The sequence below is a fragment of the Rothia nasimurium genome, from assembly GCF_928382285.1.
Classification (GTDB): domain Bacteria; phylum Actinomycetota; class Actinomycetes; order Actinomycetales; family Micrococcaceae; genus Rothia; species Rothia nasimurium_E.
This window is the reverse complement of the sequence record NZ_CAKMSS010000003.1, coordinates 115,344-229,256: the sequence shown is the minus strand read 5'-3', so window position 1 is coordinate 229,256 and position 113,913 is coordinate 115,344. Positions and strand designations below refer to the sequence as shown.

The 113,913-nt window shown below is 61.4% G+C and carries 107 protein-coding genes and 5 tRNA genes (1 of these 112 cut by a window edge); 67 read left to right on the top strand and 45 right to left on the bottom strand.

Annotation, left to right across the window (positions count from 1 at the left end):
• Positions 1-38: 38 nt before the first annotated feature.
• Complete coding sequence (locus L6758_RS05560) at positions 39-1,052, top strand: hypothetical protein (protein ID WP_237204682.1); 1,014 nt, start codon at positions 39-41, stop codon at positions 1,050-1,052.
• Between the two features lie 9 nt (positions 1,053-1,061).
• Positions 1,062-3,215: an MMPL family transporter gene (locus L6758_RS05555; protein WP_237204683.1), complete on the top strand. Its 2,154-nt coding sequence runs from the start codon at positions 1,062-1,064 to the stop codon at positions 3,213-3,215.
• Positions 3,216-3,322: 107 nt separating this feature from the next.
• On the opposite strand, the gene L6758_RS05550 is transcribed toward L6758_RS05555, so the two are convergent.
• The 6 genes from L6758_RS05550 to L6758_RS05525 form a co-directional block, all read right to left on the bottom strand.
• Positions 3,323-3,883 (bottom strand): NADPH-dependent FMN reductase, encoded by a 561-nt coding sequence (locus L6758_RS05550; protein WP_237185086.1) that lies wholly within the window; start codon positions 3,881-3,883, stop codon positions 3,323-3,325.
• A 143-nt stretch (positions 3,884-4,026) separates the two neighbouring features.
• Positions 4,027-4,103, bottom strand: a tRNA-Pro gene (locus tag L6758_RS05545).
• Positions 4,104-4,169: 66 nt separating this feature from the next.
• On the bottom strand, positions 4,170-5,987 hold the full coding sequence (locus tag L6758_RS05540) for an ABC transporter ATP-binding protein (protein WP_237204684.1): 1,818 nt from the start codon (positions 5,985-5,987) through the stop codon (positions 4,170-4,172).
• Positions 5,984-7,858 (bottom strand): ABC transporter ATP-binding protein, encoded by a 1,875-nt coding sequence (locus tag L6758_RS05535; RefSeq protein ID WP_237204685.1) that lies wholly within the window; start codon positions 7,856-7,858, stop codon positions 5,984-5,986. The genes L6758_RS05540 and L6758_RS05535 overlap by 4 nt, the downstream gene beginning before the upstream one ends.
• A gap of 43 nt (positions 7,859-7,901) precedes the next feature.
• Positions 7,902-8,831 (bottom strand): metallophosphoesterase, encoded by a 930-nt coding sequence (locus tag L6758_RS05530; RefSeq protein ID WP_409348804.1) that lies wholly within the window; start codon positions 8,829-8,831, stop codon positions 7,902-7,904.
• Between the two features lie 32 nt (positions 8,832-8,863).
• Positions 8,864-10,993 (bottom strand): transglycosylase domain-containing protein, encoded by a 2,130-nt coding sequence (locus L6758_RS05525; protein WP_237204687.1) that lies wholly within the window; start codon positions 10,991-10,993, stop codon positions 8,864-8,866.
• Positions 10,994-11,114: 121 nt separating this feature from the next.
• Here L6758_RS05525 and L6758_RS05520 point away from each other — a divergent pair, with 121 nt between their 5' ends.
• The 4 genes from L6758_RS05520 to L6758_RS05505 all read left to right on the top strand — a co-directional run bounded on the left by L6758_RS05520 (position 11,115) and on the right by L6758_RS05505 (position 13,753).
• Positions 11,115-11,321, top strand: a complete 207-nt coding sequence (locus L6758_RS05520; RefSeq protein WP_185174154.1) for a DUF4177 domain-containing protein — start codon at positions 11,115-11,117, stop codon at positions 11,319-11,321.
• A gap of 83 nt (positions 11,322-11,404) precedes the next feature.
• Positions 11,405-11,881, top strand: coding sequence for a RidA family protein (locus L6758_RS05515; protein WP_237194960.1), 477 nt, complete (start codon positions 11,405-11,407; stop codon positions 11,879-11,881).
• Positions 11,874-12,830 (top strand): NUDIX hydrolase, encoded by a 957-nt coding sequence (locus L6758_RS05510; protein ID WP_237204688.1) that lies wholly within the window; start codon positions 11,874-11,876, stop codon positions 12,828-12,830. The genes L6758_RS05515 and L6758_RS05510 overlap by 8 nt, the downstream gene beginning before the upstream one ends.
• 284 nt (positions 12,831-13,114) lie before the next feature.
• On the top strand, positions 13,115-13,753 hold the full coding sequence (locus L6758_RS05505) for a hypothetical protein (RefSeq protein WP_237218610.1): 639 nt from the start codon (positions 13,115-13,117) through the stop codon (positions 13,751-13,753).
• Between the two features lie 110 nt (positions 13,754-13,863).
• On the opposite strand, the gene L6758_RS05500 is transcribed toward L6758_RS05505, so the two are convergent.
• The gene (locus tag L6758_RS05500) at positions 13,864-14,541 is read right to left on the bottom strand and encodes a Crp/Fnr family transcriptional regulator (protein WP_083091991.1); all 678 of its coding nucleotides are present in this window, start codon (positions 14,539-14,541) and stop codon (positions 13,864-13,866) included.
• Between the two features lie 376 nt (positions 14,542-14,917).
• On the opposite strand from L6758_RS05500, the gene L6758_RS05495 reads away from it, so the two are divergent.
• Entirely contained in the window at positions 14,918-16,090 is a 1,173-nt protein-coding gene (locus L6758_RS05495; protein ID WP_237204690.1) for a MarP family serine protease, read from the top strand.
• Here L6758_RS05495 and L6758_RS05490 read toward each other — a convergent pair.
• The 3 genes from L6758_RS05490 to acs all read right to left on the bottom strand — a co-directional run bounded on the left by L6758_RS05490 (position 16,087) and on the right by acs (position 19,820).
• Positions 16,087-17,127, bottom strand: a complete 1,041-nt coding sequence (locus tag L6758_RS05490; protein ID WP_237204691.1) for an APC family permease — start codon at positions 17,125-17,127, stop codon at positions 16,087-16,089. The genes L6758_RS05495 and L6758_RS05490 overlap by 4 nt on opposite strands.
• A gap of 9 nt (positions 17,128-17,136) precedes the next feature.
• Positions 17,137-17,592, bottom strand: coding sequence for a type II 3-dehydroquinate dehydratase (aroQ, locus tag L6758_RS05485; protein ID WP_237204692.1), 456 nt, complete (start codon positions 17,590-17,592; stop codon positions 17,137-17,139).
• Positions 17,593-17,882: 290 nt separating this feature from the next.
• The gene (acs, locus tag L6758_RS05480) at positions 17,883-19,820 is read right to left on the bottom strand and encodes an acetate--CoA ligase (RefSeq protein ID WP_237204693.1); all 1,938 of its coding nucleotides are present in this window, start codon (positions 19,818-19,820) and stop codon (positions 17,883-17,885) included.
• Positions 19,821-19,999: 179 nt separating this feature from the next.
• On the opposite strand from acs, the gene nth reads away from it, so the two are divergent.
• Both nth and L6758_RS05470 read left to right on the top strand, forming a co-directional pair.
• A complete protein-coding gene (gene nth / locus L6758_RS05475; RefSeq protein WP_237204806.1) occupies positions 20,000-20,902 on the top strand; it encodes an endonuclease III in 903 nt (300 codons plus the stop codon).
• A complete protein-coding gene (locus tag L6758_RS05470) occupies positions 20,895-21,653 on the top strand; it encodes an NUDIX hydrolase (protein ID WP_237204694.1) in 759 nt (252 codons plus the stop codon). The genes nth and L6758_RS05470 overlap by 8 nt, the downstream gene beginning before the upstream one ends.
• Position 21,654: 1 nt before the next feature.
• Here L6758_RS05470 and L6758_RS05465 read toward each other — a convergent pair whose 3' ends face one another.
• Positions 21,655-23,424 (bottom strand): bifunctional 3'-5' exonuclease/DNA polymerase, encoded by a 1,770-nt coding sequence (locus L6758_RS05465; protein WP_237204695.1) that lies wholly within the window; start codon positions 23,422-23,424, stop codon positions 21,655-21,657.
• Between the two features lie 113 nt (positions 23,425-23,537).
• On the opposite strand from L6758_RS05465, the gene L6758_RS05460 reads away from it, so the two are divergent.
• The 6 genes from L6758_RS05460 (at position 23,538) to L6758_RS05435 (ending at position 27,256) form a co-directional block, all read left to right on the top strand.
• Positions 23,538-24,659, top strand: a complete 1,122-nt coding sequence (locus L6758_RS05460; RefSeq protein ID WP_237185059.1) for a TadA family conjugal transfer-associated ATPase — start codon at positions 23,538-23,540, stop codon at positions 24,657-24,659.
• Positions 24,659-25,375, top strand: a complete 717-nt coding sequence (locus L6758_RS05455) for a type II secretion system F family protein (protein ID WP_237204696.1) — start codon at positions 24,659-24,661, stop codon at positions 25,373-25,375. Before L6758_RS05460 ends, L6758_RS05455 begins: the two co-directional genes overlap by 1 nt.
• Entirely contained in the window at positions 25,375-25,848 is a 474-nt protein-coding gene (locus L6758_RS05450; RefSeq protein ID WP_237204697.1) for a type II secretion system F family protein, read from the top strand. The genes L6758_RS05455 and L6758_RS05450 overlap by 1 nt, the downstream gene beginning before the upstream one ends.
• 332 nt (positions 25,849-26,180) lie before the next feature.
• Positions 26,181-26,393, top strand: a complete 213-nt coding sequence (locus L6758_RS05445) for a DUF4244 domain-containing protein (protein ID WP_237194936.1) — start codon at positions 26,181-26,183, stop codon at positions 26,391-26,393.
• Between the two features lie 114 nt (positions 26,394-26,507).
• On the top strand, positions 26,508-26,888 hold the full coding sequence (locus L6758_RS05440; protein WP_237194934.1) for a TadE family type IV pilus minor pilin: 381 nt from the start codon (positions 26,508-26,510) through the stop codon (positions 26,886-26,888).
• Complete coding sequence (locus L6758_RS05435) at positions 26,885-27,256, top strand: Rv3654c family TadE-like protein (protein ID WP_237194933.1); 372 nt, start codon at positions 26,885-26,887, stop codon at positions 27,254-27,256. The genes L6758_RS05440 and L6758_RS05435 overlap by 4 nt, the downstream gene beginning before the upstream one ends.
• A 33-nt stretch (positions 27,257-27,289) precedes the next feature.
• Here the strand turns inward: L6758_RS05435 and L6758_RS05430 are convergent, their stop codons facing one another.
• On the bottom strand, positions 27,290-29,863 hold the full coding sequence (locus L6758_RS05430) for a DEAD/DEAH box helicase (protein ID WP_423817403.1): 2,574 nt from the start codon (positions 29,861-29,863) through the stop codon (positions 27,290-27,292).
• 178 nt (positions 29,864-30,041) lie between these two features.
• Between L6758_RS05430 and L6758_RS05425 the strand changes: the two genes are divergently transcribed.
• The 3 genes from L6758_RS05425 to L6758_RS05415 are packed head-to-tail and all read left to right on the top strand — an operon-like array spanning position 30,042 to position 31,946.
• Positions 30,042-30,482, top strand: coding sequence for a pyridoxamine 5'-phosphate oxidase family protein (locus L6758_RS05425; protein WP_237204698.1), 441 nt, complete (start codon positions 30,042-30,044; stop codon positions 30,480-30,482).
• A gap of 49 nt (positions 30,483-30,531) precedes the next feature.
• A complete protein-coding gene (trhO, locus tag L6758_RS05420; RefSeq protein WP_237185037.1) occupies positions 30,532-31,416 on the top strand; it encodes an oxygen-dependent tRNA uridine(34) hydroxylase TrhO in 885 nt (294 codons plus the stop codon).
• Positions 31,413-31,946, top strand: a complete 534-nt coding sequence (locus tag L6758_RS05415; RefSeq protein WP_237204699.1) for a GyrI-like domain-containing protein — start codon at positions 31,413-31,415, stop codon at positions 31,944-31,946. Before trhO ends, L6758_RS05415 begins: the two co-directional genes overlap by 4 nt.
• 121 nt (positions 31,947-32,067) lie before the next feature.
• Here L6758_RS05415 and L6758_RS05410 read toward each other — a convergent pair whose 3' ends face one another.
• Genes L6758_RS05410 through L6758_RS05400 form a run of 3 tightly spaced genes read right to left on the bottom strand, consistent with a single transcriptional unit; the run spans position 32,068 to position 33,010 of the window.
• Positions 32,068-32,208 carry a hypothetical protein gene (locus L6758_RS05410; protein ID WP_237199616.1) on the bottom strand — a complete coding sequence of 47 codons (141 nt, stop codon included), beginning with the start codon at positions 32,206-32,208 and terminating at the stop codon, positions 32,068-32,070.
• Between the two features lie 44 nt (positions 32,209-32,252).
• Positions 32,253-32,693, bottom strand: a complete 441-nt coding sequence (locus tag L6758_RS05405) for a pyrimidine dimer DNA glycosylase/endonuclease V (protein WP_237204700.1) — start codon at positions 32,691-32,693, stop codon at positions 32,253-32,255.
• The gene (locus L6758_RS05400; protein WP_185174173.1) at positions 32,693-33,010 is read right to left on the bottom strand and encodes a thiamine-binding protein; all 318 of its coding nucleotides are present in this window, start codon (positions 33,008-33,010) and stop codon (positions 32,693-32,695) included. The genes L6758_RS05405 and L6758_RS05400 overlap by 1 nt, the downstream gene beginning before the upstream one ends.
• 40 nt (positions 33,011-33,050) lie before the next feature.
• Between L6758_RS05400 and L6758_RS05395 the strand changes: the two genes are divergently transcribed.
• The 6 genes from L6758_RS05395 to proC all read left to right on the top strand — a co-directional run bounded on the left by L6758_RS05395 (position 33,051) and on the right by proC (position 41,010).
• On the top strand, positions 33,051-34,691 hold the full coding sequence (locus L6758_RS05395; protein ID WP_237204701.1) for a DUF7059 domain-containing protein: 1,641 nt from the start codon (positions 33,051-33,053) through the stop codon (positions 34,689-34,691).
• Positions 34,692-34,700: 9 nt separating this feature from the next.
• The gene (locus L6758_RS05390; protein WP_237204702.1) at positions 34,701-35,120 is read left to right on the top strand and encodes a pyridoxamine 5'-phosphate oxidase family protein; all 420 of its coding nucleotides are present in this window, start codon (positions 34,701-34,703) and stop codon (positions 35,118-35,120) included.
• 137 nt (positions 35,121-35,257) lie between these two features.
• Positions 35,258-38,083: a type I DNA topoisomerase gene (gene topA / locus L6758_RS05385; RefSeq protein ID WP_237204703.1), complete on the top strand. Its 2,826-nt coding sequence runs from the start codon at positions 35,258-35,260 to the stop codon at positions 38,081-38,083.
• Between the two features lie 75 nt (positions 38,084-38,158).
• The gene (locus tag L6758_RS05380; protein ID WP_237194922.1) at positions 38,159-39,145 is read left to right on the top strand and encodes a Ppx/GppA phosphatase family protein; all 987 of its coding nucleotides are present in this window, start codon (positions 38,159-38,161) and stop codon (positions 39,143-39,145) included.
• 2 nt (positions 39,146-39,147) lie between these two features.
• A complete protein-coding gene (locus L6758_RS05375) occupies positions 39,148-39,963 on the top strand; it encodes a sugar phosphate isomerase/epimerase family protein (RefSeq protein WP_237185023.1) in 816 nt (271 codons plus the stop codon).
• 195 nt (positions 39,964-40,158) lie between these two features.
• Complete coding sequence (gene proC / locus L6758_RS05370) at positions 40,159-41,010, top strand: pyrroline-5-carboxylate reductase (RefSeq protein ID WP_423817188.1); 852 nt, start codon at positions 40,159-40,161, stop codon at positions 41,008-41,010.
• 445 nt (positions 41,011-41,455) lie between these two features.
• Here the strand turns inward: proC and L6758_RS05365 are convergent, their stop codons facing one another.
• Together L6758_RS05365 and L6758_RS05360 are read right to left on the bottom strand one after the other, a co-directional pair.
• Entirely contained in the window at positions 41,456-42,133 is a 678-nt protein-coding gene (locus L6758_RS05365) for a potassium channel family protein (RefSeq protein WP_185174178.1), read from the bottom strand.
• On the bottom strand, positions 42,126-43,598 hold the full coding sequence (locus L6758_RS05360; RefSeq protein WP_237204705.1) for a TrkH family potassium uptake protein: 1,473 nt from the start codon (positions 43,596-43,598) through the stop codon (positions 42,126-42,128). Before L6758_RS05360 ends, L6758_RS05365 begins: the two co-directional genes overlap by 8 nt.
• A 187-nt stretch (positions 43,599-43,785) precedes the next feature.
• On the opposite strand from L6758_RS05360, the gene L6758_RS05355 reads away from it, so the two are divergent.
• From L6758_RS05355 to L6758_RS05300, 12 genes are all read left to right on the top strand, one after another.
• On the top strand, positions 43,786-44,937 hold the full coding sequence (locus tag L6758_RS05355) for an acetoin utilization protein AcuC (protein ID WP_237204808.1): 1,152 nt from the start codon (positions 43,786-43,788) through the stop codon (positions 44,935-44,937).
• Positions 44,938-45,072: 135 nt separating this feature from the next.
• Complete coding sequence (locus tag L6758_RS05350; protein ID WP_237194919.1) at positions 45,073-45,729, top strand: ArsR/SmtB family transcription factor; 657 nt, start codon at positions 45,073-45,075, stop codon at positions 45,727-45,729.
• Positions 45,730-45,777: 48 nt separating this feature from the next.
• Positions 45,778-47,013, top strand: a complete 1,236-nt coding sequence (locus L6758_RS05345; RefSeq protein ID WP_237204706.1) for an FCD domain-containing protein — start codon at positions 45,778-45,780, stop codon at positions 47,011-47,013.
• Between the two features lie 236 nt (positions 47,014-47,249).
• A complete protein-coding gene (locus L6758_RS05340) occupies positions 47,250-47,348 on the top strand; it encodes a 30S ribosomal protein bS22 (protein WP_005504750.1) in 99 nt (32 codons plus the stop codon).
• A gap of 117 nt (positions 47,349-47,465) precedes the next feature.
• Positions 47,466-47,720 carry a glutaredoxin family protein gene (locus L6758_RS05335; protein WP_237204707.1) on the top strand — a complete coding sequence of 85 codons (255 nt, stop codon included), beginning with the start codon at positions 47,466-47,468 and terminating at the stop codon, positions 47,718-47,720.
• Positions 47,721-47,773: 53 nt separating this feature from the next.
• Positions 47,774-48,460 (top strand): histidine phosphatase family protein, encoded by a 687-nt coding sequence (locus L6758_RS05330; protein WP_237204708.1) that lies wholly within the window; start codon positions 47,774-47,776, stop codon positions 48,458-48,460.
• 50 nt (positions 48,461-48,510) lie between these two features.
• On the top strand, positions 48,511-49,119 hold the full coding sequence (locus L6758_RS05325; RefSeq protein ID WP_237204709.1) for a TlpA family protein disulfide reductase: 609 nt from the start codon (positions 48,511-48,513) through the stop codon (positions 49,117-49,119).
• Positions 49,112-49,864 carry a cytochrome c biogenesis CcdA family protein gene (locus L6758_RS05320; RefSeq protein WP_237204710.1) on the top strand — a complete coding sequence of 251 codons (753 nt, stop codon included), beginning with the start codon at positions 49,112-49,114 and terminating at the stop codon, positions 49,862-49,864. Before L6758_RS05325 ends, L6758_RS05320 begins: the two co-directional genes overlap by 8 nt.
• A 45-nt stretch (positions 49,865-49,909) precedes the next feature.
• Positions 49,910-51,514: a cytochrome c biogenesis protein ResB gene (resB, locus tag L6758_RS05315; protein WP_237204711.1), complete on the top strand. Its 1,605-nt coding sequence runs from the start codon at positions 49,910-49,912 to the stop codon at positions 51,512-51,514.
• A gap of 80 nt (positions 51,515-51,594) precedes the next feature.
• Positions 51,595-52,686 carry a c-type cytochrome biogenesis protein CcsB gene (ccsB, locus tag L6758_RS05310; RefSeq protein ID WP_237204712.1) on the top strand — a complete coding sequence of 364 codons (1,092 nt, stop codon included), beginning with the start codon at positions 51,595-51,597 and terminating at the stop codon, positions 52,684-52,686.
• A 361-nt stretch (positions 52,687-53,047) separates the two neighbouring features.
• The gene (locus L6758_RS05305) at positions 53,048-53,365 is read left to right on the top strand and encodes a PadR family transcriptional regulator (protein ID WP_237204713.1); all 318 of its coding nucleotides are present in this window, start codon (positions 53,048-53,050) and stop codon (positions 53,363-53,365) included.
• Positions 53,366-53,402: 37 nt separating this feature from the next.
• A complete protein-coding gene (locus tag L6758_RS05300; protein WP_237204714.1) occupies positions 53,403-54,467 on the top strand; it encodes a hypothetical protein in 1,065 nt (354 codons plus the stop codon).
• A 76-nt stretch (positions 54,468-54,543) separates the two neighbouring features.
• Here L6758_RS05300 and L6758_RS05295 read toward each other — a convergent pair whose 3' ends face one another.
• Positions 54,544-54,939 (bottom strand): PLD nuclease N-terminal domain-containing protein, encoded by a 396-nt coding sequence (locus tag L6758_RS05295; protein ID WP_237204715.1) that lies wholly within the window; start codon positions 54,937-54,939, stop codon positions 54,544-54,546.
• Positions 54,940-55,057: 118 nt separating this feature from the next.
• Between L6758_RS05295 and L6758_RS05290 the strand changes: the two genes are divergently transcribed.
• A complete protein-coding gene (locus tag L6758_RS05290; protein ID WP_237199596.1) occupies positions 55,058-55,342 on the top strand; it encodes a DUF4229 domain-containing protein in 285 nt (94 codons plus the stop codon).
• Here the strand turns inward: L6758_RS05290 and L6758_RS05285 are convergent.
• A complete protein-coding gene (locus L6758_RS05285) occupies positions 55,339-56,256 on the bottom strand; it encodes a 1,4-dihydroxy-2-naphthoate polyprenyltransferase (RefSeq protein ID WP_237204716.1) in 918 nt (305 codons plus the stop codon). The two genes, L6758_RS05290 and L6758_RS05285, sit on opposite strands and share 4 nt — an antisense overlap.
• Positions 56,257-56,346: 90 nt before the next feature.
• On the bottom strand, positions 56,347-57,615 hold the full coding sequence (locus tag L6758_RS05280) for an AMP-binding protein (RefSeq protein ID WP_237204717.1): 1,269 nt from the start codon (positions 57,613-57,615) through the stop codon (positions 56,347-56,349).
• A 107-nt stretch (positions 57,616-57,722) separates the two neighbouring features.
• Between L6758_RS05280 and L6758_RS05275 the strand changes: the two genes are divergently transcribed.
• Both L6758_RS05275 and L6758_RS05270 read left to right on the top strand, forming a co-directional pair.
• Entirely contained in the window at positions 57,723-57,899 is a 177-nt protein-coding gene (locus L6758_RS05275) for a hypothetical protein (protein ID WP_237204718.1), read from the top strand.
• 3 nt (positions 57,900-57,902) lie between these two features.
• Complete coding sequence (locus L6758_RS05270) at positions 57,903-58,130, top strand: hypothetical protein (protein WP_237204719.1); 228 nt, start codon at positions 57,903-57,905, stop codon at positions 58,128-58,130.
• A gap of 187 nt (positions 58,131-58,317) precedes the next feature.
• On the opposite strand, the gene L6758_RS05265 is transcribed toward L6758_RS05270, so the two are convergent.
• The 6 genes from L6758_RS05265 to gluQRS form a co-directional block, all read right to left on the bottom strand.
• A complete protein-coding gene (locus L6758_RS05265) occupies positions 58,318-58,575 on the bottom strand; it encodes a Txe/YoeB family addiction module toxin (protein WP_185174195.1) in 258 nt (85 codons plus the stop codon).
• A gap of 8 nt (positions 58,576-58,583) precedes the next feature.
• Positions 58,584-58,838, bottom strand: coding sequence for a type II toxin-antitoxin system Phd/YefM family antitoxin (locus tag L6758_RS05260; protein WP_237204720.1), 255 nt, complete (start codon positions 58,836-58,838; stop codon positions 58,584-58,586).
• 232 nt (positions 58,839-59,070) lie between these two features.
• Complete coding sequence (locus L6758_RS05255; protein ID WP_237204721.1) at positions 59,071-60,024, bottom strand: 1,4-dihydroxy-2-naphthoyl-CoA synthase; 954 nt, start codon at positions 60,022-60,024, stop codon at positions 59,071-59,073.
• Positions 60,025-60,242: 218 nt separating this feature from the next.
• Entirely contained in the window at positions 60,243-61,742 is a 1,500-nt protein-coding gene (putP, locus tag L6758_RS05250) for a sodium/proline symporter PutP (protein WP_237204722.1), read from the bottom strand.
• 225 nt (positions 61,743-61,967) lie between these two features.
• Positions 61,968-62,906, bottom strand: a complete 939-nt coding sequence (locus L6758_RS05245; protein WP_237204723.1) for an EamA family transporter — start codon at positions 62,904-62,906, stop codon at positions 61,968-61,970.
• Positions 62,907-62,914: 8 nt separating this feature from the next.
• Positions 62,915-63,886, bottom strand: coding sequence for a tRNA glutamyl-Q(34) synthetase GluQRS (gene gluQRS / locus L6758_RS05240; RefSeq protein ID WP_237204724.1), 972 nt, complete (start codon positions 63,884-63,886; stop codon positions 62,915-62,917).
• Between the two features lie 210 nt (positions 63,887-64,096).
• Between gluQRS and L6758_RS05235 the strand changes: the two genes are divergently transcribed.
• Positions 64,097-65,011 (top strand): MBL fold metallo-hydrolase, encoded by a 915-nt coding sequence (locus L6758_RS05235; protein ID WP_237194869.1) that lies wholly within the window; start codon positions 64,097-64,099, stop codon positions 65,009-65,011.
• A gap of 12 nt (positions 65,012-65,023) precedes the next feature.
• On the opposite strand, the gene L6758_RS05230 is transcribed toward L6758_RS05235, so the two are convergent.
• Positions 65,024-66,466 (bottom strand): phosphatase PAP2 family protein, encoded by a 1,443-nt coding sequence (locus L6758_RS05230; RefSeq protein WP_237204725.1) that lies wholly within the window; start codon positions 66,464-66,466, stop codon positions 65,024-65,026.
• A 218-nt stretch (positions 66,467-66,684) separates the two neighbouring features.
• Here L6758_RS05230 and L6758_RS05225 point away from each other — a divergent pair, with 218 nt between their 5' ends.
• Complete coding sequence (locus tag L6758_RS05225; RefSeq protein WP_237204726.1) at positions 66,685-67,764, top strand: o-succinylbenzoate synthase; 1,080 nt, start codon at positions 66,685-66,687, stop codon at positions 67,762-67,764.
• Positions 67,765-67,773: 9 nt separating this feature from the next.
• The gene (gene menD / locus L6758_RS05220) at positions 67,774-69,501 is read left to right on the top strand and encodes a 2-succinyl-5-enolpyruvyl-6-hydroxy-3-cyclohexene-1-carboxylic-acid synthase (RefSeq protein ID WP_237204727.1); all 1,728 of its coding nucleotides are present in this window, start codon (positions 67,774-67,776) and stop codon (positions 69,499-69,501) included.
• Positions 69,502-69,784: 283 nt separating this feature from the next.
• Here menD and L6758_RS05215 read toward each other — a convergent pair whose 3' ends face one another.
• The 4 genes from L6758_RS05215 to L6758_RS05200 form a co-directional block, all read right to left on the bottom strand.
• Positions 69,785-69,949: a methionine/alanine import family NSS transporter small subunit gene (locus tag L6758_RS05215; RefSeq protein ID WP_237204728.1), complete on the bottom strand. Its 165-nt coding sequence runs from the start codon at positions 69,947-69,949 to the stop codon at positions 69,785-69,787.
• A 1-nt stretch (position 69,950) separates the two neighbouring features.
• Complete coding sequence (locus tag L6758_RS05210) at positions 69,951-71,567, bottom strand: sodium-dependent transporter (protein ID WP_237204729.1); 1,617 nt, start codon at positions 71,565-71,567, stop codon at positions 69,951-69,953.
• A 140-nt stretch (positions 71,568-71,707) separates the two neighbouring features.
• Positions 71,708-72,748, bottom strand: coding sequence for a polyprenyl synthetase family protein (locus tag L6758_RS05205; protein WP_237204809.1), 1,041 nt, complete (start codon positions 72,746-72,748; stop codon positions 71,708-71,710).
• A 99-nt stretch (positions 72,749-72,847) separates the two neighbouring features.
• The gene (locus L6758_RS05200; RefSeq protein WP_423817185.1) at positions 72,848-73,606 is read right to left on the bottom strand and encodes a demethylmenaquinone methyltransferase; all 759 of its coding nucleotides are present in this window, start codon (positions 73,604-73,606) and stop codon (positions 72,848-72,850) included.
• 99 nt (positions 73,607-73,705) lie between these two features.
• Between L6758_RS05200 and L6758_RS05195 the strand changes: the two genes are divergently transcribed.
• From L6758_RS05195 to L6758_RS05185, 3 genes are all read left to right on the top strand, one after another.
• On the top strand, positions 73,706-74,476 hold the full coding sequence (locus L6758_RS05195) for an ABC transporter substrate-binding protein (protein WP_237204730.1): 771 nt from the start codon (positions 73,706-73,708) through the stop codon (positions 74,474-74,476).
• A gap of 140 nt (positions 74,477-74,616) precedes the next feature.
• On the top strand, positions 74,617-75,411 hold the full coding sequence (locus L6758_RS05190) for an amino acid ABC transporter permease (RefSeq protein ID WP_237204731.1): 795 nt from the start codon (positions 74,617-74,619) through the stop codon (positions 75,409-75,411).
• Positions 75,412-75,441: 30 nt separating this feature from the next.
• A complete protein-coding gene (locus L6758_RS05185) occupies positions 75,442-76,203 on the top strand; it encodes an amino acid ABC transporter ATP-binding protein (RefSeq protein ID WP_237194855.1) in 762 nt (253 codons plus the stop codon).
• A 138-nt stretch (positions 76,204-76,341) separates the two neighbouring features.
• Here the strand turns inward: L6758_RS05185 and rarD are convergent, their stop codons facing one another.
• Complete coding sequence (gene rarD, locus L6758_RS05180; RefSeq protein ID WP_237204732.1) at positions 76,342-77,310, bottom strand: EamA family transporter RarD; 969 nt, start codon at positions 77,308-77,310, stop codon at positions 76,342-76,344.
• Between the two features lie 152 nt (positions 77,311-77,462).
• Entirely contained in the window at positions 77,463-78,857 is a 1,395-nt protein-coding gene (locus L6758_RS05175; RefSeq protein ID WP_237204733.1) for a DUF6882 domain-containing protein, read from the bottom strand.
• Between the two features lie 242 nt (positions 78,858-79,099).
• On the opposite strand from L6758_RS05175, the gene L6758_RS05170 reads away from it, so the two are divergent.
• Together L6758_RS05170 and L6758_RS05165 are read left to right on the top strand one after the other, a co-directional pair.
• Positions 79,100-80,407 carry an SseB family protein gene (locus tag L6758_RS05170; RefSeq protein WP_237194848.1) on the top strand — a complete coding sequence of 436 codons (1,308 nt, stop codon included), beginning with the start codon at positions 79,100-79,102 and terminating at the stop codon, positions 80,405-80,407.
• 31 nt (positions 80,408-80,438) lie between these two features.
• Positions 80,439-82,895, top strand: a complete 2,457-nt coding sequence (locus tag L6758_RS05165; protein ID WP_237204734.1) for an MMPL family transporter — start codon at positions 80,439-80,441, stop codon at positions 82,893-82,895.
• 135 nt (positions 82,896-83,030) lie between these two features.
• Here the strand turns inward: L6758_RS05165 and L6758_RS05160 are convergent, their stop codons facing one another.
• Together L6758_RS05160 and L6758_RS05155 are read right to left on the bottom strand one after the other, a co-directional pair.
• Positions 83,031-84,533, bottom strand: coding sequence for a catalase (locus tag L6758_RS05160; RefSeq protein WP_237199110.1), 1,503 nt, complete (start codon positions 84,531-84,533; stop codon positions 83,031-83,033).
• Positions 84,534-84,619: 86 nt separating this feature from the next.
• Positions 84,620-85,159, bottom strand: a complete 540-nt coding sequence (locus L6758_RS05155) for a Fur family transcriptional regulator (protein WP_237204735.1) — start codon at positions 85,157-85,159, stop codon at positions 84,620-84,622.
• 972 nt (positions 85,160-86,131) lie between these two features.
• On the opposite strand from L6758_RS05155, the gene L6758_RS10995 reads away from it, so the two are divergent.
• A complete protein-coding gene (locus L6758_RS10995; RefSeq protein WP_272878565.1) occupies positions 86,132-89,599 on the top strand; it encodes a sigma-70 family RNA polymerase sigma factor in 3,468 nt (1,155 codons plus the stop codon).
• Between the two features lie 128 nt (positions 89,600-89,727).
• Positions 89,728-90,621 carry a zinc metalloprotease HtpX gene (htpX, locus tag L6758_RS05140; RefSeq protein ID WP_237199108.1) on the top strand — a complete coding sequence of 298 codons (894 nt, stop codon included), beginning with the start codon at positions 89,728-89,730 and terminating at the stop codon, positions 90,619-90,621.
• Positions 90,622-90,746: 125 nt separating this feature from the next.
• On the opposite strand, the gene L6758_RS05135 is transcribed toward htpX, so the two are convergent.
• Positions 90,747-91,238, bottom strand: a complete 492-nt coding sequence (locus tag L6758_RS05135; RefSeq protein ID WP_237184942.1) for a YajQ family cyclic di-GMP-binding protein — start codon at positions 91,236-91,238, stop codon at positions 90,747-90,749.
• 179 nt (positions 91,239-91,417) lie between these two features.
• On the opposite strand from L6758_RS05135, the gene L6758_RS05130 reads away from it, so the two are divergent.
• The 3 genes from L6758_RS05130 (at position 91,418) to trxA (ending at position 92,566) form a co-directional block, all read left to right on the top strand.
• A complete protein-coding gene (locus L6758_RS05130; RefSeq protein ID WP_237199107.1) occupies positions 91,418-91,828 on the top strand; it encodes a hypothetical protein in 411 nt (136 codons plus the stop codon).
• 154 nt (positions 91,829-91,982) lie between these two features.
• Positions 91,983-92,064: transfer RNA gene (locus tag L6758_RS05125), tRNA-Tyr, on the top strand.
• A gap of 121 nt (positions 92,065-92,185) precedes the next feature.
• Entirely contained in the window at positions 92,186-92,566 is a 381-nt protein-coding gene (gene trxA, locus L6758_RS05120; RefSeq protein WP_237194834.1) for a thioredoxin, read from the top strand.
• A 62-nt stretch (positions 92,567-92,628) separates the two neighbouring features.
• On the opposite strand, the gene L6758_RS05115 is transcribed toward trxA, so the two are convergent.
• Positions 92,629-93,627, bottom strand: a complete 999-nt coding sequence (locus L6758_RS05115) for a DNA-3-methyladenine glycosylase family protein (RefSeq protein WP_237204736.1) — start codon at positions 93,625-93,627, stop codon at positions 92,629-92,631.
• 114 nt (positions 93,628-93,741) lie between these two features.
• On the opposite strand from L6758_RS05115, the gene L6758_RS05110 reads away from it, so the two are divergent.
• The 12 genes from L6758_RS05110 (at position 93,742) to L6758_RS05055 (ending at position 103,027) form a co-directional block, all read left to right on the top strand.
• Positions 93,742-95,346 carry a DUF2079 domain-containing protein gene (locus L6758_RS05110; RefSeq protein WP_237204737.1) on the top strand — a complete coding sequence of 535 codons (1,605 nt, stop codon included), beginning with the start codon at positions 93,742-93,744 and terminating at the stop codon, positions 95,344-95,346.
• A 339-nt stretch (positions 95,347-95,685) separates the two neighbouring features.
• Positions 95,686-97,656: a DEAD/DEAH box helicase gene (locus L6758_RS05105; protein ID WP_423817186.1), complete on the top strand. Its 1,971-nt coding sequence runs from the start codon at positions 95,686-95,688 to the stop codon at positions 97,654-97,656.
• 80 nt (positions 97,657-97,736) lie between these two features.
• Positions 97,737-97,808, top strand: a tRNA-Thr gene (locus L6758_RS05100).
• 26 nt (positions 97,809-97,834) lie between these two features.
• A tRNA-Met gene (locus L6758_RS05095) sits at positions 97,835-97,908 on the top strand.
• Position 97,909: 1 nt separating this feature from the next.
• Positions 97,910-97,981: transfer RNA gene (locus tag L6758_RS05090), tRNA-Thr, on the top strand.
• Positions 97,982-98,036: 55 nt separating this feature from the next.
• Complete coding sequence (locus L6758_RS05085) at positions 98,037-98,483, top strand: MaoC family dehydratase N-terminal domain-containing protein (protein WP_237204738.1); 447 nt, start codon at positions 98,037-98,039, stop codon at positions 98,481-98,483.
• Between the two features lie 3 nt (positions 98,484-98,486).
• Positions 98,487-98,948: a MaoC family dehydratase gene (locus L6758_RS05080; RefSeq protein ID WP_237204739.1), complete on the top strand. Its 462-nt coding sequence runs from the start codon at positions 98,487-98,489 to the stop codon at positions 98,946-98,948.
• A 146-nt stretch (positions 98,949-99,094) separates the two neighbouring features.
• Complete coding sequence (locus L6758_RS05075; protein ID WP_237204740.1) at positions 99,095-100,324, top strand: MFS transporter; 1,230 nt, start codon at positions 99,095-99,097, stop codon at positions 100,322-100,324.
• A 94-nt stretch (positions 100,325-100,418) separates the two neighbouring features.
• Positions 100,419-101,510: a UDP-N-acetylmuramate dehydrogenase gene (locus L6758_RS05070; protein WP_237204741.1), complete on the top strand. Its 1,092-nt coding sequence runs from the start codon at positions 100,419-100,421 to the stop codon at positions 101,508-101,510.
• Between the two features lie 12 nt (positions 101,511-101,522).
• Positions 101,523-101,924, top strand: a complete 402-nt coding sequence (locus tag L6758_RS05065) for a PGPGW domain-containing protein (RefSeq protein WP_237204742.1) — start codon at positions 101,523-101,525, stop codon at positions 101,922-101,924.
• A gap of 36 nt (positions 101,925-101,960) precedes the next feature.
• On the top strand, positions 101,961-102,470 hold the full coding sequence (locus L6758_RS05060) for a helix-turn-helix domain-containing protein (protein WP_237204743.1): 510 nt from the start codon (positions 101,961-101,963) through the stop codon (positions 102,468-102,470).
• Positions 102,470-103,027 (top strand): PIN domain-containing protein, encoded by a 558-nt coding sequence (locus L6758_RS05055; protein WP_272878566.1) that lies wholly within the window; start codon positions 102,470-102,472, stop codon positions 103,025-103,027. Before L6758_RS05060 ends, L6758_RS05055 begins: the two co-directional genes overlap by 1 nt.
• On the opposite strand, the gene L6758_RS05050 is transcribed toward L6758_RS05055, so the two are convergent.
• The 8 genes from L6758_RS05050 to L6758_RS05015 all read right to left on the bottom strand — a co-directional run bounded on the left by L6758_RS05050 (position 103,024) and on the right by L6758_RS05015 (position 111,154).
• Complete coding sequence (locus tag L6758_RS05050) at positions 103,024-103,449, bottom strand: GntR family transcriptional regulator (protein ID WP_237184926.1); 426 nt, start codon at positions 103,447-103,449, stop codon at positions 103,024-103,026. The two genes, L6758_RS05055 and L6758_RS05050, sit on opposite strands and share 4 nt — an antisense overlap.
• Before the next feature lie 9 nt (positions 103,450-103,458).
• Positions 103,459-104,598, bottom strand: coding sequence for an aspartate-semialdehyde dehydrogenase (gene asd / locus L6758_RS05045; protein WP_237204744.1), 1,140 nt, complete (start codon positions 104,596-104,598; stop codon positions 103,459-103,461).
• Positions 104,595-105,224: a dihydrofolate reductase gene (locus L6758_RS05040; protein ID WP_272878567.1), complete on the bottom strand. Its 630-nt coding sequence runs from the start codon at positions 105,222-105,224 to the stop codon at positions 104,595-104,597. Before L6758_RS05040 ends, asd begins: the two co-directional genes overlap by 4 nt.
• Before the next feature lie 16 nt (positions 105,225-105,240).
• Entirely contained in the window at positions 105,241-106,062 is an 822-nt protein-coding gene (locus L6758_RS05035) for a thymidylate synthase (protein ID WP_237204745.1), read from the bottom strand.
• A gap of 7 nt (positions 106,063-106,069) precedes the next feature.
• The gene (locus L6758_RS05030; RefSeq protein ID WP_237204746.1) at positions 106,070-107,101 is read right to left on the bottom strand and encodes an NUDIX hydrolase; all 1,032 of its coding nucleotides are present in this window, start codon (positions 107,099-107,101) and stop codon (positions 106,070-106,072) included.
• 95 nt (positions 107,102-107,196) lie between these two features.
• Positions 107,197-109,425: an RNA degradosome polyphosphate kinase gene (locus L6758_RS05025; protein WP_237204747.1), complete on the bottom strand. Its 2,229-nt coding sequence runs from the start codon at positions 109,423-109,425 to the stop codon at positions 107,197-107,199.
• A 35-nt stretch (positions 109,426-109,460) separates the two neighbouring features.
• The gene (gene mshD, locus L6758_RS05020; protein ID WP_237204748.1) at positions 109,461-110,432 is read right to left on the bottom strand and encodes a mycothiol synthase; all 972 of its coding nucleotides are present in this window, start codon (positions 110,430-110,432) and stop codon (positions 109,461-109,463) included.
• 35 nt (positions 110,433-110,467) lie between these two features.
• Entirely contained in the window at positions 110,468-111,154 is a 687-nt protein-coding gene (locus L6758_RS05015; RefSeq protein ID WP_237204813.1) for a response regulator transcription factor, read from the bottom strand.
• A 149-nt stretch (positions 111,155-111,303) separates the two neighbouring features.
• On the opposite strand from L6758_RS05015, the gene L6758_RS05010 reads away from it, so the two are divergent.
• The 3 genes from L6758_RS05010 to ygfZ all read left to right on the top strand — a co-directional run.
• Positions 111,304-112,056 carry a hypothetical protein gene (locus tag L6758_RS05010; protein WP_237204749.1) on the top strand — a complete coding sequence of 251 codons (753 nt, stop codon included), beginning with the start codon at positions 111,304-111,306 and terminating at the stop codon, positions 112,054-112,056.
• Positions 112,057-112,461: 405 nt separating this feature from the next.
• Positions 112,462-113,127: an FABP family protein gene (locus L6758_RS05005; RefSeq protein ID WP_237184887.1), complete on the top strand. Its 666-nt coding sequence runs from the start codon at positions 112,462-112,464 to the stop codon at positions 113,125-113,127.
• Positions 113,127-113,913, top strand: partial view of a CAF17-like 4Fe-4S cluster assembly/insertion protein YgfZ gene (ygfZ, locus tag L6758_RS05000; RefSeq protein ID WP_237204750.1) — the 5' portion only. The gene runs 356 nt beyond the window's last position; the window shows 787 of its 1,143 coding nt (coding positions 1-787); it begins with the start codon at positions 113,127-113,129; the stop codon falls past the right edge of the window. The genes L6758_RS05005 and ygfZ overlap by 1 nt, the downstream gene beginning before the upstream one ends.

Sequence of the window (113,913 nt, the reverse complement as noted above, 5' to 3'; positions counted from 1 at the left end):
GTGTTAGGCTAAAGCAGGTATTTATTGAGGAGTATTGCGTGACCGACCTAAAAACCGCAGGCCGTGTTATCGGTATTGACCTGGCTCGCTGTGCTGCCCTGATCAGCATGTTTATCGCCCATGGAGCCCCCGGCGGCGGGACCGGTGGGGTGCTGAACCTGAGTGAGTTTCTGACCGCCCCGCTCTTTGCCTTCCTCTTGGGGGCAGGTGCCCTCTTTTCGTCTCAGCGTATGAGCTTCCCCGCCCTCTTCGCCTCCTCGGTGGTGCGAGCTATCGCCCTGGTTGCTGTGGGGCTCTACATCGGTACCTGGGGCGCCCAGGTCGATATCGTGCTGGAGTACCTGGGGGTATTGAGCCTGCTCATGGCCCCTCTTGTCTTCCTACCCTCCTGGGCCCTGGCCCTCCTGGCTGCGGGCAGCTGGTGGTTTGCGGCGTCCGCCCGGACCTACTTCCAGCCCCAGGCTATGCAGGCATCTCTCGACGGCAGCTACACTGCCTACCTCTACGAATGGATGTTCACCGGCCAGAACTACCAGGTTTTTACCCTGCTGACCTACGCCTGCACCGGTGCGGTAATCGCCTTCCTCATCGAACGCTGGGGTGTCTGGGGCGATGTCGCCCTGGCCCTGCTGGGGAGCCTGGCTACCGGTGGCCTCTTCTGGTACTCCCGTTTTGCTGTTGCAGAGTTCCTTCCCTACACCTCCAGCCGGCTTGAGATTGCCTTTAGCCTGGCAGCCTGCCTGGCGACCGTGGGCTGGTGCTGCCTGCTGGCGCGCGCTCTAGCCGGGCGGGAGCACCTGGCCGGTGCCCTGGTGGGAGCCGGGCGTATGACCCTTTCCCTCTACGTGCTCCAGATTGCCGTGCTGGCCCTGTACGCTAACTACGCCCCGGCCTACGGCCTGCCTGCCTCCGATAACTCCTGGGCCATGATGTTCGGCCTGATTCTGGGTGCCCTGCTCTTTGCCTGGGCCTGGCAGCGCCTGCTCGGGCAGACCTTCTTGCGGCGCGGCCCGCTTGAGACCCCCTTAACCTGGGTCTCTGGCAGGGGGTAGACTCTCAGCATGCATACTTTTTCTTCGGAAGCCGGCTCTATCAAGGCCGGGTCCTCTTCACGCACCTGGGTGCGGGTTGCTCTTGCCGTCCTATTGACCCTTACCTGGCTCGCTGTGGCGGGTATTGGCGGGCCCTACTTCGGAAAAATCTCCGAGGTCTCAACCAACTCCCAGACTGACTTTCTGCCGGCGTCCGCTGAATCTACCCAGGTGGTAGAGCAGCAGGGCGACTTTCTGGGCACTGACGCGGTGCCCGCAATTCTTGTCTTTGAAGCTGACGGTTCCCTCACCGATGCCCACCGCACCTACCTAGAGGGTCTCATCGGCCAGCTGGCCGCGTCCGGTACTTTCACCGGTGAAAGCTCGCCCGTCATTTACTCAGAGGACGGTCGGGCAGCGGAGCTTATTCTGCCCATCTCCACCGACCAGGAGACCCGAGATGTCGTTGACGGAATCCGCGCCGAGATAACCCAGGCTCCCGACGGCCTCACCGGCTACGTGACCGGCCCGGCTGGCTTCTCGGCCGACCTAGTTGAGGCATTTGGCGGTATCGACGGCATCCTGCTGGCAGTTGCCCTGATTGTGGTTTTCGTAATTCTGCTGGTGGTCTACCGCTCACCCCTGCTGCCCATCATTGTGCTGACCAGTTCGATGGTTGCCCTCTCGGGTGCCATCTTCGTTATTTGGCACATGGCGAATGCTGGCTGGGTCATGATCAACGGCCAGGTGCAGGGAATCCTGCTGATTCTGGTGGTCGGTGCAGCAACCGACTACTCCTTGCTCTATGTAGCCCGCTATCGCGAGGCCCTCACCCAGTACGTTTCGCGCTGGGACGCTACCCGGGCTGCCTGGCGCGGGTCCCTTGAGCCGATTCTGGCCTCTGGCGGTACGGTGATTGCGGGTCTGCTGTGCCTGCTGCTTTCTGAGCTGTCGTCGAACAAGGCCCTGGGGCCCGTGGCAGCTACCGGCATCGTGCTGTCCATGCTGGCCTCACTGACCTTTCTGCCCGCCGTCCTGGCTCTGCTGGGTAGGGTAGCCTTCTGGCCTGCCCGCCCCCGCTATTCCGCTGAGGTTAAGGACGCCTCAGCCGGCTTCTGGGCAAAAATTGCGGCTTTCGTGTCGGGCAAGCCCCGCACAGTCTGGCTGGTTACGGCTCTGGTGCTGGCTATCTTCGCCGGCTTTTCTGCGACTTTCCAGGCCAATGGGGTGCGCCAATCTGACCTGGTGCTGGGGCAGTCTCAGGCACGGGATGGCCAGAACGTGCTGGCTGAACACTTCCCCGGTGGCTCAGGCTCCCCGGCAAATGTAATTGTGCCTGCTGCTGAGCAAGATACCGCAGTGGCTGCCCTTGACGGGCTCGATGGGGTGAGCTCCATTGCCGCGGTTGCCCAAGACTCGCCTGCTGGCACCGTGCCGGTGGGGGCGTCCGCTGAGTCAGTGCCGCCGATTTTTGCCGGTATTGCCCCCACTGAAGTTGAGGGGCGCGTCATGCTCCAGGTGACCCTGGCTGACCCCGCCGACTCACCGGAAGCAGAAGAAACCGTGCGCCAGATGCGTGAGAGCCTGGCCAGCGCAGCTCCCGGATCCCTGGTGGGCGGAACCACCGCGTCTGATCTCGATACCATCGATAGCGCCCAGCGCGACCGGGCCCTGATTATCCCGGTAGTGCTGGTCGTTATCACCCTGATTCTGATGGTTCTGCTGCGCTCAATTCTGGCACCGCTGATTCTGGTGGCTGCCACGGTGCTGTCTTACCTCACCGCCCTTGGCGTCTCAGCCCTGGTCTTCAACCACGTTTTCAAGTTCCCAGGAGCCGACCCCACCGTGCCCCTCTACGGGTTCGTCTTCCTCGTCGCTCTGGGTATTGACTACACCATCTTCCTGATGACCCGCGTGAGAGAAGAAGCCCTGCATCGGGGTACTAAGAGCGGTCTGCGCACAGCTCTAGTAGCAACCGGCGGTGTAATTACCTCAGCCGGTATCGTACTGGCTGCAACCTTCGCAGCCCTGGGTGTTATCCCGCTGATTTTCCTCGCCCAGCTCGCCTTCATCGTTGCCTTCGGCGTACTACTCGATGCCACTGTAGTGCGAGCTCTGCTCATACCGGCACTCGTTGAAGATATCGGCAAGAAAATCTGGTGGCCTTCACGGCTCTCCCGCTAAGGCCTTAGTACAGAGCCTATTCTGCCGGGTACGGTCACCGGTCGAGCCTATAAAGAAGGGGCCTCCCTGCTGTACAGGGAGGCCCCAATGTCTTGAGTTGAGCTGGCTTAGGCGGCCAGGAACTTGAGGTAGTCAGCAACGAACTGATCAACGTTCTTCTGCTGCTCTTCTTCTAGCTCCAGCTTGCCGGTGCCCCAGGCTTCACCGGGAATACGGATGCCCAGGCCCTCGCCCTCCATCAGGTCAGCGCGGACGTAGGGAACCAGATTGCGCAGGTTCTCGCGCACAAACTTGCCGTAGGTTGAGTTAGCAACCGAAGCTACACCGACCTTCTTGCCGTTGAGAACGGTGGGGGTGGTGTTGTCACCCGCGATGACGGCGCGTGAGGCCCAGTCAATCAGGTTCTTGAGACGGGCAGGGTAGGAGCCGTTGTACTCGGGGGAGACCAGAATCAGGCCGGCCGCGTTAGCGATGTCGGCGCGCAGCTTCTCGACGGAAGCGGGGGCGGGGAACTCGGAGTTCTGGCTGAGCAGGGGGACAGCTGAGAAGTCGTAGACCTCGGCGCTCTGCCCTTCGTTTTCAAGGGCTTCAACGAGCTGCTCTGCCAGCTGGGTGTTGAAGGAGCCGTCGCGGTCAGAGCCTGAGATAACGAGAACTTTCTGTGACACTGGTTTTCCTTTCACATTTGCATTTTTCTTTAGACTACACCCTATAAACTTTACAATGCAAGTATTTGTGACGCGGTGTGACGTGCAGAAGACAAGAGAGATATAAAAAACCGCCCCCGGCTAGAGCCAGGGGCGGTTGTGCTTGGTCGGGATGACAGGATTTGAACCTGCGGCCTCGTCGTCCCGAACGACGCGCGCTACCAAGCTGCGCCACATCCCGATTGTTGCGTATAACAACCTCTCAAGTATAGCGCGGCGGTCTTAAGCCTGCCAAATCACCGGGCTTCTAGCCCTCGGTGCTGTTGTTCTCTTCCCAGGCCCGGGCCATGGCGGCAAAGCGTCCGCCAGCCTCCACCAGGGCCGCAGGGGAGCCGTCCTCTACCACGCGCCCGTCCGATACCACCAGCACCCGGTCGGCGGTAAGCACCGTCGAGAGGCGGTGGGCAATCACCACGGAGGTGCGCCCGGCCAGCAGGGACTCCAGACCCCGCTGAACCAGTTTTTCGGTGGGAATATCGAGAGAGGCGGTGGCTTCATCGAGAATTAGGACGGCCGGGTCGGCCAGGAAAGCGCGGGCAAAAGAGATGAGCTGACGCTGCCCGGCAGAAACCCGCCCGCCGCGCTTTGACAGGTTGGTGTCAAAGCCCTGGGGTAGGCTCATGATGAAGTCGTAAGCCCCGACCTTTCGGGCTGCCTCAAAGACATCTTCGTCGCTGGCAGAGGGGTTGCCCAGGCGGATGTTGTCAGCCACGGTGCCCTTGAAGAGATAGGCCTCCTGGGTGACCATTACAACCTCCCGGCGTAGCTGCTCATCGGAGAGGTCCCGCAGGTCTACCCCGTCGAGGGTCAGCTGTCCGTGGGTGACGTCGTAGAAGCGGGCGATGAGCTTGGCAATGGTTGACTTACCGGCACCTGTTTCACCCACCAGGGCTAGGCGCTGACCCGCAGGAATATCGAGATTCAGGCGGTGCAGGGTGGGGCGTCCTTCGACGTACTCAAACTCAACCTCGTCAAAGACCAGGTGGCCGCTTGCGGGAGCGGTTCGATGGGCCGGACGCTCGGGCTCGGCTACCTCGGGCTCTTCGGCGAGGAAACCCGACACCTTTTCCAGGGCCGAGACAGCCGACTGGAACATGTTGTAGTAGTCCGAGAGCATGAAGATAGGTTCAAAGACCCGGTTGGCGTAGATGACCAGGGCTAGCAGGGTGCCGGCCTGCATGGACCCGCCCAGAATAGAGTAGCCGCCGATCACGAGCACAATGGCAACAAAGGTGTTGCCCAGGGCTTGAAGGGCTGGCATGTAGGTACCGTGTACCTTGATGGACTGCATGACGCGCACTCGGTAGTCCTCGGCGGCCTCCGCGTAGGCTGCACGGGAGCTTGCCTCGGCGCGGAAGGCCTTGACAGCGGCCAGGCCGGTGAAGGTTTCGGCAAAGCGGGAGATGATGCGGGCGGACGCCACCCGCTGGGCCCGGTAGGCCAGCTCAGATTCGCGGCGGAACCAGGCAGTGAGCCAGGCGACGGGGAGCATCATCACCAGTAGGGCGAGGCCAGCTCGCCAGTCCATGAGGCAGAGGGCCACGATGGTAAAGGAGATGGAGAGCAGCATGGCTGCTAGCTCAGAAAGCCCCGAGTCGAGGAACTGCCGAATCGTATCGAGGTCGCTGGTGAGGCGGGAGATTACACGGCCCGAGGTGTAGGTGTCGTGGAAGCCTACCGAGAGTTTTTGGGCGTGCTCAAACATACGCTGGCGCAGGTCAAAGAGCACCTTTTGGGAAATCTTGTAGGTGAGCAGAATGTTGGTGTAGGTCGCTAAGCCGGCCACGACCGCTGCAGCTACATAGAGGGCTGCCAAGGTAAGCGCGTAGCTGCTGTCTCCCGCCAGCAGGGGTTCTAGGGCGTCGTTGATGGCCGTAGAAATGAGCCAGGGCATCGCTGTGGTCAGGGCCGTTGCCAGGATCACCAGGAAAAGGGTGAAGAGCAGGTGGCCTCGCACCGGCCTCAGTACATCGAGTAAGAGGGCTACCGACCGGCGGCGAACAGCCTTAGCCTCGCTCTTAGAGAGCTGAATCTTATCTTCTGAATCGGTAATTCTCTGGCTCATCGCCCGCCCTCCTGTATCTCGCTCTCAACCTCGCCGGCATCCGTCGGCCTTGTGGGGGTGAGCTGGGTGTCGGTGCTCATGAGGTCGCGGTAGATGGGGTTGCCGAGCAGCTCGGTGTGGGTGCCCACTGCAGCTACCTGCCCCTGCTGCAAGAGCACCACCCGGTCGGCCAGGGCCACTGTAGAGGGCCGGTGGGCCGTGAGCAGTGTGGTGGTCTGGGTCAGCTCCTGTTTGAGCAGACCCACCACCTTCTCTTCGGTCGTCACATCGAGGGCAGAGAGCGGATCATCGAGCAGGAGGACGGCAGGGCTCGCGGCGATAGCGCGCGCTAGCGAGAGGCGCTGGCGCTGACCGCCTGAGAGGCTCATGCCCTCTTCACCAATCACGGTATCTAGCCCTTGCGGAAGCTGATAGACGTAGTCGGCAGCTGCTATGGTCAGGGCCCGGTGGAGTAGGGCATCTTCCTGGTTGGGGCTGAGCCCGCTGCGGTCAACCCCCAGCAGGACGTTCTCCCGCACGCTGGTTGAGAACAGCAGGGGGTCTTCAAAGGCGATTGACACCTGGGAGCGGAGCTCCGGCAAAGGCAAAGAGGCAATGTCTTGGCCGTTCAAGCTGATGCTGCCTGAGGTGGGCTCATAAAGTCTTTGCACCAGCTGCAGGACGGTAGACTTGCCCGACCCGGTTGAGCCCACCAGGGCAATAATCTCCCCCGGCTGCACCTGCACAGAAAAGCCGGTGAGCACCTGCTGCTCCTGCGCGCCGTAGCTGAAAGTGACGTCCTGAAAATCAAGGCGGGCAGCAGCTGCGCCGGGGCGCTCGCGGTGGGTGGGTAGAAGGTCGATATCTTCGCCGGCTTCACCCACCATGACCTGGCGGTGGCGGTCCATTGAAACGCTCGACGCCAGGTACATAGAAATCAGCATGCCCGAGCGCTCCACCTGGGTGAAGAGGATGGTGGCGGTGGCAAAATAGCTGGTGAGGGCGCCGACCGTCATGGCCCCCGCGCTGACCAGGTGCAGGCCCCAGAGCAGGGCTACACAGAGGGAAGCCCCGCTGATGAAGGTGCTCTGCATACGGACCCGACTCATGGCCCTACCGCGCGCAACTTCAAGGTCAAGCAGCTCTAGGGACTCTGCTCGGAACCCCGCCAGGGCATGGGGGCCGCGTCCTAGTGCCTTGAGCACGCGCAGGCCCTGAACCGACTCCTCAACCGTGGTCGCTAAATCACCGGTGCGCTCCTGGGCCTGGCGGGTGAGGGTGCGGAAGGTCAGCACAAACCGCCAAACGCAGAAGAGAGTCAGCGGCATACTGGCAAGGAAGACAAGACCCAGCTGCCAGGAGCCGGTGAACATATAGAAGCTACCCACCGTCACCTGCACCGCCACGGTAATGATCTGGATCAGGCCGAAGGCTGTCCAGCGGCGGATGGTGCCCAGGTCGCTCATGGCTCGGGTGAGCAGCTGACCCGAGGGCCAGCGGTCGTGGAAGGCCACGGGGAAACGCAGCAGTCGATCAAAAAGGTCAATGCGCATGGTGTTCTCAACCGTGCTGGCGGGTTCAATAACCAGCTGCCTACGCAGGAAGAAAAGGGCAGATTGGGCTAGACCCAGCGCAAAGACCAGGGCGCCGCCTGCCCAGACCGCTCCTACGGTGGGCTGGTCGGTCAGCATGGCATCGACAATCCAGCCCAGCACCTGGGGGATGGAGATAGCGATAATGGCTGCGGTGAGTGCTACGAAAAGCCCGCAGACCCAGCGCGCGCGAATAGGACGGGAGTACTGCCAGAGGGTGATGTCCTGCTCTGTGCGGGCACCGTAGGGCACAGGGGGAGGCGTGGGTATGGGGGAGACGCGCAGTAGTCGAGAAGCCATAGTAATCTATCTTACATTTGCATTCCTGCAAAAACCAGATAGGTTACCGGGCCGTCAGCGTCACCAGTACAGCCTCGGGTGGGCAGAAGAGTCGCACCTGGGCATAGCGTGAGGTGCCCAGGCCAGCCGTTACCTGCACAGGTACGTCCCCCTGGTAGGAGAGGCCCTTAGCCCGGGCCGGGGGTAGGTCACAGTTGGACACCAGGGCCCGCCCACCCGGGAGGCACACCTGCCCACCGTGGGTGTGGCCCGCGAAGATAGCCTGGGCGCCGTCGTCCGCAAACCGGTCCAGGGTGCGCAGGTAGGGGGCGTGGCAGACACCCAGGCGGACGCTCGGGCCCGGCTCCGCGCTGAAAGCTGTGGGGGAGAAACCGGGGTGGCGGTCGTACTCCAGGTGGGGGTCGTCCACCCCGGAGAATTCTAGGCGCAGCCCTCCGAGGGTGAGCGTCTCATAGCGGTTAATCAGCCCTACCCAGCCGCGGGCATCGAAGGCATCGTGCATCACCTGGGTGGGGAGTACCGCGCGGGTTTGGTCGTTGGCCTCGTCCCCGGTGTTCTTCTTCCAGAGGTAGCGGGCCGGGTTTTTGGGCACCGGAGCAAAGTAGCAGTTAGAGCCGGGCACATAGACACCCGGGAAATCCAGCAGGGGGTCCAGGGCCTCTAGTAGGGCGGGAAGGCCATCGAGATGGGAGAGGTTATCGCCGGTATTGATGACCAGATCAGGCTCTAGCTCGGCTAGAGAATGCATAAAGGCGGTTTTCTGGGCCTGCCCCGGAATCATATGCATATCCGAGATATGCAGAATCTTAAAATCGGGGCTACCTGCCGGCAGAATCGGCAGGGTTTCCCGGCGCACCTGGAAGTTATTGAGCTCAATAAAGTGGGCATAAGCGGCCGTGGCGGCCCCAGCTACGGCACCCGCTGCCAGAACCCCTGAAAGGGTCTGAGCCAGGGTGCCAGCTGAAGCCGCCACGCCACGAGAATTCTGAGAATTCAAGGGAGTCCTTACTGGTTAGTACCAAGAACCGTGTTCGAGGGGGTATCGAACTTATCGGTGTTGTAGTTCTTAGCCTGGGCCTGCATGAACTTCTGCCACTGGGCAGCTGCGTAGGTGGCACCGTCCACGTAGTCCAGAACTCTACCGTTGATGGAAAGGCCGTTGAGGGGGCGAGAGGTGTTTTCCATGCTGCCCACCCATGATGCGGTGGAAAGGCCGCGCGTGTACCCTACGGTCCAGGTCTGGGCAGAGTTATCGGTGGTACCGGTTTTAGCGGCGGACGCATCGGTCAGGCCAATACCGCGCTGGTAACCCGAGCCGTCCACCAGAACCTGCTTGAGTACGTAGTTCACGCCGTTGGCAACGTCCTCTTCAAGTACGCGCTCACAGGTGGACTCATAGGTCTTGACCTCGGTATCGCCCTTGCTGACCTTCTCCAGCGAAACAGGCTCGCAGTAGGTGCCGCCGCTGGCAAAAGTGGCGTAGGCCGAAGCCATAATCAGCGGGGTGGTACCATGGGGCCAACCACCCAGCAGGTAGGCGGGGCGGGTGATGGAATAGGGGTCTGCCCCGTTACCGTCGGTGATGCGGAGCTTGGCGCGCATGTCGTTAATCGCGCAGGCATCGGTCTCGGAGGCCATTTTGACGGCATAGGCGTTGAAGGAGTACTTAATACCGAAAGCTACGGTACCCCAGCCCAGATTGCCGCCTTCTGCGTTGGTGAAGACATAACCGTCTTCGTCTTCAGACAGGACGTAGCCGCCCGGCTCGCAGCTAGCGGGCCAGCGGAAGTCCTTGGGGTAGTTTAGGGAGGTTCCGTCAATGGTAGCGTTGACGCCCTTGCCGTCCTTAATCCACTGGGCTAGAAGCACGGCCTTGAAGGCTGAACCGGGCTGGAAGCCAGAGGTGCCGCCGTGGGACACACCCACGTTGTAGTTGTAGAAGTTATCGGCGAAGTCGGTTTCTTCAGAGTTTCCGTAGCCAGAGTTCTGGGCCATGGCAATGATCTTGCCACTACCGGGGGCAACAGAAACGAGAGCGGCGCTGACGCGATCGGGGTTGTTGGTGGAAGGCTGGGTGGCCTCAACCTGGGTCTTGGCGTCCTTCTGGGCATCGGCATCAACGGTGGTGACGATTTTGTAGCCACCACGGTAGAGGGCGTTGGTGCGATCATCCTCGGTTGCGCCGTAAGTCTCGTCATTCAGGAAGTCGGTTACTGCGTAGTAGCAGAAATGTGCGAAGTCACCGGCGGTGGAGCAGCCCATGGGGGTGGTGTGAATATCGAGGGAGATCTCTTCGTTGAGGGCATCTGAGTACTCTTCTTCGGTGATCTTTCCATCACGGAACATGGTACCCAGCACCACGTCACGGCGCTCCTTTGCCAGCTGAGGGTTCACATCGGGGCGGTAAATGTTAGGGGAGACCACCATGCCCGCCAGGATAGCTGACTGGGAGATGCTGAGCTCTGAAGCAGAGATACCCCAGTAGTAGTAGGCTGCTGCCTCTACGCCATAGTTGGAGCCGCCCATATTAATGATGTTCAGGTAGCCCTCAAGAATTTCGTCTTTCGAGAGGTTCTGCTCCATCGAAATAGCCAGCTTGATTTCCTTGACCTTGTCAAGGTAGTCCTTGTTGGCCCCCAAAGTGGAAGCCTCTTCGCCCGACTGTTCAGCAGCGTCAATGAGCAGGTTGTTGACGTACTGCTGGGTTAGGGTTGAGGCGCCCTGACGGGCGTTCGGGTTGATGATGTTATTGACCAGAGCACGGGCGATACCCATGGGGGAAACCGCGCCGTGGTCGTAGAAGTTGCGGTCTTCGGACGAAAGAATTGCGTCTTTCATGTGCTGGGAGATGTCATCCAGCGCCACATCGGTGCGGTTCTGAGCGTAGTAGGACGCCAGCTCGGTTTTACCGTCATTCGCGTAGATAACAGACGGCTGTGAACGTGGGCCGTCGCTGAGGGTCGCGGGTAGACTCTTGAACCAGTTCATAGACGCATTAATAGATGCGCTGACAGCAGTCGTCGGTGGCACCATAATCAGCGCCGCAATGAAACCAGCAATGATGCTCAGCGCAATAAACTGAACAAGGTCGCCGGGGCTGCGGCGCCTCTTTCGCACATTCTTTGAAGAAGCCATTGCATCAGTTTATCGGCTCAGGGCGGAAAATGCACCGGAGTGCATGTCACAGCAGCCCATGAAAAACCTGTGAGCGGTGTGGGAGTCGTCTTTTTAGCCCCGGTGGTCTAGGCTTGGTGCTATGGAAAAATGGGAATACGCAACAGTGCCCCTGATGATTCACGCAACCAAGCAGATCCTCGATAACTGGGGTGAAGACGGCTGGGAGCTCGTTACCGTGCTCCCCGGTGCCCCCGCTCCCAGCGGTGCTACCCCCGCTGGGAACATGGTTGCTCCCACTCAGGGCAATCCAATCGCCTACTTCAAGCGCAAGAAGGCTAGCAACTAAATAATCAGACCAGAACCGGGTTCAGGCTTAGGCCTTGAGCCCGGTTTTTGCCCCTAAAACATTGCTTTTCAAGAAGGTATACCGTGTCAAAGATTGAAGACCGCCTCAAAGAACTTGGCTACGACCTGCCCGATCTGGCAGCCCCGGTAGCCGCCTATGTTCCTGCCGTCACCAGCGGTAACTACGTCTACACCTCGGGCCAGCTGCCTTTCGTTAAGGGCGAGCTGCCCGCCACCGGTAAGGTATCAGACTCCGGTGCCGAAGGCTTTGTAGACCCCGAGACCGCCCAGAAGCTGGCTAGCCTCTCAGCTCTGAACGCCCTGGCTGCCGTCAAGTCCGTTATCGGCGATCTTGACCGCGTTACCCGCGTGGTCAAGGTGGTCGGCTTCGTTTCATCAGATCCCTCCTTCACCGGCCAGCCCGCCGTCATCAACGGAGCCTCCCTGCTTCTGGGCGAGGTCTTTGGCGAGGCAGGCGTGCACGCCCGCTCAGCCGTTGGCGTGCCGGTACTACCGCTGGACTCCCCGGTAGAAGTTGAAATCATCGTGGAATATGCCTAGCCAACCCATGTATACCGGCGCCCTCAAGCGGGTGCCGCCGCCGGCGTCCGCCCCCTATGTCTCGGCGGCGGCTCCGGCCCCCAAAACCCACCCCATCCCGTCAAGCCAGCAGGATTCCGCCCGTACCTGGCTCAATGAGGGGGACTGTACACCGTGCGCGGCTAAGCCTGCCGCCGCGGTCGTTTTTGTGCGCGACGGCGCTTCGGGTCCTGAAACCTTTATGACCTACCGGGTGAAATCCCCTATGGGCCGGGTTGCCTTCCCCGGCGGCCTGGGCGTGCCCGAGGACGCCGCCCCCATCGGCTGGGTGGGCCCCAGCGGCGACTACTGGGCCAAGGCCTTCAGCGAGGACGACCTGGGAGCAGCTAACGCTGCCGTGGTCACTGCGGTGCGTGAGCTCTTTGAAGAGACCGGCGTGCTCTTAGCTGGCAGCGGCGAGCTCTCGACCATCGAGCTCACCAGCGGGCACGAGTGCATGGCCTCCCGCCTGGCCGTAGCCCAGCAGGATAAAACCTTTGCTGACTACCTGGAACGCCGCGACCTCAAAATCCGCGCCGACCTGCTCAAGCCCCTAGCCCGCTGGCAGTCCCCGGGCTTCTTCCACAAGCGCTACGACATTCACTATTTCACCTGCGCGGTGCCGGTGGGGCAGAACCCCTCCCTGCTCGCCGGGAAGGGAATTTGGGGGCGCTGGGTCAGCGTGCGTGAGCTGGTTGCCCACCCCATGAGTATGGAACTCGGTAACGAAATCGGGCAGGACGACACCGTCGGGGTGCCCTTCCAGGAGCTGGTGACCCCCGGCGTCATGTACCTGCTGGAACAGCTCGCTGCGGCCTCTGGGGCGGTTGCCTTCCTGGCTAAGCGACGCCAGGTTTCCCTCTACCTGCCCGAGGTTAAGCAGGACGCCGCCGGCACCTGCTACTTGGCAGTGCAGGAGAAAAAGGTCTAGCCGTGCCCCGCAAGCATCAGGCCCCCAGTTCAGTACCCATCTCGTTCTCGCAGAGACTTACCAGATGGGCGACCCTGGGGGCCTGCTTGCTACTGGTGGCTATTATCGGTGGACGCTTGGGGCTGGGCGCCTTGGGGCTACAACTTATCCCAGGGCTAGGCTTGATCTGCCTGGGGCTCTCTTACCTGGCGTCCCTTACTTTACTGGTGTGTGGAACTGCCTATATCCTCAAGAGCCTGGGAAAAATCCCCCAGCCAGACGGGGCCAGAAGCAGCACCCTGGTCTTGCTGACCACCTGGTTTGCCCAAGGGCTTCTGCTCTTGCTGGTAAGCGCTTTTGCCCTGATGATGACTTTTCTTTTCTTCATCGTTCTGGTCTTCAGTACCGGTTGGATTCGCTATGAAGATGAGGGGAAAACCTACTACCAGTTCCCCGTGGGCCTAGACCGTGACTATTGCAGGGAGGCGCAACAGGTCAACCTCATCTTTGCTCGTGACCTTGGGGGAACCTCTGACTGCTGGCCCAAAAGCCACGACCCCGGGGGTACCTCAACCCCACCGGGCAACCTGGGCGACGTCCAGGTGCCCGCGGAGGCCCCCACGTCTGCCCCCGAGTCCATCGGCCAACCCTATACTCCTGCTCCGCTTACCCCGGTTGAGGCTGAAAACGTCACCGACATCGACGAGAGCGGAACCTTCGGCCTGGTTCTGGCCAACAGCAACGACATCTACGCCGCAACTTTCAGCCCAGACCAGGGCCACTGGCTCATGGGCGGAAAAATCTCTACGGTCGGAGCCAAATCCCTAGAGCTCTGCGGTCACCAGCGCCTCAGCGAGACAGTCCTGGTCTACTGCCAAGCCCGTGCCGAAGGAGCCACACTGCTGACCAGCGCAGATAACGGGCTCACCTGGCAGACCCGCTAACCACCGGCGTCCGCCCCCTGCCCCCGTGTAGGTGCAAAAAACCGGGTGGTCAGCTAGAGCTGACCACCCGGTTTTAGAGTGTTGAGAGCAGGCAGGACGCCCGCCCCACCTTAGCGGGAGCGCTGGCGCAGACGCTGCAGGTCGAGGATGACCACAGCGCGAGCTTCCAGACGGATCCAGCCGCGGGAAACGAACTCGGCCAGAGCCTTGTTGACGGTCTCACGGGAAGCGCCGACCAGCTGGGCCAGCTCTTCCTGGGTCAGTTCGTGGGCAACCAGCACACCGTCGGTGGCGGGACGGCCGAAGCGGTCAGCCAGGTCAAGCAGAGCCTTGGCAACGCGACCGGGTACGTCTGAGAAGACCAGGTCGGCTAGGTTCTCGTTGGTGCGGCGCAGACGGCGGGCCAGAGCCTGCAGAACCTGAGCGGAGATATTGGGGGACTTCTCCATAGCCTTGCGCAGGGACTCGTGCTTCACACCGGCCAGGCGGGTCTCAGAAACAGCGGTTGCGCTGGTTGAACGGGGTGAGGGGTCAAACAGGGCCATCTCACCGAAGATTTCGCCGGGGCCCATGATAGCTACCAGGTTCTCACGGCCGTCGGAAGCGGTGCGGCCCAGCTTCATCTTGCCTGAGATAACAAAGTAGAGCTGATCGCCCTGGTCGCCTTCGTAGAAGAGGGTAGCACCGCGTGAAAGGTCAACTTCGGTGATGTCTTCGGTCAGTGCTGCAAAGGCTTCGTCGTCGAGTGAAGCGAACAGCGGAGCACGGCGTAGTACTTCAATATCCATGGTTCTCTTTTACTCCTGAAATGGTGGATCTAAAGGGCGATTCGAGTGCGGTGCCCTGTACGTACAGGGTGGGCAGACTTCTAAGCATAGTCTTTGCCTAGTTCATCACACAGCACTTTTATCTGTGACTTATTCAACTATTACGAGCCTACAGGATATTTGGTGCTTTCGATACCCAAAGACCGCGGGGATAGACGGCTTCACCGAGAATTTTTCCCTGGTTTCCGCCTATTTTTTCAGGTTGGGAGTGTAGGCTGTGGTATTCCTGTGAGGGCTGAACATCGACAGGGGCTGCACTATCTGCTGCGGTGTGTCTTGCTGTAGCGATAGGTGCCGGAACCCGGCCTGCTCAGCCTTCCCCGTTGAATGGAGAGTCATGACCGTACTTGACTGGGTCATTATCGCTATTATTGCCCTCTACTTTTTAGCCGGTGTACGGCAGGGCCTCTTTGTCACCCTTGGTACCTTTGTAGGTTTCGTGCTGGGCGCAGTTGCCGCTATCTACGCCACCCCCTGGGTAATCAACCAGGTCAATTCGCGCTGGTACCTTCTTGCCGGACTGGGTACAGTGCTCGCCTGCCTGGTGCTGGGGCAGACCCTGGGTATGACCCTGGGTAGCGCAATCCGCAGGGCAAGCGACCGCACACCCCTGCGCGGCCTAGAACGACTTGCTGGCGGTGTTCTCAACATGGTGCTGGCCTCGCTGGTCATCGTGACCGTGGTGCTGGTCGTCCGCCCCCTGGGTATCCCAGCAGTTACTGCCCTCACCGCGGAATCTAAGGTGGTGACCTGGATGATGCAGGTGACCCCGGCGTCCGCCCAGGAGAAGGTCACCGAAATCCGCGGCCAGATTGTGCAGGCCACCGGTCTGCCCGAGATTTCTCAGCTGCTTTACCCCGAGCAGTCCGCTCCGCTCGGCACCCTTGAAACAGCTGCGCTGGAAGAAGCTGGCTGGTCGGTGGTGCAGGTTGTGGGTGCAGCCCAGGCTTGTAATTACACATCTGAGGGTTCGGGTTTCGTGGTGGACGGCGGCCTGGTCGTGACCAACGCGCACGTGGTTGCGGGCGTGAGCACCCCTACCCTGCTGAGCCGCGACGGTCAGGCTGCAACGGGCGATGTGGTCTACTACGACACCGAACGCGATATCGCGATTATCAGTGCTCCCGACCTGGCCCTAGCCCCACTGACCCTGAACGAAGCTGAGGTCGCTTCGGACACTGAAGTTGCCTTTATGGGCTACCCGGGCGGCGGCCCCTTCGCCAGCCGGGCTGCAATAGTTCAGGGGTTGGGTTACACCCAAACCATCAATTCACAAACAGGTGAAACTAACCCCTCCCGCCTGGTCTATCAGCTTGCTGCTCAGGTGCAGCAGGGTAACTCCGGCGGGCCTGTGCTCACCGAGGACGGGCAGGTCATGGCTATGGTCTTTGCCAAGTCAACCCAGAGCCAGACAGGCTATGCCGTACCGGCAGCGCATATTCTTGAGGCTCTAACCCAGGTCAATGCCGCTTCACCGGCGGTTGCTACCGGCCAGTGCGTGCCCAGCTAAGGATGGGCGATCTGGGTGGGGCGGGCGTACAGAAGATAAACCGCTAGCCCCACCCCCAGCAAAAGTAGCCCGCCAGCGATGGAGATGGGAGGCAGCGTCCCCACCACCAGGCAGCAACCAGCCGCCCCAGCAGCCTGCAGGGCGCGGGGGTAACGGCGGTAGGAGCCTGTCTGGGTATAGGCTGCCAGGTTGGCTACACAGTAGTAGAGCAGCACCCCGAAAGACGAAAAGCCGATAGCGCCGCGCACATCAAAGAGCAGAATCAGGGCGGTGACAGCAACCGCTACGGTGATTTCTAGCCGGTAGGGTACCCCGTAGACCGGGTGCAGGTGGGCAAAATAGGTAGGAAGGTCGCGATTGGAGGCCATAGCTTGGCCGGTGCGGCCGATACCCGTGATGAGGGCCAGCAATACCCCGAGCGCACCGATGGAAGCCGCGACACCCAGGAGGGCGCTCAGGGGTGCGGACGACCCTACCGCCGCAGCCAGCGGGGCGGACGTTCTCGCCAAGCCCGCATAACCCAGCTGGTGGATGAGCGCGAGGGCAACTAGCAGGTACAGGGTGCCCACCAGCGTCAGGGCAATGATGATAGCCCGCGGAATGGTGCGGGCGGGGTCTTTGACCTCTGACCCCATGGTGGCAATACGGGCGTAGCCGGCGAAGGCAAAGAAGAGCAGGCCAGCGCCCTGCATCACCCCGTAGATAGTTGTCACCGGGCCCATGGCGGCGGACGCTCCCGCCCCGCTCCCTGCGCTGGCAGCAATTGCTGCGGGGGCTGGAGCTACCCCGAGTAGAACCGCACCGAAAAAGACGGCCAGGGCCAGGAACACCACAGTGACCAGGATTTTAGTGAGGACTGCGGTACGGGTGATACCCCTGTAGTTGACGGCGGTGAGGGCAGCAACTGCGGCGATAGCCAGGAGCTTTTCATAGCCCGGTGCCAGATAAGCGGCAAAGAGGCCTGCTCCAATCATGGAGCCGGCGCCGATATAGACGGCGTCGGTCAGGGAGAGCTTTGCCTGAGGTTGGGCGGCCATCGTACCGGGCTAGCCTAGGTGACGGGCTAGAAAGGCTAGGGCTAGCTCGTAGCCCTGGGCCCCGGCACCGGCAATGACGGCGGTCGCCTGGGGAGAAACATAGGAGTGGTGGCGGAAGGGCTCCCGCTTGTGCACGTTAGAGAGATGCACTTCGACAACGGGCAGCTCGGCCGCTTCGAGGGCGTCGTGCAGGGCCACAGAGGTGTGGGTGTAGGCGGCCGGGTTGATGATGATACCGGCGGACGCGGTACGGGCTGCCTGGATTGCATCGATGAGGTCGCCCTCGTGGTTGGACTGCATGAAGCTGATCTCGTAGCCCAGCTCGGCGGCTTGGACGCGCAGGGTTGCTTCGATGTCGGCTAGGGTGGTGCGCCCGTAAATCTCGGGTTTGCGCACGCCGAGCAGGTTGAGGTTGGGGCCGTTGATCACGGAGATATGTCGTGGTGCAGTCTGTGGTGTTGCCATAGGTTCTAGTTTTTCACACGAAAACGCCCGCCTCCAGCTTGCGCCATAGATGGAGCGCAATGGGGCGGGCGTTTAGTCAAGAATATTCACTTCGATGGATGTGGGGCATGCGTGCCTCACATAGAGGCTTATTCATAAGGGGGTTCCGCAGGCTCACGCTCGCTGCCGACCCTCTCGCCTGGTTCGCTTCGCTCACAAGGCGATTCACGCCAGCCGCCGAGCCAGCAGCTTCGCTGTGAGCCTGCTCCACCTACCCTAATGAATAAGCCTCATCCTGTTGTGTCGCGCTGCTAACCCTTCTTGAAGTTAGCCTCGATAGCTTCCATGACGGTGGGGTCTGCCAGGGTGGTGGTGTCGCCGACCGGGCGGTCTTCGGCGACGTCCTTAAGCAGACGGCGCATGATCTTGCCGGAGCGGGTCTTGGGCAAATCATCCACAATCAGCACGCGCTTGGGCTTGGCAATCGGGGAGATTTCGACGCCCACGTGAGCACGAATCTGCTCTGCCAGCTCGGTCTCGTCGTGCCCTGCTGCCTTGGCTTCGTCGTTGAGGATGACGAAGGCCATGACGGCCTGGCCGGTGGTCTCGTCGGCTGCACCAACAACCGCTGCTTCGGCGACGGCGGGGTGGGAGACCAGAGCTGATTCAATCTCGGGGGTGGAGAGGCGGTGGCCGGAGACGTTCATGACGTCGTCCACACGGCCCAGAACCCAGAGGTCGCCGTCGGCGTCGCGCTTGGCGCCGTCACCGGCGAAGTACATCTTGTCGAAGCGGGACCAGTAGGTGTCGACGAAGCGGTCGTCGTCGCCCCAGATGGTGCGGAGCATGGAGGGCCAGGGCTCACGGATGGTCAGGAAGCCGGACTGCTCGTTGGGCAGGGACTCGCCCAAATCGTCCACCACGTCGATGGTGATGCCGGGGATGGGCTGCTGGGCGCTACCGGGCTTAGCTGCGGTGATGCCGGGCAGCTGGGAGACCATAATAGCGCCGGTTTCGGTCTGCCACCAGGTGTCGACGATGGGGCACTTGCCGCCGCCAATGACGCGGTGGAACCAGCGCCAGGCTTCGGGGTTGATGGCTTCACCCACGGTGCCGAGCACGCGCAGGGTGGAGAGGTCGTACTGGGCGGGGATGTCCTCGCCCCACTTCATCATGGTGCGAATAGCGGTGGGGGAGGTGTACATGATGGTCACCCCGTACTTCTGCACGATTTCCCAGAAGCGGCCGCGGTGCGGGGCATCGGGGGTGCCTTCGTAGATGACCTGGGTGGAGCCGTTGACCAGGGGGCCGTAGGCGACGTAGGAGTGGCCGGTGACCCAGCCGACGTCGGCGGTGCACCAGTAGATGTCGGTCTCGGGCTTGAGGTCGAAGATGTTCTTGTGGGTGAAAGCACCCTGGGTGAGGTAGCCGCCGGTGGTGTGCAGAATACCCTTGGGCTTACCGGTGGTGCCGGAGGTGTAGAGGATGAAGAGGGGGTCTTCGGCGTTCTGATGGGAGGGCTCGTGCTCGGTGGACTGCTCGGCAACCAGCTCGTGCCACCAGACGTCGCGGCCCTCAACCCAGTTGATGTCTTCGCCATTGCGCTTGACGACCAGCACCTTTTCAACCGAGGAGCCACCCTTGGCCAGGGCGGTGTCGACGGCGGGCTTGAGCATGGAGGGCTTGCCGCGGCGGAAGGAGCCGTCGGCGGTGATGACCAGCTTGGCTTCGCCGTCCTCGATGCGGGAGAGCAGGGCGTCGGCTGAGAAGCCGCCGAAGACGACGGAGTGCACAGCGCCGATGCGGGCGCAGGCCAGCATAGCGATCACAGCTTCGGCAATCATGGGCATGTAGATAGCAACGCGGTCGCCCTTAGAAACACCCAGGGATTCAATGCCGTTGGCTACGCGGGAGACCTCGTCCTTGAGTTCTGCGTAGGTGTAGGACTTGGTGTCGCCGGGCTCGCCCTCAAAAAGGATGGCGGTGCGGTCGCCGTTACCTGCTTCGACATGGCGGTCTACGGCGTTGTAGCAGGCGTTGAGCTCGCCGTCTGCGAACCACTTGGCGAAGGGCGGGTTGGACCAGTCGAGGGTTTCGGTGAAGGGCTTGTACCAGGTGAGCAGGTTGCGGGCCTGTTCTGCCCAAAATTCGGTGCCTTTTTCTTTGGCTTCTTCGTAGATGCCGGGTTGGGCGTTGGCCTGGGCTGAGAACTCGGCGCTGGGGGCGAAGACGTCCTGGGTGTCGGTCATGGTGTGCCTTCCTTTTCTGTGGGGCGCGTCATTGATGTGCGCCACAAACGGACTTTTTCTCACCTTAGCGCACCCTGTAGTGCTAGTCACAAATTTGTGCGTTCGTGTTACGCGAAATCAGGACGCCGGTGGCAGCTAACCCGGGTACCGCAAGGACGGGCGGCGGTAGGCTTGGGTATATGCCCCTACATGCCGATGTACCTCTTAGCCCTGACGAGCTCGCCCAGCTCGAAACCCGTTCTGTACCCGAGCCCAAGGCGCGCGCGTCCGCCCGTAAGTACGCCCGCGCAGCAGCTCGCGGCGAAACCGAGAGCCCTCTAGCGCTGACCCGTCGCGCCCGCAAAATCAACCGTATCTTGGGGGAAACCTACCCCTACGCTGTAGCTGAACTCGACTTCGATAACCCCTTCGAGCTCCTGGTGGCTACCGTCCTTTCGGCCCAAACCACCGACGTGCGCGTCAACGCCACCACCCCCGAACTTTTCGCCCGCTACCCCGATGCGGAGGCGCTGGCGTCGGCACGAATCGAAGACGTAGAAGACATCGTGCGGCCCCTAGGCTTCTACCGCTCCAAGGCCAAAGCGATCGTGAATCTGGCAGCCCAGCTGGTGGCAGACCACCGCGGGCAGGTACCAGCTACCCTGGAGGACCTCGTCAAACTCCCCGGTGTGGGGCGGAAGACCGCTTTCGTCGTGCTGGGTAACGCCTTTGACAAGCCGGGAATCACCGTTGATACCCACTTCGGCCGCCTAGCCCGCCGCTTTGGCTTCACCACCGAAGAAGACCCCGTTAAGGTCGAGCGCGACGTCGCCGAACTCTTTGAACCCAAGGACTGGACCCAGCTTTCCCACCGCCTGGTCTACCACGGTCGCCGAATCTGCCATGCCCAAAAACCGGCCTGCGGGGCCTGCCCCGTTGCCGATCTTTGCCCGGCTTACGGCGCCGGTGAAACCGACCCGGTAGCGGCAGAGAAACTGCTCAAGTACGAGATGGCCCCGGGGCGTGAGCGCCTGCACCTGCGTTTTGTGCAGGGCGCTACCCGTCGTCAGCTGCGGGAAGAGGGGTGGACGCTCAGTGCCTAGGGAAGAGATGTTCGGGGAAGAGAAAGCGGGGCAGCACCCCGCCCTAGTGGCCCTGCAGGAGTTGGCGGAGCGGGCCCCGAGTATTGTGCGTCCCGAGGATTCGTGGCCGATTGGGCAGATGGACCCGGGCACCGTTAAAGAGGCCGCTGTGCTGGTGCTGATGGGGGTGCTTGATGAGGCTCCGGCGCAGAATACCGGGTGCGGCACGGTTGCGTCGGACCTTGACCTGTTAGTGCTGGTGCGGTCGGACTCCTTGCGTCACCATGCCGGCCAGCCTGCCCTGCCCGGCGGGCGGATCGACCCTGAGGACTACGACGAGGCAGCCCGTACCGGCCGAACTGTCCAGCAGGTGGCTGCCCTGCGGGAGGCTGTGGAAGAGACCGGTCTGCAGGCTGAGGGGGTGCGACTGCTGGGTCAGCTCCCGGCGGTTGATTTGCCGGTGAGTAACTACCGGGTGACTCCCGTACTGGGCTGGTGGGACCTACCGACCCCTGTGGCGGCAGTAGACCGGAACGAGTCAACCCTGGTGGTGCGCGTGCCGGTGGCAGACCTGCTGAACCCGGCTAACCGGCTGACGATGACGGTGACTCGCGGCCGGACTAGGCACAAGTCCCCGGCTTTTGAGGTGACCGGCGACTTCGCCCCCTTTACCATCTGGGGATTCACCGGCAACCTGCTCTCCCAGGTCTTTGAAGAGCTGGGCTGGGAAGAGCCCTGGGATAAGAAGCGCACCCGGGAAATTGGGAGTTAGCCTATTTAGCCTGCGAGTAGTCGTCGGTGGTGACCACGGTGACGGGGAATTCGACGTCGGTGGGGCCGAAGATGAGTTCGGCGGCGGCTTGCGCTGATTCGCGCACGATTTCGGCGGCGCGGGCTGATTCGCCGATGGGCCCGTAGAGCATGATTTCGTCGTGGAGGAAGTAGACCAGGCGGGTTTGCATGCGTTTGCCGAAGCGGCGTTCGGTGCGGAGGCGTTTGCGGATTTGGGCCATCCAGATGATGGCCCATTCGGCGGCTGTTCCCTGGATGACGAAGTTGCGGGTGAAGCGGCTGTGGGCGCGGGCGGCTGAGCGGGCGGCGCGTTCGTCGGCTGCGGTGACCTGGTTGCGTTGCGCTTGGAACCAGGCGTGGGAGGGAGCAGGGGAGGTGCGCCCTAGATAAGTGGTGACCTGCCCGCCGCGCAGACCTACGTCGGCGGCGCGTTCGGTGAGGCCGATGGCGGCTGGGAACATTTTTTTGAGGTGGGGCATGAGTTGCCCGCCTTCACCGGTGGTGGCTCCGTACATGGCGGCCAGTAGGGCGATTTTGGCGTGGGAGCGGTCGTTGAGCACGCTGCCGGTGCGTTCGCCAATCTGGGCGATGCCGAGGTAGAGGTCGGTGCCGCGTCCGGCGACGGCGAGGGCGCGGTCGCCGCTCATGACGGCGAGGATGCGGGGTTCGATTTGGGCGGCATCTGCGACGGTGAGCATCATGCCCTCTTCGGCGCGGATGGCGGGGCGGACGTCCTTGGGTATTTGCATGGCGCCGCCGCCGTGCCCGCCCCAGCGGCCGGTGGCGGCGGAGCCAACTTCGTAGGTGGGGTGGAAGCGGTTGTTGGTTACCCAGGTGTCGAGCCAGTTCCAGCCGTTGGCGGTGTAGAGGCGGGCGAGGCGTTTGTAGTCGAGTAGGGGGCGGACGAGTTGCCAGCGTTCTTCGCGTAGGTGGGGGACGGCGTTGGCCCATTCGGTGAGTTCCCATTTGCGGGTAGAGGTGACCGAGTGGCCGGCTGCCTGGAGGGCTTTGAGGACTTCTTGGGGTGAGTCGGGGTTGAGGCTGGGGGCACCGAGTTCTTCGCGGATGCGGGCGGCGAGGCGCTCCATCTTGTAGGGGCGGTCGTAGCCTGCGGGGCGGGGACCGAGGGCGTGTTCGAGGATTTTTTCGTGGATGGTGCGGTTCCAGGGCATGCCGTAGTGCTTTATCTCGGCGGCGATGAGGGCGCCCTGGGATTCTGCGGCGAGTAGGAGGGAGAGCCTAGCTGGGGCTGGGCAGGCGGCGACGGCCTCTAGCTGGGTGCGGAGTTCGGTGAGCAGGGCGGACGCGGTTGGCCCGGCTGCCTCGTGCTGTTCGGGGGAGGCTGGGCCCAGGTCGTCAAAGAGGGAGGTTTGCCCCTTGATTTGCCGCCTGGCGGGTAGTACTCCTGCCGGGGGCGCGGGTTCGGGGGTGAGGTCGATGGTGGGTGTGTAGGGCAGCCGGTTTTGGGCGCGGGTGGCGGCGGTGAGCAGAATTCGCTGGGCAAGGCGCAGATCGTGGCAGGACGCCGGTGAGACGCCAGCTGCCAGCAGGGCGGGCATGAGCTCGCGGGCGTCCGCCCAGGCCCAGCGGATCACCCGGTGCGGGTTTTGGGCCTCTACCGCGCGCACAAAGTCGGGGAGCTTAGCGAAAGGGAAAGTGCGGTGGGTGCCTGAGCCGGTGTCGTTCAGCGTAATAGCCTCCCACAGGGGCGTATCGCCGGGGGAGGTCGCTGGGCCAAGCACGATGTACATCTTTCTATTATGCCGTTTGCGCTGTTCACAGGGCTAGACACGGCACTTCTTCTGTGGCATAAAGAGAGACAAGAGAAAGATGCCGGGGCAGGGGCCTACCCTGAAAGGTAGCCATGCCCGATACTGAGATGCGTGTGCGCCGATCGCGGCGCCGTTTCTTTGAGCCGACCCCCACAGACCTACCCGATGATGTGCCGCTCTTAGCGGTAGAACCTGCCGAGACCGACCTGGGCCCGCTCACACCCCTGGTGAGCCGAGAAGGGCTGACCGATATTTTCGTCAACGGCCCGCAGGATGTCTGGTACGAGGCCGCAGGTACCCTGCACCGGGCTGCTATTACCTTCCCCGACGATGAAGCCGTCCGGGCACTTGCCACCCGGCTGATCCTATCGGCAGGTGGCCGTCTGGACGACGCCTACCCGGCTGCCGACGTCCAAACCCAGCAGGGAATCCGCATCCACGCCCTGCTCCCACCCCTGAGCCGCTCCGGCACCCTGCTCTCCCTGCGCCTTCAACCGGCTCAGCGCCCGTCCTTACGGCAACTACAAGAGCGCGGCATGATGGGGCGCGACCTGGAACAGGTGCTGCGGCAGCTGGTGCGCTCGCGGGCTAATCTGCTGGTCAGCGGGGGAACTGGGACCGGCAAGACCACCCTGCTGGGTGCCCTGTTGCAGGAGGCGGACGCCGGTGAGCGGCTACTGCTGGTAGAAGACACCTCTGAACTGCAACTAGATCACCCGCATACCGTGAGCCTGCAGGCCCGGGCTGCTAATGCCGAGGGGCAGGGCGAGGTGGGGCTTGCCGAGCTGATTCGGCAGGCCCTTCGTATGCGGCCCAGCCGGCTGGTGGTGGGCGAGTGCCGCGGAGCTGAGGTCATGGATATGCTGACGGCCATGAATACCGGTCATTCCGGAAGCGGTACCACGGTGCACGCTAACTCCGCAGGGTCTGTGCCTGCCCGGCTCTACGCTATGGGGGCTCTCGCGGGGGTGAGTAGCGAGGCTGTGGCCCTGCAAGCTGCGACGGCGCTGGATTATATTGTGCACCTTGAACGCGAGGGCAAGCGCCGTATAGTACGCGGGGTTTATCGGCTGGTAGGCGGGCACAACCTTGCCGTTGAGCCGGTCTGTACCGTGGAGCCGCGCCGCCGCGGCACCTACCTGCGCTGGCACCCCGGTGGTGAAGAGCTCCAGCAGGCAGCCGGGCTGTCTCAGAGCACGGGAGTGGGTGCCTGATGCCGGTCGATAGTCTGAAAAGTCTTGGGGCCCGCAGCGAATCAGTGGGCTTAGAAGAGCTGGAGCTATGGCCCGACGCCATCTGGCGTCTTGCCGCCCTGCTGCGCGCGGGGTGCTCACCGGCGCAGGCCTGCACCCACGTAGCGGCCTATCTGGTGGGGCTAGAGCGCGAGGGGCGCACCGAGCAGAAATCCGGCTTGCTCGCACTTGTGGGAAAGCTGCGACCGTCCACGCGCCAGCAGCAGGGCCTCGAAGGTGCCCGGGCCCAGATGGCCCAGCTTTTTGAGACCGCGAGCGCCCAAGCCCAGAAGGGCCTGCCCCTAGCCGGTGTGTATCTGCAGGCTGCCGGGCAGGCTGAGCTGCGCGAGAGCGTGAGGCAGGGAGCCGCCAGGGTGGCAGCCTGCTGGCAGGTGGGGGAGCGGACGGGCGCCTCTCTCGCCCAGGTGTTTGAGCACCTAGCCCGCTACCTGGAGACGGAAATTGACCTTCGCCAGCAGCGGGAGACGGCTTTGAGTGGGCCGCGGGCTACCGGGCGAATCCTTTCCTGGCTGCCTTTTGTGGGGTTGGGGCTGGGAATCTTGATGGGTACGGATCCCTTAGGGGTGCTTCTAGGCTCAGTTCCCGGGGCTTTCGTTGGGTGCCTGGGGCTGGCGCTGGCTTGGTGCGGCAACCGCTGGACGGCCCGCCTGATTCGTCGCGCGGAAGAGGGGCAGTGATGCTGGCTTTACCGAGAGCGGGGAAGCAGCCCCGGGCGTCCGCTCCTGAACTAGATGCTGCCCTCTACCTGGATATGGCGGCGACCATGCTCGCGGCAGGGCTTTCGATCCCTGCGGTGCTGCACCAGCTGGGTCAGCTTGAAGAGGGAAGATACGAGGCGGAGCTGACCGCTGTGGTGGAGCGCCTCTATCAGGGGCAGAGCTGGGCGGACGCCTGGGAGCAGCCGGTTGCCCCGGGGCTCGTAGGCCTGTATGAGGCCCTGGGGCTGACGCTGAGCACGGGTGCACCGAGCGCCCAACTGGTGAGGGTTCTGGCCCAGCGGCAGCGCCGCCACCGGCAACGGGCCTACGAGAAGGCAGCTGCCCGGCTGAGCGTCAAACTGGTGGTGCCGCTGGGGGCCTGCTCGCTGCCGTCCTTTATCTGCCTGGGGGTGGTACCCGTTCTCATTGCCCTGTTTCCGGTGCTTTTTTAGAAGCGGGTAGGCGGTACGGACAGGTTGTCCACAGGTACCCAGTGGAGGGTGCCGGGGCGTCATAAAGGTGTCACGGCTGCACCGCTGACGAGGGGGCCGGGAGCTTTGCTACCTGAAATGACGGGAGAGTAGGCCCGCTGCCCTTATCCACAGGTAACACTACTCTTTACGCTATCTCGGGCAACTGGAAAGCTACAGGTACCTCGGGTGAAGGCCCCGGCGTCTTTCTCACCACCTCAACCCGCCCCTTACCCCGTCTTCGCCCGAGAAAACCCGAAAGAACACAGCGCCTCGGCAAGGCCGCCGAGGAGCACCACATCAAGGAGGAAACCGTGTCGAACACTCACCCCACATCACCTGTAGAAGGCCAGGTCTTTCAGGCCGGTCTCGACGATCCCGAAGCGGGCGCTACGACCGCCGAATACGGAATCGTCATGCTGGCGGCCGTAGGCTTTGCGGGCCTACTCGTGGTCATCCTCAAATCTGAAGAAGTCCGCCAGATGCTGCTGGGTCTTGTGCAAACAGCTCTCTCAACCGGCGCGTAGACCGCCTTCTGTCTCTGTACCCGGGCTAAACCGCCCGGGTACAGAGACAGGAAAATCCCGTAATCGATACCTGAAAACCCTGGAACCCTCAGCACTATATAAGGTGGTGATACCGTGCAGACCCTAGTCGCACCAGAAAACGAGAGAGGGTCAAGCACTGCCGAGTTTGCGGTGATACTCCCTGCCCTTGTGTTTGTTCTGGCCCTGGTGCTGGGAGCTGCTGCAACCGGTATCGTACAGCTCAAGCTGGAAGAGGGCGCTCGCCTGGGAGCCCGGGCAGCAGCCCGTGGGGAAACAGCCGAGACCGTAACCCGCATCGTGCAGGAGATAGACCCCGCAGCTACCGTTAACCTGGCTCAGGATGACGACATGACGGTCGTAACGGTGAGCAGGCAGGCTCCGGGAGTTGTGGGAAAGGTCAGCGGCTGGACGCTTACCGCCGATGCCCGGGCCCTCACCGAATACAGCGCTACCACCGGGAGCGCTGACCCATGAATCGCGAAGTCGAGCGGGAACGAGGAAGCGGCACCGTTGCCACGGTGGGCCTGGTCTGCGCTCTTCTTATTCTCGGGGCTACCTGCGCCGGACTCATTGGGGTCATCACCGCGCAGCACCGGGCAGCGGCAGCAGCAGATCTAGCCGCCCTTGCCGCAGCGGACGCAGCCCGTGGCCTTGCTCCCGGGGAGCCCTGCGCGGTCGCCGAGCACGTTGCCCACTCTAACGGGGCTCGGTTGGGTGGCTGCGGCCAGCCCGCCGGGTTGGGCGGGACGGTGGACGTCCGCACCCTCGTCGATATTACCGGTCCCTTCGCTTTCCTTGGCCCCGCTGAGGGCCTATCCCGGGCTGGGCCGCCTGTTTCCTGATAACCGAGGCTAGCCCCGCTCGCTATATCAAGGCTAGAAGGGGTCGTCGGCAGCGGCGAAGCCGGTCAAAGACTCAGCTACATCCACCGGGGCGGCTTCTACCTCCACCCGGTGCCCCACCGTGTAACTCTCAGCTCCTGTTTCCCCAGCTACCGAGCTTTCAGCCGCCGGGCCTAAAGGCTTGAGCAGTTTTCTGCGCTCTTCATCGGTGAGTTCATCGGCCTCAACGAGCAGGGCAGCTAAAAGCCGTGCGGCGCCCGCCTTATGCAGGGGCTCGTTCCGGTTACCGCACTTGGGGGACTGCACACACGAGGGGCAGCCCAGCTCGCACTCGCAGGCCAAAATCGTATCGAGAGTGGCCCGCAGCCAGTGACCCACCTGCTCAAAGCCCCGTTCGGCAAAGCCAGCTCCGCCAGGGTGGCCGTCGTAGACGAAAATCGTGGGCTGTTCGGTATCGATATGAAAGGCGGTCGATAAACCACCGATGTCCCACCGGTCGCAGGTGGCTACCAGGGGGAGCAGACCGATAGCGGCGTGCTCAGCGGCATGCAGGGCTCCGGGGATATCCCGCTCATGAATCCCAGCAGCGTGCAACAGGGTAGCGGGCATAGCCCACCAGATAGCCCTGGTCTGAAGCTCTTGCGGGGCAAGGTCAAGCGGCTCATCACCCAGAACCTGTTGGCCCACCAGGGACTTCCGCTGGTAGCCCACCACCTGGGAACGAACCCGCACCCTGCCGTAGTTCAACGACACCTGCCCCTGCTGCTGCGTTTCTTCAGCACCCAGTACGGTCACTTCGGTGATATCACGGGACTGGGTGTAATAATCGGGGCTCACTGCCGAGACCGCAATAACCTTGTTGTCCTCATCAAGGTCTTCCACCACATAGGTCTTGCCTTGGTGAGTGTAAATAGCGCCGGGGTGCCCCTGGGAGTGGGCGTGGCCGTCGTCCATACTGCCAATCACGGCACCCGTTTCACAGTCAATAATCTGCAGGGGAGAACCACCCCCGCGCAGGTTCACAAAGTCACTGGCAGACTCGGGGTGGGTCCAGAACCAGCCGGTGGCCCGCTGCCGCAGGTAGCCCTGCTCCACCAGGCGGCTCAACAGCGCCTCGGTGGTGCGCCCAAAGACCATGAGCTCCTCCCGGCGCAGGGGAATCTCAGCTGCCGCAGCACACAGATGCGGGCTAAGCACATAGGGGTTCTCAGGGTCGAAAACGGTTTTTTCAACCGGCCGGTCAAAAATATCTTCGGGGTGGTGCACCAGGTAGGTATCGAGGGGGTCTTCGCTGGCAATCAGGACGGCAAAAGCGTCCTGCCCTGCCCTGCCCGCTCGCCCTATCTGCTGGTAGAAGGACGCCCGCGTCCCCGGCCACCCGCCCACCAGTACGGCATCCAGCCCCGCAATATCAATACCCAGCTCCAGGGCGTTGGTCGAGGCTACGCCCAGAATCTCACCCCGGCGCAGGCTGGCCTCAAGGGCCCGCCGCTCCTCGGGCAGGTAGCCCGCCCGGTAGGCTGCGATACGGGCAGAAAGGCCGGGCTCAACCTCATCGAGATAGCGGCCAGCGGTCTGCGCGATAGCTTCAGCCCCGCGACGGGACTTAATAAAGGAAATCGTGCGGGTACGGTTCACCACCAGGTCAGTGAGCATCTCAGCGCTCTGGGTAATGACCGACTTACGCACCGGCGCCCCGTTCTCACCCGCGCCATTGCCCTGGGCGCCGGGCCGAACACTCACCCCGTTGGCGTGGGCAGAAAGCTTGTCATTGACCGCAGCCGCATCGGTAAACTCCGGCTCCCACAGCAGTACATGGGTAGCACCGCGCGGAGCGGTACTCTCAGTTACCGCAGTAACCGCAGTGGGCCGCGACCCAATCAGCCGGGCAAAAGACTCAGCAGGGTCCGCGCTGGTAGCAGATGCCCCGATAAACACCGGGGTAGCACCGTAGTAGCGGCATACCCGTCGCAAGCGCCTCATCAGCAGAGAAACATGGGCCCCAAAGACGCCCCGGTAGCCGTGGGCCTCATCCACAATCACATACTTGAGCTTGCGCAAAAACCCAGCCCAGCGGGCATGGTTGGGCAAGATAGCGTGGTGCAGCATATCCGGGTTGGCCAGAATGAAGTTGGCGCGCTCGCGAATAAAGCGGCGGTCGGCCTGCGGGGTGTCGCCGTCGTAGCTCTCAGCCACGAGCCTGGGAAGTCCTAAGTTGCGTAGGGAGGCCAGCTGGTCTGCCGCCAGGGCCTTGGTGGGGGAGAGGTAGAGGGCCGTTGCCCGCCCAGAATCAAAGCCGCTAGCCTGGGCCTCGAATTCGCCCCGGTAGATAGCGTCAAGGGCGGGTAGCTGGTAGGCCAGGGACTTGCCCGAGGCGGTTCCCGTTGCCAGAATGACGTGCCGGTTGCCGGGGGACTCGTGCGCGGCCGTTGCCGCCTGCACCTGGTGTAGATAGGGCTCGGCGACCCCTAGGTTCTGGTAGGCCTCGACCACCCGCGGGTGGGCCCAGGACGGCCAGGGGGCAGTTTCTGCGCGCCGGGCAGGCAGGGTGCGCACATGGGTGACCTGCTCAGGTAAGGACGCCAGCCCCAGCTGGTCGAGCACCACGGCCAGCTCACCGGGCTGGGGAGCGCGAGTGGACGGGGCTCCGGCTGGGTGTGAGCGCGAGGGAAGGGCATCTGTAGGCACCCGTCTATTATGGCACCGCGAGAGCGCGCGTAAATATTTGCTCTTTCTGCCCCCGTTATCTGTGACCTGCACTATAAGGGGTGGGATAATGGGCTGTATGAGTATTCCAATGAACATTCAGGGTAAGAAGACCACCGAGCAGGAGCCTGTGGTCACGGTCCTCACCGAAGAGCAGATTTGGGAGCTGATTGAGGGCACGCGGTTTGCCCGTCTGGGTACGATAGGCGAGGACGGCTACGTGCACATCACCCCGCTCAACATTGTGACCGACGGGGTTCGCATCTTCTTCCGAACTGCCTCCGGTAGTAAGCTCACCCAGCTTTTGATGAACGAGAAAGTAACCGTGCAGTTCGACCGGGCCGAAGGCAACCACGCCTACTCGGTCAATGTCTTTGCCACAGCCCGCCTGCTGACGGAGACCCGCGACATTGACTACGTTGGCAAGCTCAACCTTGAGCCCTGGCTCGATACCGAGAAGCTGGAGTTTGTGGAGCTGACCCCGCAGAAAATGACCGGGCGCCGCTTCCGCCTGGGCTAGGAGCGCCAGTCGCCGCCCCACCGAGGGGCATAAGGTCTAAAATAGGGGTGTGTCTCAAGAAAAAATTATCCTCTACTACTGCTTTGCCCCTGTGACCGACCCCAAGGCCGTGATGCTGTGGCAGCGTGCTCTCTGTGAGAAGCTGGGCCTGACCGGCCGCATCCTGATCTCTAAGCACGGCATCAACGGTACCTTGGGCGGCGACATCAACGCCCTGAAACAGTACGGTAAGACTACCCGCCAGTACCCGGGCTTCGAGAAGCTTGAACTCAAGTGGTCTGACGGTAGCGCTAGCGACTTCCCCCGCCTTTCGGTAAAGGCCCGCGACGAGATTGTCGCCTTCGGTACCCCCGATGAACTCATCGTCGATGAAAACGGTGTGGTGGGCGGCGGCGTGCACCTGAAGCCCGAAGAAGTCAACAAGCTGGTTGAAGAACGCGGCGACGAGGTCGTCTTCTTCGACGGCCGCAATGCCTTCGAAGCAAAAATCGGCAAGTTCAAGAACGCTATTGTGCCCGATGTGCGCACCACCCACGATTTCATTCAAGAGATCGAATCGGGCAAGTACGATGACCTCAAAGACAAGCCCGTCATCACCTACTGCACCGGCGGTATCCGCTGCGAAATTCTTTCGGCACTGATGAAAAACCGCGGCTTCAAAGAGATTTACCAGATTGACGGCGGCATCGTGCGCTACGGCGAAAAGTACGGCGACTCCGGCCTCTGGGAGGGTTCACTCTACATCTTCGACAAGCGCCAGCACATGAACTTCTCACCCGACACCGTCACAATCGGCGAGTGCGAACACTGCGGCGCTAAGGCAAACACTTTCGTCAACCTCGATGTGGACGGGGTGCGTGACCTGGTGCTCCTGTGCCCCGACTGCCAGGCCAAAGCAGAGGCCGAGCGCGAGGCTGCGGCAGCGTCAGCATGAGTGAGCAGAAAACCCCGGCTTACGAGACAGCTCTGATCGAGTACGGCACCTTCATGGTCGCCGGCGTCACCGACCCTGCGACCGAAGAGAGCGACTTCGGCTCCTGGTGGGAGCGCCTCTACAGCACGCTTGAGTCGGGAGGGGGCGCCCTGGCCGCCCAGCGCCTGGCTGCGGTAGAAAAGCTGCAGAAGGTGGGCGTCGTCATGCCGGACGCCGACGATACCGGTTTTACCTACACGGCGGGTTTCATTGTGCCCGGCGGTATTAAGGACGTCGCAGCCCTGGGGCTGACCGGTGTGATGGTACCGGCTGCTATGTACGCTACCGTCCTGGTGCAGGGCGCCATTACCCCGGGCGTCCCCCCTGCCCATATTAAGGCGGGCTTCAACCACCTGGCCAGTACCTTTATCCCCTCGAAGGGGTTGGAGCCTACCGGCGTCTGCCTAGAAGTGTACGGGCCCGGTGAAATCACCGACGAGAACTACCGTATGTATCTCTGGCAGGCTGTAACGAGTCCGCAGGCCGCTTAAAGAAACAATAAAATACCTCCCGCAGTGCGATATGCGGGAGGTATTTCTCTCTAAAGTATGTGCGCTTGCGCGCCCCTGGATAACGGTTGAACTGGTGTGGTAATACCGAAGGGAAAAATCTTTAGGAGTTCTGCTCTACAGCCAGTTCGGCCTCAAGCTTCTCGATAATCTCTGCGATGAAGTCGGGGCCACCGTTAGCGGCCTTTTCCTTCCAGTCAGCGATGGACTTTTCCAGTTCGGCAATTTTTTCTGCATTTGCCATAAGGTAAATATAACCCAGACCTCTAGAAAAAATCACCTTGATTACTATTTAACCTTTTCCCAGTTTTCGATGGGGCCGGGGACGATGGTGAAGAGCGGGTGGGTGACTTTAGTGGGTGACGTGGAAAAATGCTGGTCATACCACTGTGGGGAGCGGGCTTTTACTTTTTCTGCCAAAAATGAGATTTCGTAGTCTAACTGGCCGTCGGTAACCGGTAGCGGTGACAACTCAGGTTGAGCAGGGAGCACCAGCAAACTGCGGTTGAAGTTATAGCCCCGTCTATCAGCCTCATCAGCCAGCCCGTGCAGGTAGGTGCAGATGTAGGCCAGGGGGTCACTAGAGGCTTTGAAACGGTCGAGCTGGGGGTGGTTGGTGTAGCCCTGGGTGAGCCCCTGGAGCACTTTCTGGGCAAGCAGGGTCTCACGCCAGCAGGCCACTAGCCCCTTAGCGTCGAGCAGGGAGGGATGAACAGACCAGATGCGCACTAGCCCTCAGCTCTGCGGGCGATGGCTTCTTCGAGGCGGTCGAGTTTGCCGGTGAGTTCTCCTGAGTCGTGACCTGGGCGAATGTCGGCTTTGAGCACGAGGGAGACCCTGTTGCCGTACTTTCCAACGGCTTCGGTGGCGGCTTTGATGACGGCCATGCACTCATCCCAGTCACCTTCGATGGTGGTAAACATGGCGTCGGTGCGGTGGGGCAGGCCCGAATCGCGGACGATCTGGACGGCTTCTGCAACGGCGTCGTGCACGGACCCGGACGGGTCGCCGCCGCCAGTGGGGGCTACAGAGAATGCAAATAACATGTCTCTACCGTACCGCTCATACGGTTAAATAGAGAGCGTGATGACTTCTGCTTTTTCTCGTGTTCCCGGTGCCCCCGTTAGCGCCGATACTGCCGCCCTCACCCGTCTGCACGCTGCCCTGACCGAGCTCAACTACACCTACGACGGTATCGAGGAGCTGCTGGGGGCCCGCGCTTTTGAGGCCATGACCCGCGACCAGGTGGTGCCCGGCCTTTACCGGGTGAGCCAGATTCTGGGGCAGGAGGCCACATCAGAAACCTTTACCACCGCCCAGCGGAACCTGGCCCAGCTGGTGCGCTTCTTCCTCTTTGGCACCGCCGTGCCCATCCAGGACCTTGAGGACGCCCTGGGGACAGGTGGCCTTGACCTGCTGCTGGATCTGGGGCTGGCGGAGCCCACCGAGGACGGCCTGGTACAGGCTGCCGTAGACCTGCGGCCGCACGCCGCAGACGACGGAACCGAACTCTTTGTGGCCAGCGACTTGGGCGCCCACCAGCGCCCCGGCGTCCTGCGTAAGGACCACGTGCTGGGTATCGGCCATGCCTCCCTTACCCTGGCCCAGCTCACCGAGCGAACCCCCGTAGACCGGGCCCTCGATCTGGGCACCGGATGCGGCATCCAGGTCTTCCACCTGCTGGCCCACACCCGCCACGTGACCGCTACCGATATTTCCGAGCGCGCCCTGGCCTTTACCCGCTTCAACCTGCTGCTCAACGCGTCCGCCCTGAACCTTGATGCGACCAACCTCGAAGAGCGTGTGAGCCTGCGCTTGGGTTCCCTGCTTGAACCGGTCGCCGGTGAAACCTTCGACCTGGTGGTGTCTAACCCGCCCTTTGTTATCACCCCGCGCAGCGACCACGAGAGCCCCGAAGACCAGTTCACCTACCGCGACGGCGGCATGGCAGGGGACGGTATCGTCTCAACCCTGGTGCAGCAACTACCCACCGTTCTCGCCCCCGGCGGGCGCGCCCAGATGCTGGGTAACTGGGAAATCCCCGTTGACGGGCAGGACGGCCCCGTCGACTGGGCAGACCGCCCCCGCGCCTGGGTAGGGGAGGAGACCGAAGCCTGGTTTATCCAGCGCGAGGTACTTGAACCAGAACAGTACGCCGAAACCTGGCTGCGCGACGCCAGCGAAAACCGCGATCCCGCCCACTTTGAAGCCGCCTACACCGCCTACCTGCGCGACTTCGCCTCCCGCGGGGTGGGCTCCATCGGGTTTGGCATGATTTGGCTGCGTAAGCCGAACCCGGCGTCCGCAGGGGAGCGCCTGCACCGTTTCGAAGAGATCACCTACCCCATCCAGCAGCCCATCGCCCCCTTCATCACCGAGGCGGTGGAGCACTTTGATCAGGTCACGGCCTTGAGCGATGCCGAGCTGCTAGAGAAGCACCTGGTCGTTGCCGGGGACGTGACCGAAGAACGCCACGCCACCCCCGGCTCCGAGCACCCCTCCGTGATTCTGTTGCGCGCAGGTGCCGGGCTGCGCCGCACCATCCTAGAAACCACAGAGACCTCCGGCTTCGTCTCCGCCTGCGACGGGGAACTGACCGCCGGCCAAATCGTCGGTGCCCTAGCTGCCCTGCTGGGCTGGGAGACCGAAGAACCCAGACACGTATTAATCAGTAACATGCGCGAACTGCTCGAAAAGGGCTTTTTGCGGATTGACCAGGGCGACTAGACTGGGGCCATGGTAGAGAATCCTATTAAAACCCTGTCTGAAGACCGCTGCTGGGAGCTGCTAGCTGCCCACGAGTTCGGCCGCCTGGCCCTGGCTGTTGGCGGGGAGGTAGATATCTACCCCGTCAACTTCGTGGTGCACGAGAAAAAAATCTACTTCCGCACCGCAGCCGGCCAGAAGCTCTCAGAAGTCGTCATCAGCCGCAAGGCCGCCTTCGAAATTGACGAGGTCATCGACGGTACAGCCCGCTCCGTTGTCGTGCACGGCAACGCCCACTGGCTCACCAGCGAAACCGACCTCGACGCGGTCGAAGCCCTGGGCCTGCGCACCTACTCACCGACCTACAAGACCAACTGGGTTGAGGTAGAGCCGGTAAGCGTCAGCGGGCGCGAGTTCGAAATCGGGGCAGAACCTGCCGACGAGCTTTAAGGGGCTAAGGGGGCCAGCACCGGTACTGGCCCCGCACGCCCGCGCTCTAAGGTCACATCGGTCTAAGTAGACACGAAGCCCCGTAAGTCGGCTATTGTTGTGCATACACGCGAAAAACCGACCCCAAGGAGCCCTCAGTGCCCACTAAGGCAACCACCGAGCACGGCAAGTCACTGCTGATCGTGGAATCCCCCTCGAAGGTGAAAACCATCAGCGGGTACCTGGGCGATGCCTTCATCGTTGAATCCTCCATGGGGCATATTCGCGACCTTCCCCAGCCCTCCGAGCTGCCCGACGAGCTTAAAAAGAGCCCCGTCGGCAAGTTTGCGGTCAACGTAGAAGAAGGCTTCGAGCCCTACTACGTGGTCAACCCCGATAAGAAAAAGAAGGTCACCGAGCTCAAGCGCCTGCTCAAAGAGTCCGATGCCCTCTATCTGGCAACCGATGGTGACCGCGAAGGTGAAGCCATTGCCTGGCACCTGCTGCAGGTGCTCAAGCCCAAGGTGCCCGTCTACCGTCTGACCTTCCCCGAAATCACCAAAGAAGCGATTCAGCGCGGCTTCAACGAACTGCGCGACATTGATAACAACCTGGTGGACGCCCAGGAAACCCGCCGTGTGCTCGACCGTATCTACGGTTACGAGCTCTCACCGGTGCTCTGGCGCAAGGTCTCCCGCGGCCTTTCAGCCGGCCGCGTGCAGTCTGTGGCAACCCGCCTGGTTGTAGAGCGCGAACGCGAGCGCATGGCCTTCCGCTCAGCAACCTACTGGGACCTCACCGGTACCTTCACCACCTCTGCCTCCGAATCCTTCACCGCCAAGCTTTCTGCCGTTGACGGTGCCCGCGTGGCCACCGGCAAGGACTTCGCCGACGACGGCACCCTCAAGACCAGCGCCCGCGGCAAGGTCGCCCACCTGGACGAAGCCGCCGCCAGCTCCCTGGCGAGCGCGCTGGCGTCCGCCGCGTTCGGCGTCCGCTCGGTCGAAACTAAGCCCTATACCCGCCGCCCCGCTGCCCCCTTCACCACCTCAACCCTGCAGCAGGAGGCCGCCCGTAAGCTCCGCTTCTCGTCCCGCTCTACCATGCAGGTGGCCCAGCGCCTCTACGAGAACGGTTACATCACCTACATGCGAACCGACTCGGTTGCCCTGTCTGACCAGGCGACCCAGGCTGCCCGCAAGCAGGCAGCTGAACTGTACGGCGCCGACTTTGTGCCTGCGTCCCCGCGTGTCTACACCTCCAAGTCCAAGAACGCCCAGGAAGCCCACGAAGCAATCCGCCCTGCGGGGGATTCCTTCCGCACCCCCGCCGAGGTCAAGAGTGCCCTGAGCATCGACGAGTTCCGCCTCTACGAGCTGATTTGGAAGCGCACCGTCGCCTCCCAGATGGCAGATGCCAAGGGCTCCACCGCCTCCGTCCGCTTAGGCGCAACCGCCGCCGACGGCCGGGATGCCGAGTTCGCAGCGTCCGGCACCGTCATTACCTTCCGCGGCTTCCTCGCCGCCTACGAAGAAGGCAAGGACGCCCTGCGCGGCGAAGAGGGCAAGGGCGATACCAAGGACGGTAAGGACGACAAGCGCCTACCCAACCTGGCAGAAGGCGACTCCCTGCGCGGTAGCGATATCGAAGCTGCCCGCCACGAAACCTCACCCCCGCCCCGCTACACCGAGGCATCCCTGGTCAAGGCTATGGACGAGCTCGGCATTGGCCGCCCCTCAACCTATGCAGCCGTCATCTCGACCATCATGGACCGCGGCTACGTCAATAACCGCTCCGGCTCCCTGGTGCCCTCCTGGACAGCTTTCTCGGTCGTCCGCCTGCTCGAAGAGCACTTCGCCAAGTACGTGGACTACGAGTTCACCGCCGAAATGGAAGAAGATCTCGACCGCATTGCCCGCGGTGAAGAGGCCCGCCCCGAGTGGCTGTCTCACTTCTACTTCGGTGGGGGAGACAAGCGCGGTCTCAAGCCCATCGTTGACAACCTGGGTGACATCGACGCCCGCGCGATCAACTCTGTAGAGGTCGCTCCCGGCGTGAACCTGCGCGTGGGTAAGTTCGGCCCCTACCTGGAAACCGGCAGTGAGATCGACACCGAAACCGGCGAAATCAAGGACCCCATCCGCGCCAATGTACCGGCTGATCTGGCACCCGATGAGCTGACCGAAGAAAAGGTCGCTGAACTGCTGGAAGCCGGTAAGAACGACGGCCGTGAACTCGGCGTTGACCCGGCCACCGGCCGCACCATTGTGGCCCGTGACGGCCGTTTTGGCCCCTACGTCACCGAGGTTATCCCCGAGATGACCGAGGAAGAAATCGCCGCCTGGATGGACGCCCAGCCCACCGAGTACTACAAGAACGGCAAGCCCAAGCCCAAGAAGAAGCCCAAGGCTGAAAAGCCCCGCACCGGCTCCCTCTTCAAGTCTATGGACCTGGCAACCGTCACCCTGGACGACGCCCTCAAGATTATGGCCCTGCCCCGCGTGGTCGGTACCGATGCCGAGGGCACCGAAATTACTGCCCAGAACGGTCGTTTCGGCCCCTATCTGAAGAAGGGCACCGACTCCCGCTCCCTGGAGACCGAGGACCAGATTTTCTCTATCACCCTGGAGCAGGCCCTGGAGATTTACTCCCAGCCCAAGCAGCGCGGACGCGGCGCCGCCAAGCCCCCGCTGGCTGAGCTCGGCGTAGACCCGGTCTCTGAAAAGAAAATCGTGGTGAAGGACGGCCGTTTCGGCCCCTACATCACCGACGGCGTCACCAACATTACGGTGCCCCGCAGCGAAACCATCGAGTCCCTCACCCACACCCGCGCGGTTGAGCTGCTCGCTGAGAAACGAGCTAAGGGCCCGGTCAAGCGTAAGACCGCTGCCAAGAAGCCGGCGGCCAAGAAAACCACGGCTAAAAAAACCACAGCCAAGAAGACTACGACCAAGAAGAGCACTGCTCAGAAAGCGGGCGAGTAGTCGGTTATCGCGTGGGTCCCATCCTTGTACACTGGTAGGCAGGAAAACTTTTTGTCACCACTCAAGGGGGGACCCATGCGTCTAGGCGTGCTCGATATTGGCTCAAATACCGGCCACCTGCTTCTGATTGAGGGGCAGCTAGGCTCCCGCCCCGAAGCCTACACCGCAGCCCACAAGGAGCCCCTACAGCTCGTCCGCTACATCGACGCGGACGGCAACATCACCGATGAGGGTCGCGACCGCCTCACCGCCTTCGTGAAGTCCGCAGTACTCTACGCGATTGAGCATGGGGCAGAAGACCTGCTGGCCTTTGCCACCAGCGCCATTCGTGAATCCAAGAACGGCCCCGAGGTGCTGCAGCACGTGCAGAACCAGACCGGCGTCAACCTCACCGAAATCACCGGCGACCAGGAAGCCGCCATTACCTACCACGCCGTGCGCCACTGGCAGGGCTGGGGCGCCGGCCGCATTCTCAACTTCGATATCGGCGGTGGTTCCTTCGAGTTCTCCACCGGCATGGACGCCTACCCCGACGACGCAATCTCCGTGCCGCTGGGTGCCACCCGCCTAACCGGCGACTGGTTCAGCGCCCCCGTGCCGTCCCCCAAGGAAATCAAAAAACTCCGCAAGTACGTGCGCGAAACCCTAGAACCCGTTGCCGAGACCCTACTAGCCTACGGGCAGCCCCACATGGTCGTGGGCACCTCCAAAACCTTCCGCTCCCTCGCCCGTATCTGCGGGGCAGCCCCCTACTCGGCAGGCCCCTTCGTCAAGCGCGAAATGTCACTCGAAGACCTCAAACTCTGGACCCGCCGCCTGGAAGCTATGCCCCCCGAAGAGCGCGCTGGCCTCCCCGGCGTCTCAGACGTCCGTGCCGAACAGATGCTAGCCGGGGCTATCGCGGCAGAAACCGCCATGGACGTCTTTGGCGTAGACCGCATGCGCGTTTCCCCCTGGGCCCTGCGCGAGGGCCTGGTGCTACGCCGCCTAAACTACCTCTCCCAGCAGGGGCCCGAAGCCATGATTGACCCCCGCTCCCTCGCCGAATTCGTGCAGGACTAGCCATGAGCACCGACGCACCCAAGAACCCGTCCGCCCGCAAACCCGTGCCGGTGGCACTTTCTACCTCCTGCCTCTTCCCGCTCGGTGTACCCGAAACCTTCTCAACCGCCGTAGACCTGGGCTACGACAGCGTGGAAGTCATGATCACCCACTCGGCCCTCTCCCAAGAGCCCCACGACCTGCTCGACCTGATCCAGAAATACCAGATTCCCATCTCCGCCATTCACGCCCCCACCCTGCTCCTAACCCAGCAGGTCTGGGGCCGGGCCTGGAACAAAATGCAGATGGCAGCCAAAATGACCAAGGCGGTAGGGGCGGACGTCATCGTCGCCCACCCACCCTTCCGCTGGCAGAAGCTCTATGCCAAGAACTTCGTTGCGGGCGTGCGCGAAATATCAGAGCTCGAAAACGTCAAAATCGCCGTCGAAAACATGTACCCCTGGTCCATCAAAGGCCACGCGGTAGAGATGTACGCCCCCCACTGGGACCCCTCCCGCTTCGACTACGACTGGATGACCTGGGACTTCTCCCATGCAGCCGCAGCCGGGGACGACTCCCTCGAAGCCGTCAAACGCATCGGCTCCCGTCTGGGGCACGTGCATCTGACCGACGGATCCGGTGATAAGGTCATGGACGAACACCTGGTACCCGGCCACGGCACCCAGCCCGTCGCCGAGACCCTGCAGTACATCGCAGCCAGCGATTTCGACGGCGTTGTCTGCGCTGAAGTGTCAACCCGTAAGGCAAAGGGCGCAGGGGCCCGCGACGATATGCTCTACGAGACCCTGCAGTTCGCCCGTACCCACCTAGCTCGATAAGTGCTGAGATTGGGGAGCCTGTGAGGAAACAATCTCGGTGCGTATCAGGAGAATTCGCGGCCCAGGCTCGTAGCGAAGCTGCTGGCTCGGGGCTGGCGTGAATCACCTTGTGAGCGCTAGCGAACCAGGTGAGAGGGTCGGCAGCGAGCACGAGCCTGGGCCGCGTTATCGTACGTGTCATATTCGAAGGAGAACATCGTGACTACCGTTGCTTTTATCGGAACCGGCTCCATGAACGGAGCGATCGCCTCGGGCCTGCTTGCTGCGGGTACCGACCCTACCTCTGTGCGCGCGACCGTTGGCTCTCACGCCAGCATCTCTACCCTGCGTGAAAAGCTGGGGGAGGGGGCTCATGGCGTAACCATCCTTGCCGGTGAGGACGATGCGCAGGCTAACCTCAAAGCCGCTGAAGGGGCCGACGTGGTACTGCTGGGTGTCAAGCCTTACGCGATCCTTGATCTTGCCCGCGAAATTTCACCGGCTCTGGGCGAGAATACTGTAGTGGTGTCGGTTGCTGCCGGTATCACCCTGGAAGCCTTACAGCGGGCTCTGCCCGAGGGGCAGCCTGCAATCCGCTGCATGCCCAATACTCCTTCGCGGGTGGGCAAGGGTGTACTGGCTATCTCTGTGGGGCAGACCGTGACCGAGGATCTGAAGGACGCTGCTGCTTCGGTTCTGGGGGCAGCAGGCCGGGTGATTGAGATTGAGGAAGAGCAGATGGGGGCAGTGACTGCTGTATCTGGCTCAGGCCCTGCCTACGCCTTCTTGCTAGCAGAAACCATGGCCGCTGCGGGAGTCAAGCTGGGCCTGGACGAAAAGACTGCTACTGAACTGGCTGCTGCTACGGTGGCGGGCGCGGGCTATCTGCTGGATGCTGACCCCAACCCCCAGGATCTCCGTAAGGCGGTTACCAGCCCCAAGGGAACCACAGATAAGGCGATTACCGCCTACATCGATGGCGGCCTCTTCGAACTAACCGAGACCGCTATGCGGGCCTGTGTAGCTCGAAATGACGAGATGACCGAGGAGTTCAGCTCTGAAAAATAGTACAGAGATAGCCTAAGCAAAAGGCCCTATGACAGCAGGCTGTGCTACCAAAACTCCTTGTGGAGCGAGGTAGGGCAGCCTGCTGTCTTTTGTCTGTGAAAGTAGTCTAGATACACTAAAGGCCAGTCCGTAGGGAATCGGACTGGCCTTTAGCTTTCTCTTTCACCGGTAGGGATCCGGCTTCAAGAGAAGGCTCGCCACCTGAAGCAGATGGGATTAGGGGGAACCATCTGGGAATCTTCAGGCCTTGAGCTACTTGAACGGGTTCGCGGACCGTTCAGTAATCACTCGCACCTTTAGAGGTAGTTACAACTATATGCCAGTTTTTAAGTTTATGCACCCTGAAATCTGAAAAAAGACGAATTATTTCGGAAGACACCTGGGTGGTTTCTATGCTCAGGTGGGTATAGGGTATGGTCAACCGCTTCTTGTAGGTATAAACCTGTTAGGGTCGTGCGGCAAATCTTTCAATAAGATCTACCTGGCCTGAAACGATTAATAAATCGCGTGAAGAAACCCGGGTGTCGGGGGTTGCGTAGGTAATTTCTTCACCCGGTGATTTTACCCCCACAATGGTCACCCCGTATTTAGACCGCACATCAGACTCTGCCAGGGTGAAGCCGTGGGTCTCCTTGGGTGGGTACATCTTGACGATGGCGAAATCGTCATCGAACTCGATAAAGTCCAGTAGGCGCCCGGAGACCAGGTGGGCTGCTCGTACCCCGGCGTCCGACTCCGGGTAAACAACCCGGTGTGCTCCAATACGGGAGAGAATCTTGCCATGAGAAGGGGTGATAGCTTTAGCCCAAATGCGCTCAATGCCCAGGTCCACCAGGTTGGCGGTAATCAGCACCGAGGCCTCCACAGAGGTGCCCACACCCACTACGGCGGCGGTAAAGTCCTGGGCCCCCAGCTGACGCAGGGCATTCATATCGGTGGCGTCGGCCTCCACCACGTAGGTGAGATCGCCCGACCATTTCTGCACCAGGACGGGGTCTTTCTCAACAGCAAGAACCTCTTTATTCTGGCGGACGAGCTGGGCAGCGGTAGCCGACCCAAAGCGTCCTAGGCCAATCACCAGCACGGGGGCGCTGTGGGCTGGGCGGAAGTCTTTTCTAGCCAATGATGGGCCTTTCTTCGGGGAACTTGTAGAGGCGGCGACGGGAGCGCATCGCCAAGCCGGTGGCTACGGTGATGGTGCCGATACGGCCAATGAGCATGAGGACAGAAAGAATGTAGGTTCCGGACGGCGGCAGCTCGGCCGAGAGCCCGGTAGACAGGCCGCAGGTGGCATAGGCCGAGATGACTTCAAAGAGAGCCCTGTCGAGGCCGACCTGGCTGATGAGCATAATAGCGGTGGTGCCTGCCAGTACAAACACGAAGCTCATCATAATCACGGAGATAGCGATACGGAGTACAGCATCGGGAATGGTGCGGTTGAAAGCCACGACGAACTGGTCGCCGCGTGCTTCTGCCAGAATCGCCAGGAAGACCACAGTGATGGTGGTGATTTTGATACCGCCTGCGGTGGACGCCGAGCCGCCGCCGATGAACATGAGTACGTCGGTGAGCAGCATGGTGACGGGGTGGATATCTGCCATGTCAACCAGATTGAAGCCTCCGGAGCGGGTCATGATGGATGCGAAGGCGGCGTTGAGTGCTTTGTCGCCCGCGCCCATGGCACCGATGGTGCGGTCGTTGCCCCACTCTAGGGCACCCCAGGCAAAAGAGCCCAGAAAGAAGAGCACCAGCGTGCCGATGATGGTGAGCTTGGCGTTAAGATTCCATTTACTAAAGCGCAGGTTGTTGCGCAGCACCAGAATGACAGGGAAGCCGAGGGATCCCACCATCACGCCCAGGGCAATAGGGAAGAGAATCCAGAGATCGTGGCCGTAGGGCACAATACCGTCTGAGTGGGGGGTGAAGCCCGCGTTGTTGAAGGACGAGACCGCATAGAAGACGCCGTGCCAGACTGCCTGCCAGAGGGGCTCCCCCAATACCAGGAAGCGGGGGATGAGCGTGAAGGCGATCAGACCCTCAATGGCGATGGAGGTAAAGGCCACGGTGCGAAGAACTGAACCTACTTCACCCAGGCGTCCGATGTTGAGGGACTCTTGGGCGATAATTTTGGAGCGCAACCCCAGCTTGCGCCCTACCGCCAGCGCCAGGATGGAGGTGAGGGTGAGCGTGCCGAGGCCGCCAATCTGCGAGCCTAAGAGAATCATGAGCTGGCCAAAGAAGGTCCACTGTTCGGCGGTAGAGACCGTGGTGAGGCCGGTGACGGTTACGGCGCTAGTCGCTGTAAAAACAGCGTGGTGGAACTCCACCTGCTGGCCATCGCGTGAGGCCCAGGGGGTGTAGAGCATGAGCGAGAAGAAAATAATGACCAGCAAGAAGGCTGCAATGGCGATACGCGAGGAGGACGACCCAAAGAGGCGGTCTACCAGGTCGCGCAGGTGGGCCAAGCGAGCCTGAAAGGTTGCCGAAAACTTAACAATTTGAAGGAGCTGCTGGTACTCCAGCTGCCCCTGTTCCATGGCGTCCAGAACCCGCTTGCGCTCCTGGACCTTGCGCACAATTTTGCCCACGTTCTTCACCTCGCTTTCTTCTGCCGTCTCTAGCGTAGTCTGCGTGTCATACAAGCGGGGTGTGGTGCCCGCAGAGTTTTTATGTGTTTAATGGTAAGTGTGACTCAACTTACCAAAGGAGGTAGTGCTGGTGGCTATTATTGACAGCCTCACACCCACCGATGTGCGTGTGCTCTGGACCCCTGCCATGGCCAACTACTATTTTGGCGACTATCACCCCATGCACCCCTCGCGACTCGATGCCACGGCTGCGCTGGCTCGGGACCTTGGGATTTTTGACCTCCCGCAGGTAGAGCTTGAAGAGCCCGAAATTGCTACCGTGCACCAGCTTATGCTGGCCCACGACTACCCCTATATCGACGCGGTTCAAAAAATCAGCGCCGACCCCACGCTGACCATCGCCAGCTGTGGCCTGGGCACCGAAGACACCCCCGGATTTGAGGGGGTGCACGAGGCGTCCGCCCGACTTGCCGGTGGCACCTACCAGGCTGCAGAAGCTATCTTGAGCGGTAAGGTCAAGCACGCCGTTAACTTCGGCGGGGGCATGCACCACGCCTCACGTGATCACGCCAGCGGCTTTTGTATCTATAACGATTGCGCCGTAGGCATAGCCCGCCTGCTTGAAGCGGGAGTGCAACGGGTCGTCTACATCGATGTGGACGCCCACCACGGGGACGGTACGCAAAGTATCTTCTGGGATAACCCTAATGTCATGACTATTTCCCTGCACGAGAGCGGCATGACTCTCTTTCCCGGTACAGGTTTCGCCAACGAAGTGGGCCCCGAAGGGATGGCAGCAGGAACCTCGGTCAATATTGCCATGCCCGAAAGCACCACAGATTCAGGGTGGCTTCGAGCTTTTGACGCTGTGGTCCCTAGCCTACTGCGGCAGTTCCAGCCCGAGGTAATTGTCAGCCAGCACGGCTGTGACTCCCACCTGGCCGATGACATGTCGCACCTGAACATCAGCATCAATGGGCAGCGAGAGATTGCCGCCCACATTTCCCTCCTGGCGGACGAGCTGTGCGAGGGACGATGGATTGCCACCGGGGGAGGGGGCTACTCCATCTATAACGCTGTGCCCCGCTCCTGGAGCCACCTTATTGCGGTGGCGGCCGGGCAGCCCCTCGATATAAATATGCCAACTCCGGAATCATGGCAGGCTTATATGCTTGAAAAGTATGGTACCAAGGTGCCTACCATGATGGGGGATCCCGTGGACCTCTGGTGGTATTCCTGGGAGGTTGGCTATGACCCAGCCAGCAGTGTAGACCGCAGCATTATGGCCACCCGCAAGGAAGTATTCCCCCTGTGGGGTCTTGACCCCTGGTACGACTAGCGACGAGGCGATGGAGTGTTAAGGCGTAACGTTGGACCCAAAATTTCTGTGTGCTAGCTGGGTATAGACGATGAGTGTCCCCATTTCTGCTGGTCAAACATGCAATTGTGGGTATATATGTGTAAAGATGTCAGTATGAAAGACGACGTATTTGCTGTTATCGCTGACCCCACGCGGCGACACATCCTCCAGGCACTAGCCGTCGAACGAATGGCCGTTGGCGAGCTCGTTGAGGAGCTGGGCGTCAGTCAGCCCACCGTATCCAAGCACCTCAAAGTGCTGCGTACCGCCGGTCTGGTCGAAACTGAAGCCGTGGGCCAAAAGCGTTTTTACTCTATTACCCCCACCCCCCTCACCACCGTTACCGACTGGGTAGATGGTCTGCTGGCAGCCCCCGCTGCTGAAGCCATCTCCGTTGTTGAGGCTGAAACCGCTTCTATTCCCGAGGAGCCGGAAGAGGTGCCCGCTCCGGTCATTGACGTACCCCACCCCAACACCGCCGGTATTACCTTTACCCCGCTGACCCCCTTTACCCCCGTGCTCGATAACCGGGTGGACGAAGATATCGTAGAGAGCCAGGAAACCCAGGAGGCCCAGGAAGCTCAGGAAGCTGCGAGTCAAGAGAGCCAGGAGGTCGCTGCTCAGGAAGCTATCCGTCAGGTAGTGGCTGACTCCGAGGCTCGTGCTAGAGTTACTGACTCTCAGGCCTACAGCCCTGCCGGTGAAGAAACCGGCGATGATCGCGGATTGCTGGCCAAGCTTACCCGCTGGGGTCGCCGTAGCTCCCGCTAGGCTCCTGCCCTAACACACTGCTAGTTTCAAAGGACACCGTAAGACTGTATGGCACACCATCAGCAGCTTCTCGACTGGATCGAGAATGAACTGATTAACCAGACCCTGCACCTGGGCGATAGTTTGCCCGATGACAGGGTACTGGCCCACGAAGTGGGGATCAGCCAGAACCATATGCGGGAGAGCCTTAAGCACTGCGAAGAAATCGGAGTGCTGAGGCTCTATGAGGGGCGCAAGAAAAGCATTATCGCCCAGCTGGTGCGGGAACCGGCAGCTTCTGCCGGGCCAGCCGTCAGCCTTTATTTGGCGAGCTCTCGTTCTCCTCGGCAAGACCTCCTATCGACCTGCCTACTTCTTGAAAGCCATGCGCTGGCCGGGCCTGCCTTCGACCAGACCGCCTTTGAAGAGCTTGACCGTATCGTTGAGGTTATGCAGGACGATGCTACTAGCCTGAGTGATTTCCACGAGCTTGAAGCGGATTTCCACATCCAACTCGGAAGGCTCTCCGGTAATGCCCTGATTTCTGCCCTCTTGGCCACCCTGCGTGATGCCATGATTGAGGCCCGCTTTGAGCTTGTCAGCCAGGTGCCGCTGTGGAGTGCTACGTCGTCTCGCCTGCGTATGGAGTACCGGGCTATTGTCGATGCTGCCCGCTCCGGTGACGCGGTGCTAGCCCAGACCCTGCTCAAGGCTAACCTGCAGGAGCGTTTTGCTGAAGCGGGCCACCCGGTAGATGTTGATACCTCGGATCAGGGCGGTAGCGGGGTCAATCTTGAACCCATTGAGGTAGAGACCCAGGAGCTGGTTCCAGAAGACTGGGGCGGCCCCATTGAGCCTGAGCTTTTTGAAGCGCTCACCACCATCCAACCTATCGAAGCAGCCCCTACAGCAGATTTGCCCCCTGCCAAGAGCGTAAGCCGCCGGAGGCGAGGGACGGTGAGCCCGGTCGTCCGCGCCGCTAGCTCTGCCGCCAGCCCTGATCCCGGGGCAGCAGCCTCCCAGGAAGTCGAGACGCCCACGGCCAGTGAGGCCCCCGAATCGCAGGACGCAAGGGAAGAAACTGCCAGCGATGGTGCTGAAGCCGTAGCCCCGCAGGGCAACAGAAATCAGCCCTCCAAAAAGCGTTTTGACGTCGTTGGATATTTTGGTTTCCGTAAAAGCGCCCCCGTTCAGAGCAATACTGAAGCCGACGAAGAACTCTTTGACGCCGATACGGAGGGGGATTCCGAAGAAGAGGCCGCTATCCTGCGCGAGGGCTACGAGTACGCCACTAGTGACCGCTAGAGGGTAGATAAAACGAGAAAATGCTCTCACTTGCCGGTGAACAGTCGGCGAAAAGCCCTGTTTGCCTGTAGGCTTGGGAGAGAGCGTTTTTTCACGCCGAGGGTATTGCTATGCCCTTTATGCGTGCTTTGGAGCGTTTATACCGGTATAGCGCCCGGATAGCTACCGACCTACCGCCCTCGGGTGGTTGCTGTCGGCCGGGTATCGACCACTATTTAATAAGTGAGGTGAATCCAATGGGTTCAGTTATCAAGAAGCGCCGCAAGCGTATGTCTAAGAAGAAGCACCGCAAGCTTCTTCGCAAGACTCGCCACCAGCGCCGCAACAAGAAGTAAATTCTTCACCGCGAGCCCCGCACCTGTTTCGGTGCGGGGCTCGCGCTGTATCACCGGACTTTTCGGGGCGGGCGGGCCCGCTCGCCTGCTAGGGGAGGGGCAGGTTAGAGTGGTGTGATGGCTACACCACTGATTGAACTGCTGACCAAGCCCGGCTGCCACCTGTGCGAAGCTGCTCGGGAGACGACCGGTCGGGTGACAGACAGCTACGGGCTGACCTATACAGAAATCAACGTTGAAGAGCACCCCGACCTGTTGGAGCGTCACCGCACCGAGATCCCGGTGCTGCGGGTTGACGGTGAGGTTAAGGACTTCTGGCAGGTCAATGCCAAACGCCTGGCGAAGATTATTGAGAAGAAACTGGCGGAGTAAACCGGCGGGGTTGCTGGTTAGCGCTTACTGACTAGGTTTGAGAGACTAGAGATATGAATACTTCTTCGGCAACTGTTACCGTGCACCTGATGCGCCACGGCGAGGTGCACAACCCCGACCGTATCGTGTATGGGCGTCTGCCCAACTACCACCTGTCTGAGACCGGGCAGAAGATGGTGCGCCTGTCTGCCGAAGAGTTTAAGCGCCGCGCGGACGCCGGTGCCAACATTGTGCACCTGGTCTGCTCCCCGCTCACCCGCACCCGCGAGTCGGCTGCCCCCATCGAGGAACTGCTGGGCCTGGTTGCCCAGCCCGATGAACGTGTGATTGAGGCCGGGAACTACTTCGAGGGTCTGCACGTGAATAAGCAGGAGCTCTTGAACAACCCCCGCCACTGGAAGCACCTGCTCAACCCCCTGCGTCCGTCCTGGGGTGAACCCTACCGGAATCAGGTAACGCGTATGGCTGAGGCTATTAAGGACGCCGCCCGCACCGCCTACGAGAAGGGCGGGGACGGCGCCGAGGCGATTATTGTCTCGCACCAGCTACCCATCTGGATGGCCCGCACCTCTGTAGAGGGTGGGGCGCTGCCGCACGACCCGCGCAGCCGCCAGTGCAATTTAGCTTCCATTACAAGTTTTACCTTCCCCAATATTTTCGCCCCTGGCAAGCCTAAACTCTCCTATGTTGAGCCTGCTGCCGAACTCTATTCAGGTGTTATTCAGTTACCGGGGTCATAATGGCACCGACTGCAAGCGCACATTACACTGACCTGAAAGACCTGTAATTCATGTCTACCTCTTTCCCTGCCCGCGTCAGCCGTAAGCAGGCCCTGAGCATCGCCGCTCTGGGAACTGTCGGCCTGCTCTCTGCCTGCTCATCCACTCAGGACTCCCTGGCTGCCCAGGCCGATGCGGGCGACTCCAAGGGCTACATCGCCGGTGATGGTAGCGTCACCGAATACGCCGCTGGTGAGCGCGGCGAACCCGTTGACTTCGAAAGCGAACTTTTTGACGGTACCGTCGTCTCAGCCGCAGACCTGCGCGGTAAGCCCGTGCTGCTGAACTTCTGGTACGCCGGGTGTGCCCCCTGCCGCGTTGAAGCTCCCTGGCTCAACGAACTGCACGAAGCCTACGGCGAGAAGGTTGCCTTCTACGGGGCCAACGTCCGCGATGAAAAGGGTACCGCTGAGGCCTTCGAAAAGAACTTCTCCGTACCCTACCCCTCCTTCCGCGACGTGACCGGCAAGGTGCTGCTTGCCATGAGCAAGTACGTGCCTGCCCAGGCGGTGCCGACCACGGTCGTCCTCGACGCTGAAGGGCGCGTAGCGGCCCGTATTCTGGGGCAAATCGACAAGTCTGTGCTGGGCACCCTACTCGAAGACCAGGTCAGTGCCTAGTTTCGGCAATATCGTTCTCGACGGCTCCCTCTGGCTCGCCCTGCCCCTTGCGGCACTGGCGGGCCTGGTCTCGTTTGCCTCCCCCTGCGTGCTACCGCTGGTGCCGGGCTACCTGGGCTACGTGACCGGCCTATCGGGGGGAGAGATGAGCCCCCGCCGCCGCAACCTGCGCATGGTGACCGGCATCGGCCTCTTCGTGCTGGGCTTCTCCTTTATTTTTGTGCTCATGTCTGTGGTGCTGGCCCAGCTGGGAGCCGCCCCCTGGCTCCGCGGCCAGGGCTGGGTAGACCTGGTGCTGGGTCTGCTGGTAATTCTCATGGGTCTGGTCTTCATGGGGCGCTTTGATTTTTTCCAGCGCGACCGCAAAATTGAGGCCAAACCTCCGGCCGGCCTCTGGGGTGCCCCCATTCTGGGGATCACCTTTGGTCTGGGCTGGGCTCCCTGCATCGGCCCCACCTTTGCAGCTGTACAGACCCTGGTCTATACCGGCGGTTCCGATAACAGTAAGGCCATCCTGCTGACCTTGGCCTACTGCTTGGGGTTAGGGATTCCCTTCCTGCTCGTGGCGCTGGGCGTTGCCCGCGGCGTCAATACCATGGGTTGGGCCCGCCGAAACCGACTTCTGCTCCAGCGCCTGGGCGGCATCATGCTCATCATCATCGGCCTGCTTCTGGCGACCGGCCTCTGGACGCAGCTGATGTCCTGGTTCCAGGCCAGCATGCCGGTCTACGAACTCCCCATCTAAACACACCCCACACTGACGTACCGAACCGAAGATAGCAAGGAAAACATGGCAGAGACTCAGGACGCCCCGGCACTAGGCCCGCTGGAAATGCTCCGCTGGGCATGGACGCAGCTGACCAAGATGAACACCGCCCTCTTCCTGCTGCTTATGCTGGCGGTCGCCGCTGTGCCCGGTTCGGTCTTTCCCCAGCGTATTCAGGACCCCGCTGCTGTAGCTGACTACATCGAGGTGCACCCCACCTGGGGCCCTATCGCTGATAAGCTCCAGCTCTTTGATGTCTTCTCGTCGGTCTGGTTTGCGGCTATCTATATTCTGCTTTTTGTGTCCCTGATTGGCTGCGTCATTCCCCGCGCTACCAAGCACTACCAGGCCATGCGGTCAGGGCCCGCCCGCACCCCCAAGAACTTCTCCCGCCTACCCCAGCACCGCACCCTCACCATTCCGGTAGGCGCGGGTGCCGGGGAGCTAACAGCCTCCCGCGCTATTGAGGACGCTGCGGCCGTGCTGAAAAAGCGCCGCTACCGTATTGAGGTGCGCGAAGAAGCCCCGGGTGTTGTAAACGTTGCTGCTGAACGCGGCTACCTGCGCGAACTGGGAAACATTCTCTTCCACCTGGCCATGATCGGTGTGCTGATTGCGGTAGCGCTTGGCTCCCTCTTTGGCTACAGCGGCCAGCGAGTGGTGACCGAGGACGAAACCTTCGTCAACTCCCTGGTCGCCTATGACTCCTTCAGCCCCGGCACCAACTACAACCCCGACTGGCTGGTGCCCTACTCAGCCACCCTCAACAACCTGACCGTCGAATACGACCGTCAGGAAGGCTCACCCACCTACGGCTCAGATATCAACTACGAAGCTGACTTCACCCTCACCAGTGCAGACGGTGAACAGCGTGAGCAGACCCTCAGAGTCAATGAACCCATCTACTTTGAGGGAACCTCTATCTACCTGCTGGGTAACGGCTACTCACCGGTCGTCCGTATCACCAACACTGACGGCTCTGTTGCCTACGAGGGGCCCGTGGTGGGCCTACCCTCGGGCCGTAGCTACCTCTCATCTATCGTGCTGAAGGTTCCGGACGCCCACCCCGACCAGCTAGGTTTTGTGGGCATGTTCCTGCCCACCGGCGAACGCACTACCGGTAGCGCCCCCACCTCTATCGACTCCGACCTGCTCAACCCCATGCTGGTGCTCCAAAGCTACGCGGGCGACCTGGGGCTTGATAACGGTGTACCCCAGAACGTCTACGTACTCGACATCGATAGCCTCACCCCGCTCAACACCATGGCAGCAGGCAACGGTATCGTGCTCGATGCCAGTAACAACACCGCCACCCTGCCAGGCGGCCACGGAACCATCGAGTTTTTGGGCGTCAAGCGCTACGCCGGTATTGAAATACGCTCAGACCCCGGCCGTCCTATCGCCCTGATCTCGGCCACCCTGCTCTTCGGCGGTCTACTGCTCTCTGTCTTCGTTGCCCGCCGCCGCGTCTGGGTGCGCGCCACTGAAAGCGGCACCGGCGCTAACCGCCTGCTCACCGTCGAATACGGCCTACTGGCCCGCGGCGAAGACCCCAGGCTCGCAACCGAAGCCGATAGACTCACCGACCTCTTTGCCGAGCAATGGGGACTAGAATTTGATGAAGCCTAACCTACCCACCGCCTACCCCGGGGCAACCCGGCCGGGCACCGGCGTCCGCGCCCTACCTCAACCTGTGAAGTGAGAACACCATGTCAGAAGTCAACATAGAGCTCGCCCGCTGGAGCGAACTCTTTATGTACCTTGCGGCGATCACCTACATGGTGGCCTTCGTAGCCTTTGCCTGGGACGTCGCTGCCCACTCCCGCACCACCAAGCGCCTTGAAGCCGCCACGGTCCCCGAAGCTGAAAAGGAACTCGTGGGTGCCGGTGCCCGCGTCAAAAATGCCCGCTCAGCTCGCATTAGCGGCACCGAGCAGGGCACCGGCGAACGCGGCATGGGCTACAAGAAATCAGCAGCCGCAAAGATCGCCGGTCACGTCGCCGACTCAGAGATGCGCTACGGTAGCGGCGAACGCCGACCTGCCGCCCGCGCCGGTGTGGTCATTCTGGCCCTGGGCTGCCTGATTCACCTGGCCGGTGTGCTCTCCCGCGCCTTCGCCGCTAACCGCGTGCCCTGGGGCAACATGTACGAATTCTGTACCACCGGCGCCCTGCTCGTGGTTGTGGTTTACCTGGGCTTCCTGATTTTCCGCGACCTGCGCTTTGTAGGGACCCTGGTATCTGGCCTGGCTCTGACCATGATGACCGCAGCCACCATCGCCTACCCCACCCCCGTAGGTCAGCTGGTGCCTGCTCTCCAGTCTTACTGGCTAGTGATTCACGTATCCATCGCGGTGCTGGCTTCCGCCATCTTCACCATCACCTTCGCCATGGCAATCCTGCAGCTGGTACAAACCTCCCGCGAACGCCACATCATCGAAGGTAATGACAGCTCCCTGGCCCGTCTCGGCTTCATGCGCCTCATCCCCTCATCCACCGCCCTCGAAAACTTCTCCTTCCGCCTCAACACCGTAGGCTTCGCCATGTGGACCTTCACCCTGGGCGCCGGTGCTATCTGGGCAGAAAAAGCCTGGGGCCGCTACTGGGGCTGGGACACCAAGGAAGTCTGGACCTTCATCATCTGGGTGGTCTACGCCGCCTACCTACACGCTCGTGCCACCCGCGGCTGGTCGGGCCCGCCCAGCGCCTGGCTCTCCATCGCAGGCTACCTCTGCATCATCTTCAACTTCACCGTGGTCAACGTGTACTTCTCGGGCCTGCACTCCTACTCGGGTCTCTAGGATTTATACCCCTCATTACGGCTCCCCAGGCTCGCGCTCGCTGCCGACCCTCTCGCTGGTTCACAAGCTGGCTCGCAAGCTCGCCAGATTCGCACCGAGATTTGTTTTCCTCGCGCGCTCGGAATCTCGGTGCTCATCACCAGCGATTCACGCCAGCCCCGAGCCAGCAGCTTCGCTGCGAGCCTGAGTCGCCTAATTGCTTTGGTTAACCAGCTTCTATAAAGCGTTCTCCCACAGGTTCATAGAAGCCCCCGCACATTGTGTGCGGGGGCTTCTGCGTAGGTGCTGTTTGGTAATAATTGACAAAAGTCTTGAAACCTATCTAGGTAGATGTTGTACTTAGATACAGAAGGAGGTGCTCATGAACCCCACCACCTACCCGCCGGCCCTGGTACGGGCAACCCTGCCCACCGCCGTCCTGGCCTGCCTGGCTCAAGAAAACCTGCACGGCTATGGCCTGGCTACCCGCCTGGAAGAGATGGGCTATGGACGCCTGCGCGGCGGCTCCCTCTACCCGGCTCTCTCCAAACTCGAAGAAGCCGGGTACGTCACCACCGCCTGGATGGAAGGGGAGAGCGGCCCCGCCCGCCGCCAGTACCGGCTGACGGACGCAGGCGCCCGCCAGCTCGCCGACGAACGAGCTACCCTGGCCCGGCTCACTAGCGCCCTCGGAGCCTAAACCCACCAGACGTTTCTATATGACTCAAGGAGGAGACATGGCAAACAACCCCTACGAACGCCTGACCGCCGCAATCGAAGAAGCCAGCGACAACCCGGCAGACAAAGACTGGGTACAAACTGCCTTTGCGACCCTCGCTACAAACGGTGTCAAAGCAGTCACCAGCGAAAGCGCCATCAACCGCGTCATTAGACAGATCGCAGAAAGCGGCGAAAGCGCCACCGAACTCTACGGTAGCCCTCAGGAATGGGCCGCAGAAAAAATTACCACCTGGCGGGAAAAAGGAACCCAGGCCTTTTCTGAAGACGAGCCATGGGCCCTCAAAGAAGTAATGGTGGCAGGGCTTTTTACAGGAGCCTTCTTTAGCGTCCTTTTCTGGGTTGTGGGCATACTGCCCAGTGATAGACCCAGCTCCCAGCCGCTAGGGTTCTATTTTCTTCCTGGGGCGTTAGGCATGCTTGTTCTCGCCATGGGCCTAATTTTTCAGCACAGCCGCAAAAAACTGGGCTTTACCGCTGCCGTACTTCTGACAGCGCTCGTTATTCTGGCTGGCTCAGCAGCCATCGGGCTTGGTCTATTTGCCTCCTATGAGGTTTTCACCCAGCGCCTGCCCAGCTGGACCCACCTAGTGGCTGCCCTGGGGCTGGGTGTTTTGGGAACAGCTGCGGGCTTTCTGCTGCCCTCACCCCCGCAGGTTACAGGCCTAGATGAGGAAGAAGATTACCAGGGCGATGAAACCTGGCTTGCTCGATTCAAGCAGGAGTTGAGGGGGCGCGGCGATATCTCAGACGCCCGCGTGCGGGAAGAAATTTCCAGAGTCAAAGAGCACGCGTATGAAAGCGGAAGTAGCTACCTCGAAGAATTCGGTCACCCGGTAGCCTATGCCCGTTCCCTCTCAGAACAAAAGAAGGTCAAGCCCTACCGGCTCTACCTCTATTCCCTCATGATGATCGCTTGTCTTGGTTTCTGGGGTTATGGGCTGTGGGCTACTCCAGATTCGGCCAGCCTAAGTTGGCGTTTGCCCCTTTTTATCTTTGTGGCCTGCGTTTTGGTTCTAGAGCTCTGTAAGAACTACCGAACCTACCGCCAGGCTAAGAAATAAGAGCGAACCCCACACTTTGTCACGAGCCCCACCTGTAAACCGTGGGGCTCGTGATAAAAGGTGGGGTTCGAAAAAACTAGGACTCGTCCTCCGGCTCGGTGGCCTCCTCGCCCTGGGCAGAGCCCTGCCCACCGGCGTCCTTACGCTTCTTGCGTTCCTGCCACTCGGCGTCCTGGCGCTCGCGCCGGGCCCGGGCCTCCAAGAACTTCAAAAACTCAGGGTCATCGTCGGGAGCCACCGGCGGCTTGGCAACAGGGGCCCCAAAAGACCCGTGGCGCGCCCCGCGGGGGCGACCCAACCAAAACCAGAGCACCGACCCCAACAAGGGGAAGAGCACCAGCACAGCCAGCCAGGCCCCCTTAGGCAGGGTGCGCACCCGCAAACGATCAGTCTGGGCGGCATCCAGAATCGAATAAATCCACACGCCCAGCAGAAGGGCGGCACCGCCAATCAACAAAATAGCTCTACCCATACCCCCTATTTTTCCACGACAGGCCCCGCCCGCCCCGCTTTGTGCGCTCACAGCGTGCTAGATGAGCGGACGCGCCCGCCTCCTATAGGCACCACCAGCAGGTTGGTAGAATGAGGGGGTGAATTTTCTGAAGTATTCCCTGCTCCGCCTGCTCTTCTCAGCCGCCGCCTTTTTTGCTTCCTACTACTTTGGCGTGGGCTTCATTCTTGCTATTATTTTCGGCGCCATCATTGGCTTCGCCATCTGCTACCTGGCCTTCCCCCGCTTGCACGACGCCGCAGCAGCCGACTTTAACCGCATGATCCGCCGCAAGAACAAGCCTAAGAAAACAAGGGTTGAAGATGAAAATCAGGCGTTTGAAGACGAGCTAGACGAAGCGGCCCGACGTAGCCAGGGTCTTTAGTAGCCGGTAAAGACGGTAGCCCGCTCTGCAAAGATTTCGAGCGGGTGCAGGACCACGGCAAGAGCCACCAGAAGCGAGTAAATCAGCGCAATAATGCCCGCCTGCTTGAGCACCGGAATGAGGTCGCGACCCAGTGCCCCCGAGAGCACCACCAGGGCCGAATGAACGACCGGCCCAATCAGAATAAAGGCCAGGGCATACCAGGGGTTATGGGGTACCAGCAGGGCGGTCAGCGCCAGGCCCAGGCCCATCTCGGCTGCGTAGGTGATGCGCGACGCCCGGTCCCCTAGGCGCACTGCCAGGGTTTTCTTACCCGCCTCAATATCGGTGGGAATATCGCGCACGTTGTTAGCCATGAGCAGGGCGCAGGAGAACAGCCCGAGAGCAACCGCAAAGACCCAGGAAGCTAGGGTCAGCTGGTTGCTCTGGGTAAACATCGTACCCAGGGTCGCGACTAGGCCAAAGTAGATAAAGACGAAGATGTCGCCCAAGCCCATGTAGCCGTAGGGATGTTTACCGCCGGTATAGCCCCAGGCAGCCAGCACCGCCGAGGCACCGATAGCCAGGAACCACCACTGCTGGGAGAGCATAATCAGGGCCAGTCCGCTGACCCCCGCTAGACCAAAGCAGATAAAGGCTGCCATCTTCACCTGGGAGGGCTTGGCCACGCCCGAGCCGACCAGACGCAAGGGCCCTACGCGTACCTCGTCCGTGCCCTTAATACCATCAGAATAGTCGTTGGCGTAGTTGACGCCCACCTGCAAGAAGAAGGCCACGAGGAAGGCCAGTAGGGCGCGGCCGGGCTTGAACTGGTGCACCTCGTAGGCGGCTGCAGAACCAGCAATGATAGGAGCTGCCGCCAAGGGGAGCGTGCGCAGACGCGCCCCTTCAATCCACTGTGCAACCGTTGCCACTGCCTTGCTCCTTATCAACCCAAGTTTCGATGTGGCGTCGCTACGCCACAAATACACACCATTCTCTCACTTTTTAGCGGTGGACGCCCGCTAGTGGCCGCGTGACCTACCCCGGTTTGCCGACTGGGCTTTCCAGGCTTCTGCAAGGAGCGCCTGGACGGCCCGCCGGTCAGGCTTGCCGGTGGGAAGAGTCGGCAGCTCAGGGAGCACCTTAACGAGTTTGGGGGCGGACGCCGTCCCCAGCTTTTTTGCCACCAGCTGGGGGATGGCGTCCGCAAGCTCAGAAGCGCGTGCGCTGTTGCCCGCCACCAGGGTGACGGCGGCGGTGATGGCGGTACCCCAGCGGGCATCTGGAACCCCGGCCACCAGGGCTTCGCGCACGGCCGGGTGGCTTTCGAGGGTGGTAGCTACGGCTGCCGCGCTGGTTTTGATACCGCCGGAAATCAGTACGTCGTCGGCTCGACCCGCTACGGTGAGGGTTCCGGTGCGCAGGTCTTGGGTGCCCAGGTCGTCGGTGCGGTACCAACGGGTTCCCTGACCGTCTACAAAGAAGTGGGCGGCGGTGCGTTGAGGGTCATTGGCGTAGCCGCTGGCAATGGTAGGCCCGCCCAGCCAGATACGCCCGGGAGCTTCTGGGTCGGTGGCTTCAGGTTCTATCTGCACGTGGACGCCCGGCAGCGGCTTGCCTTCATAGACGCAGCCGCCTGCGGTTTCAGCCGAGCCGTAGGTGCGAACTACCGGCAGTGCCAGGTCGCGGGCGGTGCTGATGAGGTCGGCGCTGGCCGGGGCCCCACCCAGAAGAATCGCGGAGAAAGAGCGCAGCGCATCGAGAGTTTCGGTGCGGAGGGGCCCTTTGGGGGTTTCCAGTAGGCGGTGTAGCTGGGTGGGCACCAGGGAAACCAGCCGGTGCTGGGCGGAGAGTTGTTCAGTGGAGGTGACGAAGTCCTGGGCGGTGAAGCGGGAGCCTTGGCTGACTGAAGTGGTGAGAACGGGTGCGGTGCCCGCCAGCGCAGACCGGGCCACCACCTGCGCCCCGGCAACGTACTGCAAAGGTAGGGCAAGGAGCCACTGGGCATTATGGGTGTGTGTGGCGGCTTCGGTGCCGCGGGCCGAGGCTGCCAGGGCAGAGGCCGGAAGTACCGTCTGTTTGGGGGCACCGGTGGAGCCGCTGGTCGTGACAACCAGGGCGGGGGCGTCCTGCCCCTTCTCTAGCTCGGTGAAGCGGGCGCTAAAAGTACGCAGGGCCTCATTAAGCTCCTGCGTAGCAGGGCGGGCGGGCTGGTCTGCCCCGACACGGACGGCGGCCTCGAACTCGTGTGCAACCGGGCTGGGGAGCGGGGTGAGGGAATCAAATATCATGGCTCTTTGTAGTCTACGCCTGCTGATGATTGACGATTAGTATGCCTACTTGGTAATCTTGTGGCTAATACGTTCTTTATTCTCAAGGTCGAGATAGGAGTCTTCCCATGCTTGAGGTAACAGGTGCAGAAATCGCCCTTCTCTTGCTGTATCTCGCCCTGCTGGTGCTCTTTTTCATAGTGCTGCTGGGCTTCCACAAGAAAAATAAGACCGAGATCCGGGTGATTCGTAAGCGCCTGGGGCTGGGTGAGAATGCTGCGGACAAGCTGGATAAGGGAGCGTAAACTATGACTGTACTTGCTAACAACCCGCTGGTTCCTACTGCAGGTGAGGCTATTTTTTCTGTGATTGGCCTGGTCTACCTGGTGCTGATGCTGGTTTTCCTGGTCTTTCTCATCAATGTGCTGCTGACCTGGCACCGCAAGAACAAGCTGCGCATTATCGAGCTGGAGTTCGAAGAACGCGCCATCGACAAGCGCAAGGCTGCCCGCCGTATGGCAGGCCCTGAGGCCTAGCTGGGGAGTCTAGCCCCGGGCCTAACGCAAGGACGCCCCACCCTGCCTTCCGTGAAGAAGGTGGGCGGGGCGTCCTCATTGTGTGCCTGGGCGGCGATTGCCCACAAAACTCGCGTACTGTCCACGCCCTTCGTGGGCAGGGCGCGAGTTTGGTGGGCACTCAGTTATTTTCTTCTGGCTGCTGCGTCTACTCGTAGTGGTATCTCACCGCAGCAATACGCACAGAGTTGCCCACGATTTTGTAAACCAGTCGGTGTTCTTCAGTAATTCTGCGTGACCAGTAGCCGGAGAGGTTGTTGCGTAGCGCCTCAGGCTTGCCAATACCTTCGTTACCGTTGCGTTGGATATCTTTGAGTAGGGTATTAATTCTTTTGAGAACCTTGCGATCTTGCCTCTGCCACCACAGGTAATCCTCCCAGGCCTGACTGCTCCAGATAAGTTCCACGCCGCTGCCTAGTCTTCGAGAAGTGCCTGGCTGGATCCACCGCCTGCTTCAAGTTCGTCAATTGAATCTAGCAGCCGACGAGCATTGGCAGGAGAACGTAAGAGGTGAGCGGTTTCTTTGAGCGATTCGTATTCGGCAAGTGAAAGAATGACGGCAGGTTTGCGCCCTGCCCTGGTGATGACGACTTCTTCAAGGTCTTCTACTGCGATATCGAGTACCTGGGCGTAGTTGGCGCGCGATTCTGTGTAGGTCATAGTTTTCATCAGAACCTCCTGTACAGAAAACTGTACGCTTGCGAGGCGGTATCTTCAAGAGCTAATGTTTTTCCTTTGGAATACCGCACGCTGCAGGGGAAGTATCGTCTTATTCTTTTGCTCAGACAGCGAAAGCCCACCAGACTCTCGTACTGCCCACAGAGAAGATGGGCAGTGCGAGAGTCTGGTGGGCACTTAGCCTGCGCGGCTCTGAGCCGGGCGCGCGGACGCCTGTGAGCGGCTAGAAGTAGTAGGGGTAGTCCTCCCAGTTGGGGTCGCGCTTCTCGAGGAAGGCGTCGCGGCCCTCGACAGCCTCATCGGTCATGTAGGCCATGCGGGTAGCCTCGCCGGCGAAGACCTGCTGGCCGACCATGCCGTCGTCCGGCAAATTGAAAGCGAACTTGAGCATACGAATCGCCTGCGGCGACTGCCGGGCAATGTGGGCCGCGTACTCCAGACCCTTGGTTTCCAGCTCGGCGTGGGGCACCACGTCATTCACAGCGCCCATCTCGTACATGCGCTTGGCATCGTACTCCTTGGCCAGGAAGAAAATCTCGCGGGCAAACTTCTGGCCCACCTGGCGGGCCAGCAGGGCTGAGCCGTAGCCGGCGTCAAAGGATCCCACGGTCGCATCGGTCTGCTTGAACTTGCCGTACTCTTCTGACGCGATCGTCAGGTCAGCAACCACATGCAGGGAGTGGCCGCCACCAGCGGCCCAGCCCGACACCAGGGCAATAACCACCTTGGGCATGGTACGAATCAGGCGCTGCACCTCCAGAATGTGCAGGCGGCCTGCGCGGGCCGGGTCAATCGAATCGCGGGTCTCACCCTCGGCGTAGCGGTAGCCGTCGCGGCCGCGAATACGCTGGTCGCCGCCGGAGCAGAAGGCCCAGCCGCCGTCCTTGGCAGAGGGGCCGTTGCCGGTCAGCAGCACGGTGCCCACGTTGGAAGTCATGCGGGCGTGATCCAGCACCCGGTAGAGCTCATCGACGGTGTGCGGGCGGAAGGCGTTGCGCACCTCGGGCCGGTCAAAAGCGATGCGCACGGTTGGCAGATCCCGCAGAATCTCACCGGCCTCATTGCGCTCTACCTGGCGGTGGTAGGTGATGTCGGTCAGGTCTTCAAAGCCCTCCACCAGGCGCCACTGGTGGGGGTCGAAAATATCAGAAACCTTGGCAGGAAGTTCGTTAGTCATAGCCACCAGTCTACCCAGGGGCGCCCCGGGCTGGTTCCTTGTATGTAATTGAAAGTTTCATCTGCGCGTTCAATGCACGCGCAGATGAAACTTTCGACGACACTCGGCGCAGAAAAGGACGGACGCCGCCCCCAGCGCCCCTGCCCGCAGGCAGGGGAGTGGGGTGCGGCGTCCTGACAAAAGAAGAACCTTGGCTGGTGGTTCTAGCGGAAACTAGCTTAGCGGGAGAGCTCCACGGCGCGGTCGAACTCTTCGTTGATCTCGCGGGCGGTGGCGGAGTCACCCTTGTAGGTGGCAACCGACACCAGGTAGGCAAAGAGCAGGTTGACCAGGAAGCCGGGCACAATCTCGTACATGTAACCCGAGAGCACCTCGTTGTAGCCCCAGACGAAGACGGTGATGGTGCCTGCCACCATGCCTGCGACGGCACCAAGTGCGGTGAGCTTGCGCCAGTAGAGGGAGAGAATCACGATGGGGCCGAAGGCTGCGCCGAAGCCTGCCCAGGCGAAGGAGACCAGGGAGAGCACGGAGGAGTCGGGGTTCCAGGCCAGCAGACCTGCGATGACAGAGACAACCAGCACGCCCGCGCGGCCTAGCCAGAGGCCCTTGGCGTCTGAGAGTTCCTTGCCGCCGCTGGTGAGCTTGTAGAGGTCTTCAGCCAGGGCAGATGAGCAGACAATCAGCTGGGAGGAAAGGGTTGACATAATAGCTGCCAGCACCGCTGCCAGCACGAACCCAGCCAGTAGGGGGTGGAGCAGAATCTGGGACATATCCAGGAAGACTGACTCAGCATTGGTGGTGTCGGTCAGGGTTGCTTCGGGGTGGCGGGCAAAGTAGGCGATACCGATGAGACCGGCGCTCATAGCGCCAACCAGGGTGGCGATCATCCAGGTGATGCCGATGCGGCGGCCGGCGGTGGCGCCCTGGGCTGAGCGCAGGCCCATGAAGCGCACGATGATGTGGGGCTGGCCGAAGTAGCCCAGGCCCCAGGCAGCTGAGGAAAGAATGCCCAACACGGTGGTGCCCGCAAAGAAGGAGAGGGCGGTGGGGTTGACGGACTCGATGGTGGTTTCAAGGCCCGAGAAGCCGCCGACGTAAACCAGGGCCATAATCGGCAGGACGATGAGGGCGGTGAGCATGAGCAGGCCCTGGACGACGTCGGTGTAGGTTGCACCCAGGAAGCCACCAAAGAGGGTGTAGGCAACGGTAATGCCGGCGACCAGCAGCATGCCTGTGTGGTAGTTACCGCCGAAGGACGACTGGAAGAAGACGCCCCCGGCGACCATGCCGGAGGAGACGTAGAAGGTGAAGAAAATCAGAATCACCAGGGCTGCGAAGATGCGGATGATGCCGCGGGAGTCGCGCAGGCGGTTGTGGAAGAAGGAGGGGACGGTCACCGAGTTGCTGGAGACTTCGGTGTAGGCGCGTAGGCGGGGGGCTACGAACTTCCAGTTGAGCCAGGCGCCGATGGTTAGACCGATGGCGATCCAGGCTTCGGCCAGGCCGGTGATGTAGAGGGCGCCGGGCAGGCCCATGAGTAGCCAGCCTGACATATCCGAGGCTCCTGCGGAGAGAGCAGCGGCGGTGGGGGAGAGGGAGCGCCCGCCCAGTACGTAGTCGTCGAGGTTCTTGTTCTTGGACTTGGCCCAGATGCCGATGCCGACCATGGCGGCGAAGTAGATAGCCAGGGCTATCAGCTGGTAGGTGGTGTTGCTCATGAGCTCCCCTTGGGTTGTAGGCGAGGACGTGCGGGCTGGGGTGGGTGCGTCGGCGCACCTTCCCTTATGTGCAGTTTCTCTAAAGTATCTTGTTTAGATTACTTGAGGTATTTGCTGAGGCACACGTTTTGGTCTGTGCGTTAGCTTACACCCTGAGGGTCTGGGTGACACTATCTCGCCGCCTGAAGCTATTTAGAATCTTCGTACAAAAACGGTGAGCTTTTCTTAAGAGTGCTTCTGCGAGCGTGGATCTATCACGGGTAGGGCCGATGTATGCAGCGTTACCGCGATGGCTGACCTGTTGGTGCGCCAGACGATGTAGGCGCCGGAGGCGGCGATGAGCACAATACCCAGGTAAGACCAGGCAGAGAGCACTTCACCCAGCATGAAGGTACCCACGATAGCCCCTACCACGGGGTCGATGGAGAAGAGCACCCCGATGACGGCGGCGCTGGTCAGCTGCCCGGCGATGTTATCGGCAGAATAGGCCAGGGCTACGCCCACGATGGCGGAGAGCGCCAGCTTGAACCAGGCGTCCGCGTCCAGCCCCGCCATAGCGGGCACTGACAGGGGAAGCTGGATGAGCGCCGAAAAAGCCAACGACATGGTGGTGCCGCGCAGGCCGCTGGTCGCGGCGGACGCTGAACCCATGCGGGCCGAGAAGATGGTGTAGCCGGCCATTGAGGCGGCTGACCCGAGGGCCCAGATGAAGCCGATAGGGTGGGCGTCCCCCGCGAGGGTAGGCCCGGCAATCATCACAACCCCGGCCAGAGCGAAAAAGGCGATGAGCCCGTCGCGCAGGCGCCGCACACCGAGCAGAGCCACCACAAAGGCACCCAGGTATTCAAAGGTCACCGCCACACCCAAAGGAATGTGGTGCACCGCGTTGTAGAAGCAGATGCTCATCAGGGTCAGCACCAGCCCGTAGATCAGCACCTGAGGAAGGTCCCGCCGCCGCAGGGCAAGGGGGTTAGGGTGCACCAGCGCCCACAGGACTATGGCGGCAATCAGGGCACGCAGGGCGGCGACCTGAGTGGGGCCAACGCTGGCAAAGAGCACCGAGACAATCGCAGCTGAAATCTGAATACCCAGGGAACCAGTGAGGATCAGAAGCAGGGCAGCGGTGCCCCGACGTTCGGCCGGTATGCGGTCAGCGAGGTTCACAGCGCCTCCTAAAGCCCGCAGGTGCTTTCGAGCAGCGGGTCTACCACCGTCCAGGGGGCCTGCTTGATACGGTCTGGGCTAAAGACAGAGAGCATCTCAGCGGCGGTTTCGGGCAGGTGGGGGCCGCTTTCGCCCGCGCTCGCCCCGGTGAGCGGGGGCAGGGGAATAGAGGCAGCAATCATGCGCATGATGTGGTCGGTGCTGACCCCGGCGGCGGTGAGCTCAGCAAGGGTCACGGCCCCGTCCCGTTTAGCCAGGCGCTTGCCCTCGGTGTTGAGGGCCAGGGGGACATGGGCATAGGTGGGCACCTGCAACCCCAGTAGGTGAGCTAGATAGGCCTGGCGGGGGGCAGAGGGCAGCAGATCGTCGCCGCGCACCACCTCGGTGACCCCCTGGTAGTCGTCATCAACCACGCACACCAGGTTGTAGGCGTAGACCCCGTCGGCCCGCACCAGCACAAAGTCATCGACCGCGTCGGTGTATTCCCCGGCGAAACGGTCGGTGACAGTCCATTCGCTCACCTGGGCTTTGAGGCGCAAGGACGCCGGCCTCAGCTGCCTGCGCTCGGCACGTTCTGCCTCGGTGAGGTTGCGGCAGGTGCCGGGGTAGGCGCCGGGGGCGCCGTGCGGGGCGCTGGAGGCCTCCTGAATTTCTTTGCGGGTGCAGTAGCACTCGTAAACTAGCCCTGCCTCTCGCAGGCGGTTAAGGGCGTCCGCGTAGGCATCTAGGCGGGTGGACTGGTAGAGCACCTCCCCGTCCCAGTCGATGCCCAGGGCGGCTAGGTCGGCCAGCTGACGCTCTGCCGCCCCCTTCTTGACCCGGTCTAGGTCCTCCACCCGCATCACAAAACGGCCTCCCGCGGTACGGGCCATCATCCAGGCCAGTAGGGCGGTGCGCAGGTTGCCCAGGTGCAGGTCACCGGAAGGGGAAGGCGCGTAACGGCCGCAGGGAACGGGAACAGGAGCGGTTTTGATAGACATCACCCCACTAGTCTAGTGCCCAGGGGAAGCTAGCGGGGTTGAGGGCAGCTCCCCCTGATGAGCTGGTAGCTAAGGTGATACATCTTTTTATGACATAAGATTGCGCTCAACCTGCGTAACACCGTTAAAGAAGGGCAGTGTGGTGAGAAATAACTGCCCAGCCACTCGTAAACACGGTAGGCACCTTTTATTTCAAGTACCTTAGAGAGTATGGCTAGAACTCTTGAAATTGCCGATGGTATCTATCAGATCTCAACGGATAACTACCGTCTTAACTCCGGTCTGATTGTGGGCGCAGAGAAGGCTATGGTGGTTGACACCGGTGCCGGGCCCCGTCAGGGAGCCGAGATCCTGAGAGCCGTGCGACGGGTCACCGAGCTTCCTCTGGTTGCGGTCAACACCCACGCGCACTTCGACCGCTTCATGGGCAACGCCGTGTTCGCAGCCGACGGAGTCACCGATATCTGGGCCCACCCCCGCGCTGCCCGGGCCATTGAAAGCTACGGTGACCGTCAGCGTCTTTACGTTGAGGTGCTAGAACCCGAGATGGCCCACCAGGCTGGCCCCAACACCCAGCTTGTCGTACCCACCCGGTTCTTGCCCGGCGACGGTACCCGTCCGGCCTTTACCCGGGTAGAACTGGGCCAGCGGGCCGTTACCCTCATGTACCTGGGCCTGGCCCACACCGACGGTGACGTGCTGGTAGGCGTAGACGACGTCCTGTTCGCCGGTGACATCATCGAGCAGGGCTCAGACCCCGCCTTCGACGACTCCTACCCCGAACTGTGGGTCAGCACCCTACGCACCCTGGCAGGGCTCGACCGCTACCGTATCTTCGTTCCCGGGCACGGTACCCCGGTGGAGAGTTCTTTCATCGAGCGTATGGCCGACACCATGGAAGACGCCGTACAGAAAATCGCTGAATCCGCACTGAAGAAGGTCAAGGGGGCGACGACAGCCTCGATGTACCAGCTGCCCTATTCGGGTGGATCCACCCGTATACTGCTCGACCGTCTCACGAAGCTTGAAGCCCGTGAGGCTGAAGGGCAGGGGCTCTCAACCGTCACGTTTGAGGGGGACGCCGCCTCTGGCCTGACCGGCCCCATTACCCTGGGGCAAGGCTAAAGCCCTGAGGGCCTAGTAAGCCCAGACCTTCCGGTAGGCGCTGCGCTTCTTATTCTGGGGGCGCAGCAGGGCGACCTGGGTGCTGGTGGTCAGGGCCGCTACCGCCCCGATGAGGCAGATGGCTGCCATAAAGGCAGAACCGGGAATCGGGTTGGTGTAGGTCACCCAGTAGAGGGCTAGAGCGCAGAAACCCGAGAAGAATCCCGAGATAGAAAGCAGAGGTACCAGGATTAGGCCGGAGCGCTGGGTGTCGCTCATATCGAGTTCTTCGGAGCGCATGAAGCGCAGAATAACCAGACCTAGTACGCCCCAGAGCCCGGTGACCAGAATAGCTGTGACCACATCGGCTGGCCTGTGCCAGCCATTGACCACGGTGGAGTAACCTGCCGCTACCGTAAAGACCATACTGATGAGCGCTACGGTGGGGCGGAAGCGCTTGGGGGAGGCCAGGAAGAGGGCCAGGCCCGCAGCGGCTGCGAAGGTCGTGTGGCCGGACGGTGCCGAGTTACCCAGGGCCTCCTGAATACCCAGGTTGGGCTTGACGATGATGTAGTTCTTCAGCAGTTGGGTGGTGAGATTAGCACCGGCGGCAATGGCCACACCGACCAGGGCTGGCACAAAGCGGTGCTTCCACAGCAGCACAAAGAGAATGCCGATAGCCGCGGTAATACCGGCGGCGGTGGGAATGAAGTCGAGCAGGGTGGAGGTCTGCTCTGTGTAGGTCATGAACTGGTAGGAGAATTCCTGAAAGGAAATCTCATCGAGCTCCTGGCCGGTTGGAGTCGTAATAAAGAAAACAAAGGCCGCAACCAGAAGGCAGAAGAGGGTTCCTGCCGCAAAGAAGTGCTGGATCAGGGTCCAGAGCGAGGGACGGGTCTGTCGAATATGCGAGGGAGTGAGCATATGCAGCCGGCCCGAGGGGGAGTACTCCCCTGAATGAGGCTGGCTGCTGTAGGGCGCCTGGCCGTAGCCCTGCGCCGGGTGGCCGGGGCGGGGGCGTCCTTGTGGAGCAGCGGCAGGGGCCCCGTAGCTAGCCTGCGGCGCCCGGTGGGCGCTGACTGCGTCCGGACGCGGGGCTGCCGCCTGGGTGCGGGCCTTGCTCGCCGCCCGGGCGGCACGTTCCTTCTTGACCCGGTGCGCTGCCTCCTGGGCCGCTGCCTGCGCGGCGGCAAAACCGGTCTTAGCTGCCGCCAGGCCACTAGCGGTACCGGCCTGGAGCTTAGCTTTGATGGCCTCGCCCTGGGGAGCAGAAGGCGCGGCAGGGAGTACCACGGTGGCGTCATCATCTGTAAAAGTAGCCCGTGCCCGTGAAGCGGGAAGCACCTCGGTGGCGTCGTCACCGGGGCTGGTCGGCAGGGCAACCGTGCGGTCGGTATAGGTCTGGGGCGTTAGCACCTCGGTGGCATCGTCGGGTGTGCCAGAAACAGCGTTAGAATCGCGCTTCTCAAAACTCACAGTTATCCCCAAAGACCTTTCTGCTGCGTGTAGACACCTCAACGAGCCTACCAAGCTGTACCTGCTATTTCAGCCCTAGACCCTGCTAAGAGCTAACAGGCTCAGCCTGTAGTGCTATTGTGGCAAACTCACATGGGACTTTCCTGAGAGAACCCCTAATGTTGCGCGAACGCCCCCAAGCTGCCCTGTAGAAGCGGTAGAAGAGTAGATTAGAAGGTATGACAGCTAGCGCCCTGCCCCTTAATATTTCCCTGCCTCCGCTTGAAGAAATCTTGTCGGCGACCCGTGTAGTGGCTCTGCCCATGCGGGTGAAGTTCCGCGGCGTCAGCCTACGTGAAACCGCTCTGATCCAGGGGCCGGAAGGGTGGGGAGAGTTTGCCCCCTTCCTCGAATACGAGCCGGCGGAGGCGTCCGCCTGGCTGGCCTGCGCTATCGAGGCGGCCTGGCTGCCCTACCCGCAGCCGCTGCGCACCAGTATTCCCCTTAACGCTACGGTTCCGGCGGTGGCTGCTAACGAAGTTGAGGCGGTGCTGGGCCGCTACGAGGGGCAGGTGCGGGAAATCAAAATCAAGGTGGCTGAAGCTGGGCTGCCTTTTGAAGAATCTCTAACCCAAGATCTAGCCCGGGTAGCCGCGGTGCGCGACGCCTGCCCGGGAGCCCGCCTGAAGATCGATGCGAACGGCGGCTGGACTGAGGCCCAGGCCGTCCGCGCCCTCAACGAGCTAGCTGACTACGACCTGCTCTACGCTGAGCAGCCGGTCCCGGGTATTGAGGGGCTGGCGCGGGTGCGCGATGAGCTGCGGGCGCACGGTAACCCCCTGCTGATTGCCGCTGATGAGGCCGTCCGTAAGGCTGACGACCCGCTGCGGGTTGCCCGCCTGGGCGCTGCCGATGCGCTCATTATTAAGGCCGCCCCCCTGGGCGGGGTGAGGCGGGCTCTGCAGCTGGTAGAACAAGCTGGCCTGCCCGCGGTTGTCTCATCTGCCCTTGAAAGTTCGGTCGGCATCCGTACCGGGGCAGCGCTGGCCGCCGCCCTGCCGCAGCTGCCCTACGGGTGCGGCCTGGGCACGGTCTCACTGATGGCCAAGGACGTCACCGCCCACCCCCTTGTGGCCCGGGACGGGGAGCTGCCCCTGCGGGACATCACACCCGAGCCTCATCTGCTCGAAGAGGTAGCTACCAGCCCCGACCGCACCGCCTGGTGGCACCGCCGAATCGAAGCCTGCTACCGCCTGCTTGACCAGGGGCAACTGGGCAGCAGCAGAGTCCGGCCGAGTCTCGAAGAGGGCAGCGAGTAAACTGGTGGGGTGACTGATGCACCCTCAACCTCCTTTATGACCGCAATTTCTGTGCTCGACACCCTCGTGCGGGCAGGAATGCGGCATGTTCTCATCGCTCCGGGCTCACGCTCAGCCCCCCTAGCCTACGCCCTCGCAGCCCTAGACCAGGCAGGAGTCATCGAAGCCCACGTGCGCATCGACGAGCGCAGCGCCGCCTTCACAGCTTTGGGAATAGCCAAGGCCAGCGGCCAACCGGTGGGTATCGTCACCACCAGCGGCACTGCCGTGGGCGAGTGCCTCCCGGCCCTCATGGAGGCCTACCACGCCGGCGCACCCCTGGCCCTGCTCTCGGCTGACCGCCCTGCCCGGCTCCAGGGCACCGGCGCCAACCAAACCACCGACCAGCAAGTGATTGCTCCCGCCCACACCCGGGCGTCCTGCACCCTCGAAAACTACACGGCCGACCCAACCGACCCCCAGAGCGACCAACTCAACGCGGCGCTCGCTGCACTGACCGGGCGTTCAACAGACAACTGGGACGCCCCCTCAGCCACCCCGCGGGGCCCCGTCCAGATTAACCTGGCCCTTGACACCCCGCTCACCCCCAACCTCCTTGACCAGCAGATCCTAGAACGGTGGGCGCGCTCACTGGCTGAGAACCCACCGGCACCTGCCACCCCACTACCCCCGGCCGACCCAAGCGCAGCTAGCTGGCTACGCACGGGCAGCGGCAAGGGGGCTACACGGATAGACGGCGCCAGCACCGCCCGCCGTACCGTCGTTGTGGCCGGTGACGGAGCAGGGCCTATCGCCCAGGCCTTTGCCCAGCAGCAGGGACTGCCCCTGCTGGCCGAACCCTCATCGAACGCCCGCTTCTCACCCCTGGCCGTGCCCGCCTACCGGCAGGTGTTGGCAGGGCACCTGGGGCAGCAGGTTGAGCGGGCCGTCATCTTCGGCCACCCCACTCTCTCCCGGCCGGTTGCCACCCTGCTGGCCAACTCCAGGGTAGAACGCGCCCTCTACGCCCCCTCACCTGCCCCCTGGTATGAGCCCGGGGCCCTTGACCTGCGGGAGATTGCGACCCTGGCTGAACTGGCCGACTTTGCAGGCACAGGCCACGGCGCTACCACCGAGGACGGCCACGACTGGACGACCAGCTGGAGCGAAGCCGGCCAGGAACTAGCCCGGGAACTGAACCAGCAGGTCGCCGACTACCAGGCAGGCACCTACACCCTGAACGACCAACCCGGCGCAAGCTCAGCCGACCGCACCGCAGGCTACTCTCTCGCCGACACCACCTGGCGGAGCTGCCTAGAAGATGGCGCCGTGCTGATGGTGGGCTCATCCAACCTCATCCGCGACCTTGACCTCATTGCCCCCTCCCTGGCAGCTTCCCCCCTGGTCTTTGCCAACCGCGGCCTAGCCGGCATCGACGGCACCATCGCCACCGCGTCCGGAATCTCCCTGGCCCTCAACCGCCCGGTACGCGTGCTCGTCGGAGACCTCACCTTCCTACACGACACCGGATCCCTCAACATCGGCCCCCTTGAACGCAAACCCAACCTCGACGTGCTGGTCTACGACGACCGGGGCGGCGGAATCTTCTCAACCCTGGAACACGGCCAACTAGCCCAACACGAGAAATTCGCCCCGGCCGTCCGCCGCTTCTTCACCACCCCGCACACTGCACAGCTCGAAGAACTCGCAGCAGCCTGGGGCGAGAACGGAATCAGCGTCAGGGTGGTGCGGCCGTAGGGTCTTAGACAAGGAAAGGTGGGCTCGCAGCGAAGCTGCTGGCTCGGATGAAGTGAGCGGGTGCGAGCGCGCGAGCACACAAGAGCGAACGAAATCCGCCGCAAGGCGGGGCGAGAGGGTCAGGCTTACGCCTATTCCGCCCGCAGATTATTTTCCTCGCGCGCTCGGAATCTGCTGGGCTTCATCCAGCGCGAGCCTACCTTTCCTTCATAAACAGCATCGGGAGCTCTAAAAAGCCCCTCCACACCTGCGTGTGGAGGGGCTTTTCTCTGCGGAGGGCCGGTTACTTCTGGGCGGTTTCGGTGGCCCAGGGAACTGCGGTCTCGTCGGCCTCTACATCGCTACCCGATTCGTCGGGGTTGCGGGAGAGATGAACCAGGGCTAGGCCCAGGCCGCCCCAGATGAGGGCGATGGAGACAATCAGCATAACGATGGCGATGGAGCTCATGCTAGGCACCTTCCTTTTCGGTGGCTGACTGGGCTGCCGACTGGGCGGTGGCGTCTACGTGGTCGTGGACGACCTTGCCGCCTGCAACCGGGGGAGCCGGGGGAGTCAGCGCTGCGCGGGAGGTCTTAGACCAGGGCAGCATGGAGATGATGATAGCTACGACCAGCAGGGCGATGACCATGCCCCAGCCGAAGATGTTGAGCATCTGGTCGGGGTAGCCCTCGTAGGGTTCGTTGATCAGGTCGATGAAGGTGTTGATCAGGGAGTAGCCCAGGATGACGGGGGTGATGCCTGCCAGCAGGAACATCCAGAGCTTGCCCATCTTCCAGGACGAACGCTCGTTGAGGTGGTCGCGGAAGATCGGCAGGGCGCGTAGCAGGTAGGCAACTACGAAGATGGAGACCAGGCCTGCGGCGAGGATGCCGAACTGGTTGACGAAGTTATCCAGGATATCCAGGACGTAGAGGCCGGAGGTGGTGGCCATGAGCAGGGTTGAGATTACCGCGATGGGGGCGATGACCAGCAGGGTGGAGCGCACACGGCCCAGGTTGAACTTGTCTTCAACACCGGCAACGATAACCTCGACGATGGAGATCATGGAGGTGAAGCCTGCAAAGAGCAGGGAGCCGAAGAAGAGCACACCGATCAGGGTGCCGCCGGGGGCCTGGGAGATGATGGTGGGGAAGGCGATGAAGGCCAGGCCAATACCTGAGGTTGCGACCTCGGAGACCTGGGTGCCAGCGGCGGTTGCCATGAAGCCCAGGGCTGCGAAGACGCCGATGCCGGCCAGCAGCTCGAAGGAGGAGTTCGCGAAGCCCACAACCGCACCGGAGCCGGTCAGGTTGGTCTTGTTCTTCAGGTAGGAGGCGTAGGTGATCATGATGCCGAAGCCGATGGACAGGGAGAAGAAGATCTGGCCGTAGGCTGCAACCCAGACACCGGGCTCGGTCAGAGCGGCCCAGTCGGGGGTGAAGAGGGCATCGAGGCCGGTCATTGCGCCGTCCAGGGTCAGGGAGTAGCCGACCATAACCAGGAACATGATGACCAGCACGGGGATGAAGAAGACGTTAGCCAGGCCCACGCCCTTCTGCACGCCCAGGGACATGATGAGGGCCAGCAGTACCCAGATACCGATCAGGGGGTAGAGGATGCCGGGCACGAAGTCGAAGGTGAGAGCGACCGGGTCAGCCAGCTGCAGGACGTCCGCGAAGAAGAAGGTCTGCGGATCGTCACCCCAGGCATGGGTGAAGGAGTAGATGAAGTAGCGGGCAGCCCAGGCAAGAATCGCTGCGTAGTAGATAGCGATGATGAAGTTGATGCCCATGTGCCACCAGCCGATGAACTCGGTCTTGCGGTTCAGGCGGCGGAAGGCCAGGGGAGAGGATGCGCGGGCGCGGTGACCGATGACGTAGTCAAAGAAGAGGAAGGGCAGACCCGCGGTGAGCAGGGCGACCAGGTAGGGGATCATGAAGGCGCCGCCGCCGTTATCGTAGGCGACGTAGGGGAAGCGCCAGATGTTACCGAGACCAACGGCTGAACCGATAGCTGCAAAGATGAAGACCTTGCGGCTTGAGAAGCCTTCTCGTTTCTTGGGCGCTGAGGTGGGGTTTGAACTCATGTGAGTAGTCCTCCGCAGGCTAACGTGTGAATGAATCTTTTGTAGTATGTGGGTTCAGACTAGCAAGTGATAAATAAATCTCAAATAGTGGATGGAAAATTGGGCAAAAAAATCCCGGCGGTTTCCCGCCGGGATTAGCTCTAGGCGTCGCGGTGGACGACGGCGTGAGCGAAAGATTTGAGCGCTTCTTTGACGACTGAGTCGGGTAGGGGCTCGATGGCTGCGATAGCGTCATCAGCCCACTGGTAGGCAATCTCCCAGGCTTCTGCGGTGACCGGGTGGGCTGAGAGCGCTGTAACGGCTTCGGCTAGAGCCTCGTCGCTGGTGAGATCGCCCTGAATCAGCTGCTGGACGTGCTGGGCTTCAAGGTCGCCGGTTGCGGCAGCCCGGTCGAGCAGGATGGTGGGCAGGGTGGGGACGCCCTCGCGCAGGTCGGTGCCGGGGGTCTTGCCGGACGCCGCCCCCGAGCTGGTGACGTCGATGACGTCGTCGGCCAGCTGGAAGGCCACGCCTACCAATTCGCCGTAGCGGGCCAGCATCTGCACGGTTGCCTCGGGGGAGTCCGACAGGATAGTGCCGTAGGAACCTGCTGCTGCGATGAGGGAGCCGGTCTTGCCCTCGATGACCTTAATGTAGTGGCTGAGAATGTCTTCGTTCTTCTCGGGGCCGGTGGTTTCAAAGAGCTGACCCAGTACCAGACGTTCAAAGGTCTGGGCCTGGACGGCTAGAGCGCGGCCACCCAGCTCGGAAACAATCAGGGAGGCGCGGGAGAAGATGAGGTCGCCGGTCAGAATGGCGACCGAGTTGCCCCAGATGTTCTGGGCGGTATCTACACCGCGGCGCTTGGGGGCATCATCCATAACGTCGTCGTGGTAGAGGGTGGCCAGGTGGGTCAGCTCAACGACAACAGCTGCGTCGATGACCCGGTCGTTGATGCCACCACCGGCCTCAGCAGCCAGCAGGGTGAGCAGGGGGCGCACCCGCTTGCCACCGGCAGAAAGCAGGTGGCGGGAGGCTACGTCTGCCAGGTGATTGGTCTGGGCAACCGCGCGTTCTAGGCGCTGCTCAACCTCAGAAAGGGCCTCAAGAATCTTGGGGCCGAGTTCAGCGTCCTGCGCAATGAGTTCAAACCCCTTGGGCAGGTTGAAGTCAGCTTCGGGCATGAGCGCTTCAACGCTCATAGGGGAGCTGGTGGGTTCAGTCACGGTGTCTTTCACATTTCTTCGGTGGGTGGCTGCGGCCCAGAGCCGCGGCAAGCTGCTGGTGTAAGTCTACCGGGTTTACTGCTCGGGCTTATAAGCGCGGTGCAGGGCTACGATGCCGCCGGTCAGGTTCTTGTACTGAACGTTCTGCCAGCCTGCTTCGGTGAAGTGGCGGGCCAGCTCGTCCTGGGCGGGCCAGGCAAGAATGGACTCGGCCAGGTATTCGTAGCTTTCGGGGTTAGAAGAGACCTTGCGCGCAATCGGTGGAATCAGCTTCATGATGTAGTTGCGGTAGATGGCGCGGAAGGGGGCGAAGGTGGGGGTGGAGAACTCGTTGATGACGATGCGTCCGCCGGGCTTGGTCACGCGGTAGAGCTCGCGCAGGGCCTGGGGGTAGTCGGCGACGTTGCGCAGGCCGTAGCTCATGGTGACGGCGTCAAACTCTTCGTCGGCAAAGGGAAGGGCGGTGACGTCCGCCTGCACGAACTCGATGTCGGGGCGACGGCGGCGGCCTACGGCCAGCATGCCCTCGGAGAGGTCGGCGGCGATGACCTTAACACCGGCATCGGCGAAGGGCTCGGACGAGGTGCCGGTTCCGGCGGCGACGTCAAGGACCTTCTGGCCGGGGTGGGCGTCGACCGCAGCAACGGTCTGCTTGCGCCAGTAGATGTGTTGGCCCAGCGACATGATGCCGTTCATCAGGTCGTAGCGCTCGGCTACCTGATCGAACATGGAGGAGATGTCGGTGGTCTTTTTGTTAAGGTCTGCTCGGTTCACCCTGCCTATTTTGTCATGTTTGTGTCTAAAGCTCACCTTGGGGGTGTGTAAAAAATTCATAATGAATATTCATGCATAGGTTTGCATTTTTACGCATAGCGGGGCAGAATAAAGCTCAAAGCACATCGCACCTACACAGTTTTAGATACGAGGTACACCATGAAGAAGGCCCCCTTCGCACTTGCAGCCGCCGCTCTGATGCTCACCGCTTGCGGTTCTTCCGGAACCGGCGCTACCACCGAGTCAGGGGTTTCCCTGGTTTCAGAGGGCAAGCTGACTGTCTGCACCAACCCTCCCTACGCTCCTTTCGAATACGAAGAAAACGGCAAGATTGTTGGCCTGGACGCCGACATCGCAGCAGCTATCGCCTCAGACCTGGGTGTCGAAGCCGAAATGTTCACCACCAGCTTTGAAGGTATCCAGTCGGGTGTAGCGCTTTCCTCTAATCAGTGTGACATTGCCCTGTCTGGCATCACCGTCACCGATGAGCGCAAGACCGTCATGAACTTCACCGACTCTTACGTCGATGACAACCTGGCGATCCTTGTCCCTGCCGGATCAGACATTAAGAGCGATGCAGATCTTACTGGCCGCAACATCGGTGTGCAGCAGGCTACCAGCGGTGAAAAGTACGCCCAGGATGCCGGTGCTAATACCGTTCAGTACGAAGACAACGGCCTGCTGCTGCAGGCAGTTCAGACCGGCCAGGTCGATGCCATCGTCGGTAACATCACCGTCCTTTCTGAAATGCTGACCTCAGACTCCTCCCTCTCCGTCGTGCAGGAAATTGAGACCGGCGAGCAGATTGCCGGTGCCGTAGCCACCGAGAACACCGCCCTGCTGGATTCAGCCAACGCCACCCTCCAGAAGATGGAAGAGGACGGCCGCCTGGCAGACCTGCGTGAAAAATACCTGGGCGTATCCCAGTAATCACGGATAACGGGTAGTAGCATAAACCCAAGCTCACCAACGGGGGTAGGCTAGCGCAGGCGCAGCCTACCCCTTCCCCGTTCATCTAGTTCTCGAAGACCTATGCCCGGGCAACCGGCACAAGCAAAGGAAAACCACCCATGGCCCTGTCGACCCGGCAGAAACAAACCTACGCCCGCTACGCTCAGTACGCCCTGCTGGCCATCATCGCACTCGCCGTTGTCCTTGTCGCTGACTGGGGAACCCTGCGTGATAAGGCCTTTAATCCCGAGATTATCGCCCAGCAATTTCCCAGCATCATCACGGTTGCCCTTAAGAACACCCTGATTTATACGGCTCTGGGCTTTGTCGTGGGTCTGGCTGGCGGTATCCTGCTGGCCCTGATGAAGATCTCATCAGTTGCCCCCTACCGCTGGCTAGCCTCGCTCTACATCGAGCTCTTCCGCGGTCTGCCCGCGCTGCTGGTTTTCATCGCCTTTGGCTACGGTATTCCTCTGGCCTTTGGCCTGCGCCTGAACAACTACGTCACCGTCATGCTAGCCCTGGGCATGGTCTCAGCGGCCTACATCGGTGAGGTACTGCGCGCCGGCCTGGAAGCTGTACCCAAGGGCCAGTACGAGGCAGCCCGCTCCCTGGGCATGAGCCACACCCGCGCCATGGTCACCGTCATCATCCCCCAGGCCTTCCGTATCGTCCTGCCCCCGCTCACCAACGAGATTATCCTGCTCACCAAGGACTCCTCCCTGGTCTACCTGCTCGGTATGTCGGTGGCCCAGTACGAACTGACCAAGTTCGGCCGTGAAGGCATCTCGGGTTCCGGCGCGGGCCTCACCCCGCTGGTTCTTGCCGGTGCTTGTTACCTGATTATCACCGTCCCGCTGGGCTTCCTTGCCCGCCACTTCGAAAAGCGCGCCAAGGCTCGCTCCCGCAAGTAAAGCTCCCACCTACCCCAGGAAGAACCAGCTATGACTCTTCAGACCGCACCCGCGTCCGTCACCATCACCAACCTGCATAAGTCCTACGGCGACGTCGAAGTGCTCCAGGGCATCGACATGTCGGTAGCCCCCGGCGAGGTCGTCTGCCTGATCGGCCCCTCCGGCTCGGGTAAGTCCACCCTGCTCCGCTGCGTCAACCTGCTCGAAACCCCTAACTCCGGCAGTATCGAGGTGGCCGGTCATTCGGTGACCGACCCCGATGTCGATATCGACGCCATGCGCCGTTCTGTGGGTATGGTTTTTCAGCAGTTCAACCTCTTTCCCCACCTGACCGTGCTCGAAAACTGCACCGTCGCTCAGGTCAAGGTGCTCAAGCGATCTAAAGCCGAAGCCAAAGAAATCGCCCTGGCCAACCTCGAAAAGGTAGGCTTAGCTGATAAGGCAGCCCGCCACCCCGATCAGCTTTCCGGCGGCCAGCAGCAGCGCGTCGCTATCGCCCGCGCACTCTCCATGAACCCCGCCCTCATGCTCTTTGACGAGCCCACCAGTGCTCTTGACCCCGAGACCGTGGGTGACGTGCTCTCCATCATGCGCCAGCTTGCCGCCGAGGGTATGACCATGATTGTGGTAACCCACGAGATGGCTTTCGCCCGCGATGTGGCTGACCGCGTGGTCTTCATGGACGGCGGCGTGGTGGTTGAAGAAGGCCCCTCCGACGCCGTCATCGGCAACCCCCAGCACGAGCGCACCCAGCTCTTCCTCTCCCGCGTGCTCAACCCCACCGCCCAGTAGATTTAGCCCCGTAGAATCAGCCCGGTAGGTTCAGCACCGCCAGAGCATAAAAGCAGCCCAGACCCCTTGATTGCGGGCCTGGGCTGCTTTTATGTGCTTGTTTTTCTGTGGGGCTGTCTCAGCCGGCTTTGATCTTGCCTAGTCGTTCTTGATCTGGGGCAGCATACCTGTGTTGGTATCGGGAGAAGGGACCTCGGCGGACGGCTGCTGGGCACGTGCCCTGCGCTGGGTGAGCAGGGAGTCGGTGATGAAGAAGGCCGCAGCGACCCACACCAGCACGAAGCCTGCCCAGCGGCCTGCTGAGAGGTGTTCCTGGGTCACGAACAGGGCAACGAGGAATTGCAGGGTAGGGCCAACATACTGCACCATGCCCAGCACAGAGAGCGGGACGCGGGTAGCGGCTCCCGCAAAGAGAAGCAGGGGCACCGCCGTGAGGACGCCGCTGGCTACCAGAATCCAGAAATGGGCTGGGCCTTCTGTCAGCAGGGTAAGCTGACCGCTGTGCGCAAAGTACCACATCAGTACAGCTGCCAGAGGGGTCAGGAGCAGGGTCTCCATGGTCAGAGATACCAGGGCCGGCACCGCCCCAATCCGTTTCTTGACCAGCCCGTAGAAGCCGAAAGTGAAAGCCAACCCCAGGCCCAGCCAAGGGACTGAGCCGTAAAAGACCACCATCACCAGCACCGCGAGAGCAGCAACACCGATACCGGCCCACTGAAGGGGGCGCAGGCGCTCACCCAGGAAAACTACACCCAGAGCGACCGAGACAATGGGGTTGATGTAGTAGCCCAGGGAGGCTTCCATAACGTTGTTACTGGTGGTGGCAATGACGTAGAGCAGCCAGTTGCCGAAAATGAGTAGGCTAGCAACTAGCAGAAGGCCTACCTGGCGCAGATTGCCCAGCACCGTCAGCAGATTTTTGACCTGCCGGGTGAGCGGGAGCAGGGCTAAACAGAAGACCAGCGAAAACAGCACGCGGCCCGCCACGATCTCTAGGGGAGTGGCTGGGGCTGTCAGCATGAAGTAGAGGGGGAAGAGCCCCCAGATCAGGTAGCAGAAAAAGGCGTAGAGACCGCCCACTACCTGCTCATTTTTGGCTGTGCTCACCGTTGTGTTCCTCGTGCTTCTCTCGGTGGTGTGTGGGTTCTGCGTTAGGTAGGGACTTCTATCGCTCACGGGGAATGTGAGTCAGCGGCGCTACGAGAAAGTGGCTACCCGGTGCATACCGGGTAGCCACTGACAGGTGCTCGGGATGAAGCTTAGAGGCCGAAGAAGCGGCTGAAGAAGCCCTTCTTTTCTTCCTTGGGCTTGGGCTTGGTGGCAGCTTCTGCGCGTTCAGCCTCAAGATCGGGTGCCTGGCCAGCCAGACGGATGTCTGAGGCAGGGCGGGCAGGTTCATCAACCTGCTCGTAGCCGGCGGGGGCCTGCTCAGTCTGCTCAGCTTCTTCGATAACCTGCTCCGCAGCAACGGAACCGGTCTGGGGCTCCTCTACCTGAACAGGCTCATCGCGCACGATATCTTCATCGGCGATAGCGCTGGTGGTGACACGGCCGGGGCGGGCGTCCTCAGCAGGTTCGCGGTCGTAGGGCTGCTCGGCGTTGGGGTAAACCCGGTCGGTGGTGATGGTACCTTCGACCTCTTCCTCACGGGCAGCCTCTTCGGCGCGTTCCTTCTCGAGACGCTCGGCCTCAGCTGCTTCAGCTGCAGCGCGCTCTTCAGCGGCAGCAATTTCAGCCTCGCGAGCTTCGAAGGCGGCCTGTTCAGCGGCCAGAGCTTCAGCCTCGGCTGCGCGAGCGGCTTCGGCGCGAGCCTCGTCCTCACGGGCAGCTTCTTCAGCCGCCAGGCGGTTAGCCTCTTCGCGGGCTGCGACCTGGGCAGCGGCCTCCTGGGCTGCTACTGCTTCGATGCCCTGACGCTCAGCAGCAAGCTGTTCGCGCAGGTCGCGGGCGCTCTGAGCCAGGCGAGCCAGCTCGTCGGCCCCAGCCTGGGGCTCAGCAGCCTCGATACCCGAGATCTTGCCGTTGTCGAACCAGAGGCGCAGGGCGCCGTCCGAAGCGGTGATGACGGCGGTTGCCTCGGTGTCCCAGGCAATGTGGGCACCGCGCAGCTTGGCGTAGGAATCTACGGCGCGCAGGTGGTTCACGGCGGTGCCGGTCTGCAGGGCCTGCGCCATCACCTGGCCCATACGGTTGACGGTGGGAGCCTCAAGTTCAAGCTGGCTGCCATCGAGCAGAATCCAGGCACGGACGCCTGCCCCGGCAGTCACGGGGTAGTGGGCGTAGACGCCGGTCAGCGCCTTGGAGGCCAGGGTCAGTTTGCGGGCCAGACCCGAGTCGAGGGGGAGCTCATCGGTGGTGAGCTCAGAGATGCTGTGCTTCGCTCCGCCTTCACGCGCCTGGATTGCTGCCGAAACGACGCGGTCGGGGAAGTGACCGAGCTCCTGCCACGACCAAATCCAGGAACCGCGGTTCTCGGATTCAGTGCCCAGCAGGTAGGGGGTGAGGCTTACGGAAGCATCAGACTGGAGGGTGAATGACGGTGCAGAGAAATCCACCGTCCATTCTGCGCCGCCGCTGATTTCAGCAAGACGGGCCTGGTACTCGGTGGAGATAAAGATTGAATCGTCAATCAGATCCTGCAGTGTAGTAGTCATACGGTCAAGGCTAGCAACTCTTATGGGGCTCCCGCACCTTTTTGCCGTGGTAAGAGCTTGAATTTCTGACATATTCAGCACCCTCCTTGAAACTAGGGGAGAATCACTCAGGAAGAAGGCGGGTGTGCTCTGCCCCGAGGCGGGTAGTTTCTTGGTTTAATGGGGTAGATAACTCGCGCCCCTTGGCTTTACCTCCGGTAGCGCCGATAGGGCTTTGCTTCGCCCAAACCTTCAGGAACAGTATGTCGCCTTCTTCGCCCCGTTACACCGAGATTGAACGCCCCGCTATGGTGCAAGATGCCTTGAACGCTATTGGTAGCTGGATGCTGGGTACGGTCAAGGTTGAACCCGGCTGGAATGAGCTGGTACTCGATATCAAGCCCCTATCTGAAACTGTATTTGTGCGCATTACTGAATCACGCGATGAGCAGGACTATGTGGGCACTGTGGGGCCGGTGAAATCTAACAGCCCGGTGCTTCCCGCTATCGAGCAGCTGCAGCACGCCTCTTTTGTCGAGGGGGAGGGCACCTGGTTCACCGCATCTGTAGTGATTACCGCCAGCAACTGGCCTGAGCCCCAGTACCAGATTGGGGCGTCCTACGACCGTGCCCACGAGCCGGTGGACTGGAACGGCGAGGGCCGCCTGAGTGCCCGCGACATTCGCGCCCACTTTGAACTTTTCCCCCGCGACCCCGAGCACGTGCCTGACTGGGCTGCCGTGCGTCTGGCAGGACGCCGGGGCGCAGGTTTCGCTGAAACCGGTGGGGAAGGTGCCCTGCCTGTAGGCCCCGTCAACCGCTATCTGACTGAGGCCCTGGCGGGCTTCGCAACCGCCAGGAGCGAGCAGTCCTTAGCGAACGTCGTCCGCACCGCCCAGGGTGGCAATCTCATCATGGATATCTCCCAGAGCACGGTGACTCCTGAGGGTACCCCTCAGCTCAACTACCAGGTGCTGCGCCTCGCTAACGGAATGAGGGCACTGACCGCCTACTCAGCAACTGAACCTGCTAAAACCTACTCAGCTCAGGTGCTGAACGCCCCTCACCCCCGCCTGGTGGTAGAACACGCCATGAAGGTTTTCCTGCAGGTAGCCCACGACGAAACAATAGACGTGCTGGTGCTGGACCCCGGTAGCGAGCACGAGTGCTTTATTGAAAAAGCCCAGATCCAGTGGGTGATTGGGTCCCCGCATAACATGCCGGCCCAGCGAGCTCTCGTTGAAGAAAATATGCACGACCTGCTGATGGCTCTCACAGCCCCTGCATCTGTGCTCCTGCTGGGTGTACGTGCAGATGATCCGGTAGGCCACCCTGTCATGCTTAAGAAAGACGATGACAGCGAAGAAAACGTCGCCTTAGTCTTTACAACAGCTGCCGAAGTTGCTGCTCTTGACCCGACCCTGGTGGTACGTAGCGCCCCGGCACTCGAGGCCCTCAAACTCTTTGCCGCCGGTGAAAGTAGCGCTGTACGCATCAATGCCCTGGCACCCCACGCCACTCTCCCCATGGAACAGGTGCGCCAGCTCATTTCAGTAGTAGAATCTCAGTAAACCCCCACCCCCTTACTTCAGGAGTTCCCCCATGACAGGCGCCCTGCGCACGCTCGGCCTCACCGCGGCTCGTCATGCCCGAGCCACCATCGTGATATGGCTGGTACTTCTGATTCTTGCAGCCGTTGGGGCACTGACCCTAGCACGCGGTGCAACGGCTAACTACACCATGCCGGGGGCTTCTTTTGAAGCTGTGCGGGAAGACCTTCAAGCCAAGATTCCCGACAACGGTATCTCTAGCGGCTACGTGGTTCTTGAAGCCGACAACGGTTTCGATGACACCCAGAAGCAGGCAATCGCCCAGGCTGTTACTACGATCGACCAGCTGCCCGAGGTTGCTGGTTCCCTTGACCCCTTCGTGGCAGCAGATGCGGTGACCCAGGCGTCCGTGCAACTTGAGGACGCTAAAGCCCAGCTAGCCCAAGCCAAGGCGCAGATTGATGAGGGGCAGGCCCAGCTAGATGCCGCTAAAGCAGCCCTACCTCAGGGGCTGAGCTCAGAGGAAATTGCGGCCCTCGCCCCCGACCTGGCGGCTCAAGAAACCGCCCTGGCGCAAGCCCGCACCACCCTGCGATCGAACCAGGATAAGGTCGATGCTGCCCAGCGCGAACTTGATGCGGCGGCGGACGCGAACATGGTGAGCGAAGACGGTACCGCTGCAATCGTCAATATCGCCTTTAACCAGGACACCAACTCCCTGTCTACCTCGGTGCGGGAAGAAGTCTTTAGCACCTTTGACATGCTCAAAGACACAGGCCTGACCGTCAACTACAGCTACGAACTCGACCAGGACGTCAGCGACGTCTTCGGTATCTCAGAAATTATTGGCCTGGTTGTAGCCTTTATCGTCCTGCTGATTACTCTGGGGACGGTCGTAGCTGCCGGTCTACCCCTGGTGCTCGCCCTCATCGGGGCCGGGACCGCCGTTGCCCTGGTCTACACCAGTACTGCCTTCATCGGTATGACTGCCACCGACCCCGTCCTCGCCCTCATGCTGGGTCTTGGCGTCGGTATCGACTACGCCCTGCTGATTCTCTACCGCTTCCGCGAAGAACTACGCGACGGAGAAGACGTGCTGGACGCAGTAGGCACCGCTAACTCAACAGCAGGTCACTCCGTGCTCTTTGCCGGAATGACTAACATCATCGCGCTGTCTGCCCTTTGCCTGACAGGCCTACCCTTCCTCGCCATCATGGGCTTCGCCGGTGCCTTTGCCGTAGCCCTCGTCGTGGCTTCCTCGCTCACCCTGGTACCGGCCGTCCTGAGCCTGCTGGGCACCCGCGTCCTCACCCGCGCTCAACGAGAGGAACTGAAGCAGCTCAACCTGGCCCGCACCCAGGAAATCCAGGTACCCCGTAACCGCCGTGAAGCCTTCGCCGAAATCGAAGCCGCCTACAAGGGCTGGGGAGGCTTCGTGACCCGCCACCCCATTGCTATGACCCTCGTTTCGGTAGCTGTGCTGGTACTGGCGATTATCCCCACCACCTCCCTCCGACTGGGCCTGCCCGACGGCTCCTACCAGGCCACCGACTCAACCTCCTACCAGGCATACCAGACCATCTCCGAAAAGTTTGGTGAAGGCGTCAACGGGCCTATCATCGCGGGTGTTACCCTCACCGTCCCCGGCGACGAAGCCCGCCTGCGCGACGTAGCCCTCGACGTGGCAGACCGCCTCAAAAACAATAAAATCGAAAGCGTCGCTATCGTCGCTACCAGTGACGACAACGCCACCGCCATTTTGGCCTTCTTCCCTAGTGAAGGGCCCTCGGCAGACAGCACCCTCGCCACCGTTCATTCCATGAACGACAAACTGGAGGCCACCGAAAAAGCCACCGCAACCACCATCGGCCTGACCGGCTCCACCGTAGCCAACATCGAGATTTCAGAACGTATCTCAAGTTCTATCCCGCTCTACCTCGGGGTCGTGATTGCCCTTTGCCTGGTCCTGATGGCCTTTGTATTCCGCTCCATCATCGTGCCGGTCATGGCCACTATCGGCTTCCTGCTGTCTACCCTGGCATCGTTCGGAGCCGTCGTCGCTGTTTACCAGTGGGGCTGGCTAGCTGACATCTTCGGTGTTACCCAGCCCGGGCCTATCCTGGCCTTCCTGCCCATCCTGCTCATCGGCATCCTGTTTGGCCTCTCGGTCGACTACCAAATCTTCATCGTCTCGGGCATGCGCGACGCCCACCGCAAGGGCCACTCGGCAGGCGATGCTGTTGTACTGGGCTACAAGCAAGGTAGCGCCGTTGTGACCGCCTGCGGCGTCATCATGGTTGCTGTTTTCGCCGGCTTCATCTTCTCCCACCTCACCGCAGTGCGCCCCATCGGCTTTGCCCTAGCCCTGGGCGTCGCCATGGATGCCTTCCTTATCCGCACCACCTTCATCCCCGCCACCATGTATATGCTGGGTGAAGCTGCCTGGTGGTGGCCCTTTGAAAAGAAAGAACGCGACGAAGAAGATACCCCCAAGCACATCGCCGTCTAACACCACACACCCTCACCCTGAGGGCAGTAGACCGGCTGCACCGTGTGCCGGACATGAAAAGCCGCCCCCGGCGTCCTTGAAAATCAGGACGCCGGGGGCGGCTTCTTCACGACAAGCTAGGCTCGGCCGCAGACCTTAGGTGGTCTGGGGAGTAGGCTCGTCGTTCTTCTCGTTGTTGTGCTTGTAGGCTTCACGGACGCGGGCACCGAGCTCTTCGTGTACAGAATCCCAGTACTTGAAGGCACGCTCACGAATCTCGTCAGAGACAACAGCACCAACGTGGCCGGCGATGTTCTCTACCAGACGAGCCTTAGCAGCATCATCCATGACATCGGCGTAGAGGGTGCGAGCCTGGCCGAAGTCGTCGTCCTCAGCGTGCAGGGTAGCAGCAGCGCGAACCAGAGCGCCGTCAGCTTCCCAAGAACCCTCACCGGCGCGGGCAGCGTCAGCGTGGGGGCCACCGAAGGTGTTGGGGGCGTAGACGGGGGTGTCGGGGCTGTTGAAGGTGTAGCGCATAGCGCCGTCCTGGCTGTAGTTGTTCACTTCAGCGTTCTTCGCGTAGTTGACGGGTAGGTCAGCGAAGTTGGTGCCCACACGGTAGCGGTGTGCATCGGGGTAGGAGAAGATACGGCCCAGCAGCATCTTGTCGGGGGAGGCTGCGATACCCGGAACGAAGTTGGAGGGTGAGAAGGTAGCCTGCTCAATCTGAGCGAAGAAGTTCTCGGGGTTCTTGTTCAGGGTCATCTTACCCACCTTGATCAGGGGGTAGTCAGCGTGGGGCCAGACCTTGGTCAGGTCGAAGGGGTTGAAGCGGTAGGTCTTGGCGTCCTCGTAGGGCATGACCTGAACGTAGAGAGTCCATGAGGGGAACTCGCCGCGCTCGATAGCCTCGTAGAGGTCCTGACGGTGGTAGTCAGCGTTTTCGCCAGCGATACGCTCAGCGTCAGCACCGGTCAGGAAGTCGTTGCCCTGGTCGGTCTTGAAGTGGTACTTGACCCAGAAACGCTCACCTTCGGCGTTGATCCACTGGTAGGTGTGTGAACCGAAGCCGTCCATGTGGCGCAGGGTAGCGGGGATGCCGCGGTCACCCATGAGCCAGGTTACCTGGTGGGCTGACTCGGTGCGCAGGCTCCAGAAGTCCCACTGCATGTCGTTGTTGCGCAGGCCGTTGCCGGGCAGACGCTTCTGGGAGTGAATGAAGTCGGGGAACTTGATGGCGTCGCGGATGAAGAAGATGGGGGTGTTGTTACCGACCAGGTCGTAGTTGCCCTCGGTGGTGTAGAACTTCACCGCAAAACCGCGGGGGTCGCGCCAGGTGTCGGGTGAACCCTGCTCACCGGCAACGGTGGAGAAACGAATCAGCATCTCGGTGGATACACCGGGCTGGAAGAGAGCTGCGCGGGTGTACTTGGAGACATCTTCGGTGGTCTCAAAGACACCGAATGCGCCGGTGCCCTTAGCGTGGACAACGCGCTCGGGGACGCGCTCGCGGTTGAACTGGGCGAGCTTTTCGACGGTGTAGGCGTCGTGCAGGACGATGGGGCCGTCGGCACCTACGGTCAGGGAGTCGTTGTCTGAGGCAACGGGGGTACCCTGGGTGGTGGTGGTAAATGAACCGGGCTTAATCGGGTTGTTCATTTTTCCTACTTTCCTGTGTGGGGTTGCTTTCTGCTTGTCTCTAGGGGCGGTTCTAGTAGGCAGGCAGAGGGTGATGACGCTCTGCCCTAGCTGGCCAGTGCCTGGTTGGCAGCTGCCTGCTGGGCGAGGGCCACTTCTTTTTCGTCGGCGTTTTGGCAGTCGGAGCAGATGCCTCGGTAGAGCACATCGGCGCTGAGAAGTGCCATGCCGTGAAAATCGCTGGGGGTGAGGCAGGGGGCGGCCCCGATGGCGCAGTCCACGTCTTCGACCTTGCCGCAGCGGATGCAGTAGGCGTGGTGGTGGTTGTCGCCGGTGCGGGTCTCGTAGAGCCCTGCTGACCCCGGTGGTTCGAACTTGCGGAGCATGTTGATGTCGGTGAGGTCGGCAAGGACGACGTACACCGACTGTACGGTGATGCCCGGTAGTTCCTGGCGGACGGCGGTAACAACGGCGTCTGCGGTGGAGTGGGGGTTATCGTGCACAGCGGCAAGTACGGCGAGGCGTTGCTTGGTGACGCGGCGTCCCTTGGCTCGGAGTTGGGCCGACCAGGCTTCTTGGTAAGCACTGGCAGGGGGCTCGGTGCTGCCGGGGATGTGGCTGCAGCCGTTGGCTCCGAGGGTGCTCATTGTTGACATCATGTCACCATAATATCCTTATTCTGAGTCTTTCACAATAAGGTGAGGTTGGGGATTGCCTCAGGGTTGGCTGGGCTTGCCCCTCGTTGAGGGTGCCCAGTTGGTGCACCCAGCCCGTCCTGTTTCGGGCGCTGTTTGCCCGCGTCCTTGCCACTCGTTGGGGCTGTAGTGCCGCTTCATTCCTCCAGAATCTAAAAAGTTTTTAAAAACTTCGCGTTGCGAAAAGGCTTGTCAGCGGCGTATTTAAGGGTTGGTGAAAAAGTTTTTTAAAAAAACTTCCTGTTTTCGCGTCATGAAACGGGCCCCAGCCACTCTTTATCTATGACAGCGAAAAACTGTCGGGTGTGCCTACCGGTTTCATGATCGCCTGGTAGCGCACCACCCCAATTTGCTATGGGAAGCAGAGCGGGGAACAAGGGAATAAAACGTGCCCGTCAATCGTGGGGATTCGACGAGCACAACGGCGCCTCCGTTGGGACTAGGGGAAAACAGCCCAACGGGCAGGGAGCCAACACTGTGATGTGTTAAGGTGCAGAGCCGCCGCTGCTGGAACTTATCGAGCGGCTCTGCCCACCACACGCCAAAGCAGCCCCACCGCACAGGGCCGTTCGCGGGTTCTGTGCTCGGGCAAATATACACAACCCAATACACTTTCAGATGCTTTCGCAGGCACTGAAACGCTAAGTGCCAACACTGTTCGTGGGTGGTGGCGCACAAGCTACACACTCACCGCCAAGCGGGGGTGCCTCCAGGGAAGGGCGCCGCCGTCACTCAACAGAGGGTAGAGAGGCTCGCACCGCTTTACCGCTAGGGACAACATCAGCCCGGCTCCTGCAGTCCGTAAGGAGCCGGGCTGCTGTTGTTCTTTCCACAAACTACTGCACGCGCGGCAGAATCCCGATAGACTAATAGAATGCCCCACCACTCTAACTAGGGGTAACTCGCATAAACCCAGGGATTTTCATGCAATCACACAACACCGCGCAACCAGCTACTGGCGGCCCCACCGACGAGCTGTTGCTCTCGGACGTCCGCGAAGGCAAGCTAGATTCGTTCGGCGTTCTGTATGAACGTTACGTGTCAATGGCTCGTGCCATTGCTTATAAGCACACCTCTAACAACACCCTCTCAGAAGACATCGTCTCGGAAGCCTTTGTGCGTGTGCTCCAGGCTCTCAAAAACGGTAAGGGCCCCCGAACATTCATGGGTGGGTACCTGGCCACCACTATCGCCCACCTGGCAGCGGAAAACGGGCTCATTGCTCAAAAGGAAGTTCCTAGTGAAGAGGAACACCTGGAGTCAATGGGTTCGCTGGACGAAACCGTCTTGAAATTACATGAGTCCGATGAGCTCATCAGCGCTTTTACCGGTTTGCCGGAACGTTGGCAGACCGTGCTCTGGATGACCGAGGTTGAAGATAAGAAGCCTCGCGAAGTTGCCCAGACCATGAACCTCTCTGCCAACGCTGTTTCGGCGCTGGCAACCCGTGCTCGTGAGAGCCTTCGCGAAGGTTTCTTGCGGGCCCACCAGAACGCGCCGAAGACCGACGAATGCGCCCAGTACTCACCTCACCTGAGCTCTATGGTGCGTGGCTCCCTGACCAAAAAACGTAGCGAAGCCTTGCGTCTGCATCTGTCGGTGTGCTCCTATTGCACCTCGGAATATCTGACCCTGGCCGGTATCAACAAGTCCATGCGCGTTTGGGTTTTCCCCGTGCTGGCGGGCTTGGTGCCCGTTATTACCGATGGTTCCAAGGTGCTGCTGCCCTTCCTCGCCGGTGGTGTAGCCGGTGGAGCAGCCGCCGGTGCTGGATCCCAGAGCGGTCTCTTCTCAGGGCTGGGGGGCGGACGCTGGACGCCCGGCAGCCAGGCTTTAGCGGGTGCTGCCGCTGTCGTAACCGCTATTGGTGCGGTTGCCGGTGGCATGGCTCTGGTCAATAATTCTTCGGCAGGGTCGGCGGTCATCAGCGCAGACTCTCAGCTGCAGACTCCGAAGGCTCAAGCAAATGAAGAAAATTCTGGAGTCACCGATAGCCTGGTGAATGAGCCCCAGAATGTTTCTAGCGGTATGACCGCTGAAACCCTTCGCTCATCTGTGGCTGCTAACGGCCCTTCCGCAGTGCAGGGGAATAACAGCGCTAACGGCGGGGGCTCCACAAATTCTTTGGCCCAGGCAGCGGGTTCAGAAAATGCTACCTCCCAGCAGGCTGATGCTGACCAAGGCAGTAACGCTGCTACCCCGGCAGCTAGTAGTGGTGAAACCGAACCTGCTGTGTCGGCAGGCAACCCATCTGTCCCTTCGCAGGGGAACGCTGCGCCTGTTGCTGAGCCGGTTGCAGTGCAAGTCCCCAATGCTAATCCTGAGCTGCCTGGCGCCCCTGAAGCACCTGCTAATCCTGTAGAGCCTAGTGCTCCAGTAGCTCCTTCTGCCCCTGTGGATTCGGCTATACCCGGTGAGCCGGTTGCGCCGACTGATCCTGTAGGGCCGGTGGCCCCTGCGGAGCCCAGTACACCAGAGCCTGAAGCTCCTGTGGTTCCTACTGAGCCGACCGTGCCTACCGAGCCTGAGGCACCGGTTGAGCCGGTCGCCCCGGTTGTTCCTGTAGAACCTGAAAGTCCGGTAGAGCCGGTGGCTCCGGTTGAACCGGAGGTTCCTAGTGAACCTACAGATCAGGCTGAACCTGTTGAACCGACCGATCCTGTTGAACCGACTGAACCGGTTGACCCTGTCGACCCAGTTGAGCCTGTTGAACCGACTATTCCGGTTGAACCTACTGACCCGGTTGAGCCTGTTGAGCCGACCGAGCCTGCTGGCCCGTTCGTTCCGGTTAACCCTGTAGAGCCGACTGATCCTACCACTCCGGTCGAGCCAGTTGAACCGACCGACCCGACTATTCCGGTTGAACCTACTGACCCGGTTGAGCCAGTTGACCCAACGGTTCCGGCCGAGCCTATTGACCCCACGCTTCCCGTTGAGACGACTGACCCGGTTGATCCTGTTGACCCCACGGTTCCCGTTGAACCTACTGTTCCGGTAGATCCTGTTGACCCGGTTGAACCGACCGTTCCGGTAGAACCTACTGATCCGGTAGAACCTGTTGACCCAACTGACCCGACCACTCCGGTAGAGCCAGTTGAACCTACCGACCCGACCGTTCCGGTTGAGCCTACTGATCCTGTCGAGCCTACTGATCCTGTCGAGCCAGTTGAACCTACCAACCCGACTGTTCCGGTTGAACCTACTGATCCGGTTGAGCCTGTTGACCCCACGGTTCCTGTTGACCCCACGGTTCCTGTTGACCCCACGGTTCCTGTTGACCCAACTGACCCGGTTGAACCTACTGAGCCCGTCGACCCGACTGTTCCGGTTGAGCCTGTCGACCCCACGGTTCCCGTCGACCCAACTGACCCGACCACTCCGGTCGAGCCAGTTGAACCTACCGACCCGATTGTTCCGGTAGAGCCTATTGACCCGGTTGAGCCTGTTGACCCAACGGTTCCTGTTGACCCAACTGACCCGACCACTCCGGTAGAGCCAGTTGAACCTACCGATCCGACTGTTCCGGTTGAGCCTACTGATCCTGTCGAGCCTGTTGAACCGGCTGACCCGATTGTTCCGGTTGACCCCGTTGACCCCACGCTTCCCGTCGACCCGACTGACCCGGTCAATCCGACCGACCCGACTGTTCCGGTTGAGCCTGTCGACCCCACGGTTCCCGTCGACCCGACTGACCCGACCACTCCGGTCGAGCCAGTTGAACCTACCGACCCGACTGTTCCGGCTGAGCCGACCGTTCCGGTAGAACCTACTGATCCGGTAGAACCTGTTGACCCAACTGACCCGACCACTCCGGTCGAGCCAGTTGAACCTACCGACCCGATTGTTCCGGTAGATCCTGTTGACCCCACGGTTCCCGTTGAACCTACTGACCCGGTTGAGCCTGTCGACCCCACGGTTCCCGTCGACCCAACTGACCCGACCACTCCGGTAGAGCCAGTTGAACCTACCGATCCGACTGTTCCGGTAGAGCCAGTTGAACCTACCGATCCGACTGTTCCGGTAGAGCCTACTGATCCTGTCGAGCCTGTTGAACCGGCTGACCCGACCGTTCCGGTTGAGCCTACTGACCCGGTTGAGCCTGTTGATCCGACCGTTCCGGTCGAGCCGACAATTCCAGACTATGATTCCTGGCTGGGAAGCGCTGACTACTACCAGCTCATAGCATCGATACCGTGGGACGCTATTGGTCAGCCCATCGGAGATAACCGGATGTGCATGATCACCTTTATCGTCACTGACACTGAAGGCACCAACTGGCCCTCCGGTTTCGCCACCTACTTGCCGCCCGTCCTTATCGAATCTCCGTATGCTGCCTACCTGCTCGAAGGCTACCTCGGCCTCAGCAAGATTCAAGACATCACGTGCTACTAGATAAAAGCGCCTGCTGCTTCTCGTACGAGATACAGCAGGCGCTTTTCTCAAGCCTCTAGCGGAACACCGGGGATATCCCAGCTAGAACATCTACTCTGGTAATCAAGCCCCAACGAAAGGACTCTTTTATGCACAGCCATAACAACGGCCTCAAAACAGCCCTCTTGATGGGGTCAATGGTTGGTTTTCTCCTCCTCATCGGAGCAGGGTTTGCCTACTTCACCCGAAGCTCCATCTTTATCCTGATTTTTGGTCTTATCGGGGTAGGTACCGTAGCCTACACCTACTGGAACTCCGACAAGCTCGCTATCCGCTCCATGAACGCCTACCCGGTTACCCGCGAGCAGATTCCTGGCCTCTATGCCATCGTTGAAGAGCTCTCTGCTAAGGCAAATCAGCCCATGCCCAAGCTCTACGTTGCCCCGACCATGACCCCCAACGCCTTCGCTACTGGACGTAACCCTCAGAACGCCGCGGTCTGCTGCACCGAGGGTATTCTGCAGCTACTCGATGAGCGCGAGATGCGCGGTGTGATTGGCCATGAGCTCATGCACGTTTACAACCGTGATATTCTGACCGGTTCAATTGCCGCCGCTATCGCATCTGTCATCGGTACTATCGCCCAGTTCGCTTCCTTCGGTGCCATGTTTGGCGGTAACCGCGAAGAGAACCGCGGTGGTGGCCTCATCTTCACCCTACTCATCGCCTTCCTAGCGCCTCTGGCCTCAGCCGTTATGCAAATGGCTATTAGTCGCACCCGTGAATACGATGCCGACGAGGACGGCGCCCGCCTCACCGGCGACCCGCTGGCGCTGGCGTCCGCCCTGCACAAGCTGGAAAACGGGGTGTCACGCTACCCCATGAACCCCGAAAACCGCCAAACCGCAGGTGCAGCCTCCATGATGATTGCTAACCCCTTCCGAGGCAGTGGTTCGATTAAGAACCTGATGGCTACCCACCCGCCCATGGCTGACCGTATCGCCCGACTCGAAAATATGGCTCGTCAGAACGGGCAGCTCTAGACTTCAGGTCACGCTGACTGAAAGTTGACCGTACAAATCTGAACAGGTTAAAGAAGAGCTCCCCACCTGCCCGGGCAGGTGGGGAGCCTTATATCTAGGTGCGGACGCCCCTATGGGGCAGGTGCCTAGCGGTAGTTGACGAACTGCAGGTCAACCTCAAGGTCGGCGCCCTTGAGTAGAGCAATGACATCCTGCAGGTCATCGCGGGACTTAGAGGTTACGCGCAGCTCATCGCCCTGAATGGTGGCCTTGACCGACTTGGGGCCCTCCTCGCGAATGAGCTTAGAGATTTTCTTGGCCTGGTCCTGGGCAATACCCTCCTTGATAGAGGACTCAATGCGGTATTCCTTGCCAGAAGCGTAGGGGTCGCCAGAATCCAGGGACTTGAGCGAGATACCGCGCTTGACCAGCTTGGACTGGAAGACATCGAGCACGGCCAGAGCACGCTCTTCGGAGTTGGCCTTAATCAGGATCTTTTCGCCGGAGAAATCAATCTCAGCGCCGACACCGCGGAAGTCATAGCGCTGGGCTACTTCCTTCTGGGCCTGGTTAAGGGCGTTAGAAACTTCCTGCTTATCGACCTTTGAAACAACATCGAATGATGAATCGCTTGCCACGGGTATTTACCTCTTCTGCTTGTAGACGGTGTGACTTATGCCCCTGACATAACGGTGCGGGGAGGGGCTTCTCTACAAAGGTACCCTGTTTTGCGGGGGCTATGCAGATTATCTCAATCGTTATGAAACTGTGACACCATTCTCAGCTAAAGTTCATCTTGGTTTGGGAGGATGAAGTCATGGCTGAAAAGAAGACAGCTGCCCACGCTGCAGCCGGCATACAGCCCGGCTCAGGAACCACTCCGGCAGCGCACCAGGTACTAGCTGTAACTGACGAGACCATGCAGCGAGCCTACGAGGCTCTCCTTGCAGATTTAGTGGCAGACGGCTTTACTGCCGCCGATGCGACTGCCCCGGCGGGCAGCGGCTCGCCTGAAGTCGAACAGGCCCCAGATTTTACCCGTGGGCTAGGTCAAACCCTGCACGATGCTGATTTGGTCGCTAGATTCGAGGGCGTGAAAGAAAACCTCTCCCGCGAAATTCGTGGCGGCATGTGCACCCCCGACCAGGCTTATGCCTACCTAGAAAACCTTGAAATATCGCTCCTGCTAGAGCAAGAAGCCCTGGCGGCAAGCTCTGCATCCAACTAGCCTTACCCCGACCGGCGTCCGCTCTCACAGCGCGCCGGTCGGCCCGCTTAAGTGGTCTTTGCAACAAAAGCTACTTTCGGTTTGGCAAGCTGCCTAAAAGTGTGTAAAGTATTCTACTGTTCGCTCAAACGAACACATTCAAGAAATTGAATACGGCAGATTACCCGAGCGGCCAAAGGGGGCTGACTGTAAATCAGCTGGCATTGCCTACGGGGGTTCAAATCCCTCATCTGCCACAGCGAAAATCCCGCCTCACACGAGGCGGGATTTTTTATTCCCTGGTGAGCTAGCTTCATTATCAGAGAAACCGGCCACAGTCTTTAGACAAGCCCCGATAAAACCGGTAGCGTGTTTGTCATGGCAACCATTGAAATTACCCAGGAAAACCTGACCCAGAACGTCGAAAACTCAGACATTCTCTTCCTCGACTTCTGGGCCGATTGGTGCGGCCCCTGCAAGCAGTTCGGCCCCATCTTCGAAGCTGCTTCTGAAAAGCACGCCGATATCACCTTCGGCAAGGTCGACACCGAAGACCAGCAGCAGTTGGCCGCCGCAGCAGGTATCACCTCTATCCCCACCATCATGGGCTTCCGCGAGGGCGTTCTCGTCTTCTCTCAGCCCGGCGCCCTGAATGCCCAGCAGTTCGACCAGATTATCGAAGCGGTCAAGGGTCTGGATATGGCCGAGGTACACAAGCAGGTTGCCGAGGCTGAAGCAGCCCAGGCTGAGCAGGCCTAAGGCCACTAACTTTCTTTATATTAAGTCGCCCTCCCCCCTAATTGGGGGAGGGCGACTTTGTCTTAGAAGGAGCGCATATCCTGCGGGGCATACCGGGGGCCGCGGCGCGGTTCGCTGATCCCGGCGGCCTTAATGAGGGCCACGACCCGCTGGCGGTGCCCGGCATAGGGAGCAAGTAGCTCTACCATGCGGGCGTCATCGCCGCGGGTACCATCGAAGGCGTAGGTGACGTGGTGGGCGAGATGATAGTCGCCCACGCTGACGGCGTCGGGGTGGCCGCAGTAGCGTTGCAGGGTTTCTGCGATGGTCCAGGGGCCAATACCGGGAACCGAGTTCAGTGCCCGGGCGAGTTCGCTCACGCTGTGCTGGGAGGCAAACCGTTCGAAGGACTCAGCTCGGTTCGCATAGTGCACCATGGTAGATGAGCGGGAGCGGTCAAAGCCGGCGCGGTGGTAGGCCCAGTCAGGAATCTGGGCAAAGGCGGACGCCTGCGGGAAGATAACAAGCCCCGGCGGCTGGTCGGGGAGCCCGGTTGCAGGAGCTGGTTCACCGTACTGGCGGAGCAGGGCCCGCATACCTCCCATAGCCTCGATGCCGGTGACCCGCTGTTCGGTGATGGCCAGTAGCAGGTTTTGCGAGAGCAGGCCAATAGAGGGTAGCCGCAGCCCCGGCGCCTCGGCCCGGGCCTGCACCAGCCTAGCTGGCAGCTGCCCCCAGGCCTCTGAGGCGTAGAAGCCGGCCCACCGGTCCTGCTCACCCACCCAGCCCGGCACGCGAGCCGCAAAAGCTTCCAAGGCGGACGCAGATGATGTACCGCTAGGGGAGCTGTCACCTGCCCAAATCGTTACCTCAATCGGGGCATGCAGGTCGGCGGGGTGCGTCCTGGCAAAACGAACAACCAGACCCACCCCAGCTTCGCGGGCAGTCGCCCAAAAAACAGGGCCAGCAGGCCCGGTTACCTGACGAAAGAGGGGGTCGAAGGCTCCGCGCTGTAGGGGCGCAAAGGTCTGGCCCAGGTGTACCCGATGGGTTGGTTCCAGAACAAAATGCGCGCGTAACATGCTCACCATCGTCTCACACCCGCTCTACCCGACCCACAGAACCACTTTGCTGTCTATACTCGTACAAGACGCCGCACCCGTGGCACCTACCCCAACCTCAGACGAAGAAGGCGCATGAGCTCCTCCCTACTGCCAGCAGAAGCCCACCCCATCAGGGCGCGTATCAGCGCTGCAGCCCTGGCCCTAGCTGTTTTTGCCCTCTACAGCGTCTACTCCTGGCTGCAGTGGCGGCACTACGTGGTGCCCTCCTGGGATCTCGGTATCTTCTCGCAGCTGGCTAAGGCATATGCCTCAGGGCAGGCCCCGATTGTGCCGATCAAGGGGGAGGGGTTCAACCTGCTGGGGGATCACTTCCACCCCGTCACGGTGCTACTGACTCCCTTCTACTGGCTCTGGCCTACGCCCGCCACCCTGCTCTATGTGCAAAACGGGCTGGTTGCCCTGTCTGTCTACCTGCTGGTGCGCTTCGCCCAGCGGATTCTGGCCCCCTGGGCAGCCCTAGCCCTGGGAGCTGCCTACGCCCTGAGCTTCGGCATCCAGCAGGCTGTAGCCGTTCAATTCCACGAGGTCGCCTTTGCCCTGCCCCTGCTCGTCATGAGCCTGGGCTACCTGGCCATGACCCGCCTGACGGACGCCCCCGCCCCCCTGCTGCGCCGCGCCATCTACTGGGCGGCCCCCCTGGTCTTCGTCAAAGAGGACGTCGGTATCACGGTTTTCGTCATCGGGCTCGTCGCCCTGGCCCGCACCGGCTGGCTCTCAACCGCCAGCAGTATAGCCTTCCCGTCGGTGTCCGCCCCGGTACGCCCCCGCCGCGAACGCTACCGTACCCTGCTGCATTCCTGGGTCAACACCCCCGCGGTTGCCGAAGCCAGCCTACTCATGCTCTGGGGCATAGTCTGGCCCCTGCTGGCCATCGGCCTTATCCTGCCCTTCTTCAACACCGGTGGTGTCTTCGACTACTCCGATAAGCTCGACGTCGCAGCAGCTATCGGTGACCCCCTCGGCGCCCTAGCCCAGCTTTTTTACCCCTGGCAAAAAACCGCCACCCTCGGCCTACTGCTGCTGATCGGCGTCCTGGCCTGGACCACCAGCCCTCTTGCCCTCATCGCAGCCCCCACCCTCATCTGGCGTTTCCTTTCACCCCAAGAGGGCTACTGGGAACCTACCTGGCACTACAACCTGGTACTCATGCCCATCGTCTTCACCGCCCTGCTCGACGTGCTTGCCCGCGCCACCGCCCGCACCAGCGTCCCCGCCTACCGGCTCGGGGCAACACCCGCCGGGCGCACCGTCCGCACAATCCTTGCAACCCTGCGCCACCGCGCCCCGGTAGCCCTACCCGCGCTCGCCCTCATCGTCAGTCTTGGGCTGCTACCAAACCAGTCCCTAGCCCAGCTGGCTGACCCGGACTTCGCCACTACCGAGCTTTCCACCACAGACCAGATGAAGGCAGAAGCCGTTGCCGCCATCCCCGAAGGATCCACTGTGGCGGCGGATCTCTCCGTCCTCACCTACCTGGTGCCCAACCATACCGCCTACTGGATCGGCCACTCCGGAGAACCCGGCCCCGACTACGTGCTCGTCGACAAGCTGGGCAGCGCCTGGGGCGGCAATCCACCGACCAGCGCGGTTGACTACGCCACCGGCCGCTACGGTACCGCTACCTACGTTCACTACCGCACCATTGGCACCATCGACATCGCCGTCCGCACCCGCTAGCTGTACCCTCTATCACCACCCGGGCCCAAAACGCCCAAACTAGGGTAGAGTTGAAAACGTAAGACTCGGGAACCCCCGACCATTTCTCTTCAGCGCCCACGCCCGCTACTGGCACACAACCACAGGGCCACGCGCGTTCAACGAACATACTTAGGCTAAGCAGACCGTTGAACCTTCGACTAGAGAACCTGATGTGTAATCAGCTCGCCCAAGCGCGCACCCCTGATAGCCAGCGCCCATGAACCGAAGACCTCTGATCTTTGAGGCCCCTCGCGAGCATTCCACGGGGACACCCCGTACAGCACCTCCACCTCAGTGAGAGTGCTGAAACCCCACTCGATGAGGACAACATTGACTGAAAATACTGCCGTTAACGCAGACACCGCAACCGACGCTATCTTCCAGGAACCGGTTGTAGACACCCCCACCCAGCAGGTAGAAAAGGACGAGGACGGCGGCATCCGCTTCACCGATCTGGGTCTGGACGCCCGCGTGCTGGCAGCTCTTGAAAAGGTCGGCTACGAAAAGCCCTCACCCATTCAGGCTGAAACCATCCCCCTGCTGCTTGAAGGCCGCGACGTCGTCGGCCTGGCCCAGACCGGTACCGGTAAGACCGCAGCCTTCGCCCTGCCCGCTCTCTCAACCCTGGCAGAACTGGCCGACATCAACGGTGTCTCCAAAGACACCCAGGTGCTGGTGCTGGCCCCCACCCGTGAACTGGCTCTGCAGGTTGCCGAAGCTTTTTCCTCCTACGCCACCGATATGCCCGACTTCACCGTGCTCCCCATCTACGGCGGCTCACCCTACGGCCCCCAGCTGGCAGGTCTCAAGCGCGGCGCCCAGGTTGTTGTCGGCACCCCCGGCCGCGTCATCGACCACCTGAAAAAGGGCTCCCTGGATCTCTCCAACCTGCAGTACCTGGTACTGGACGAAGCCGACGAAATGCTCCGCATGGGCTTCGCCGAAGACGTAGAACAGATCCTGGCAGACACCCCCGACTCCAAGCAGGTTGCCCTCTTCTCAGCAACCATGCCCAAGACCATCCGCAAGATCGCTGATCAGTACCTCAACGACCCCGCAGAGGTCCGCGTCAAGTCAAAGACCACCACCAGCGCCAACATCCGCCAGCGCTACATGCAGGTCATGCACTCCCACAAGCTCGAAGCCATGACCCGCGTGCTTGAGGTCGAAGACTACGACGGCATCATCGCCTTCGTCCGCACCAAGAAAGAAACCGAAGAAGTCGCCGACAAGCTCAAGGCCCGCGGCTACCAGGCTGCCGCCATCAACGGCGACATCCCCCAGAACCAGCGCGAACGCACCGTCGAAGCCCTGCGCGATGGCCGCATCGACATCCTGGTCGCCACCGACGTTGCCGCCCGCGGCCTCGACGTCGAGCGCATCTCCCTGGTCGTCAACTTCGACATCCCCCACGACACCGAATCCTACGTGCACCGCATCGGCCGAACCGGCCGCGCAGGCCGCGCAGGCGAAGCCATCCTCTTCATGACCCCGCGTGAAAAGTACATGCTGCGTCAGATCGAAAAGGCAACCCGCCAGCAGGTCGAACAGATGCACATGCCCACCGTTGAAGATGTCAACGCCAACCGCAAGCAGAAGTTTGCCCAGCAGATCACCGACACCATCGAAACCGAAGATCTCAGCTTCTTCCGCGAACTCATCGACGCCTACGCCAACGAACACGACGTTGAAGGCGAAGAAATCGCAGCAGCCCTGGCCGTCATCGCCCAGCAGGGTCGCCCCTTCCTGGCCGAAGAAATGCCCGAACCCAAGAGCAAGAAGCGCGACCGTGACCGCGACTTCGACCGCGACGACAAGCCCCGCGGCGGCCGCCGCCACTCCGAAGAAGGCATGGTCGACTTCAAGCTCAACGTAGGCCGCTCCTCCCACGTCTCACCCGCAGCTATCGTCGGTGCTCTCACCAACGAAGGCGGCCTCAAGGGTAAGCAGGTCGGTGCAATCGATATCCGCCAGCACTTCACCATCGTCTCCCTGCCCGAAGCAGAACTGCCCGGTGACTTCTTCGACCGCCTGCGCGACACCCAGGTAGCCGGCGAATTCATCAACATCAAGCGCGACCGCGGCCCCAAGGGCGGCGGAGGCGGACGCAAGTTCGACCGTGACGACCGCGGCTTCGGTAAGAAGGACTTCGGTGGCAAGAAGAAGTTCGACGGTAAGAAATTTGACCGTGACGACCGCGGCTTCGGCGGCAAGAAAAAGTTCGACCGCGACGACCGTTTCGGCAAGAAGGACTTCGGCGGCAAGAAGAAGGGCCGCAAGAAGTTCTAAGGGCTGTGCCCTAGAACACCCCAAAAAACAGGTTCTAGATTTGCGTCTTCCAAAGGTTGTATCGTAAGCTAGTATCTGTTGCCCCGATAGCTCAGTGGTAGAGCGCCATCTTGGTAAGATGGAGGTCCCGGGATCGATTCCCGGTCGGGGCTCTGTATGAGCCCAAAAGTTCATACGTGGCGGTGTAGCTCAGCTGGTTAGAGCGCACGACTCATAATCGTGAGGTCGACGGATCGAGCCCGTCCACCGCTACGCCCCGATAGCTCAGTGGTAGAGCGCCATCTTGGTAAGATGGAGGTCCCGGGATCGATTCCCGGTCGGGGCTCAGATAACCTGTCAAGCATTAGCTTGGCAGGTTTTTTGTTTGTAGAGTGGTTTCTATGGCTATTAACCAAGAGATCGTAGGCCGCACCTACCCGGCCACAGAGTCCTATGCGGTCGGGCGAGAGAAAATCCGTGAATTCGCTACAGCCGTGAAGGCCACCAGCCCCCTGCACTTTGACGTGCAGGCCGCCCAGAGCGCAGGCTACAGCGACCTGATTGCCCCGCCCACCTTCGCCATTATTCTGGCCCAGAAGGCAGACGCCGCCCTGATTGGTGACCCCGAAGCCGGTATTGACTTCTCCCGCGTGGTCCACGCTGACCAGCGCTTCACCCACCACCGCCCGATTGTGGCCGGGGACGAGCTGCTGACCGAGGTGCACGTCGATAGCGTGCGCGTCATGGGAGCCGGCGCTATGCTGACCACCCGCGAAGAAATTACCACCGTAGAGGGCGAAAAGGTCGCCACCTGCATCTCATCACTGCTGGTTCGGGCGGAGGACTAACCCATGGCTATCTCTTTTGACTCCCTTGAAAAGGGTACCGAGATTGGTACCCGTCAGATTCCTGTCACCCGCGCTGACCTGGTGGTCTACGCGGGCGCGTCCGGCGACTTCAACCCCATCCACTGGAATGAGCGCTTCGCAACCGCTGTGGGCCTGCCCGGCGTCATCGCCCACGGCATGTTCACCATGGGTGCTGCCGTGCAGCTGGTGACCGACTGGGTAGGCGACGCCGGTGCGATTGTGGACTACCAGACCCGCTTCTCCAAGCCGGTTCCGGTACCCGATGCTGATGACGCGGCCTCCCCGGCTACCGGCGGCAACGTCATCTCGGTTGCCGGTAAGGTTGGCGCCCTGGATGCGGATGCCCGCACCGCCCGCATCGACCTGACCGTCACCGCCCCCGACACCGAGGGCAAAGAGCAGAAGGTGCTGATGAAGGCCCAGGCACTCGTGAAGCTTGCCTAGTATAGCCCCCACCTTGCGCACTAAAGGCGCCCGTTCAGAGATTGAGCGGGCGCCTTGTTGTGCACGACCACTAGAATAGACAGCAGGACACAAACACACTGACGCGCCCTCTTAGCTTTACTACGAGAGAATCGACCTTACCCACCATGGCACATAACCCCCGCACCCAGCTTTCCGACCGGCAGATTAAGACCTGGTACAGGGCGGTACTGGGGCTTTTCTTTGCCAGCGGTTTAGTAGTGTCTGCCCTGCTCACCCGTCTGCCCGATGTGGCCAACGGGCTGGGGCTGAGCTCCGGTCCCATGGGCTTGCTGCTGCTGGGTATGACCATTGGCTCCTTCTGCGCCGTGAGCTTCTCAGGTGCCCTCGTCGCCCGCCACGGCGCTATCCGCTGTATCGCGGCAGCCTACACCACCACCGTCACCGGCATGCTCCTAATCGGCCTGGGCGTGCACCTCGCCAGCGTGCCCGTGACCCTGCTCGGCCTCATGCTTCAGGGCCTGGGTAGCGCTGTCTCCAACGTGGCCTCCAACGTGCAGGGCGTAGCCAACGAGCGGGCACTGGGGCGCTACGTCACCCCCATCATGCACGGCTTCTTCTCTATCGGCACGGTCGTCGGGGCCGCTATCGGTACCCTGGACACCCGCCTGGGCGTGCCCTTCGCCGTCCATATGCTCTACTTCGCCCTTACCGTTGCCGCCCTCGTCCTTATCTCCCTCAAGTTCTGCCACAGCGAAAACTACGGCCAGGACGACACCCAGGCCATTGCCGCCGTCGGCTCCTACCGGGTGCGCGACGCCTGGCGCGATAAGCACACTATCCTTATCGGCCTTTTCGTGCTGGGCATGGCCCTGGCTGAAGGCTCAGCTAACGACTGGGTGGCCCTGGCCCTCACCCACGACTACGGCACCAGCACCACCATCGGGTCCCTCGGCTACTTCACCTTTGTAGTGGCCATGATGGTAGGGCGTTTTGGCGGCACCGCCCTGCTCAACCGCTTTGGCCGGGTGCCGGTGCTCCGCACCACCTGCTCGCTCGCCATTATCGGCCTGGCCCTCTTCATCTTCGCCCCTACCGTGCCCCTGGGCTTTGTCGGCCTGCTGGTCTGGGGCTTGGGCGCCTCCCTCGGCTTCCCGACCGGCATGTCAGCTGCCTCGGACGACCCGCTCAAGGCAGCCGTCCGCGTCTCCGTTGTCTCAACCATCGGCTATGCGGCCTTCCTGGGCGGCCCGCCCCTGCTGGGTCTGCTGGGGGAGCACTTTGGAATCCGCAACGGCCTGCTAGCCGTGCTGGTTTTTGTGGTTGTGTCCCTACTGCTCACCAGCCAGCTGGAACCCAAGAAGCCGGGCAACACCGTCCACACCGAAAAGCTCTAGGGGCACTAGCCGCCAGGACGCCCGCGCCCAGCTCCCAGCGCCCGGTGAGCACGCTCGCAGGCGGCACCCGGGCAGAGCCGGTAGAATGGGCACCGTGACTGACAAGCTTTTAAGTGAACTGACCACTGCCGCTGTGGGTGGCCCCGCCCGTCTCTTCGTTGAGGCCACCAGCGAGCAGGAGATTATTGATGCCGTAACCGCTGCCGACCGTGCAGGAGAAGACCTGCTGGTGGTGGGCGGGGGCTCTAACCTGCTGGTAGCCGATGAGGGCTTTGACGGGGCAGTGGTGCACATAGCTTCAACCGGTATTGAAACCGTGAGCGACTACGCCTGCGGCGGCACCACCCTGCGCGTGCAGGCAGGCCACACCTGGGGCGACCTGGTAGCCTACGCCGTAGAGAACGAGCTCTCCGGTATTGAGGCCCTCTCCGGTATTCCCGGTACTGTGGGGGCCACCCCCGTGCAGAACGTGGGGGCCTACGGCTCTGAGGTTGCCCACACCATCGCCTCGGTTCGTACCTGGGACCGTGAAACCGGCGGCTACAAGACCTTCGCTAACGCCGACTTGAAGTTCGCCTACCGCGACTCGATTCTCAAGCAGTCCACCGTCAACGGGTCTCCCCGCTATGTGGTGCTGACCGTAGACTTCCAGCTGCCGCACGGCTCCCAGTCCGCCCCCGTCCGCTACGCTGAGCTGGCCCGCCAGCTGGGTGTTGAGGTGGGGGAACGCGCCGACTCCCGCCTGGTGCGTGAAACCGTGCTGCGCCTGCGCGCAGGTAAGGGCATGGTGCTGGACGCCGCCGACCGCGACACCTACTCCACCGGCTCCTTCTTCACCAACCCCATCGTGGGGCAGGACGTCGCAGCCCAGCTCCCCGAGGACGCCCCCCGCTACCCGGCAACCACCCCCGCCGGTGAACCCCTGGACGGCATGGTCAAGCTCTCTGCCGCCTGGCTGATTCAGCACGCCGGGTTCGATAAGGGCTTCGGCCTGGATGGCGAGGCAGCGGAGCTCGCCGGCGGTCGGGCTTCACTCTCTACCAAGCACACCCTGGCTATCACCAACCGCGGGGGCGCCTCTACCGCCGATATTGCGGCTATCGCACGCGCTGTGCGAGCCGGGGTTGAGGAAAGCTTCGGGGTGCGCCTGGTTCCTGAGCCTGTTGTCGTTGGGTTTACTCTCTAACGCAGGGGCGTCATGAGCCTAGAGAAAGAAATCGAGAGCGGGCAGGGCGGACGCCTACACCGGCGTATGGAGCGCTTCCGCGCCTTTATGGGGCGGCACGCCGCCTTGCTCCTGCTCTACCGCCTGCTTATTATCGGGCTGGGTTTTTTGTGCATCGTCGCCGGTATTATCATGCTGGTGACGCCCGGCCCCGGCTGGCTTTTCATCTTCATGGGCATGAGCCTGTGGGGTACCGAATTCCACTGGGCCCACCGCCTGAACGTGTGGGCGAAAGCTAAGGTGCTGAATATCTGGCGGCAGATAGAGGCTAAGCGGCACCGAGCCCACCGCCGTCGCACCGCCGCCCGCTGGGCCAGCCGCAGCAACCGCAGCCACTACTGCCCAACGGGCTGCCACTACAGGAAAACACTATAACATTTCGAATATTTCGAATAGTGCTATAGTGGTGGCATGACCGTCACTCAGCATAATCAGCGTTCTATTCTTGAACCCTCCACCTTCCATGAAGCAGACTTAGAACTACTTTTTTCTTTCTTGCATAGCGCTTCTAGTGAGGATGAGGGGGCTCAGCCTGCGCTGCTATCGCCAGACGGTAAAAAACAGGTTATTCCCTTCCTCTTATATGACACACTAACAACCATCGTTGATGCCTTAGCCCATAACAAGGCTGTTTCGATTACGCCTACCGATACCAAGCTCACCACTCAGCAAGCTGCTGATTATCTCCAAATATCTCGTCCAACACTCGTAAAAATTCTCGAATCTGGTGATATTCCCTTTACTACTGTTGGCCGCCATCGCCGTGTGCTTCTCGCAGACTTGATTCAGTATGAAGAGAAAGAGCGAAGAGAGCGTAAAGCTTTCCTCCAAGAACAAACGCAAGAATCATCAGCAGACGGTAGCTACTTTGACCTACCTCCAAGCTTTGCGCAGACTCGCATTCCGTCAGGAAAATCTTAATGTCTGGGCTATCTGCTGTTCTCGATGCATGTGTACTGCTACCGATGCCAACGTGCGACTTACTTCTGCGCCTAGCAGATGCAAAAGAGTACAGGCCCCTCTGGTCGCATGGGATTCTAGAGGAAGTAGAACGCAACTTGCAGACAGCGTTCATGCGAACGCCTGGGCAGGCTGAGAAGCGCGTGAGAAATATGCAGAAATACTTCCCAGATGCAGAAGTTTGTGAGTATGAATCGCTGATACATCAGATGGGTAACGACCCTAAAGATCGCCATGTTTTAGCAGCAGCAGTTCGAGCTCGTGCTGACTTTATCGTTACTTTTAATCTGAAAGACTTCCCTGAAGAGACTTTAGCTCCATTTGATGTGAGGGCCGTTCATCCAGATGATTTTCTCTGCGACCGGTTTGCACTGAACCCGCAGAGAATCAAACAAATTGCTGAAGACATTGTGCGAGACATGAAGAACCCAGAGGTAACTCACACGGAGTATCTGGTGGGGTTGAGAAAAATTGGGCTGGTGAGGTTTGCAGAGACTCTTGAGTCTAATGGGTTCTAGCTTTCGAACCCCAGCATATGATCCAGAGTCTCGTGGATCTGCTGGTCTTCAAAGCCCAGTTTGCGCATGGCTGTAATGTACTTTTCGGTCAGGGTCTGCGCCTTGTGCGCGGTTGAGTCGAGGGCCGTAATAAAGGACCCTGCCCGGCCGTGCGTTTCAATGGCGCCGGCGGCTTCCAGCTCCTTGTAGGCCTTCGCCACCGTGTTTACTGCAAGACCTGTTTCGGCAGCTAGCGCCCGCATGGGCGGTAGCCGGTCACCGGCAGCCAGAGCGCCGGAAGCCCGTGCCGCAATAATAGCCCGCCGCAGCTGGGAGTAGGGCGGGACGTCCGACCCCTTATCAACCCTAAAATTTAAAGCACGGATGCCCCCGCACAGCTCCTCGTGGGAGTCGTGAATCGGGGGCATCTCGTTCTTTGTCATGGCACCAGTCTAAAGGGTGCCGGTCGCAATCTTCAGCATGCGGCGCACGGGTTCTGCGGCGCCCCACAGCAGCTGGTCACCCACGGTGAAAGCAGAGATGTACTGGGGGCCCATGTTGAGCTTGCGGATGCGGCCCACCGGGATATCCAGGGTACCGGACGCCGCAACGGGAGTCAGCCCCTCGACGGTGGCGTCCTTGGCGTTGGGGATAACCTTTGACCACTCGTTGTCCTCATCGATAATCTTCTCGATTTCCTCAACGGTCAGGTCTTCCTTGAGCTTTAGGGTCAGAGCCTGGGAATGGGAGCGCATGGTTGCAATACGCACGCACAGGCCGTCAAGAACCACGCGGTCATCACCCTCAAGGCCCAGAATCTTGTTGGACTCAGCCTCGGCCTTCCACTCTTCGCGGGACTGGCCGTTGCCCAGGTCAGAGTCGATCCAGGGAATCAGTGAACCGGCCAGGGGAACGCCGAACTGGGTGGTGTCGAGGTCGCCGGAGCGCTGGAGTTCCAGCACCTTGCGGTCGATCTCAAGGATGGCGGACGCGGGGTCGTCCAGCTCGGTTGCTACGTAGCCGTTGATATCGCCGAACTGCTTGAGCACCTCGCGCATGTGGCGGGCGCCGCCACCGGAGGCTGCCTGGTAGGTCATGGAGGTGCCCCACTCGACCAGTCCCTGCTTCCACAGGCCGCCCAGGCCCATGAGCAGGCAGGAGACGGTGCAGTTACCGCCGATGAAGTCCTTAACCCCTGACTCCAGGCCGCGGTCGATGACGTCGCGGTTGATGGGGTCAAGCACGATGACGGCGTCATCGTTCATGCGCAGGGTTGAGGCTGCGTCAATCCAGAGACCGCTCCAGCCGCGCTCGCGCAGCTGGGTGTGGACTGCCTTGGTGTAGTCGCCACCCTGGGCGGTCACGATGACGGGCAGCTTGGCGAGCTCGTCGATATCGTGGGCGTCCTTGAGCATGGACTCTTCCAGCGCCCCGCCGAAGGTGGGGGCTGCTGAACCGGCCTGGGAAGTGGAGAAGAAGACCGGGTTGATACCCTCGAAGTCACCTTCTTCGAGCATGCGCTTCATGAGCACGGAGCCGACCATGCCACGGTAACCAACAAAGCCTACGGAATCACCAGATGTAAAAGTCATGGTTTCAGTCTAGCTTTTACGGGCTCCCGGCGCAGGGTCTGGAACCGCATGGTGAGAGGGAGCTTCTCGCCGGTGGCGGTCAGCGCATAGCCTTTTTCAGAGCGGACGGGTGCGTCCTCAGCAACTAGTGCCCAGTCGGCCCCCAGTTCAGGGGCGTAGGTATCACCGGGAATCTCAGCCTCAAAGAGGGTGCGCTCCACCCGGGTTACCTGCCAACCCGCTACTCCGGGTAGGTCGGTGCGGTGTAGGGCCTCGGTGTAGAGAGAGCCGCCGCCAATGACCCAGTAGGTGGGGGCGTCCGGAGCTAAACTCTGCGCCGCCCCCAAAGCCGCATCAAGAGAAGGCGCCCAGATGGCACCATCCTTTTCTTCAACCTGCGAGACAGAACGCGTAATCACAAGATTGAGCCGCCCCGGTAGGGGGCGGAAGCGGGGAGGGCAGGACTCCCAGGTTACCCGACCCATAATGACCGGGGCGCCCAGGGTCAAGGCCTTAAAATGGGCTAGGTCCTCGGGGGCATACCAGGGCATATCGCCGTCGCGGCCAATCACCCCGTTGCCCGCCTGCGCCCAGATAGCCGCTAGCTCGGGCAGGGTACCCGAGCCGTTTACCTGCTCACCGTTCACGCTCAACTCCTCGACCCTAGACCGCAATCGGGGCCTTAATGAGGGGGTGATGGCGGTAATCTACCAGCTCAAAGTCCTCAAACTCGTAGTCAAAAATTGAGGGCTTCTTATTCTTAATGCGCAGGCGCGGGTAGGGGTAGGGCTTGCGCGACAGCTGCTCGGTGACCTGCTCGTAGTGGTTGGAGTAGATATGGCAGTCACCGCCGGTCCAGACAAACTCACCGGGCACCATACCCACCTCTTCAGCAATCAGCTGGGTCAGCAGGGCATAGGAGGCAATGTTGAAGGGCACGCCCAGGAACATATCGGCAGACCGCTGGTAGAGCTGGCAGGAGAGCTCCTTCTGGCCATCCTCCCGGGTCTTCACGTAGAACTGGAAGAGGGCATGGCAGGGTGGCAGCGCCATGTCGTCAACCTCAGCCGGGTTCCAGGCAGAGACAATATGACGGCGGGAGTCGGGGTTGTTCTTGAGCGAGTCAAGCACCTTGGCAATCTGATCGATGGTCTGCCCGTCACCGGCCGGCCAGGAGCGCCACTGCACCCCGTAGACCGGGCCCAGTTCGCCGTCCTCGTCCGCCCACTCATCCCAGATCGTCACGCCGCGCTCCTGCAACCAGCGCACGTTTGACTCCCCGCGCAGGAACCAGAGAAGCTCAATAACCACCGACTTGAAGTGCACCTTCTTGGTGGTGATCAGCGGAAAACTCTCAGATAAGTCAAAGCGCATCTGACGGCCGAAAACGCTCTTGGTGCCGGTGCCGGTGCGGTCGGCTTTCTCATCGCCGGTCGCCATAATCTCGCGCAGCAGGTCTTCGTAGGGGGTAGGAATAACAGTCATATCTTCTTTAATCGTCAAAAGGCTTAATTTGTTCCAGCGACACCACGGTCTTGGGGTGGGCCACAGACACCTGCAAGACCCACATCTCCCCGGGCTTGAGGTAAGGGTCATGCACGGGCAGATGGGGGCGTAGCTGCTTATTCAGGTGCTCGCCCAGAACCTCAAGGACGGTGGGCAGCACCGGGCGGTGGGTGCAGAGCATGACCGACTTATCCCGCTTCTCAAAGAGGGACTCGACCACCTTACGGGCGTGCTTGGGCGCCCGGGCATGGTGAGCCTCGGTCAGAGCCCGCTTCTCCTTGATGGAAATACCAGAGGCCTTCGAATAGGGGTAGACCGTCTGCATGCAGCGCACCCAGGGGGAGGAAATGATGCGTTCGGGCTGCCAGGCCTCCAGCAGGCGTCCTACCGCCAGTGCCTGGCGCTTGCCGGTAGCCGCAAGTGAGCGCTCGCCTTCGGCCCCGGCCCAGCTGGCGCGCGGTTTGGCCTTGGCATGGCGGACGATAATCACCGGGCGGGTGCGCAGGTTCTGCGCATGGGCCAGGGCCAGTAGGGCGTCGAGGGGCTCTTTGTCGGTGGCGTTGGTGAGCATGGTGCGGGCCTGCTTGGGAGTGACCCAGCGCAGCTCGTCCACTTCGCCCTCATCGGCAACGGCTTTTTGCCCGGCGGGTGCTTCGGCTGCCCAGTAGTAGACCTCCTTGGGCTTGCCCTTGACCTCGTAGGCGGTTACCGCCAGAGGGGCGCCGAGGGTGACGTTGAGCCCGACCTCTTCGCGGATTTCCCGGATGGCGGTTTCGGGCAGGGTTTCGCCGGGGTCCTGCTTGCCCTTGGGCCAGGACCAGTCATCGTAGCGGGGGCGGTGGATGATGAGGACCTGCACCTGGTCGTGGTGCCAGCGCCAGATAATGGCGCCTGCTGCGTTGACAGCTGCCCGGTTGTGGGGGCCTCGGCTGAGCGAGAGCGCTCCGTCGTGGGTGTGGGCGGCGTAGAAGGTCTCGGTGTGCGGCATGTGGGAAGCTCCGTGGGGGTGGGCAGGCATTCAGAATGTCCTTGAGTTAACCGAATGTTAACCCAAGGACATTCTAAGCCCCTTAGCTGTGAGCGGTGGACAAGGCGCGGACGTCTGCGCCCGGCTTAGGCTCGCTTGTTGCGTTTCTGGTCGCGGCTAGCCAGGTAGTAGGCCTGCACATCGCGCAAGGGTGAGCCGTCGGCTGCCAAGTGGTGGCGTTCCCAGGTGCCGTCTGACCCCAGGTGCCAGTTGCTGGTTTTCTCTGAGAGGTAGTTGTCGAACATCTCTAGCAGGTACTTGATATGGGCTTCTGCCTTCACATGCACCAGGGCTTCAACACGGCGGTCGAGGTTGCGGTGCATCATGTCTGCTGAACCGATGTAGACCTTGGGGGTCCCGGCGTTTTCGAAGGTGAAGACGCGGGAGTGCTCGAGGAAGCGGCCCAGGACTGAACGCACCTTGATGTTCTCGGAGAGGCCGGGGACGCCGGGGCGCAGGGCACAGATACCGCGAACGACCACGTTGACCTCAACCCCTGCCTGGGAGGCGCGGTAGAGGGAGTCGATGATGGCCTCATCGACCATGGAGTTGCACTTGATCTGAATCTTGGCGGCGTGGCCCGCGCGCTTGTGCTCGATTTCCTTGTTGATGTTGTCAATCAGGCCCGAACGCAGGGAGCGGGGGGCAACCAGCAGCTGCTTGTAGGTGGTCTTCGGGGCGTAGCCGGAGAGCTGGTTGAAGAGGCGGGAGACGTCCTCACCGATTTGCGGGTCGCAGGTGATGAGACCGAGATCCTCGTAGAAGCGGGCGGTGGAGGGGTGGTAGTTACCGGTGCCGATGTGGCAGTAGCGGCGCAGCCCGTCCGCCTCTTTACGCACAACCAGGGAGAGCTTGCAGTGGGTCTTTAGGCCCACGATGCCGTAGACCACGTGCACGCCCGCGCGTTCCAGCTTGCGGGCCCAGTTGATGTTGGCCTCTTCGTCGAAGCGGGCCTTAATCTCAACCAGGGCCAGCACCTGCTTGCCGGCTTCGGCTGCCTCAATGAGGGCGTCCACGATGGGGGAGTCGCCGGAGGTACGGTAGAGGGTCTGCTTAATGGCGAGGACGGCCGGGTCGGCCGCGGCCTGCTCCAGGAAGGCCTGCACGCTGGTGGCGAAGGAGTCGTAGGGGTGGTGCAGCAGGACGTCGTGGTCGCGGGTTGCGGTAAAGACGTCGGCTGCCTTGGAGGTCTCGTTGGCGTTGAGCCAGCGGGAGGTGTGGGCGATGTGCTTGGGGTAGTGCAGGGCCGGGCGGTTGGTCTTGGCGATATCGGACAGGCCGCGCAAATCGAGGGGAGCGGGGAGCTTGTAGACCTCGTGCTCGTCGATACGCAGCTCTGAAACGAGCAGGTCAAGGATGGTGGGGTTGATGGTGTCTTCAACCTCCAGACGCACCGGGGGGCCAAAGCGGCGGCGCAGCAGCTCGGTTTCTAGGGCCTTGAGCAGGTTCTCGGCGTCGTCTTCTTCAACTTCAAGATCCTCGTTGCGGGTCACGCGGAAGGCGTGGTGCTCCACGACCTCCATGCCGGGGAAGAGCATGTCGAGATGCTCGGCGATAATGACCTCAAGGGGGATGAAGCGGACCTCGCCCGAGGAGGACTTGACCGCGCGGGCGCCGTCAACGGCCACCATGCGCTCGATGGCTTCGGGCACCTTGAGGCGGGCGAAGAGCTCCTTGCCGGTCTGGGGGTTGCGGACGATGACGGCCAGGTTGAGCGACAGACCAGAAATGTAGGGGAAGGGGTGGGCCGGGTCAACAGCCAGGGGGGTGAGCACGGGGAAGAGCTCGGCGCGGAAGAAACGGGAGAGGCGCTCCTGCTCACTGGAGGAGAGGTCTGCCCAACCGACGATACGGATGTTTTCCTTTTCCAGCTCGGGGTAGACCTGCTCGTGGAAGACACGGTACTGGCGCTCCTGCAGGGCATGGGCGGCCTCGGAGATTTCTTCCATCTGTTCTTCGGGGGAGAGCCCGGCTGCTGAGGGTACGGCGATACCGGTGGCAATGCGGCGCTTGAGGCCCGCCACGCGTACCATGAAGAACTCGTCCAGGTTGCTGGTGACGATGGAGAGGAAGTTCAGGCGCTCTAGCAGGTAGAGGTTGGGGTCTTCGGCCAGTTCGAGCACTCGGGTATTGAACTCGAGCCAGCTGATTTCGCGGTCAAGGAAGCGGTCGCTGCCGAAATCGCCTTCGAGGTTGGGCTGCTTGATTTTTTCGCCCACGTCGATGCGGTCTACGCGGGTTTCGGCGCGTTCGAGCTTGTTAATATCGCCGTTGATATGGGGGTGGGCCGGGGTTTCTGCCGGTGTAGTGGTCATGGTGTGCCTTTCAATGCGAGGGGCGGTGGTAAAGATTAGGGGTGGGCAGGTGCGTACTGTCGGTCGATGGTGAGGGGGGTAAAGCCGAGGGAGCGGTAGAGGGCTACAGCGGCGGTGTTGTCGGCATCGACATAGAGGACGATGCGGTCAAGGGGCGTGCCGGACTCGTCGGTAGCCCCGGCTAGATAGGCCATGCCGGCTAGGGTCAGAGCCTTCCCCAGCCCCTTACCCTGCCAGGTGGGCGCGATGCCCACCGCATAGACTTCCCCTTCGGGGTGCTCGCCCTGGCCGGTAGGAATCTTGGTCCAATGGAAGCCTGCCAGCTGCCCGTCCTTTTCTACAGCCAGGAAGAACCCTTCTGCCCGGAACCAGTCAGAGTCGGTGCGGGCCGCAAGGTCATCGAGGGTTAGCCGCCCCTGCTCGGGGTGGTGGGCAAAGGCCTGGGCATTGACCTGCACCCAGGCCTCAGCCCGGTCGGGGGTGTAGGTGGTCAGCGTTAGGCCAGCGGGGAGGGGGCGGGCCTGGGCAGCGGCGCGGACGCTCTCCCGCGCCTCATCGGTCAGGGCCAGACCCAGCTTGTAGAGTTCGCGAGTAGGGCGCCAGCCCAGCTTATCGGCCAGGTGGGTTGCAGCCTGCAGGGCAGGGCTAGACGTATCAGAACCACCGTGTACCCAGGCCCGAAGCGGCTCTTCACCGGCAGCCTCAACCGCCGCGCCTATTAGGGCCGAGCCAAGGCCCTGGCCACGGGCCTCGGGGGCAACAGCGGCCTCCAACACCCAGATCTTGCCTTCTCTCACCAGGGCCGCAAAACCTAGGGGCGCACCAGCCTGCCGGGCCTCAAAAAGCCGCACACCGGCGTCCGCCCCCGCAGCTGCCTTGTGCAGCTCAACAAAGGTCTGCTCAGAAAAGGGGGAGGCGCCGTCCTGCCGCCGGGCCAGCTCAGCCAACCGCTCAAAATCAGCTAGCACAACACCCGAAACCTTGGGTGAAATAATTTCATAGACCACACGCGCCTCCTACACACATCGCAGCTCCTCTAAGCCTACCTAGAATCCGACCGCGCCGAGTTAAAGCTATACCCCACATTGCGAACCGTCGTAATCAACTGCTCATTGTCAGGGCCCAGCTTCGACCGCAGACGACGAATATGCACATCAACCGTGCGCGTACCACCGTAGTAGTCATAACCCCACACTTCAGAGAGAAGCTGGGCACGCGTAAAAACCCGCCCGGGGTGCTGCACCAAAAACTTCAGCAACTCAAACTCTTTGTAGGTCAGGTTCAGGGGCGACCCCTGCAAACGCGCCGAATACGAGGCCTCATCGACCGTGATACCACCGGCCCGAATCACCGTGCTCTCAGGCTCAGCCTCCTCAGCCACATGCGCCGTCAGCAACCTCAAACGGGCCTCAAGCTCAGCCGGACCCACCGACTCAAGCACGATATCGTCCACCATCCAGTGCGGCGCCACCGCAGCCATACCGCCCTCGGTAAGCACCATCAACAGCGGCGTAGTAAAACCAGACCCCTTCAACAACTGGGCACAGTTACGGGCCGCAACCAACTGCTCACGGGCATCAACCAAGACCACATCGGGTCCAGCCGCCTGCACCATGGACGGCGCAGCGCCCAGAGGAAGAACCGATATCTGATGAGCCAACAACCCCAGCGACTGAGTGACATCAGCGCCATCGGTCGCAGAATCACTCAATACGACAATATGCAGCACGCTCATACACTCCCTAGAACAGGTCAACTCAAGCACCAGTATAAAACGCAGGCCACAGACGTTGATAAACAGGTTCGTAATACGGGAAGATAAGAAGAAGCCCGGAACCCACACCACCGGCCCACCACACAGCGAGATGAAACCCCAGAGTGACGACTAAAGACCCCACCCACACCCGAGCTATCCGCACCTTCGTCCCCGAGCTCACCAAGCTCCGCCGGGCCAGGCAGAAAACCGTCTACGAAGGGCCCATCGGGCGTATCGGCATAACCCGCCGTTCTCGCTACACACTGGTGGCGCTCTCAGCCCTCGTCACCCTTATAGCCCTGGTCATCACCGCAGCTACCTCACCCGACCTCGCAGCACTCACCGGGCTGGGCGCCGTCCTTCTCATCGCAGGCGGCTGGCCCGCCGCCACCGGCATCGCCGAACTGCGCGGACGCCGCCGCATTACCTCCCACTCCGTCATCGTGCTGGTATCGGGCGTAGCCTCCTTGCTCTACTCTTGGCTCAACCCCGGCAGTTCCCCCCTGGCCTTCCTGCCCGCTATCGCAGCGGTGGGCGTGGTCGCAAGCTTCATGGCAGAACTTGCCCGCGGCGAAGGCGCTGTGGGGCGCCTGGAGTCGGTCATCAGCTGCGTCTCGGGTGTGCTGGCCTCAGTCTCTGTGGCAGGATGGGTGGGTCTAGCCATCCTGGCCAGGGACGTTGAAACCGCCTACCCCGTCATCACCATCGGCCTGGCCGTCGGTCTGCTGCTGGGACTTATCGGCATCCGGGTTGTCTCGGCAGGCCCCAAGGAAGGGCCCCGCCGTGGCGCTGTCACCCTGGGCGTAACACCCGTAGCATTTATCGGCGTCATCGCCTATGTGTGTGCGACTTTCCTCACGCGCGTGGTAGGGTAGCGGTATGAGTATTCTTGCACTTGAAATTTTCTTCCTCGTCCTTCTGGGCCTGGCAGGTCTGGCTATCTTCACCTGCATCGGTTTCGTACTCACCGGCCTCTTCCGTGGCCAGAAGTAAGCAACCCACAGGCTTCTCAGCACCGGCCCCGCGCACTGTTGCGCGAGGGCCGGTTTTCTTTATGTTTCGGGCGCCTAAGGTGAAGGGAGCAGCGGGGGCGCCCCGGCAGACGACTGGCTGGGGCTGGCATGAATTGCAGTCGATGAGCGTCGAGATTCCGAGCGTGCGAGGAAAATAATCTCGGCGCGAATCTGGCGAGCTTGCGAGCCAGAGCGAACCAGCAAGAAGGTTAGTCGTCAGAGGGACGCCTCTGCCGCCCGCACTTCTCCCGCACTACACTGGTATGTATGGCTATTGAAATTCCCACCAACCTTACCCCCGAACTCGTGCCCTTCTCCTGGCTGCTGGGCACCTGGGAGGGTACCGGCTCCCTCTGGTACGAGGGGGCAGAATCAACTCCCTTCGGGCAGATTATTACCTTCAGCCAGGACGGCCTGCCCTTTATCGAATACCGCGCCGAGAGCTTCCTGCTCGATGACCAGGGCCAGAAGCTGCGCACCATCACTGTTGAGACCGGCTTCTGGCAGATTGACCGCCCTCAGGTGGACGGCGACGTCGGGCCCGGCCTGGTGCCTGCTGACGTGGTCCCTGTGCACCAGGATGCTGAGTCCGTTGAGTCCCTGCGCAACGAGGACGGCGGCTTCAACCTGCTGGCCACCATCGCCCACCCCGGTGGTCTGACCGAAAACTATGTGGGCATGATTAAGGGCCCGGTGGTGCGTATGCAGACCGGCAACATGCTCAAGGACGACATCACCAAGGACTACGCCGGTTCTGTACGCCTCTGGGGCCTGGTCAACGGCAACCTCATGTGGGACTGGGAAACTGCTAACCCCGAAACCCGCAAGCTTGAGAAGCACGCTTCGGCTGAGCTGCGGAAGACCTCATCTATGACCGGTGAAGATCTGGGTACCACCATGTTCGGCGGCGAAAACCTTGCAGGTGACCAGTAGTGACTGCCTACCGTAGCCCCCTGCTGTCTCGCCCGGGCGCCTTTGCGGCGTCCGGGGCGGACGCCGGGGTCGCTGCCCACTACGGCGACCCGGTTGCTGAGCAGCGGGCCCTGGCCCGCCGTACCCGGCTTGCTCTGGTTGACCACTCCAACCTGGGCGTGGTGACGGTTGCGGGCGAGGACCGCCTGAGCTGGCTGACCACCCTCTCAAGCCAGGTCCTAGCCGGGCTGGGGGAGGGGGACTCCACCGAGCTTCTTCTGCTGACCCCGCAGGGCCGTATCGAGTTCTCTGCTTTCGCTGTTGAGAAGGACGGCGCGGTCTGGCTGATCACCGAACGGGACCAGGCCGCGCCCCTGGCCGAGTATTTGAACCGCATGAAGTTCATGCTGCGCGTTGAGATTACCGACCGCACCGAAACCCACGCGGTGCTGGGGGCCACCCTTGACCCGCGCGAGGCTGAGGGCGCGGATGCCGTGCTGGCAGGCGGCATCGTCTGGACTGACCCCTGGGGCGCCGGCATTGCCCCCGGGGGCTACACCTACGCGTCCGCTGGGGAAGGCGAGCACCCGGCGTCCGCCTACCGCCGCTACCTGACCATCGTGCCCGCCCACCGCCTGCTGGACGCAATCGAGGGAGCCCAGCTAGCCGGGGTATGGGCGGCTGAGGCCCTGCGTATTGAGGCCTGGCGGCCGCGCGTGGGCGTGGACTCCGATGAGAAGACCATCCCCCACGAGCTCGACCTGCTGCGCACCGCTGTGCACCTGGAGAAGGGCTGCTACAAGGGCC

Bases quoted from the DNA above. Each gene is read 5' to 3' on its own strand.
- L6758_RS05555 (WP_237204683.1), top strand. From the start codon at position 1,062: ATGCATACTTTTTCTTCGGAAGCCGGCTCTATCAAGGCCGGGTCCTCT.
- L6758_RS05540 (WP_237204684.1), bottom strand. From the start codon at position 5,987: ATGAGCCAGAGAATTACCGATTCAGAAGATAAGATTCAGCTCTCTAAG.
- L6758_RS05535 (WP_237204685.1), bottom strand. From the start codon at position 7,858: ATGGCTTCTCGACTACTGCGCGTCTCCCCCATACCCACGCCTCCCCCT.
- L6758_RS05525 (WP_237204687.1), bottom strand. From the start codon at position 10,993: ATGGCTTCTTCAAAGAATGTGCGAAAGAGGCGCCGCAGCCCCGGCGAC.
- L6758_RS05520 (WP_185174154.1), top strand. From the start codon at position 11,115: ATGGAAAAATGGGAATACGCAACAGTGCCCCTGATGATTCACGCAACC.
- L6758_RS05510 (WP_237204688.1), top strand. From the start codon at position 11,874: ATGCCTAGCCAACCCATGTATACCGGCGCCCTCAAGCGGGTGCCGCCG.
- L6758_RS05500 (WP_083091991.1), bottom strand. From the start codon at position 14,541: ATGGATATTGAAGTACTACGCCGTGCTCCGCTGTTCGCTTCACTCGAC.
- L6758_RS05495 (WP_237204690.1), top strand. From the start codon at position 14,918: ATGACCGTACTTGACTGGGTCATTATCGCTATTATTGCCCTCTACTTT.
- L6758_RS05490 (WP_237204691.1), bottom strand. From the start codon at position 17,127: ATGGCCGCCCAACCTCAGGCAAAGCTCTCCCTGACCGACGCCGTCTAT.
- aroQ (WP_237204692.1), bottom strand. From the start codon at position 17,592: ATGGCAACACCACAGACTGCACCACGACATATCTCCGTGATCAACGGC.
- acs (WP_237204693.1), bottom strand. From the start codon at position 19,820: ATGACCGACACCCAGGACGTCTTCGCCCCCAGCGCCGAGTTCTCAGCC.
- nth (WP_237204806.1), top strand. From the start codon at position 20,000: ATGCCCCTACATGCCGATGTACCTCTTAGCCCTGACGAGCTCGCCCAG.
- L6758_RS05465 (WP_237204695.1), bottom strand. From the start codon at position 23,424: ATGTACATCGTGCTTGGCCCAGCGACCTCCCCCGGCGATACGCCCCTG.
- L6758_RS05460 (WP_237185059.1), top strand. From the start codon at position 23,538: ATGCCCGATACTGAGATGCGTGTGCGCCGATCGCGGCGCCGTTTCTTT.
- L6758_RS05455 (WP_237204696.1), top strand. From the start codon at position 24,659: ATGCCGGTCGATAGTCTGAAAAGTCTTGGGGCCCGCAGCGAATCAGTG.
- L6758_RS05450 (WP_237204697.1), top strand. From the start codon at position 25,375: ATGCTGGCTTTACCGAGAGCGGGGAAGCAGCCCCGGGCGTCCGCTCCT.
- L6758_RS05435 (WP_237194933.1), top strand. From the start codon at position 26,885: ATGAATCGCGAAGTCGAGCGGGAACGAGGAAGCGGCACCGTTGCCACG.
- L6758_RS05425 (WP_237204698.1), top strand. From the start codon at position 30,042: ATGAGTATTCCAATGAACATTCAGGGTAAGAAGACCACCGAGCAGGAG.
- L6758_RS05415 (WP_237204699.1), top strand. From the start codon at position 31,413: ATGAGTGAGCAGAAAACCCCGGCTTACGAGACAGCTCTGATCGAGTAC.
- L6758_RS05410 (WP_237199616.1), bottom strand. From the start codon at position 32,208: ATGGCAAATGCAGAAAAAATTGCCGAACTGGAAAAGTCCATCGCTGAC.
- L6758_RS05400 (WP_185174173.1), bottom strand. From the start codon at position 33,010: ATGTTATTTGCATTCTCTGTAGCCCCCACTGGCGGCGGCGACCCGTCC.
- L6758_RS05395 (WP_237204701.1), top strand. From the start codon at position 33,051: ATGACTTCTGCTTTTTCTCGTGTTCCCGGTGCCCCCGTTAGCGCCGAT.
- L6758_RS05390 (WP_237204702.1), top strand. From the start codon at position 34,701: ATGGTAGAGAATCCTATTAAAACCCTGTCTGAAGACCGCTGCTGGGAG.
- L6758_RS05380 (WP_237194922.1), top strand. From the start codon at position 38,159: ATGCGTCTAGGCGTGCTCGATATTGGCTCAAATACCGGCCACCTGCTT.
- L6758_RS05375 (WP_237185023.1), top strand. From the start codon at position 39,148: ATGAGCACCGACGCACCCAAGAACCCGTCCGCCCGCAAACCCGTGCCG.
- L6758_RS05355 (WP_237204808.1), top strand. From the start codon at position 43,786: ATGGCCAACTACTATTTTGGCGACTATCACCCCATGCACCCCTCGCGA.
- L6758_RS05350 (WP_237194919.1), top strand. From the start codon at position 45,073: ATGAAAGACGACGTATTTGCTGTTATCGCTGACCCCACGCGGCGACAC.
- L6758_RS05345 (WP_237204706.1), top strand. From the start codon at position 45,778: ATGGCACACCATCAGCAGCTTCTCGACTGGATCGAGAATGAACTGATT.
- L6758_RS05340 (WP_005504750.1), top strand. From the start codon at position 47,250: ATGGGTTCAGTTATCAAGAAGCGCCGCAAGCGTATGTCTAAGAAGAAG.
- L6758_RS05335 (WP_237204707.1), top strand. From the start codon at position 47,466: ATGGCTACACCACTGATTGAACTGCTGACCAAGCCCGGCTGCCACCTG.
- L6758_RS05330 (WP_237204708.1), top strand. From the start codon at position 47,774: ATGAATACTTCTTCGGCAACTGTTACCGTGCACCTGATGCGCCACGGC.
- L6758_RS05325 (WP_237204709.1), top strand. From the start codon at position 48,511: ATGTCTACCTCTTTCCCTGCCCGCGTCAGCCGTAAGCAGGCCCTGAGC.
- resB (WP_237204711.1), top strand. From the start codon at position 49,910: ATGGCAGAGACTCAGGACGCCCCGGCACTAGGCCCGCTGGAAATGCTC.
- ccsB (WP_237204712.1), top strand. From the start codon at position 51,595: ATGTCAGAAGTCAACATAGAGCTCGCCCGCTGGAGCGAACTCTTTATG.
- L6758_RS05305 (WP_237204713.1), top strand. From the start codon at position 53,048: ATGAACCCCACCACCTACCCGCCGGCCCTGGTACGGGCAACCCTGCCC.
- L6758_RS05300 (WP_237204714.1), top strand. From the start codon at position 53,403: ATGGCAAACAACCCCTACGAACGCCTGACCGCCGCAATCGAAGAAGCC.
- L6758_RS05295 (WP_237204715.1), bottom strand. From the start codon at position 54,939: ATGGGTAGAGCTATTTTGTTGATTGGCGGTGCCGCCCTTCTGCTGGGC.
- L6758_RS05280 (WP_237204717.1), bottom strand. From the start codon at position 57,615: ATGATATTTGATTCCCTCACCCCGCTCCCCAGCCCGGTTGCACACGAG.
- L6758_RS05275 (WP_237204718.1), top strand. From the start codon at position 57,723: ATGCTTGAGGTAACAGGTGCAGAAATCGCCCTTCTCTTGCTGTATCTC.
- L6758_RS05270 (WP_237204719.1), top strand. From the start codon at position 57,903: ATGACTGTACTTGCTAACAACCCGCTGGTTCCTACTGCAGGTGAGGCT.
- L6758_RS05260 (WP_237204720.1), bottom strand. From the start codon at position 58,838: ATGAAAACTATGACCTACACAGAATCGCGCGCCAACTACGCCCAGGTA.
- L6758_RS05255 (WP_237204721.1), bottom strand. From the start codon at position 60,024: ATGACTAACGAACTTCCTGCCAAGGTTTCTGATATTTTCGACCCCCAC.
- putP (WP_237204722.1), bottom strand. From the start codon at position 61,742: ATGAGCAACACCACCTACCAGCTGATAGCCCTGGCTATCTACTTCGCC.
- gluQRS (WP_237204724.1), bottom strand. From the start codon at position 63,886: ATGTCTATCAAAACCGCTCCTGTTCCCGTTCCCTGCGGCCGTTACGCG.
- L6758_RS05235 (WP_237194869.1), top strand. From the start codon at position 64,097: ATGGCTAGAACTCTTGAAATTGCCGATGGTATCTATCAGATCTCAACG.
- L6758_RS05225 (WP_237204726.1), top strand. From the start codon at position 66,685: ATGACAGCTAGCGCCCTGCCCCTTAATATTTCCCTGCCTCCGCTTGAA.
- L6758_RS05215 (WP_237204728.1), bottom strand. From the start codon at position 69,949: ATGAGCTCCATCGCCATCGTTATGCTGATTGTCTCCATCGCCCTCATC.
- L6758_RS05210 (WP_237204729.1), bottom strand. From the start codon at position 71,567: ATGAGTTCAAACCCCACCTCAGCGCCCAAGAAACGAGAAGGCTTCTCA.
- L6758_RS05205 (WP_237204809.1), bottom strand. From the start codon at position 72,748: ATGAGCGTTGAAGCGCTCATGCCCGAAGCTGACTTCAACCTGCCCAAG.
- L6758_RS05200 (WP_423817185.1), bottom strand. From the start codon at position 73,606: ATGAATTTTTTACACACCCCCAAGGTGAGCTTTAGACACAAACATGAC.
- L6758_RS05195 (WP_237204730.1), top strand. From the start codon at position 73,706: ATGAAGAAGGCCCCCTTCGCACTTGCAGCCGCCGCTCTGATGCTCACC.
- L6758_RS05190 (WP_237204731.1), top strand. From the start codon at position 74,617: ATGGCCCTGTCGACCCGGCAGAAACAAACCTACGCCCGCTACGCTCAG.
- L6758_RS05185 (WP_237194855.1), top strand. From the start codon at position 75,442: ATGACTCTTCAGACCGCACCCGCGTCCGTCACCATCACCAACCTGCAT.
- L6758_RS05175 (WP_237204733.1), bottom strand. From the start codon at position 78,857: ATGACTACTACACTGCAGGATCTGATTGACGATTCAATCTTTATCTCC.
- L6758_RS05170 (WP_237194848.1), top strand. From the start codon at position 79,100: ATGTCGCCTTCTTCGCCCCGTTACACCGAGATTGAACGCCCCGCTATG.
- L6758_RS05165 (WP_237204734.1), top strand. From the start codon at position 80,439: ATGACAGGCGCCCTGCGCACGCTCGGCCTCACCGCGGCTCGTCATGCC.
- L6758_RS05160 (WP_237199110.1), bottom strand. From the start codon at position 84,533: ATGAACAACCCGATTAAGCCCGGTTCATTTACCACCACCACCCAGGGT.
- L6758_RS05155 (WP_237204735.1), bottom strand. From the start codon at position 85,159: ATGAGCACCCTCGGAGCCAACGGCTGCAGCCACATCCCCGGCAGCACC.
- L6758_RS10995 (WP_272878565.1), top strand. From the start codon at position 86,132: ATGCAATCACACAACACCGCGCAACCAGCTACTGGCGGCCCCACCGAC.
- htpX (WP_237199108.1), top strand. From the start codon at position 89,728: ATGCACAGCCATAACAACGGCCTCAAAACAGCCCTCTTGATGGGGTCA.
- L6758_RS05130 (WP_237199107.1), top strand. From the start codon at position 91,418: ATGGCTGAAAAGAAGACAGCTGCCCACGCTGCAGCCGGCATACAGCCC.
- trxA (WP_237194834.1), top strand. From the start codon at position 92,186: ATGGCAACCATTGAAATTACCCAGGAAAACCTGACCCAGAACGTCGAA.
- L6758_RS05115 (WP_237204736.1), bottom strand. From the start codon at position 93,627: ATGTTACGCGCGCATTTTGTTCTGGAACCAACCCATCGGGTACACCTG.
- L6758_RS05110 (WP_237204737.1), top strand. From the start codon at position 93,742: ATGAGCTCCTCCCTACTGCCAGCAGAAGCCCACCCCATCAGGGCGCGT.
- L6758_RS05105 (WP_423817186.1), top strand. From the start codon at position 95,686: ATGAGGACAACATTGACTGAAAATACTGCCGTTAACGCAGACACCGCA.
- L6758_RS05085 (WP_237204738.1), top strand. From the start codon at position 98,037: ATGGCTATTAACCAAGAGATCGTAGGCCGCACCTACCCGGCCACAGAG.
- L6758_RS05080 (WP_237204739.1), top strand. From the start codon at position 98,487: ATGGCTATCTCTTTTGACTCCCTTGAAAAGGGTACCGAGATTGGTACC.
- L6758_RS05075 (WP_237204740.1), top strand. From the start codon at position 99,095: ATGGCACATAACCCCCGCACCCAGCTTTCCGACCGGCAGATTAAGACC.
- L6758_RS05065 (WP_237204742.1), top strand. From the start codon at position 101,523: ATGAGCCTAGAGAAAGAAATCGAGAGCGGGCAGGGCGGACGCCTACAC.
- L6758_RS05060 (WP_237204743.1), top strand. From the start codon at position 101,961: ATGACCGTCACTCAGCATAATCAGCGTTCTATTCTTGAACCCTCCACC.
- L6758_RS05055 (WP_272878566.1), top strand. From the start codon at position 102,470: ATGTCTGGGCTATCTGCTGTTCTCGATGCATGTGTACTGCTACCGATG.
- L6758_RS05050 (WP_237184926.1), bottom strand. From the start codon at position 103,449: ATGACAAAGAACGAGATGCCCCCGATTCACGACTCCCACGAGGAGCTG.
- asd (WP_237204744.1), bottom strand. From the start codon at position 104,598: ATGACTTTTACATCTGGTGATTCCGTAGGCTTTGTTGGTTACCGTGGC.
- L6758_RS05035 (WP_237204745.1), bottom strand. From the start codon at position 106,062: ATGACTGTTATTCCTACCCCCTACGAAGACCTGCTGCGCGAGATTATG.
- L6758_RS05030 (WP_237204746.1), bottom strand. From the start codon at position 107,101: ATGCCTGCCCACCCCCACGGAGCTTCCCACATGCCGCACACCGAGACC.
- L6758_RS05025 (WP_237204747.1), bottom strand. From the start codon at position 109,425: ATGACCACTACACCGGCAGAAACCCCGGCCCACCCCCATATCAACGGC.
- L6758_RS05005 (WP_237184887.1), top strand. From the start codon at position 112,462: ATGGCTATTGAAATTCCCACCAACCTTACCCCCGAACTCGTGCCCTTC.